A 115,343-nucleotide genomic window follows, 5' to 3' on the forward strand; every position below is an offset into this window, starting at 1 on the left:
TAGTAACAGTTCTACCACATCTAACTCCATGGCTGTAGATAAGGATTTGACTCCGGAGGCTCTATTGACCGCACTTCCGGAAGCCGCGAAGAGATTGGGTCTCATATTAGATAGTATTGCAAAGATTAATCCGCAGGCACAAATTTATTATTTGGGTCTATATAATCCGTTCGGGGATATCCCTGATTTGCTAGTACCGGGCAATCAGGCAGTAGCCGCTTGGAATAATGCGGCGATGGATATTATTAACAAACACAGCAATATGACATTGGTCCCAACCTTTGATCTCTTCAACCGCCATCTGGACAAATATCTCTCCTCGGATCATTTTCATCCCAATGGCGATGGCTATCAGCGGATGGGTGAACGGATCGTACAGGCTGTACGTTAGGGTGTTAGGTAATATTCTACAAATTGTATAGACAATTTGTTTTGATAACAGTAAACAACAGGAGCTGTATGGAATATGACAAATGGAAAGAGCGGTGGCTCCGGAGCAGTCGTCTTGTCTGTCGACGGGGTTCGTAAAAAAATAGGCCGCAAATGGATTATTGATGATGTAACGTTCGACGTGAAAGAGGGAGAGATTTTTGGCTTTCTCGGCCCGAATGGAGCAGGTAAGACGACGACTATCCGCATGCTTGTAGATTTGATCCGGCCCAGTGAAGGGAAGATTACGGTCTGTGGCTTCAACGTAAATCGCAATCCGGAAAAAGCACTGCAATATGTCGGCTCGATCGTGGAGAATCCTGAGGTATACACCTATTTGACTGGCTGGGAAAATCTGCAGCATTTTGCCCGAATGCAGCCTGGCGTAGATAAAGCTCGTATTGCCGAGGTAGTAGATATTGTCCGGCTGGACCAGCGCATACATGATAAGGTAAGCACGTACTCGCTGGGGATGCGCCAGCGTCTGGGAATTGCCCAGGCTTTGCTCGGACGCCCGCGTCTGCTAATTCTGGACGAGCCTACAAATGGACTTGATCCCAAAGGGATCAAGGAGCTGCGTGAATTCATCCGCAAGCTCGCAGATGAAGGATTGGCTGTATTCGTCTCAAGTCATCTGCTGAGCGAAATTCAACTGCTGTGTGACCGTGTGGCCATTATCAGCAAGGGGCGTGTGCTGGCTGTAGGCGGTGTAAATGAGCTGGTCTCCCGAAATTCTCCATATGTATTATGGGAGCTGGAGCCTTTTGACAGAGCTCGGGAATTAATGGTTAATCGTTCTGATATTCAGCTACTGGAGCTGGGTGAGGTTACGCTCGACGATTCTATCATTGCAGGCATGGGCCCGAACTCCTTGATCACGATTATGGATGAAGATATGATTCCTGAGATCGTAGCTGTACTGGTTTCTGCTGAGGTTGAGGTAAGGGCAGTGCATAAAATCAATCCGACACTGGAACAGTTATTCTTGAAGCTAACGGAGGGTGAGACCATTGATTAACCTGTTGCCACTTATCCGCAATGAGTGCCTGAAGATTATAAAAAAGAAACGTTTTTATGTTATACTGCTAATTCTGCTTGTGCTAGTGCCAATGTTTACTTATGCACAGATGCGTGTAGCTGAGCGGAGTCAGAATAAGTTCAACTCGGACTGGCGGCTCGAGGTTCAGCAGCAGATCACAGACAATCAGAATTCGCTCGGCAGCGACCGTATTCCCGAGGAATGGAAATCCTACCGAAAAATATTTGTCCAACAGCTGCAGTATTATCTCAACCACGATGTTAATCCGAATGAACCTAGTGGTGTAACCTTCACTCGTGAGTTTCTGGATAATTCAGTTTCGCTGTTCATACCGCTGTTGATCATGGCGGTGGCCTCCGACCTGGTTTCTGGAGAGCGGACAACCGGGACGATTAAAATGCTGTTAACTCGGCCAGTTAAACGCTGGAAAGTGCTTTTTAGCAAAATGGCAGCATTGTTGATGTTTGTCTCGCTGATTGTGCTCTCCACCTTTCTGGTCAGTTATCTCATTTCCGGATTAGCCTTTGGATATAAGGGATTTAATGTCCCCGTCTTTACAGGCTTTCAGATCAGTGGAGATTCGGTGGATATGTCAACCGTGCATGCTGTGCCACAATGGAAATATCTGCTCATGCAGTGCGGGCTGATCTGGTTCGTAAGTGTCGTTGTTGCTTTGCTTGCCTTTATGGTATCAGTTCTGGTACGCAGCACAGCGGCGAGTATTGTGGTAATGATGGCAGCACTGATCGCCGGCACCATTTTGACAAATATGGCCTCAGCCTGGACAACCGCCAAATATTTATTTATGGTTAATCTGGGCCTCACCGGTTATTTAGCAGGCACACCGGCGCCTATTGAGGGGATGACACTGGCTTTTTCCATGGCTGTATTGGCTGTTTGGGGACTTGCTTCCGTGATCATTTCATTCACCGTCTTTACGAAACGTGATATTTTGAATTAGAATGTACAAAGTGAGGAAACGTTTGTTTGCATTTTTTGAAATATAATAAAGTATAAGTGAGAAATGAAGGAGGAGCATGAATGCTCGAACAGATCGATATGTTTGCTGAAGTCTCTAAGGACGGCGGTGTTAGCCTGACTGGATACGATGCTGACGACATTCAAGTGCTCGAAGGTCTAGTTGCGGTCCGCAAACGGCCCGGCATGTATATTGGCAGTACCAGTTCTTCGGGACTGCACCATCTTGTATGGGAAATAGTGGATAACGCCGTAGACGAGCATTTAGCTAAGCACTGCTCGAAGATTGATATTACACTGCGCAAGGACGGCTCGGTTACCGTGATCGATAACGGCCGGGGGATTCCAACCGGAATGCATAAGACAGGAGTGCCAACGCCGCAGGTTGTATTCACCATTCTACATGCGGGCGGTAAATTTGGCGGATCTGGCTACAAGAAATCGGGCGGTTTGCATGGGGTTGGGGCTTCGGTCACCAATGCTTTGTCCGAATGGCTGGAAGTAGAAATTTATCGTGAGGGTAAGATCCATCGGCAGCGTTTCGAATATTGGGCTGATCCTAACGGAAAAGAGCATGTAGGTGAACCGGTTACCGGCCTCGAAGTGATGGGAAATACGAATAAAACCGGTACGAAGGTTACCTTCAAGCCGGATATTCGTGTCTTCCCGAATGGTATTGCCTTGAGCTATGACACGCTTGCCGAACGGGTTCAGGAGATTGCCTTCTTGAATTCCGGTCTGCGCATCTTGATTACAGATGACCGCACCAATCGCCAGGATGAATACTACTATGAAGGTGGAGCAAGACAATTCGTAGAATTCCTGAACGAGGGCAAGGATGTTCTGCATGATGTCATTCATTTTAATGCGGAGAAAGATGATATTGAGGTGGAGGTAGCTCTGCAGTACAATGCAGGGTATACAGAGACGCTGGCTTCCTTTGTTAACTCCATTCCTACCCGTAGCGGGGGGACGCATGAAACGGGCTTTAGAACAGCGTATACCCGTGTATTAAATGATTATGCCCGCCGTACCCAGATGCTTAAGGAGAAAGACAAGAATCTGGAGGGCAATGATCTGCGGGAAGGCATGATGGCTGTCATCAGCATCAAGATGTCTGATGTTGAGTTTGTGGGTCAGACCAAGGATCAGCTCGGCAGCGCTTCTGCTCGCAGTGCAGTGGACTATATCGTATCCGAAAAAATGGCTCGTTTCCTGGAAGAGAATCCACAGGTAGCGCAAAGTCTGCTTAGAAAGTCGATTCAGGCCTCGAAGGCCCGCGAAGCGGCACGCAAAGCCCGCGATGAAATCCGCACCGGCAAGAAACGCAGCGAGAGCTCGAATCTTGGCGGGAAGCTGACACCTGCGCAGTCCAAGGACGTTACGCGTACAGAACTATTCATTGTAGAAGGTGATTCAGCCGGAGGCTCGGCGAAGCAAGGTCGTGATTCCAAAATTCAGGCTATATTACCCCTTAAGGGTAAGCCAATGAATCCGGAGAAGGCAAAGTTGCTGGATGTTTTGAAGAACGACGAGTATAAGGCTATCATATCGGCCATTGGAGCGGGTGTGGGTCCCGAATTTGCTGTGGAAGAAAGCAATTATTCCAAAATTATTATTATGACCGATGCGGATACGGATGGTGCGCATATTCAGGTGCTGCTGCTGACTTTTTTCTATCGTTATATGAAGCCTTTGATTGATGCAGGCAAGATTTATATCGCCCAGCCGCCATTGTATAAGCTGACTCGCAAAACGGGTAAGCTGGAAACAGTACGCTATGCCTGGAGTGATGAGGAGCTGCAAAATTACTTGAAGGAGTTCGGTAAAAACTTCGAGCTGCAGCGTTACAAAGGATTAGGTGAGATGAACCCGGATCAATTGTGGGAAACAACAATGAATCCAGAGTCTCGCACACTCTTGCGGGTAGAGATTGAGGATATCGCTAAGGTCGAGCGCCGCATTTCTACGCTGATGGGTGATAAAGTAGATCCCCGCAAGCGCTGGATCGTAGAGAACGTCGATTTCACAGAAATAGTGGAATAACGACTGCCAATAGGAAGTAATAGTGTTGCAGGTTTTGCAATGCTGCAAGTGACGAAAATCCCCTGGTTTTTAACTTTTTGGTGATAAGCAAGCGTAAGCGGAGTGGGCGGAATCGTTCTGGAGGAGCGTTAGCGTTCGCCTTTGTTCCCGGATTTTAACCGCGATCAGCGGCTTGAATCAGAAAATCTGGGAACAACAGCGACCGGAAGAATGATCCGCCAACGGAGCGCCTGAGTAGTGCCAATGGTTAACAAACTTGGGACAGTTTGAGGAACAGAAGGTGAGCCAATGAGTAGTTTATCAGAACAATTTTTGCCGGCTTTTCTGGAGGAGGTCGTGGGTGACCGCTTTGGTCGGTACTCCAAATATATTATTCAGGATCGGGCCATTCCAGATGTCCGCGATGGACTGAAGCCTGTGCAGCGCCGGATTCTGTATGCGATGTACGATTCGGGCAATAGTCCGGACAAGCCGTACCGTAAGTCTGCCAAAACAGTCGGAGATGTTATGGGTAATTACCATCCTCATGGAGATTCCTCCATTTATGATGGAATGGTGCGTATGGCACAGCCTTGGAAACTGGGTCATGTACTGGTTGACGGGCACGGCAACTGGGGTTCGATGGATGATGATCCAGCGGCAGCGATGCGGTATACGGAAGCGCGTCTATCTCCGATTGCAATGGAGATGATGCGTGACATCGAGAAGCGGACTGTACTGTTCAAGGACAATTTCGACAATACGACGAAGGAACCCGTTGTTGTTCCATCGCGCTATCCGAATCTGCTGGTAAACGGGACGAGCGGAATCTCAGCCGGTTTTGCTACGGAAATACCTCCGCATAATCTGCGAGAGGTCATTGATGCTTGTATCGCCGTGATGCAGAAGCCGGATATTGAGCTGGAAGACATTATGACCTTCATCAAAGGACCCGATTTTCCAACTGGCGGCACAATTATGGGCGGAGAAGGCATCATGGATGCTTACCGCACGGGTAAAGGCCGCATTTACTTGCGCTCCAAGACAGAGATTGAGAATTTACGTGGTGGTAAGCAGCAGATTGTTATTACTGAGGTTCCTTTTCAGGTTGTGAAATCTCGGCTCGTTACAGCGATGGAAATGATTCGATTAGAGAAAAAGATTGAAGGCATTGCCGAAGTTCGCGACGAGAGCGGACGGGAAGGCCTACGGATTGTGGTGGAATTGAAAAAGGAAGCCGATGCCCAAGGAATTCTTGCCTATTTGCTCAAAAAAACCGATCTTCAGGTGACCTACAATTCCAATATGGTAGCGATTGTAAATAAAGCACCTCAGCAGTTGGGTCTTAAGTCCATTCTTGAAGCCTATATTGCCCATCAGCGCGAGGTGGTTACTCATCGTACCCAGTTCGATCTAGAACGCGCAGCAGACCGTGCTCACGTCTTGGAGGGCCTGGTAAAGGCATTGAATATTCTGGATGAGGTTATCGCGGCTATTAAAGCCTCGAAGAACCGTCTGGATGCGCAGAACAATCTCGTCTGGATGTTCGGCTTCAGCGAACGCCAAGCCGATTCCATTCTCACCTTGCAACTATATCGGCTGACTAATCTGGAGATTCATTCACTCCAGAAAGAACTGGACGAAATGCAGGCAAAGATCGCTTTACTGCAAGGGATATTAGATAGCGACAAAAAGTTGGTTGCTGTCATTCGTAAGGAATTGCTGGAGATCCGTGACAAATACGGGATTGATCGTCGCTCCCTTATCCAAGGTGAAGTGGAAGAGCTTAAAGTGAGTCTTGAAGTACTGGTCAATGCAGAGGAAGTGCTGGTTGCCTTTTCGGCGAACGGTTATATTAAACGGACCGGCATGCCTTCGTTCACCCGATCTGGCGGCGAGCGCCACGCCTCGGGTGTTAAGGAAGGTGACCATATCATCAAACTGCTGGATCTGAATACACGGGACAGCTTGCTGGTATTCACGCGTAAAGGCCAGTATTTCCTGCTCCCAGTGCATCAGATTCCAGAGTTTAAGTGGAAAGAACCTGGTACGGCGGTAGTTAACGTCATTGGCTTAGCCAAAGGGGATAGCATCATAAGTGTGCTTCCAATAAGCAATCTGGATGATCCACAAGCAAGTCTGGTATTCGTCACCCGTAAGGGTCAGGTGAAGCGTACAGAGCTTAAGGAATATTCCACCAGCCGTTCAGGGGCTGTCGCAGCCTGTAAAGTGGCTGAAGGGGATGAGATCCTTACGGTGGTTTCCAGCAGCGGAGACAAGGATATTGTACTCGTTACCCGTGAAGGCATGAGCATCAGGTTCCATGAGAGTGAAGTGAATGCGATGGGCCGAGTTGCTAGTGGAGTGAGGGGAATTCAATTGCGCGAAGGTGATGAGATTATTTCCTCCTTCTGGGTAAGCGAAGATGAAGGTGAGATTCTGTCCATCTCCGATCTTGGTTTTGCTAAACGTACGTTACTTCTGGATTATTTGCCTCAGAGCCGTGGCGGCAAAGGATTGCCCACCTTCGAGTTTAAGGAGGGCAAGCGGGTTCGGCCTAACGGAAGTAAGCTGGTAGGCGCATATTATTGCCGAGAACCGCTGGAGCTGACAGCTGTTACGCATGATGGGCTCAGCCATACCTTCTCATCCGAGTCTGCACCGCTTGGAGAACGCAAATCTATAGGCAAGCAGATTGTTCCTGTAGAGAAGAAGGATGAGATTATCACTATTTTACCAACTATTAAATAAAGATGAAGGATAGGCGTCTTGGTCACTTTCCTCGGAGAGCTGACTAAAGACGCCTTTTTATTTTATTTTTTCCTTTTGCAGGAAATGGAATTTTTTTCGCGAAAATGTAGATATACCTTAAAGAACCGTAAGGAAAGGAAGGAATAAGTGTGCACTCCTCTGAATTCAGTAAAATTTGGCATAAGATTTTGAAGGACTATAAGCTACATATGGATAGCAAGCTTGCCCCGACGCTGACAGATGCCCAACTCACCGTACTGGAATTACTTCAGGAACGTGACGCAATGAAACCTTCTGATCTGGCTCCACATCTGGCTACCAGTCCGGCGGCAGTTACGATGCTGCTTGATCGAATGGAGAAGCACGAGCTTATTATTCGCGAGCGGGATGCAGCAGACCGTAGAATCGTGTGGGTAAGCATTACGGAAACAGGGAAGCGGGAAACGGCACGTGGACTTAAGATTCGCAGTGATTTTTTTGCTGAAGCACTAGATCCTATTTCTTCACACAATCAGCAGTTGCTGCTTTATCTAATGGGGAAGATGGTTGTGACTCCGACACCAGAGGGTTCAACCCCCTAGAATGACTGAATTCCTATATCATTACTACGATGAATCTACAGGTCCCTTTCAAAATTTATCTGACCTCCCACCAGCAGAGGCGGAGAATGTTCTTAAGAGTATTCGACTCCAGAATAAAGGCTTTGCCAGCAAGCGCTCCATGGACTATCTTGAAATTCGCCGAGGTCTTGAATTGAAGGCTAGGGAATTATTTATTCTCAAAGGTGGCAAGCCGATTCGAAAGCATCCTCATTACATGACTCTCGGGGAGTGTCCCTGGCTTTTGGAATGGTATCCGAGTGGGAAAGTACTGCAGATTGCAATCACGGAGTTTGAACCTGATACAATTAGTTTTACATACGGAGATTTGTTTCCTACCATGAGATATTTTGACGGAAAGCCCTATCGCAACCAGCTCTATACGGCGAATGAAATATTACAAGTCATAGGACAGTTTGGTTTGCCGCAAAATTGGAATGCCAAAGGTGAAAAGGGACCAGAGCGGTATATAGAAGTACAAGTATGGGATGATCAGCCCTTAAGAAAATAGAAAAAAAGCAGGCGTCCTTAACGGACGGCCTGCTTTTGTATATCCTGCGGCCATAAATTCCACGGATAATTCTGTGGAGGCAACGAGATTAGTTCTATTTGTTCTTTGCTGACAGGGTGGGGGAAACCAACCAAGGCAGACCAGAGTGCAATTTGCTGTCCGGGGCGGTTCACCGAGGCGCCGTATTTCTGATCCCCATAAAGAGGGCAGCCGATGGAGCTAAGCTGCACACGAATCTGGTGGGAGCGGCCGGTAAGTAGGTCGATCTTCAGCAGACTGAAGCCTTCTGAGGTACCAAGAACCGTATAATCCAGAATGGCTTCTTTGCCGCCAGGAGTTCCCTTCCGGACGACCGTGACAGTATTATTAGCAGCATCTTTAAGCAACGTATCTATAAGGCGGCCTTGTGCAGAAGACGGCTTCCCGTGCACAACGGTTAGGTATACCTTGTGGAAGCTATGTGTTCGGACGCTCTCTGACAGTCGCGAAGCCGCTTTGGACGTCTTGGCGAAGACCATAGCGCCTCCTACAGGTCGATCCAGACGGTGGACCAGGCCCATGAATACATTTCCAGGCTTGTTAAACCGCAATTTTACATCTTCTTTAAGCAGGTTCAGGAGATCCATATCTCCTGAGGCATCCTCCTGCACAGGTATATTTACCGGCTTCACAATGCCCAGCAGATGGTTATCTTCATACAACACTTCAAAGGCGGATGAACCATCTCCTATATCATTTGCTCTGCCTGTTATGTGCTGTGTCACAAGCTTACGCCTCCCAGCGGCCCAGAATACCACATGGCAGATTCAAGCCGGAGGATGTGATCGGCAGACCGATCTCACCGGAGTTTAGTTTGCCCCCGTAACGTTTACCCATGGTCATCGAGAGCATATTTCGCAGTACGGTTGGTGAGATGCCGGTTGTGTAGGAATTAATGAGCATGAACAAAGGTTTGTCGCTCATAATCTCCATACAGCTTTCGAGGAAGGGATAGAGATTCGTCTCCAGCTTCCACATTTCACCATTCGGACCTCTTCCGTAGGAAGGCGGGTCCATGATAATCGCATCGTATTTGCTTCCACGGCGTTGCTCACGCTGTACGAATTTGAAAACATCGTCAGTGATGAAGCGGACTGGACGTTCTGTAAGACCTGACAGCTGCACATTTTCTTTAGCCCACTGAACCATACCTTTTGCAGCATCAACGTGAACTACAGAAGCGCCAACGCTTGCTGCAGCTACAGTAGCACCACCGGTATAGGCGAATAGATTCAGAACCTGGATCGGCCGATTTGCTGCTGAGATCTTGTCCATCATCCAACTCCAGTTGGTCGCTTGCTCAGGAAACAATCCTGTATGTTTGAAGTTCGTAGGACGAAGGTGGAATTTCAACTTGCCGTAGCTGATTTTCCAATCTTCAGGAATGGCCTTCTTCATATCCCATTCTCCGCCGCCTGCTGCGCTGCGGTGATAATGTCCATGCACGTCACGCCATTTAGCTGTTTCATGCGCGAGCGGCCAAATAATCTGCGGATCAGGACGGCGCAGGATAATATCGCCCCAGCGCTCCAGCTTTTCTCCGCCACCGGTATCAATAACTTCATAGTCTTTCCAATCGCTTGCTATATACATAATTTAATCCATCCTTCAAAAATTCATTTAGCCTTAATTGTACAACATTTCGACTAGCTGCTACAAACAAAATGGTTCAAAGCTGCGACTATTCTCATTTTATCTGTTGAACCCCATCTGTATAATAATCCCAAATGAAATTATGGTGATGGGAAAAAACATGGTAAAACAAAAGTTAATCGGAAGAGGACTGGTCACAGTGGTAATTCTGGTACTTATGGCAACGATTGTGTATGATCAAATAAAACTGCATCGCAAGCCGGTAGAGTATCATTTTGATATCCAACCTCAGTGGACAATGTAATTATCGATGGACGAATTTCTGGAATGCGGTTGTTCGACATAGTGATGGGGGAACCCTTCTACAGGAGCGATCTAAACTCAATCGATAATGGTGCGGTATTCAGTGGAATCCATCTCACCAATAAATCTGTCCTACATATGAAGATTACATACACTATTAACGCCAATAGTAAGGAGTACTCCGAAGATGTTTTGTTAAAAGATAAAGTTAAACACTAACCAAGCGCGTAGAAAGGGTGCCTATGTTCAATCTCGCACAGCTATACCACCCTATAACTGCGAATCCGTCAAAGACCAATGAATATTTGCCCTGTAAGGCTCTCCAACCTTATATCCGCTGCTTTTGGGGTTCTGGTTTAGAATCGCAGAATACTGAAGTATCCAATATGCATAAGAGCCGGGAAATTATTATACCCGATACATGTATGGATATTATTTGGGAGATGGATAAATCCACCGGCTGTGCAAGCACATTTTTCTCCGGCATCAATGATACTCCTTTTGAAATACCGTATGAGGCTGAGAATGAGTCATCCCATTTTGGCATTCGTTTTCATTTTTGGGCTGTGCATTATTTTGCGGATGACCATCTTAGAGATGTTCTGAATGCTCATGCAGATGTGGAGCAATATTTCAGTACATTTCACAGAGATTTAGGGCTACTTCTGGCCGAGACAAGCTCGATTACTGAACGGATTACTGCAGCAGAAGCTTATTTACTACGCCGTTTAGAGGGAACTCACCGTACAAGTGACAGTATGATGAATGCTGTCCATGCGATTATCAACAGCAAAGGTTTAGTGGGCTCTGATGAACTGCAGGTTAGCTCTGGTCTAAGCAGTCGTCAGCTGGAACGGCTATTTCGCGAATATATAGGTGTGACTCCCAAACAAACGGCTGATCTTGTGCGTTTTCAAAATGTATGGCAGGAGCTGTACCAGCCGTCGCCGCAGAGCAAGAGCATGCTGGACATTGTTTATGCTTATCGTTATAGTCACCAGTCACATTTTAATAATAATTTCAAAAAATATGCCGGAAGAACACCCTTGGAAGCATTGCGATATGCAAGAAAACGGTAGATGTCGTTTTTTTGCAATACAGAGGATGCAGTTGCAGTTAAACTGGGGATATGCAGAGTTCGCTACAGCTGAACAGTGAGTTGTTATTATGATCAGAAGGAGAGGGGACAAACGATGATTTCTTCATTTGAAGGCCTTAACATTTACACTAAAGATACTGCGGCGTTGGCAGCATTTTATTCAGAGGTGCTGGGAATCCCTATTCCATTTGAAGGCTTTGGCAATTATGATGGTGCGAAGATCGGCTTTGACCGCGGGCAGCCCGGTATTATTATTTGGGACGAGAACAAATGGGGCAAGCACACGACTGGGGTTGTGAATTTGGTATTCTCTTGCAGCGATCTGGATGAGACGTATGTGGAGCTTCGAGCAAGAGGACTCCAATGTGAGCCTCCAGCGACTATGGAATATGGCGGTAAGGAAATGAACTTCCGTGATCTGGACGGCAACGGCATCACTTTGCTGCAAGGAGCCTATTAAACCAGCGTGTTCAGACTCGCTTATAATTGAAATACGCAAGCAGAAGCGGCTGAGGTCGGGACTGGTTGCGTTTTTCATTTAAAATATTGACAATGATAATCATTATCAAATAGAATGGAATTAGCAAAAGCTGGTTTAAATTTTATTGTTTAGTTTAGGGAGGAACAGGTTTATGGCGAAAGTTTTAGTAGCGTACGCCAGCTTGACTGGCAACACTGAAGAAATTGCTGAGCTGATTGCAGAAGGTATACGTCAGGCAGGCGGAGAAGCTGTCTTGAAATCGGTCACCGACTGCAATGCAGATGAGATAAAATCGTATGAAAGTGTCCTTTTGGGCGCTTACACTTGGGGTGACGGCGAGTTGCCGGATGAGTTCCTTGATTTCTATGAGGAGATGGATGAACTCGACTTAAGTACCCATAAGGCAGCGGCTTTCGGGAGTGGCGACACTGGATATGAGATTTATTGTGGGGCCGTGAATTTGATTGAAGAGAAATTAAAGGAACGCGGAGCGACGATTCTCCAAGAGAGCTTGAAGATTGAATACGGACCGAGCGCTCCAGAAAAAGAAACCTGCCGCCAATTTGGCCGTCAATTCATTGAAGCCTGCGCGGCGGTTTCTTAGGGGTGGGCGGGCCGGTCGGTAATTGTGCAGCAAGAAGATTAGGAGCGAATACGGTTCAGTATAATCGGCTGCATGATTACCGGATGGAGCACATCATGCTCGGAGGAGTGGAAAAACCTATCACTGTAAGTGAAGCGACGGGACTAGCGCGCTGGCGGCAGCAGGTTCAGTACGCGATTGGTCACACGCTTAACGATTTCTATAGTTTGCTGCCTGAAGTGCGGAGAGAAACGCCGATACAATTTCTACTGGAGCGCCGCTGGCCGCCCAAAGGAGATGCTTTTCCCTCATTGCTGCAATACTGGGAGATCAAAACAGGAATAGCCGATGAGCTTATGCGTATAGTCTCCAGTAATCATTTGCAGGATCATCCAGTAATGCTGTATGAGCAGTGGCATGTTCCTGTTCCCAACTTAAGCATCGAGTTATCGATGATTTTTCAGCTTGCCTGGAAATCCGCTATAGATGGCCGAAGCTTGAATATACAGAAGTTTATGGTTAGTGGAAATGAAGAGGTTATTACTGGATATCTGCATATGGCTAACGTTTTTTGCCATCAAGCCTACGGCGAGCCACCCGAGTCTGTGGAGATTTATTCGCTGCTGGACGGAGGCAAATTCACTTTCGATGGCAACTCGTTCCCATTAGCGGAATCCATGGACTACGTACAATTGTTATCTGTGTTTCTGGAGCAGGGAGAGATGACGGATCGCGCTCTGAAATACGGTGACCGCAGACATGAGAAAGGTGAAGATTCCTACGGTGGATATGGATTAATGTAATTGAACTCTAGGTTTGGGGTATAACAAAGCACCCTTTTCGTTGGCAGTTACGCCAGCGGAAAGGGTGCTTTGTTTGGAATGTTATTAGCAGCTTAGCCGTTGTAACGGAAATAGTCCTGCTTGTTCAGAATGATAAAACCACAGCTCTCATAGAGCTTTAACGCATTAGGGTTATCAAGAGCAACCTCCAGATTAATTCCGTTATAATTCCGGCGTTCCCGCTCAATCGTCTGCAAAAGCGCGCTGCGGCCGATACCGAGTCCGCGCAGCTTCTTATCCACAGTGAATCCATAAATCCAGGTTTCATTATCCTCAGTCCACAGCCGCATTTTACCGGCAGGTAATCCGTCCATTTCGATGATAATATGCTCTTGCATCGTATCGATTTTCTGCTGTTCATAGACCTCAGAGGCTTCCTCTTGGGTCATATCGAAGCCTCCGCAATCCAGTTCAACGAGAATCGGAGCTTCGTCCTCACGAGCAGGGCGCAGTACTACTGGGGCTGAGCTGGCCTCCAACGACGCAAATTGCGCCGAGGTTCCATCCCATTTCATCTGGTATTCCGAATGATCGAAGGAGAGCGGGAGTTTCTTCAGGTACGCTGTAGCCGAAGCAGATGAGGCAGGTGCATTGAGTAGAAGCGTAGCAACATTATTTCGCTTGATGACAGTTTGTGCACCAATCCATAACGAGGTGAAGATGCCCCGACGGCGGTATCCTGGACGAACCATGCCACAGATCTCCATCTCGCTGCCGAAGCCATACAGACCCATGAAGCCGACTAGCTGCTCATCCTCGTAGGTCACTATCCATTCAGCACCGCCTGCAGTCGGCGGTAGGCGCAGCATATCCCAATTTAATTTTAGTGATATTCCATCGTATTGCTCACAGCGTTGCTGTAATTCCTCTATATCTTTTAAGGTGTCAATTGTACTCAAACCCATTTCCTCCTTTATAATCCTCAGGGAAACGGGTGCCGGCCATTATGAATGCCGGCTTTCGTCTCCGCTGAGTACGTCCTCATATTCCGGATGCTTCTTGAATTGATGCGCCGCATAGGAGCATACAGGTACGATTAATAATTTCTCTTCGCGGGCTTTATCGACAACGGCCCGCACAAGCTCTTCACCAGCACCTTGACCGCGCAGATCCTCAGAGACATAAGTATGGTCAATGACCAGATCCCCGGAGGCCTCATCTAATCTGTATACAATCTCGGCAAGGTCCTTACCGTCACCAGCAACATAAAACCGTCCTGCTCCCTGTTCAATCTGTACCATGTTCTTCACTCCCGATTGTATGATTGCCTTTATTTTACTACCCTGTCCTGCAAAAAGCGAGAATAAGCTATGGTATTTTGAGTTATTGATCAATAGATATTTGGCCATTAAATGTATAATTATTGAAAATAAGCCTATTTTGACTTGTTAAATTGGCAGTGCTATACTGTTTTCATTGCATGCAAATATGGGTAATAAGAGACTGATTAGACATACATATCTAATCGGTTTGTTTTTTAATTTCGAAGGAGGAATTGTCATGAACACAACAGTACGTTTGACAGAAAGATCCGGCTCGACTACTTCACAACGGAGCAAAGGTTTTGTACCGGTCGTCATCTACGGTGCAGGTTCAGATACACAGTCCTTTACAGCGGATGCGAAGACTATTAATGAAATACTTGGGAAGAACCCGCGGGCTATTCTAAAGGTTGAACTGCCAAACTCCGGTTCCAAGAATGTAGTGATTCAGGAAGTACAACGCCAGCCGATGTCACGCAATCTGCTGCATGTGGACTTCCAGCAGATTGATATGAAGGTGGTACTGGATACCAAGGTAGCCTTTCACTTTAGCGGAGATCCGGTGGGTGTGAAGAGTGGTGGGGTACAGCAGGTTGAGCTCTATGAGCTGGACATTCGTACCTTGCCGGATGACCTGAAGGCAAGCTTTGACGTAGATATTAGCGGACTCGATATTGGTGATCAATTGCTGGTTTCTGATCTTCCTGTGCATGAAGGCTGGGAAGTATTGACTCCAGAGGATGCACTAATTGTTCGGATTGCCCCTCCACAGGCGCTTGAAGAGCCTACTGAGGATGATGTCGTCGCCGAACCAGCGGCAGTTGAAGCTGGCGATAAAGAAGCTGAGTAAGGTTGTACAACCTACCCTGCATATAAGTAAATAAACAGGAGCAGACGAATCCGTATATCAGGAGTGTCTGCTCTTTTTTATTGAGAGAAGGAGAGTGAGCGTATGGATCTTACTACAGTCAATCTGATCAGCGGCTCCAATACCAAGCTGGATGAGATATCCCCCACCGTGAGGATTATGATCTCTTGCGACAGTTCCCCGGCAGTGCTGGATCTCAGTTGTTTTATGGTGGGAACAGATGGGAAGGTGGCTTCGGACGATTTTTTTATTTTTTACAATCAGCCTGCTGACCCTAAACGAATCGTGGAATTTGTATCCGGGGACAAGTATAGCGGCGAGTTTGTTATAAATCTGGAAGCCTTGCAATCATCTTCGATTGATAAATGTGTGTTCGCTATTACTTTGGATGGACCTGGCACCTTCGCCGAGGTCAGCGGTTGTCGAATTCGCGCGATCACAGCAAACTCTGAGATTGTATATGAGATTACAGACGGCAATGCGGAAACCTCGCTTGTACTGGCCGAGCTTTACCGTCATGGCACAGGCTTTAAGCTGAGAGCAGTTGGCAGAGGTTTTCATGGCGGTCTAAAACCGCTCGCGGAAGCTCATGGGGTCGAAGTCGAGGGAGAAGAAGAGGCGGAGGTTGCCGCAACGAAGGAGGCAGTGCAGGAATCACCTAGTGTGCCAGTTCCAGAGATTGCTCCTGTAAAGCTAAATTTAACTAAAATTGATCTGCTCAAACAAAAGGTAGGCATTTCACTGCGCAAGAAAAATATTGAGCAGGAGAAGGCACGGGTGGCAGTAGTATTTGATGCTTCAGGCTCTATGACATCACTCTACCAGAATGGTGTGGTGCAGCGTGCATTCGAACGTGTGCTGGCAGTAGCCGCGAGTATGGATGATGACGGATTGCTGGATGTCTGGTTCTTCGCTACTAAAGCCAAGCGGATGGCAAGTGTGGACGAGCATGGGTATGAGGACTACGTGAAACGAACCTATCCGGCGCCGCGTATGTTCGGTGGGCTGGGAATCGGAAACAATGAACCTGTAGTGATGGAGGACGTGATCAAAAAATATACGAAGGAAGCTCCAAGCAGCCTGCCTACGTATATTGTCTTCTTCAGTGATGGTGGCATCTATGAAACGCCTAAGATCTCCAAGCTGCTGATCAAAAGCTCTAAAGCAAATATATTCTGGCAATTTGTTGGACTCGGCAACGCGGATTACGGTGTCTTGCGAGAACTGGATGATCTCCAGGGACGTTATCTGGATAACGCGGATTTCTTTGCGCTGGATGATCTCGATCAAGTCAGCGATGAGGACTTGTATGACCGGTTATTCGACGAATATCCGAAATGGCTGCGGGAAGCCAAAGCAAAAGGAATTGTAGGTTCATAGAATTTAATAAAAGGAGACCTGAGAAGGTCTTTTTTTATTGAATTCTTATTGTATAGGCTATTTAAGATGAATTTCTCCCCAATCATAGAATGGTGTAGGAGGGCTACATAATGGGTACCGGATTGCCAAGGGTCTTCTAGCTTCATCGATAACCTTGCGTGATGCTGAATTAATAACAATACATAAGGTCTTTCGTTGAGTTTCTGTAATTGAAAAATGGGTATTTCGACTTATTTAGTTTAATTTTGTTAAAAATGGATTGACGACGGAATCTGAAAGGCTGAAAATGAGGGTACTTACCATGGTAAAAGGTAGAAAAAGCCTAACTGATGCGGTTTGAAAACGCTTTAGTTAAGAGATCTAAGCTGGAAGCTCATCTCAAACGTCCATCATTTTATGAGGAGGAAAGGGTATGAAAAGGAAGCTATTTCAGATCTTAATGTCTATTCTGCTAGTGTTGGGGGTGGCTTTGCCCGTCTCAGGAATTGCGAATGCAGACGCGGCAAGCGATGCCTCTAATCGTGCATTGACCTGGCTGGAAGCCCAGCAGGATGCGACCGCCGGTTATGCTTTTGATGGATTGGTAGACAGTTTTGAGGATTTCTGGAGTGTGAACAATCCCAAGCAGATTGTCTACACCTATGACCAAGCAGTCGCAGCCATGGCTTTTATTGTTAAAGGAGAACGGACCCGTGCTGAGAAAGTCTTGAACAAAATGCGGGACATTCAGGACCCATCAGGGTACTGGTTGAATTCATATTGGTATAACAACGGCTATGGTGAAGAAATTCGTGAGCATGTCGGGCCGGTGGCCTGGATGGCGATGGCCGCCATGGCTTATGAGAAGCAATATAATGATACAAGATACCGTCCGATGGCATTGAAGGCGCTGGATTGGAGTCTGCAGTACAAGAAGGCAAACGGTGGCATCGCCGGAGGCTGGAGCGCATGGAGTAACTCGGATGAGCCATGGAGCTCCACAGAGCAAAATATCGACATTTACCGCGTACTGCAATATTATGCTTCCGTAGATTCCACTAAGGCTGCTGCTTACAATAGTGCTGCTACAGGAGTCAAAAGCTTCCTTGATAATTATGTATGGGATGATACAGCCAAACGCTTCAAGGGGGGGTGGAAGAATGATACCAATATTATTGATCCCAAAATTCCACTTGATGTGAATCCTTGGGGAGTATTGGCCCTGGGCTTGACCGGAACTCATAATTACGGAGCAAGTCTGGCTTATGTCGAAAATGCAGCCGGAAGCCCTGGTACACTGGCGAACCCGCGTTACAAGCAGACCCTGACGTATAATGATGCCGGAAATACACTGAGCGGATATGACTTCGATTGGACGGATGAAGTCCTTCCAGCTTATGACGACAACGGCAACCAGATTGGCAGTACGGGTGCAGATGTGTGGCTGGAGGGAACGGCTTTTATGTCGCTCGCCTACTATATGCAGGGTAATGTTACCAAAGCGGATGCAATCAATACTGAGATTATTAAAAAGCAGGGCACGAGCGGAGCATCACTTGGCGGTATTCCGTACTCGCTGAAAGGGACCAGCAACAGCTATTGGGTAATGGCTCAGCAAAATTGCGTGTCCAGCACCGGCTGGCTGATTCTATCACTACACCGGTTTAATCCATTCACCGGACAATATTTGACCGGCGGCAGTACTCCAGGGGATACGATAGCCCCAAGCGCACCTGCAGGTCTTGCGGTAACAAGCAAGACGGATACAGCTGTCAGCTTGAGCTGGTCGCCCTCCACGGACAATACCGGTGTTACCGGCTACACTGTGTATAAAGGTGCTTCTTCAGCAGCTTCCGTTACAGGAACAACAGCTACGGTGAGCGGACTGACGGCAGCAACATTACCGTGAAGGCTGCAGATGCAGCAGGCAATCTGTCGGCAGCAAGCACTGCCATAACGGTTACAACCAATGCTTCCAGCGGAGGAAGTGGAGATCATGTTACTTCCGACTTTACGGCTGGAGTAACGAAACTGTCTTCGGCTGAGGCCAGCATTTATATCACACCGGTCACAGCTGCCCTATATGTGGATGTTCATTACAAGGTAAACGGCGGTGCGCAGCTGAATTATCGTATGACCAATACTTCGGGAACCTGGCGGCAAACGGTCAGTGCCCTTAGCACTGGCAGCAGCATAGAATACTGGTTCACCTACGAGAAATCGGGACCGCAGTATGATTCACCGCATTATACGTACGTACAGTAAGCAGAACAGCAAACAGAATAGTTAGCGCAAAAGAGTGGAAAATCGTCCTGTGGACGGAGGTCCGCTCTTTTTTAATAGGTTAGAATCGGAAGTGGAGTGGTGCAACAGGGTCAAAGAATACTATCCTCCTCCACATTTACAACGTAACAGTGTTATGTTACGATGATTACAAGGAGTGATCAGTATGGAAGATGATTTGATCTCGAAGAAGGAGCTGCTCGATATAACAGGAATTTCGTATGGACAATTGTACCGCTGGAAGCGGAAACAGCTGATCCCGGAGGAATGGTTCATCCGCAAAGCTACGTTTACCGGTCAAGAAACCTTTTTTCCTAAAGAAATGATTCTGGCCCGCATTCACAACATTGTGAATATGAAAGATGATCTCTCATTAGATGAGCTGGCAAATCGGTTGTCGGACAGTTCAGCCTATGACAGAGTGACAATAGCTGCAACAGAACTGATTAAACGCAACATTGTTTCGTTAACAACTATGAATAAGTTTGGCGGGGGGCAGACCTCAGAGCAAGAATATACTTACGATCAGATCATTCATTTAGTTGCCGTTGATCGTCTGCTAAGTACAGGGGACCTAAATTTAGCCGAAGCGGAGCTGCTCTTTCGCACCCTGAGTGAGAAGACGGCAAGATTTGAGGGGAAGGGCTGGGAGCTCTTTTTTGTCCGGAAAATGGGAGTTACCTCCTTTATTCTGGCCCTTGCACCGGCTGAATTGATCTTTGATGAGGGTGTTCGGTTAATCAGTAGACTCGCGCTGGGTGACTTGAGGGAACAGTTAAAAGGCATGCTTACTTACAAGCTTATTTAAAATATAATGGGGAGGGAAGGATTATGGAACAAGTTCAGCTTCCTGATTTAATTATAAACGGAGTCAGTGATGGAGCCGGGGGCAGCTACGATAGTGTTAGAATCGATGGTGTAGGTAAGGTGATCGGGCCGCTTGTGGCCCGAATTTTTAGAGGGAACGGACATATTCGTCTGAGAAGTGATCTAACAGCAGGGCAAATGGAATGCAACGGTACGATGAATATTAAGGGCTATCTGCAGGTTGGTGAAATGAAGGTTGACGGTATGCTGAGTATCAGGGAAGGCATGCGTGGTGAAAGCTGCACTTTAAATGGATTGATGAGTGTAAAGGGCAACTGTGAGATTGAGGATTTTGCCGGAGAAGGGGGCTTTACGGTTGGCGGTTTACTGAGTGCAGGTCATATGAATTTCGAGCTGCACGGACAGGGTAAGGCGAATGAGATTGGAGTAGAGAGCCTTATCATCCGGCAAGCGAATAAAGGCGCCTGGAGCAAGCTGTGGAGTGGAATCATCCCCAAGTTCAGATCAGAGCTGAGTGCCCGGATGATTGAAGGAGATTATATTGATCTGGAAAGCACAACTGCAGATATCGTCAGAGGTAATGTTGTAATTATTGGCCAAGGCTGCTCCATCGGGCGCGTAGAATATCGTTCACAGCTGACCATACATCACGGAGCAAGAGTAGGGAAGGAGGAGAAGATAGGTGATTGAAGCAGCAGCTAGGAATCCTCTGAAAATATTGGGCACAACAACTTCAGCGGGCGGTTATTTCGGTGATGTGAAAGTGACGGGTGAATGTCGATTTACCGGTGACGTGGATTGTCTGAGTCTGAGTCTAACTGGAGAGACAGTGGTGGCTGGTAGTCTAAGAATGGATAAGATGAAGATTACCGGTGAATTGGCAGTAGAGGGTAACCTTGAAGGGCACTCCTTGCGTGGACAAGGCGAGATTAAAGCGTCGTCTACAAGGATCGACCAGCTCAATTTTAATGGAAATCTGGAAGTACAGGGTGACTGTGAAGCTGAGGAGCTGCGAATTTCAGGCGCTATCAACGTGGCAGGGCTGCTGAATGCGGAGCAGTTGGAGGTCAATCTGTTTGGACCCTGTGCGGCCAAGGAAGTCGGGGGCAGTACCATTACGATTAAACGAAGCAAAGCAGGCTTGCTGTTGAATCTAGTGAAGTCGAATCCTAAGGCCTTCTTCACAGCCGGACTGATTGAAGGAGATAGGGTGGATCTGAACTATACGTTGGCTGATGTTGTAAGAGGTGACCATCTGATCATCGGCGCGGATTGTGAGATTAATACCGTGGAATATCGCAGTACGCTGGAGCTTCATAAGCTTGCAACGGTGAGGCATCAAGTGAAGCTGTAATTATAGATGAATAGAGGATTTCAAAAAAAAGGAGTGGAGTACTTGAGTTCAGCTAAATCGCCCAACTTGGGCATCGTTATTGCAGGTCTGCTGCTGGGCATACTAATGGCCTCCATGGATAGTACGATTGTGGCCACCGCAATGGGGAACATTGTTGGGGAGCTTGGCGGCATGGATAAGTTCGTCTGGGTTACTTCCGCTTATCTCGTGGCCGAGATGGCGGGTATGCCGATATTCGGGAAGCTTTCGGATATGTATGGCCGCAAAAGATTTTTCGTATTCGGAATCGTTGTGTTTATGGCGGGTTCGGCACTCTGTGGAACGGCAGATACGATTACTCAGCTGGCTGCCTATCGGGCGCTTCAGGGAATCGGTGGCGGAGCGTTGGTACCTATTGCTTTTGCCATTATGTATGATGCTGTACCTCTGGAGGCACGCGGCAAGCTGGGCGGAGCCTTCGGTGCGGTATTCGGTTTGTCGAGTATTTTTGGTCCGCTGCTCGGAGCTTATATCACAGATCATATTGCTTGGCAGTGGGTGTTCTATATTAACCTGCCGCTGGGAGTAGTGGCCTTTGCGATGGTAGTGTTCTTCTATAAGGAATCTGTGGAGCATTCCAAGCAGCCAATAGATTGGCTCGGTGCCGGTTCGCTGCTGGGAGCCGTAATCTCGCTAATGTTCGCGCTGGAGCTTGGCGGGAAGCAGTATGCTTGGGATTCCTCAATGATACTCGGCCTATTTGCAGCCTTTGTTGTCCTCGCGCTTCTGTTCCTTTATGTGGAGACAAAAGTCAAAGAGCCTATTATTTCGTTTGCCTTGTTCAAAGAAAGACTATATGCCTTCAGCATTCTTTGCGCGTTATTTAGTGGGGCGGCCTTTATCGCGGCTTCTGTATACATCCCGATCTTTATTCAGGGCGTATTGGGAGGCACGGCTACCAACTCGGGGCTGGTACTGCTGCCAATGATGGTTGGGTCGGTAATTACGGCTTCCACTGGTGGTTTCCTGATGGCGAAGATTAGTTACCGCAGCTTGATGATTCCTACGCTTGCCTTGCTGGTATTAGGAACTGCACTAGTAGCTACGCTCACCCCGGATGCTTCGCGTCTGCTGGTAACCTCATACATGATCTTAATCGGACTAGGAGTCGGAGCTTCATTCTCGGTGCTTAGCACTGCCGCCATTCATGGCTTAACTGCACAGCAGCGCGGCTCGGCAAGTGCAACGCTGAATTTCCTCCGATCGATGGGGATGACGATCGGAATTACTTCGTTTGGAATTATTCAAAGCCATTATTTCGCGGCATCGCTTGCCAAACAGTTCTCGGGAAGCGGAAGTGGCGCAGCAGCAGGGGGAGCACTGGATTTCAAAGATCCTCATTCCCTGCTGTCACCGGAGACAAGAGCTTTAATTCCACCGGATATCCTGGCTAAGATAACAGAGGGGCTTTCCTCCTCCATCGTCAATACCTTTGCATGGGCGGTCATTCCGGCAGCGCTGGCGCTGTTGGCATCCTTTTTCATGGGCCGTCAAAAAATGGATGCCTCGGCAGAAGGCAAGACCCTACCATCAGAACATTAGTCCTTGGGATCAGAATACTAGACATCTCGGTACTGAATATGCATGGATGTCAGCATTAATCTGACACGGACACCGGGAAACGCAAGACGGTTCTAAGCTTATCCGGTTGACTTCGGCGGGCGTCCGAAAGGTAAATTTCTCGGTGCGTGTGAGATATTCGTACCAGGCCATTCTCTTGGCAATATTGCTCCATTACAGCAAAGCTTTGCGGTTCAGCCTCAAAAGGCCCGTTATGGAGCATTTGAACACTAAGGCCATCTTCGGCACTATCGAAGATGGCTTTATCCATCTGGGGCAGCGGTTTAAGAGACTTTTGTCTTTCCAATATTTCGGCGGCCAGAGTCGCAGTGACAAAGTCCGGCTGTCTGATCATAACGGTGTATACCAGCTCATCTTTATCGAGAGTGGATTTCTTCCGGCCTTCTTCGCTCAGATCCCAAACCCCTTCCAGCGGAAATATAGTGTAATCAAAATATCCGTCCGGAGCTGGACCTTTTTTGGGCAGCATTTTAATAGCATAAGATAGAGAGTAGAGGACACTTACGGCTTCAGAGAATGCGGCGTTGTTCGGATTGCCCTTGCCTTTCAGCAGGAAGTAGTTGAAACTGGGGATAGTGATGGTTTCCGGTTTGTTTTTGGGCTGATATATAACTTTGTCTTGTTTCTTCCATTCATATTTCATGGGAAATCCCTCCTTCACAGTCAGAATATCATAAGGAACTGGACAAGGGTATGTCAGGTTGGCTGAAAAGGAAAGAGTAGCAATGTATCTGATGATGAGTTATTGGGAGGGTTTCTGTTGATTTTACAAGCTGAATTGGTTCTTGATGTGCAGGCTGCTCTTGGCGAAGGTCCTCATTGGGATCAAGAAGAAGGTAAGCTCTATTGGGTTGATGTTGAGGGGAAACAACTCCGCAGTTACGACAGCAGTGCACACAGCGAAATCATATATTCCTTCGAAACAATGGTCAGTGCAGTAATTCCTTCCATGGATGGAGGTTGGGTGCTTGCCATGCAAGACGGCATTTACAGCTTTAGAAGTGGACATCCGCTTGAGCTTCTGTCCCTAGTGGAGTCTGAGATTCCGGGGAACAGATTGAATGATGCTAAATGCGACAGAACAGGGCGGCTTTGGTTCGGCACGATGAGCATGGATTTTTCCCCGGGAGCAGGCAGCTTATATGTTTTACAGACTGACGGGAAGGTTCAACGGGTTCTGTCTGGCATTGGCTGCTCCAACGGTATAGCCTGGGATGATGAACGTGGTCTGATGTATTATATTGATACGTTGTCCAGATGTGTGAGTGCATTTGATTGGCATGAGAATAACATCAAGCTGAGCGGGCGTAGGACGGTCGTTCAGATCCCCGCTTCCAGCGGATATCCCGACGGTATGACCATTGACAGTGATGGAATGCTTTGGATTGCTCATTGGGGTGGTGGATGTGTATCACGCTGGAACCCGGACACTGGGCAGCAAATGGCCACGGTTGAGGTTCCTGCACGACATGTTACTTCCTGTACCTTCGGGGGTAAGGAATTGGACGAGTTGTACATTACAACAGCGCGCCCCCCAATGAATGAGTCAGAAACCCTACGTTTTCCTTTGGCAGGCGGGTTGTTTAAGGTCAAACCTGGGGCAACGGGAGTACCTGCCAATCGGTTCCGGCCTGTCTTACGTAATAATACATAAACGAATATAAAGGAGTGATATACGCATGAAGTTAATAACTTTTGAGGAAGCAGGCTCAATTCATTTAGGAGTACAGACTGAACAAGGCGTTCTGGATGTGGAAGCGGCGATTGCGGACAAGCCTGAATTATCATTAGCTCCGGTACCCTCCACGCTGAGAGAAGTACTGAACGGAGGCGAAGCGGCACTAAAAGCGCTGCAGGAATTTGTTAATGACGTACTTGTAGATGGCGGAGGCAGCTATTTCAAGGCAGAGGACAGTCTGTCGTTCGGACCTTGTGTCCCTGATCCCGGTAAAATCATCTGTATCGGCCTGAATTACCGCAGACATGCGGAAGAGACGGGGATGCCTATTCCGGAGTACCCGATTCTTTTTAATAAATTTAGCAATGCTTTGAATGGGCATGGAGTGGATGTGCCGCTTCCACGGAGTTCCCAGAAGGTTGATTACGAGGCGGAGCTTGGCATCGTGATTGGCCGGACCGCCAAGTATGTCAGTGAGGAAGAGGCGCTTGACTATGTATTTGGCTATTGTACGGCAAATGATCTTTCGGCCCGTGACTTGCAGCAACGAACTAGTCAATGGCTTGCGGGAAAGTCTTGCGATAAATTTTCGCCGATTGGGCCATATTTGGTCTCAAAGGATGAGATTGTGGATCCGAACCTGCTGAATATTAAATGTACGGTCAACGGAGAGTTGCGGCAAAACTCCAATACCTCGGATATGATCTTCAACTGCCAACAAATCGTCAGCTATGTCTCGCAATGTATGACACTTTCGCCAGGGGATATTATTCTGACCGGAACTCCTGAGGGCGTCGTTCTTGGTTATCCGCCTGAGCAGCAGTTCTACTTGAAGCACGGAGACCTAGTTACGATAGAGATTGAGCAACTGGGTGCTTTAACTAATAGAATGGTCAGTGAATAACGAAACCTACTGAATCGAATAGTTTACTATACTAATCAGCTCTGCGAGATTCCTTCTTGCGGGGCTTTTTGCTGTCTACTGAGAAATTCGTCTGATTGTCTGTGAAAAGGGTCCGATACCGTCAAACAGCTCTCACAAAAAGCCCTTCGGCCGTCTATCTCGCTGCTTCAGCGCTCTCTGATAGGATGAAGGCGTAAACAAAATTGAAGCAAAGGAGATTCTGACATGGCGGCATCATCAGGCGAGCTTATTCGCGGCATCGATCCGGTTCGTCGATCCCGCAGGAAGATGCAGAACAAATACAAGTTGTTCTTTATGGCACTTCCTTTTCTAATAGTAACTTTTATTTTCTATTATCTGCCGATCAGCGGCTGGATTTATGCCTTCTATGATTTCATTCCAGGCATCCCGCTGTCGGACACGCCGTATGTCGGGCTGAAATGGTTCCGCACGATGGTATCCAATCCAACACAAACTGAAGAAGTGCTGCGCGTCTTAAAGAACACGATTGCGATGAGTTCACTCGGACTGATTACCTCTGTCTTTCCAGTCATCTTTGCCATTCTGCTCTCAGAGATTAAGTCAGGCTGGTACCGCAAGCTGGTACAGACGCTTACCACAATACCAAACTTTATTAGCTGGATTCTCGTCTATGCACTGGCCTTCTCGTTATTCTCCGTAGATAACGGAGTCATTAATAACATTCTTGTACAGCTGGGAGTGGTAGGGGAGGGGCATAATTTTCTCGCTTCCAGTTCGAATGTCTGGGTCACGATGATTGCCTGGTATTGGTGGAAGTCACTGGGGTGGGGGGCCATTCTCTATCTGGCGGCGATTGCCGGCATCGATCAGGAGTTATTCGAGGCAGCAGAGGTGGATGGAGCCAGCCGCTTCCGTAAAATTTGGCATATTACGATCCCCGGTCTGATTCCGACTTTCTTCGTACTGCTGCTGCTCTCCATCGGTAATTTCGTCAACAACGGGATGGAGCAATACTTTGCTTTTCAGAATGCGATGAATAAGGATGCGATTGAAGTATTGGATCTGTATGTATACAATATCGCGTTCGCCAACAACTTTCCGTTCGCCACAGCAGTCAGCATGTTGAAGTCGGTCGTCAGCGTCATTCTGCTGTTCGCCGCCAACGCGTTGTCCAAGGTGGTTCGTGACGAATCTATCATTTAAGCGGGGTGAACCCATTGAGGAAAAAGCGTAAGCCTGGAGATGTAGTATTTCAAGGGTTAATCTATCTGCTCTTCGGATTGTTCACCCTAAGCTGCATCTATCCGTTCTATTATTTGTTCATTAACACGATCAGCTCTAACGATTTAAGTGCAGCGGGCTATATCAAATATTATCCGCGGAATATTCATTTTGATAACTATTCCAAAGTACTACGAATCAGCGGGTTGAGTCATGCGGCTCTGGTTTCCATTTACCGGACTGTAGTGGGCACACTTCTGACTGTAGGAGCATCTGCATTTCTCGGCTATCTGTTCACCAAAAAAGAAATGTGGGGTCGCAAAATCTGGTATCGCAGTGTTGTGGTCACGATGTATTTCAGCGCCGGCCTGATTCCCTGGTATATAACGATGCACAATCTGCATCTGACCAACAATTATTTGGCTTATATTCTGCCAACCATTATTACACCATTCAACATCATTCTCATCAAAACCTTTGTTGAAGCGATTCCGCCTTCCCTTGAGGAATCGGCAGCCATGGATGGGGCTGGTTATATGCGGGTGTTCTGGAGCATTATCGTACCGCTGACTACACCTATTCTGGCGACGATCACGATTTTCTCGGCGGTGAACCAATGGAACGCGTTCATTGATACAGCGTTTTTGATGACGGATACAAAATATTTCACGCTGCAATTCCTGTTATGGCGTTATTTGAATGAATCCAGCTCGCTTGCGGCATTAATCCGCAATTCACCAGACATGGCTGCCAGCATCCAGAACATGCAGACACCTACCTCTGTGCGAATGACGGTCACGATGATTGTTGTATTGCCGATTCTGATCGTGTATCCGTTCTTCCAGCGTTTCTTCGTCAAAGGCATTATGATCGGTGCGGTCAAAGGCTGATTAGCACGAAGTAACTCAATGTAGCAAATGCTATCAAAACTTAAGATTATGCTTTCGAAGTAGTTTTGTACGAAGTAACTCAATGAAGCAAATGCTATCAAAACTTTTAGGAGGTTATGAAGCAATGAAATTTATAAAAAGTTCACTTCTGATGCTGAGCGTAATCCTAGTCTTCGTCTTGTCATCCTGCAGCGGGGGCAACGGGAACTCAGCTAATTCGAACAAGAATGCAGCGGCAGAAACGACGGCGCCGGCTACGAATGCAGTTGCAGAAACTGCGGCACCAGCAGACGGAGCGCTAGATCATTCCAAGCCACTAAAGCTGACGGTATTCTCGACAACGGCCAACTATGCGGGTCCGCAAACCGGATGGTTCGCTAAGATCATCAAGGATAAATTCAACATCGAAATGGATATTGTCGCCTCCAACCTGACCGGTGGAGATACGAAGATTTCGGCCATGATGGCTTCTGGAGATCTCGGAGATATTATCATCTTCGGGGATGACAAGAACCACTATCCGAACGCGATCAAAGGCAAGCTGTTGCTAGACTGGACCCAGGATGGTCTGCTGGATAAGTACGGTCAGGATATTAGCAAGACCTTCCCTAAAGCCGTGGAGAAAGCGAAGATTGCCTTTGGCGGTGGCTCAGCGGTGTACGGAATTGGGAATAGCGTAGCTACCAATCCAACAGGTCCTTCTGAAGGAAAGGATATGACTTGGGGCCCCGATCTGCGCTGGGATCTGTACCAGCAGCTTGGAGCGCCGGAGATCAATTCCATTGAGGATTATCTGCCACTACTGAAGAAGATGCAGGAGCTGGAACCGAAGAATGAGCTGGGCAAAAAAACCTATGCCTTCTCACTATGGTCGGATTGGGATGGCAACTATAAAATGACGCTGGCGAAGCAGTTCGCCAATATGATGGGCTATGACGAAATTCCCGACACGGCTCTTTATGTAAAAGCGGATGAAGAGAAATATTATGACTTCCTGTCTGATGACAGTTGGTATATGAAGTCGCTGAAGCTGTATTACGAAGCTAACCAGATGGGCTTGCTTGATCCTGATTCACTGACCCAGAAATTCGATGATGTTGTTGCCAAGTATAAGGACGGTCGTCTGCTCTTCTCTTGGTTTCCATGGCTTGGAGCAGCAAATTACAATACACCGGAAAGAACAGCGGAAGGTAAGGGCTTCGCACTTGTACCCTTCAAGGATGAGCTGATGTATTCGACTGGCTTTAATGTATACGGCGGGAATGGTATCATCTCGATCGGTGCCAAGGCGCAGGACCCTGCCCGGATTATGGAGTTTATTAACTGGATGTACACTCCTGAAGGTGCAATGATCTCAGCAGGCAGTGGAACAGCGGTGCCGAACGGACCGCAGGGGCTGACCTGGGATCTGGACAGCAGTGGCAAGCCGGTAGTCACCGACTTTGGTTGGAAAGCGTATACCGATCAACAGAATACACAGGTGCCAGCAGAATATGGTGGTGGTGACTATTATTATGGTTCGAATCAAATGAACTTCTCGTTTGTAGTGCCAGCGATGGTGAATCCGGAGAATAGTGAGCCGTATGACCATAACCTCTGGACGGCGACACTGCAGCGCAATCCATCTAAGCTTGATAGTGACTGGAGAGCGAAAATGGGCGTGCTGACTGCAAAGGAATATTTTGAGAAAAACAATCTCTTGGCCGTAGCTCCACAGGGCTTCACAGGCAAGGAGCCACTGACGATGGACAAAACACTGGAACAAAAGAACAAGCAAATCGGGACGATCATTCAGCAAATTTCCTGGAAAATGGTCTTCGCCAAAAATCAGGCTGAATATGACAAGCTGAATAAACAGCTGCATGACAAAGTTAATGGTCTCGGCTACGCTGATATCATGGATTTCTCCGTCAAAAAGGCTGAAGAGCTGTTCGAAGCCCGTAAAAGCGTTCAATAAGCAAAAAGAGTCTTCCCCTGTTCAGTTGAACGGAGGAAGGCTCTTTTTTTGCTGTATTCTAGCAAGAATTTCGATTACAGATCTGTGAGATCAAAATTCACTTCAAATGTCCGTTTCCAGGGGAGCATCACGTTGTTCACGTGGGTGGGGACAGTAACAATACTCGCCAGATAGGTATCAAAAAATGCCTTCAGTCGTTCGGAAATTTGGAAGGTAATCTCGTTGATTTGACTGGAAGACCTTTCATTTACGATGTGGGCACTCTCCTGAAGTTCGAGGTTAATCCCTGTGCGAACATTGGATTGATAACCCCAGTCTTCCAGAAAGCGATAGAGTAGAAACTTTTCGCTTTTGCGTATCTGAACTTTTGAGTATTCCAAGGGGTGACTGGTGTAGTAAGAGGCGATGACCGCGTGGGCGATAACCGTTCCTAGTGTATTGCCAGAAGTGTTCCAGCCGGCGTAAGCGGATAGACAGGAGAGACCGCCGTTTCCGAAGAGCAGCTGCATCAACGATTCGTCCGCACCGTTGGAGGTCGCAACATCTGCTAGCGCGACAAACTTTCCTTTACGGGCATAGGTATGAATAGCCTGCGAGAATTCCGGGAGATGTACTTCTGAGAAGTAGGACCGGTGCCTTTGTGCATAAGTTTGATTGGCTTCAGCCGCGTCGCTCTGATTTACGGGCGGGGAGTTAACCATGAGCACAACATCTGCTTCGGCAGAGGAATCGCATATAAATGCGCCGGCTGCGGCTCTGCACATTCTTTTTCTGTAAGATAGTGCAGCCGCGAAGGAACAATTCCTCCATACACGAGCATATCAACAGAAATAATTAGCGCATTCGCATCTCTTGTTTCTGTAAGCAGCCAGTCAGCTATAACATGAACATCAGCATGGATATTTCCCATTACAAGGACGTTCGTCGAGTGGCAAATATACGATTTTACCCATAGGGAATCCCTCCCTCAATGATCTTTAGGACGAATTGTATCATAAATAAATAAAAATGGAGGATATATTCTTTTATTATTAAAATAATAAAATATAGCTCTTTAAAGCCGTTATATATGATGATATGATGATCGTGAGAAAATTATAAGAAATGAGGAATATCATGAGTAAATTTGGAAAACCGATAAATTCCTCAAGCACGCTGCTGATGATTTCGAGCATATACAACTCCCTGAGCAAGGCTGAGAAGAAGGTAGCTGACGCAGTTCAAAGCGATCCCGAATATGCGGTACTTGCTACGGTAACTGATCTTGCCGAGAAGGCTAAAGTCGGAGAAACGTCGGTCATCCGTTTTTGCCGTAAAATCGGATTTCGTGGATATCACGAGTTCAAGCTATCGGTCGCCCAAGACCTAGTCAACGTCTCTACCTATATCGACGAAGAAATCGAAGAGGAAGATGATTGGGAGCTCATTGCCCGTAAACTGACTATGAATCATACAAAGCTACTTGATAAAACACTGGATTTAATTGATATGGATACGGTCTCGCAGGCAGTGGAGGCGCTGGCCGCGGCGAATCGTGTGTTCGTGTATGGGGTAGGATCATCCGGCATTACTGCACTAGATACGCACTACCGGTTCATGCGGATTGGATTGAATGTCGACGTACAGCGTGATATTCATATCCTCGCCATGTCGGCAGCACTGGTTAAAGCGGGAGATGTCGTATTTGGAATTTCGACGTCTGGCAGTACAAAGGATGTAGTCGCTGCGACGAGGATGGCCAAGGAGAGCGGCGCATTGATTATTTGTCTAACCAGTCATGCCAGATCCCCGATTACCACGTACGCAGACATTGTCCTGCTTGTGCCCTCTAAAGAGATGCCCTTTCAGGGAGGTGCGTTGTCGACGAAGATTGCCCAGATCCACTTGATTGATATTTTGTCAACGCTGCTCACGCTTCATATGAAAGACTCCGCCTACGCTGCGATCAAGAAGACTGCTGACGCGGTGGCAGACAAATTATATTAGACCAGGGAGGAATGCAAGATGAAAAAAGTAAAAGTGGGTGTTGTGGGTATTGGATCGATAGCCCATATGTTTCATTTAGACAATTATCGTGATCACCCAGCGGTTGAGCTAGTCGCCGTAGCGGATATCGATAAGGAAAGAGCTATCAGCACAGCAGCTGAATATGATGGAATTGTCGCTTACGGATCGGCGAAGGAAATGTTCGAAGCCGAAGACCTGGATGCGGTCAGCATTTGTACATTCAATAACTCTCATGTGGAGTTGGCCCTGTTGGCGCTTCAGCATGGCCTTGATGTATTGCTGGAAAAACCAATGGCGATGAATATGGAAGAAGCTGAATCTCTGAAGGCGGCTGAGTCCGCCTCGGACAATCTTGTCATGATCGGTATGAGCCACCGCTACCGTAACGATTCCCAGATCATCCAGCGAACTGTAGAAAGTGGCGAGCTGGGCCATATTTATTTTGCTAAGACCAAGATTTTGCGTCGTCGTGGTGTACCCGTCGGCTGGTTTACAGATAATCAGTATTCTGGCGGTGGACCCATGAAGGATATCGGTGTACATGTGCTAGATCTAGCCTGGTGGATGATGGGCAAGCCGGAACCTGACAAGGTAGTGGGCAAGTTGTTCCGAGAAATAGCTCCTTATGGAGATGATGCTTCTTTTCCTTATGCTGCCTACTCGAAAGAGAACAAGGAAGAAGGCTTATATAATGTTGAGGACCTCGGCGTAGCTTTCATCACCTTTAAGAACGGGGCAGTATTGACCGTTGAAGCAAGTTGGGCTATTAACGGCAGTCAGGATGATGCTGTCAAGGTAGAACTGTTCGGAACGAAAGGTGGAGCCACGCTTGAACCGCTCACCTTATTCCGGGATACCGGGGGTATTCCCGTTGAACATACGCTTGGAGTTCCTGAAACTGACTTCTACAAGAAGGAAATTGGGCATTTTATCGAATGCGTGCAGCAGCGAAAGAAACCTTTATCTGACGTGGAGCAAGGGGCGACGGTAACGTCACTACTGGAAGCTATCCGTATTTCTTCAGAGAGCAATGATATTTTCAAATTTTAATAGTTGATTTCAGTATGGGCCATGCGAGTACGAAGGCGTGGGTTAATTTCTAATTTTGGAAATAGGAGGGATTAATAGATGGAAAAACTGACCAACAAAATAGGTGTGATTGTGGACAGCTTCGGCGTCGGCATACGGGAAGGGCTGAAGAAGGCGAAAGAGGTCGGAGCAGAAGGTGTACAAATTTATGCAGTATCGGGTGAAATGGACCCCGGGCAGTTGCTGTCGGTCGACCGAAAGGCCTTGAAAAAGGAGATTGCAGGACTGGGACTGGAGATATCCGCACTCGTCGGTGATCTTGGCGGTCATGGTTTTCAGGACTGGCAGGAAAATCCGTTCAAAATCGCTAAATCGAAAGCCATATTGGATCTAGCGCTTGATCTGGGCTGCAATATTGTGACGACACATATCGGGATCGTACCGGAGCAAAATACGGAGATTTATCGTGTAATGCAAGAGGCCTGTGACGAGTTGAATCGGTATGCCAAGCAGGCAGGAGCCTATTTTGCAATCGAGACAGGGCCAGAAACGGCTCAGCTGCTTAAAGTTTTTTTGGATTCCCTATCGGATGACGGAGTTTCAGTCAATTTTGATCCAGCGAATATGGTGATGGTAACGGGTGATGACCCTGTTCAGGGGGTTCACACATTGAAGAATTATATTGTTCACACCCATGTCAAAGACGGGATTCGTTACCAGAATGTTGACCCGCGTGAAGTATACGGCGCGCTTGGGTTTGAGCCGATGGATCACGGTAAAATATCCAAAATGGTGGCAGCTGGTGAAGTATTTCGGGAAACCCCGCTGGGTGAGGGAAATGTGGATTTTAACGCTTATTTCAATGCGCTGGTGGAGATCGGGTACAAAGGCTACTTAACGATCGAACGGGAAGTTGGCGGACAGCCTGAAGAGGATATTCGCCAGGCAGTGTCTTTTATTAATCGATATAGATAGAGATGGGAGGCTCATGACAACATTTATTAAGAGGGATTATTGTCTCCTCCCAGGCCCTTATTGGCGAACCGTTACACGGGGGAGATACTATGGTGAAGATGAACAAGGCTGCGCAATTAGGAGGGGCAGTTGGCATTCGTACCAACGGTTCGGAGGTGTTTAATACTCCGACGCTGGAATAAGCTGAGTGCAGTTCTTCGGGTACCTGTATTTATGGAAGGGAAAGTATGGCGGCCGGAGGAAGCACTGGCGGCGCTGCAGGCGGGGGCACAGAATGTTGTGGTCGGCAGTGCGATTACAAGACCACAGCTGATCACTGAATCCTATACTTCCGCCGTCGAGCAATGGCTGGCTGATCATGTGATTAACAATTAAGAGGGGTGAACATGATGAAATCAAGTTTGAGCGTATGGAGTATGCATAAATATATGTACTCCGGAGAAATGGACAATGAGCAATTCATAGAATTCACAGCCACCACTGGCGCGAAGGGCGTGGAACTGTTAAGCGTGTTCTGGAAGGAGGATGGACGAGAGGAAGAACGTATTCATGCTGCTTTGCAGCGGACGGGGCTGCAGATGGCCTGCTTCGGTGCAAGCAATAACTTGGCTCTTGCCGATCCGGACGCCCGTCGGGCACAACTTCTCAATATTACGAGTTCCGTGGATCGTGCGGTATTGTTCGGAGCTCAAGTAGTGAGGGTATTCTCCGGTGACAAGGAGCAGGATGTAACCTACGAAGATGCAAAGACTTGGATAATCGCGGGACTCAAAGAAGCGGCCTCCTACGCGAAGGACAAAGGGATTAAGCTATGTCTGGAAAATCACGGGTTGTTCGCCGGGAAAGCGGATCAGGTACTGGAAGTGATTCGCGAGGTCAATTCGGATCATCTCTGCAGCACGTTCGATACCGGAAATTTTTTGCTTGTGGATGAGAATCCGAGCGAGGCGATCACGAAACTAAAGGATTACATTGCTCATGTTCACTTCAAGGATTTTGCCCTTGTGGAAGATGGATATAGCGGCACGATTTACACCTCTCTCGAAGGAAAAAAGTTTACAGGTCATGTTCCTGGGGAAGGTTCTGTTGACTTTCCTTATATTTTGGGGGAGTTAAAAAACAACAATTATACGGGTTGGTTGACCGTGGAATATGAAGGTGACGAGGAACAGAAGGAAGGCTCCACCCGTTCTATTCATAATCTGGAAGCTTACCTTGCTGCATTGTAAAGGCGGACAACGTAGAAGGGGGAAGGTCTGATGATATCTTATCCAGACGATTCCGTAGCGATCGGAGTTGACATCGGTGGAACGAAGATCAGGTTCGGTGCAGGTATGGATTGTCGGAATATGGTGTGCCTGGCACTTGGAACCGGTGTTGGCGGGGCAGTCATCACAGAGGGCCGGCTTCTACATGGCGCAAATGGTAGAACTGGTGAAATCGGTCATATGACAGTGAATATGAACGGTCCTGCCTGCATTTGTGGCAGTTACGGCTCTCATCCTTTTAATTCCCGATCCTCATAGAAAATGTGTTTTTATCAAATACGATTTCATTATTTGGAATGCCCATTTGAGTTGCGAAGTACCGCAGGGGTACATAAGTATTCTGTTTGAAAATAAGCGTTTTGGGAACCTCATTCGTACCGCTAGGCATCATACCATCCGTACTAGAAGTATCCTCCACACCATTAAAAATCAAAGATAACGAGGGATAATAGTAGATATCTTCGACTGAAGTTATGATTGCGTGCTCTTCATCTATCATTGGTTGAATATTATTTCCAGTATAGATATTGACGTATCTACTTAATTTAATGGGTTGCCTATTTACTGTCGAGGCATCGGGTTGAGACTCAAGACTGGCTTGGGAGACTGCGTTATTGTTCTGAGCCATCGATGAACTGCCTACCGTTATTTGTAATTTATCGGAATTCCAGTTTACTTCCGTCACGCCAAGCATATTAGCAAAATACCTTAGTGGCACATAGGTCGTAGCTTCATAAATCATCGCTTTAGGCACATATGAAACACCATTATAGAACTCCCCGTCTTTCCCGCTGTTATCCGCCAGACCATTGAAATAAAGTTTTAGTTTAGCATAAACTGTAATGTCCGTATTCATGGAACCAGCGGCTGAAACGGGTGAGTTGAACAAACTAACGGACAGAACGACTGTTGAAAGAAATCCAAGCATTTTTTTCATGAACATTCTCCCTTCAATGTAAAAAATATATGTATTCAATTAACACTTTAACAAATTATGGGGTTTGTTGTATAATGTTTCTTGTTTGATTTTTACAATTAATCTGGGAGAAATTTTTTTAACAAACTCAAACAATTCCGTGGGATCGCAACACGCTATGACAAGCTTTCCCGAAACTTTTTGAGCTTACCTTATTGGCTTCTGTGATGATTTTGTTGAAGCAGCTCCATTAAGATGAGTATCAGACAAGCCCTAGATAACTCATCCTTATATTCTCGAAGAAACGGCTTCACCGTCCATAAAAGGACGGTGAAGCCGTTTCTTCTTGCGCTCATTTCTAACGTTACTAAGTTATATTCTTAGAAGGATAAATCTGGTATTCTGATAATAATAAACCGCTTTCACGAAAGAGAGAAGAGGACATTGCCGATGCTGCGAGCAACCCTAAAGAGTCATACGCCAGCGGTTAAATCTTTGCGCAAAACGTTGGTTATCTATGTGGTCATTGGGACTTTGCTTCCGCTGCTGCTGGTCGGTGTTGTAACTTATTCTTCGATCTACTCTATTCTATCGGGCAAAATCGGCAACGGGATCAGCGCAAGCCTACGGCAAGAAGCCGTAAGTCTGGAGAATGCGGTCGATAACCTGGATTTCGCCTCCAAGCAATTTGCACTGGATGGTCAAATTGTGGAAGAGATGTCCTCTTTTCTGCAGGAAAAACAGATTTACCGCAAATCGCAAATTATGAACTCGATCAACCAGAAGATTAATCTCGTCAATTTCACTAATCCTTATATTGGCTTGACCGCCTATATTATGCCGGGCAGTGATGATCCGGTACTGTTTACTAATATGAGTACACGGCGGAATTTTGACATCAGCAGCCTGCCCACTTTTATGCGTTATAACGGAGCTGATTACTATGGGCCACACAACACGATGTATGCGGTTGGTGATAATCTTGTCTTCTCCGAACAGCGCATCGTGCGGGTGACCGGACAGCAGCAGCTGTATATTTATCTGGAAACGAACTATAGCTTGCTGCGCAAAATTTTTAATCAGGAAGCCTACGGAATGAAGGTTAACCATCTGCTTGTGAATCAGCAGGGAAATATTACGAATGTGCTCGATGGGAAGCTGCCTGCTCAAATTGTAAAAGCTGCGGGCGGGAGCTCGACTCTTACACATGAAGAGCTGGGTGGTTACCATCTGTTCCGCTACGAAAGCCCCCAAGGCTGGAAGCTAGTCTCTGTGGTTAAGAAGTCTGTCTTCAATAGCGAGATTTACTCCTGGTTCTATAAAATGATCCTGTTGGCCCTATCGACACTTGCCTTCGCCGGGTTTCTGGCCTGGCTGATTTGGAAGCGTATTTATGGCCCTTTAAGGAAAGTTAACCTGGAAATTATCCGCATGGCGGAAAATGTCACCGCACCGGTTTCATTCACTAATGTAGAGGAGTTCGACTTTGTGCTCAGCAACTTTCAGCAAATGAAGGATCAGGTTAACGAGCTCATTCTGGCGGTTGCCCGCAATGAGAAGCAGAAGAGCCAGTTCGAAATTGAGAAGCTGCTCAGCCAGATTAACCCGCATTTTCTGCACAATACCCTCAATACTGTGCAGTGGCTGGCCCGGCTGAACGGGCAGAAAGAGATTGATAAACTGGTGACACTGCTCGTGAAGGTGCTGCATTATAATCTGGGCAAGCAGAGCATAATTGTTACCATAGCGGAGGAAATAGAAGCGATCCGTAATTATATGGAGCTGCAGCGTATCCGTTATGATTATGAGTTTGAGTTCAATGTGCAGGTCGATGAGGCTGTGTTGCGTGCGGCTGTTCCGCGGTTTCTGCTGCAACCACTCGTTGAGAATTCCATTTATCATGGCTTAAGCGATAACGGGAAGGTGGATGTCATCATCACAGCGCATGGTGCAAATGAGGTACTGCTTTGTGTTAAAGATAACGGTGCGGGAACTGATCCTGAAATGATAGAACAGCTGCTCTCGGATAACGGAGCTAAGGAACGGGGCCTGGGGATTGGTTTCTCCTATGTAACACGAATGCTGCGAACCTACTACGGAGAACAAATGACGCTATTAATGGATAGTAAGCCGGGAGAGGGCACGACGGTATCTATTATTATTCCTAGAAAAAATAAGGAGGACTTCGATGATTAAAGCTGCAGTGGTCGATGATGAGCGACTTGTGCGCAAAGGCTTCATCTCCCTGATCGACTGGTCATCTTTCGGAGTGGTTATCGTGGGTGAAGCTGGCGATGGCAAAACCGCACTTACGCTGCTCCAGCAGCAGAAGGTGGATCTGCTCTTCGTGGATATTACGATGCCGGGTATGTCGGGATTTGACCTTATCCGGCAGGTGAGGTTACGGTTCCCCGGCATCCGCTGTGTTGTACTGACCTGCCACCATGAATTCGACTATGTTCAGGAAGCCATGCGTCTGGGTGCTGTTGATTATATCGTCAAGACACTGCTAGAGATGGAAAATGTAGATGAGACGATTGGCCGTATCGTGGAACGGATGAAGTGGGAGGACAGTACTCGTGAGGTGCTGCTCCGTGGAGAGGGCAAGGTAATGGCTGCCGACAAAGCGCTGCTCTACGTTCCTTTGGAACAACAAGCGAGTGAAGAAGAGCTGTTTCAGCTGTCAACGGTAAAGAATAATCCGCTGCTCGCTTTTCAGGAGATGTGGGTATCGCCACTGCTCCAGCGGATTTCAGAGGAGGAGTGCAGGCGTGAGCTTAAGGCTCGGCTGGGTACACGCTGGCAGACTGCACTAGTCAGCGGGCTGCGGGGCCAGCCGCTTCAGGAGATTGAGGAGCTGTTCAATGCGAAGCTGCAGCATACTCTTTTTTACAGCGCGTGCTCGGGTAGCGAGGAACTGACTGTATTAACTTATGGGGAATTGAAGGGTGAGGGAATCACGGCACCAGCAATTCAGCTGCTCCACACAGAGGAAGAGTTGTTCGAACAAGCACAGAATCTGAAATGGACCACAGATGGGGTGGAATGGGATCAGTTTGTAGCTGACGTGGCCCGACTTAAGCCCCGATATGATCACTTCTCCGCATTTGGACATTCTCTGTTGAGCAGTTGGGGGACTTTGCTGCTGAAGCCTGAGGAAGCAGAGCAGTTGGAGCAGGCTATCGGGTGTAACTTGAACTGGTGCCATTGGAAAAATTGGCTGCGGCGGTTCTCGGATAACGTGGGACGACGAATGCTGGAGCTTAGTCTGAGCAAAGAGGTAATGTCTTGCCTGATCCGGGCTGTTCGCTACATGAGAAGCCATGCTGGTGACAAAATCAATCAGGGTGAGGTGGCGGCCGCTATTAATATGAGCCGTGGATATTTCAGCCAATGTTTTGCCAGGTTTGCGGGGGAATCCTTTGGTGAAACACTGCGGGGAATGAGATTGGAGCTGGCTAAATCGCTGCTGCTGGAGACAGCAGTTCCTGTCTGTGAGATTGCCTCCAGATCCGGATTTGAAGATGATCGTTATTTCAGCAGGCTGTTCCGGGAACGCATCGGCAAGCTGCCGAGCGAATATCGTGCGGAGGGGAGGGTACAGTTATGAACTGGAGAGGATATATTCTGCCTGTCCTCTTACTGCTCTCGCTCACGGCTTGCCGTGGCAATAATGAACCTAGCCATTCGGGTAATCTCTCACAGGAAGGAAGCAATGCCGAGCCTGCTGCGTATGGAAAATATGTCGATCCAGTAGTTATGCGCATAAGGTTCAAGGTTCCCGATTCCCGGCTTAACACGGGCGACAGTAATGATAACAATCCGATCACCCGTTATTTGGAGAGCATTACAAATATCAAGGTGGTCCATTCCTGGGAAGCAAAGGGTGAAGAGACGTTTACGCAAAAGGTACAGCTGGCGATCGACAGCAACGATCTCCCGGATGCGATGGTTGTGGATCGCGATCAATTGAAGAAGCTGATTGATAATGACATGATCGAGGAGTTAACAGAAACCTATAAGAATTATGGTTCCGAATTAATTAAGGAAATGTATGATTCAACGAAAGGTGAAGCGCTGAACGATGCAACTCGGGACGGGAAATTATACGGGTTGCCTAATGTAGCTATTAACGCCGATTCTCCATCTTTGCTCTGGGTTCGCCAGGATTGGCTGGAGAAGCTGGAGCTGCAAGCACCAAAGACGTTCGACGATATTGAAGCAATCGCTCAAGCCTTCGTTAACAAGGACCCTGACGGCAATGGAAAGCGGGATACGATAGGTCTGAGTGGCTACAGAAATATTGTGTACGGAACGAAGCCGCATGTGAATGGTCTGGATACGATCTTTAGTGCTTATCATGCTTTCCCAACGAACTGGATCAAAGACAGCTCAGGCAAAGTAGTATATGGCTCAATCACGCCGGAGACGAAACAGGCACTTGCCAAGCTGGCAGACTGGTACAAGCGAGGACTGATTGATCCTGAATTTGCGCTCTATAAAGAAACGCAGGAGCCTATAATAGCGGGGAAGACAGGCATGTTCTTCGGTCCGTGGTGGATGCCCTATTATCCATTGTCGGAAGCGGTGGCCCTGGACACCAAAGCGGAATGGAGAGCCTATGCGGCTCCGCTCGATGCCTCGGGTAATTTTGTTGCCCATATGGCTCCGGTGACCGATCGATATTTGGTTGTACGCAAAGGTTATAAGCATCCTGAGGCTGTAGTGAAGCTGCTTAACGCTTTTACCAGATTAGAAAGACGGCAGGACCCTAACCAGGAGGAGGTTAAGAAGCTGGATGATTTCTCCGCACAGACAGGTATTCAGCCACGGGCCTACTATCCGTTCGACCTTCTGCTTGATTACTCTGATGCTATTGAGAAACATTATTCTGATATCCAGCAGACGTTGCATAATAAGATTGATCCAGATACGCTGGACCCGGATACGCGACTCATCTATGATCAGTGGATGGCAGATTCCGAACAGCCGAAGAAGAATTTGGAGGGCTGGAAGGCGGCTAATGCTTATAAATACGGGGTTGCCGTGTTGACCTCAACAGCTATAGAGGGGGTTCGCAGCGTTTTTTATGGCAATACACAGCTCATGCAGAGCAAATGGCCGGCATTGCAGAAGCTGGAGAGTGAGACCTTCCTCAATATTATTGTGGGTGATGCTCCTCTTAGTGAATTTGATGCTTTTGTGGCCAAATGGAGAAGCCTTGGCGGGGATAAGATTACACAAGAGGTTACGGTTTTAGTTGACCGGAAGTGAATGAGCTGTAATAAGTCATTGTTCGTGTTTGGCGTCACTTTCATGTTAACTATGGCTTTTTTCTTGCCGGATATCTAAAGTTTATGTATAATAACATTAATTATCGATATGAATGTACGATATTTCGTTTTTTGAAGGTGGTTCCATGGCAGAGCTGGACAGTACGGAGAACAGGAAGAAGATGTGCCAGATCTACAATGAGCTATCCAAGGAATTATTTGGTTTTGGTACGACCCTGCTTCGCGTAACGGTTGATCAGCGGGTCATCACCTTTCATGCCAAACATCGCAGGTCACCCCGTTCTACAGCACTTGAGGGCGAGGCACCTGAACTTAAGCAGGAAGTGGATTTTCGCATGTCACTGCTGTTTAAGAAGAAATTCAAGGAAAGACTACAGGATGAGATGGGTTTGAACATCGAGGTTCTGCTTCGGGATTATGATGCACCGACACAATGGGCTTTTACGAATATGGTATTGGCTGGTGAGTAATGATATTATCACGGATTTTCGTTTTTGATCTATCTTAAACGAAGACCGTCCTTTTATAACGGGTACCTCTTTACTTTGTTTACACAGAGAAAAGTGTTCTTGTTTCCTACAAGAATACTTTTCTCTTTTTTATGGAAAAAATAGGTAATGCGAGCTTGACTACGATCGGGAGGTGTGGGGAGATTACAGTTTGAGTTCACCGAATCAACCAAATCAGGGAGGTTAATAATCATGAAAAAAATAATGGGTACAGTCTTGGCATTTACGCTTACAGCGGCACTAACAGCCTGTGGTACATCCGGCAATAACACCAATGGAGCAAATAGTGCCACCAATAACGCAACAACTAACAATACAGCAGCCCAAGAGACAGAAAAACCGGCTGCTAAGGATCTGGTTATCTCTACCTGGGGCTTCTCGGAGGATTTCTTTAAGGAAGCGGTATATGAACCCTTTGAAAAGGAACATAATGTCAAAATCGTCGTCGAAATTGGCAACAATGCTGAACGTTTGAACAAAATCCGCCAAGGCAGCTCCGATGTTGATGTCATCTACCTATCGGACTATTATGCGCAGCAGGCGATTGACGAGGATCTGTTCGAAAAGGTAGACCGTGCCAATATTCCGAATATCGACAGTATTTATGATCTTGCTAAAGCGCCGCTGGGCGAAGACTATGGTCCGGCTTACACGATCGGCCGCCTCGGAATCGCCTATAACCCGGCACTCGTGAAGGGTGAAGTGAAATCATGGAAGGACCTCTGGACGGCTTTTCCTAAAAATTTATCCCTTCCCGCTATCACAGCAACTGCAGGTCCGATGATCGTAGATGCGGCTTCTGTTGTCTCGGGCAGCAGCGAATTTAACGAAGATCAAGCCTATGCGAAGCTGAAAGAACTGGATAGCAATGTAGTCAAATATTACAGCCAGACTTCAGAATATGTAAACATGTTCGCCCAGGAGGAGATTGCTGGAGGTCCAATTATGGAAATGTACTTCAAAGACTTGAAGGCCGCTATTCCCGCTGCTGTATTCGTAGCTCCTTCTGAAGGTGCTTATGCGGTAATGAATACACTTAACGTGGTAAAGGGAACGGATAATAAAGAATTGGCCGAAGCTTTTATTAACTGGCAGCTAAGCAAGGAAGTACAGGAGAAATCAGCCAAAGGCAAAATAGATTCGCCCGTAAATACCGAAGTGGTGCTGACCGAAGAGGAAGCGCAGGGTGTTACTTATGGTGCAGACGTGATCGGCAAGCTGCGCAAGCTGGATATGAAATTTGTGAACCAGAACATTACCGAATGGACGGATCGCTTTAATCGTGAGATTGGCGGTTAAGGATGACAGCGCGTAAAAAAGTAATTCTTGATGTAGATACCGGTGTGGACGATGCTCTGGCCATCATGCTGGCGGTGACAAGCGGACAGTTCGATATTCTGGGTATTACCACCGTAAGCGGCAATGTTTCACTGAATCAGGCTACCGCGAATACTTGCAAAATTCTGCAGCTGCTCGGCGTGTCTGCTGAGATTCCGGTCTATCGTGGTGCTAGCAAACCGCTGGTACGTGAACCCTTCTTCGAGCATAACGTGCATGGGCGTGACGGGATTGGCGGGGCGCTGGCGGATATGCCTGTTCTTAAGGAGGCTGAAGCAGAGGCGGCTGCTGATTTCATCATCCGCCAGGTGTTGGCCCAGCCCGGAGAGGTCACGCTGATCATGACCGCTCCGCTCACCAATCTGGCGCAGGTGCTGCAGAAATGCCCGGAACTAGTACAGCATACTGCTGAGGTAATTATCATGGGCGGTGTAGTAAAGGGCTACGGCAACGTAACCCCAACGGCCGAATACAACATGTATGTCGATCCTGAGGCCGGGAAGCAAGTGCTCCAAGCCGGTTTTGAACGGCTTACGCTGGTAGGGCTCGATGTCACGCGTCAGGCGCTGCTTACAACAGCGGATATTGCCAGACTGCGCAATCCCGAAATAGCTGCGTATGTAGCACAGAGCACCGCCGATTACCGGCAGCGGTATTTCGAACGCAATGGCGTTCAGGCTTGTGCCCTACATGACCCGCTGGCTGTGGCCGTAGCGATGAATCGCAAATGGGTTACGGTGCAGGACTATTATGTGGATGTAGAAACCCGCAGTGATCTATGTGATGGGCAGACCGTTTGCGATTTCCAGAATCGTCTAAACAGACCACCTAATGTTAGCGTCTGCCTGGAGGTGGATGACCGCGCTTTTATGGAGGGATTTATCCATAGCTTAAACCAAGAGCTGACGGAAAGACGGGAGTAAGAGGATGAACAAAAGATTCTTGTACCTGCTGCTGTTGCCGGGAATCCTGTTTCTGGCAGCCTTTATGTTAATTCCCATTATGTTGACTATTGCTTCAACCTTTGTGCAGGACGGGCAGTTGACGCTGGAGGGTTATCTCCATTTTTTCCGGGACGGTTATTTTAATCGCATCCTATTTACTACGCTGAGGGTAAGTGTTGTAACAACGCTTGTATGTATACTGCTCGGTTATCCGACCGCCTATTATATCTCCCGTACCAGTGCTCGGAAGAAAAGTATTCTGCTTGCGCTGGCTATCTTCCCGCTGTTGACGAGCCCCGTGGTCCGTTCCTTCAGCTGGATGATTATTCTCGGTAAAAAAGGGCTGCTGAATACCTTCCTGCTAAGCACCGGGCTGATTCATGATCCGCTGGAAATAATGTATACCCCTGTAGCGATGATGGTCGGCCTCGTGCATCTATTCCTGCCGCTGATCATTATTACGCTGCTTGGTGTGATGGAGAATCTGGACTATGAGCTGGTTCTGGCTGCACGGAGTCTCGGCGCATCATCCTTCACAGCGTTCCGCAAAATCATCTTCCCGCTGACCGTGCCGGGACTTATCATCGGCAGCATCCTTGTCTTTGTCGGCAGCTTGACGGCGTATACGACACCGGCGCTGCTCGGCGGCAAGGAGCGGGTCATCTCTACGTTTCTGTATCAGAATGCCATGACCCTTAATGATTGGCAGGCGGCCTCAGTAATTGCCGTAATTATGATTGTCATTACGTTTGTGGTCGTGGGTCTGATGAATAAATGGGCCAACCGATTAAATCCGAAGGGGTGAGAACATGAAGGAAGGAAACCGCGCGTTATCCCTGTACACGCTGCTGGTCTTTATATTTTTACTAGGCCCGCTCGCGATTATTTCGGTCACTTCTTTTGAGCCGGGCACCATCCTGAAATTCCCCCCTGAGGGCTTTTCATTGCGCTGGTATAAGAATATTTTTGAAGTGAGTATGTTTATGGAGACGTTCAAGACCTCGGTCATCGTCTCTATGCTTGGCAATCTGCTTGCTTTATTGCTAGGTGTACCTGCGGCCTATGCGCTCAGCCGGTTTCGTTTCCGTGGACGAGATACGCTCAATGCGCTGTTCCTGTCACCGGTACTGATTCCTGGAATTGTGCTTGGCTTTACGCTGCTCCGCTATTTGATTGTGGTCTACGGACTGCCGATCTATGCCGGACTGCTCATCGGACACACCGTAATCATGCTTCCTTTTATTATTCGAGTGATTGCTTCCAGCTTGGCGAATTTCGATTTTGCTGTGGAGGAGGCGGCGCAAAGTCTTGGGGCAGGGCGGTTATATACCTTTTACAAGATTGTATTGCCCAATATTCGCTCCGGCATCATGGCAGCTATTCTGATTGCCTTCTTGGAGTCCTTCAATAACGTGGATATTTCCGTATTTATGACAGGGCCTGGCGTGAGCACATTGCCGATACAGATGCTGACCTATGTGCAGAATTATTTTGACCCGACGATTGCGGCCATTTCGGTCATCCTGATGGTACTGACAGCAGCCCTGATGTTCATCATCGAACGGCTGATGGGATTCGCCTATTTTACCAAACGATAACGGAGGCACACGTGAATGGCACTCTTAAGCCTTGAACAGGTATCGGTTGCTTACGACAACCATTTTATATTGGAAGATTTCAATCTGCAGCTGGAAAAAGGTCAACTTCTGTCCCTGCTCGGACCCAGCGGCTGCGGCAAAACAACGACCCTGCGCCTGATTGCCGGATTCTTGAATGCTGAGCAGGGCAAATTCATGTTCTCTGGACAGGACTATACCAACGTTCCTGTGAACAAGCGGAATTTCGGTTTTGTATTTCAGAGCTATGCGCTGTTTCCCCATATGTCGGTATATGACAATGTGGCGTTTGGTTTGCGACTGCGCAAGCTGAAGGAAGCGGAAGTCAAGAAGCGGGTTCTGCGCATGCTCGACATTGTTAGTCTGAACGATTTTGAGAAACGGCTCCCGCAGAGCTTGTCCGGGGGTCAGCGGCAACGGGTCGCGATTGCCAGAGCGCTTGTCATTGAGCCTGATTTGCTTCTCTTCGACGAGCCGCTTAGTAATCTGGATGCCAACCTGCGGGTCAATATGCGCGTCGAGATCCGCCGGATTCAACAAGAGCTGGGAATTACAACGGTTTACGTCTCCCATGACCAGGAGGAATGTTTCTCGATCTCCGATCAGGTAGCGGTTATGAATCAAGGGAAGATAGAACAGCTCGATCATCCGGCCGCGATTTTTAAATATCCAGCCAGTGAATATGTGGCCCGTTTTATCGGTTTTGGCAATTTCATCTCGTTTGAGAACCGGAATGATGAAGGAGAGGATATTGAGCTATCCTCCAAAGGGTTTAATTTCCAAGCAGTCAAACGACTGAATGGGGCCGGGAATAAGGGGCTGTTGGGTGCGATTCGGCCTGATGATTTGCAGTTGCTCGCTAACGTTGTGGATTCCAGATTGACCAGTAATACGCTGCCGGGAACGGTGCAGGTCAGTACGTATCTTGGCCGAAGCTATCAATACGAAGTGGAGACGGAGCTAGGTACATTTACCGTAAATCAGGAGATGGATGAACCCTTTAGACAAGGGGAACGTGTGACGGTTTATTTTCCAAAAGAGAAGCTGGTGCTCGTGCAGTAAAGCTTTAATAAGGAGTTTATGAGATGCGTACAGATCAATTAATTCTGAATGTGAATGTGTATAACAGTTATTATAAGAAGTTCAACCTAGGCAATGTGGCTGTAAAGGATGGACGTTTCCTATATATCGGGACCTTGGGGACTGAGACGTTCGAAGCGGATGAGATCATTGAAGGAGAAGGCAGAACGATGGTTCCTGGCCTGATCGACATTCATTTGCATATCGAAAGCACGATGATTACACCGGAAACCTTCTCGTATGGTATTTTGCGCCATGGGGTAACGACCATCGTCCCAGAGCCGCATGAGATGGCCAATGTCTTTGGCGTTGAAGGTGTCCATGAGATGATCCGGGCCAGCGAGGACTGTGAAGTGGATATGTTCTATGCTATTCCGAGCTCAGTACCAGCTACGACACTGGAGACTACCGGAGGTTCGATCGAGATTGCAGATATTGACCAGCTGATGCAGAGTGAGCGGATGATCTGTCTCGGGGAAGTGATGAATTATGTCGATGTGATTCGTGATCCAGACGGCAAAAGCAATCAGATTCTCCAGCACATTCGGACCCACTATCCCGATTTGGTGATTGAGGGGCATACCCCGAAGCTGCTGGAGCTTGATTTGCACCGGCTGATCTATGCGGGCATAGATTCAGACCATACCCATCAGAGCCTAGAGGGACTGGCTGCGCGTATCGCGGCGGGAATGTTTATTGAGATTCAGGAGAAATCGATGACCCCTGATGTCGTGGACTATTTAATTCAACATCCGGTCGGTGAGCATTTTTGCTTTGTGACCGATGATGTGATGACGGATTCACTGGTCGCGACCGGTCATCTGGATCATTTGGTGCGCAAAGCGATCGCGATGGGCATGTCGCCTGCGGATGCTGTTTATGCGGCTACCTTCACTCCATCCCGGCGGATGAAAATGAATGATCGAGGCATGATCGCCCCGAACAAAATCGCTGATTTCCTGCTGCTCTCGGATCTAGCTACCTTTGAAATAGATGCGGTCTATAAGCGAGGAATACAGGTGTATGACCAGCATAACCCACTTCCACAGCGGGAGCCGCTTCCGCGTTTCCCGGCCCATTTCTATAACAGCGTAAAGCTGGGTCTTATGACGGCAGCCGACTTCGAGGTAAGACCGGAACAGCCGGACGGTCGTTATGGCTGCCGGGTGATGATGGTGAATAATGTGTCTACATTTACGGATGAGTTGCATGGAGAAGCCGAGGTTCGAGGCGGGCAATTGCAATGGCAGGAGAGTGGATATGGCCTAATCGCCACCTTTGAGCGCTACGGGATGAACGGCAACCGCGCCTACGGCTTGATTGGTGGAGCTACAATCAAGCGTGGAGCTATTGCCACAACGTATTCGCACGACAACCATAATCTGCTCGTCGTGGGCCATAATCCTGAAGACATGGCTGTGGCGGCTAACGCGGTTATCTCCAGCCAAGGCGGGTTCTGCGTAGTCTGTGAGGGGAAGATTATCGCTTCACTAGACCTTACGGTCGGCGGTATTCTGACTGAGGAGCCACTGGAGAAAACGGCGGCGCAGGTATCTGCGCTGCGCAGTGCCATGGAATCGCTAGGCTATGACCATTACAACCCGATTATGTCCATCAGTACCCATTCGCTGCCGGTCAGTCCGGCGCTGAAGATTACGGATCTGGGCCTGATTGATGTTGGCGCCGGTAAAGTGGTGCCGCTCTTGTTCCCATTGTCTGAGGCTTAGACTAGACCGAAGACCGAAGGTTGGATACAGCTTTTCCCCCTCACATTTTAAAAGCAACCTGACCGTGACTAACGGTTCAGGTTGCTTTTTTGTAGATATGAGTAAGAAAAATCTTCACTATACATTTCCAGAAATTCCGTGCTGCAAAAATGTTGTAACAAATACAACATTGCCTGATGATATGGCGCTGATTCAGCTAAATGTTGTATCAAATACAGCATTTGTTGCCACATCATGCTTAACAACGAGTAAATGTTGTATTTCATACAGAATTATTGTTATCTCACGTTCTACAACGAGCAAATCTTGGATTTCATACAGGATTTCTTGTCCGCCCTTGCTTAGTTACGGCTAAATTAGAGGCTATTGTTAGTTATAAGCTCTTATTCCCAGTCCTTACATACATCAACCCAATCCTTGCTGCCAGAGTATTGTGCGAGTTCATCGCAGGTCAGCTCTATCGCTGAGTTGGTACTTCCGCAGGCCGGAAATAGCGTGCTAAACCGCTTCATAGAGACATCCAGGAACACATCTAGTTCATGTGTCAGTCCAAAAGGGCATACCCCGCCGATCGCATGGCCGGTTTGTTCAAGTACTTCGTCCGGAGTCAGCATTCTAGCTTTAAATCCAAAGGTTTCCCGGAATTTCTTGTTGTCTACTTTAGCGTCTCCGGTGGCTACGACCAGAATGGCAGCTTCACCTTCTCCTCGAAAAGAAAGCGTCTTAGCAATGCGAGCGGGAATAACGCCGATGGTCTCTGCGGCTTGTTCGACGGTAGCACTGGAGGTGGCGAACTCTTGGACATCCTGTCCCCTGTTATGGAGCCGGAAATGGGCTTTCACATTTTCTATGGACATAGTAATCATTCATTCCTTTCAACATCATTTGTTCGCATATTCAGCGCAGTCTGCATCGGACCATCGCGAATCAGTCGGGTAAGCATTAAGGCCATCTCGCGGGGGGAAAGGCTTGATCGGTCTCAAACCAATGCTGGATGAGGCCGAAATGGGCAGCGCTGAAATAGGCAATCAGATAATCTGGCGGCACCTCTGAAGACTTGGCTTCGACTAGTTCTGGGGGGGTTTTCTCAAACATTCGGGTCCGAATTAAGGACTTGAGTTTAGTTCCAAAGGCTGCAGACCCGGTAGACGAAAAGATAATCCTGAACCAGCGTGCGTGTTCGTTCAAATAATTAAAAAAACTCATAATCGTAGCAAACGGTTCATTCTCAGAGACTTGATATACGGAGTCTACTATACTCCACTCCCACTGAGCAGATTGAGTTTCCATTCCGGCAATCAATTCAGCTTCGATATGATCCAGTAGGTCATAAATATCCTGATAATGCAGATAAAAGGTTCCCCGGTTTATTCCGGCTTTCTCCGTTAAACTTCGGACGTTAACTCCCTCAAAGCCCTTATCTTCAATTAAGGCCAGCAAAGCTTCCTCCATCAGTCCTTTGGTACGAATGACACGAAGATCCGTAAGCTTCTCAGCCACTATATTCAGTCCTCCTACAAGGTTATTTCTGAGTAACGAACAGGTGCATGAATAGTGGTCCCTTAATGAAATAGTTGAAAATGTTGATTATTTTATGCTCGTCATACTTTCATTATAATGAACAACGCAGTTATAAATCAACAGTGTGTTCATTAAAGTCAACTTTTTAAGTAGAGAGTGTGTGATATGTATGGCTGAACATTCAAGTCAGTTGGCGGCGATAGTTGGGGGCTGCGGCATTTTACCAGGGTGATATTGATTTTTTATTTTTACCCGGGTATAATTAGCGTGGCATTCAGAGGAGGAGGTACAGCATGATAAATGATCTTTACTGCACGGCATTTTTGGGTGTGGGAATCATCGCCAGTGGTTCCTTGCAGCACGTTATTTCTACAGTAAAGGAGACTCTGGATGACAGAGACCTCACACAGCTGCTTATATTTGACGATTCCACGGGGAAGCAAATAGATGTTGATTTTCGTGGGAAGACAGATGATGTGCTCAAACGATTAGGAGAACAGTTTGGTGACTTGTCCAGTACGGAAGGGAATCACCAACCTACACGGCCGGTCGGTCGCCCTAAGCTGGGGGTTGTATCCGGTGAGGTTACGTTATTGCCACGGCATTGGGAATGGCTCAAGAGTCAACCTGGAGGGGCATCGGTAACATTACGAAAACTCGTTGACGAGGCTCGCCATGCTGGAGGAAAACAGAGCAAGATCCGAGAGTCACAAGAAGCAACACATCACTTTATGACAGCTATGGCCGGGAACTTCCCTCAATACGAAGAAGCTCTGCGAGAATTATATGCAGGTGATTTGGAGCGTTTTTACCACTTCATTGATGACTGGGCACCTGATATCAGAAACCATATTAAAAAAATAGCCGCTAATTCCTTCCCTGAAGGGAAGGAATTAGCGGTCGAAAATTTACGTCTTCTGCCCATAGCAGAATATCCGAGACCGAATTAATAGGAGGAGAACATATTATGAACATCCTGAAAGTTAACGGCGTCGATTTGGCCTATGACAGTTTCGGTAACGAAAACGACGAGGCTATTATCCTAATCGCCGGGCTTGGAACCCAGATGATTCGCTGGACGGTTCCTTTTTGTCGGATATTAGCAGCGCGAGGCTTTCGCGTGATCCGCTTTGACAATCGTGACGCAGGTTGCTCGACACACTTTAGCCATTATCGGACGCTGGATTTTGACGCACTGGCTACTGCTCTCATGTCGGGACAGCGACCGGACATCCCTTACACTCTCGATGACATGTGCAACGATACTATCGGACTACTCGATGCCCTTTCAATTGACCAGGCACATTTCGTTGGCAGGTCGATGGGCGGAATGATCGCTCAGATTGCAGCCATTGAGTACCCTGAACGGGTGTTATCACTCACCTCCATTATGTCCAGTTCTGGTAATCCCGCCCTTCCGCAAACCTCGCCGGATGTCATAGCTATGATGACTAAACCGGCGCCAAACCCATTTGAGGATGAAGCAGGATTTTTGGCGCACAGCCTCTCTTTTGCCAAACGCATTGCCGGCACTGGCTATCCGTTTGAAGAGGATGCATATCGGGCGCTCATTCTGGAGGAAGTCCAGCGAGCCTACGATCCAGGCAGCGTCGGGCGACAAATTGCGGCTATTGCTGTCTCCGGTGACCGTCGTCCGCGGCTGGCGACCATAAAAGTACCAGTGCTTGTCATTCATGGGGTGGAAGATCCCCTGTTTGTCCCAGCGTGTGGGGAGGATACGGCTTCTGCCATCCCGGGCGCCGAGCTAATGTTGGTTGACGGCATGGGACACGACCTGCCGCACCAACTATACAAAGTAACCGCTGATAGCATAGAGCGAACGGCTCGTCCTGTCCGTTCTTAGATTAGGATAAACGTGTGATGAGTTTGCGGTTCAACCAAGGTTTACAGATCGACTCTCAAGGTACCCAGCATCTTGGCGAATTTCGGATCGTGGTAGGATAAGAAAAGGCTATCCCGCGTATCGAGAGCGGAGATTTGTTCGATATCGTCCGCGCTCAACTCAAAATCGAAAATGTCGAAGTTTTCGACGATCCGCTCTTTTCTCACCGATTTTGGAATTACAACGACTTCACGCTGAACAAGCCAGCGCAAAACGACCTGAGCGATGGACTTGTTGTATTTTTCTGCGATCGAGGCCAGCACTTCGTTGCCGAACATGTTATTAAGTCCTTCAGCGAAAGGAGCCCACGACTGGTGTTGAACTCCCTGTTCTTTCATAAAAGCAGCACTCTCAGTCTGCTGGTAGAACGGGTGTGTTTCGATCTGGTTGACGGCGGGTACGATTTCGTTATGCACGATGAGGTCCATCAGACGGTCGGGCAGGAAGTTGCTGACACCGATCGCCTTGATCTTGCCTTCGCGGTACAGGTCTTCCATCGCACGCCAAGCGCCGTAGTAGTCGCCGAACGGCTGGTGAATAAGATATAGATCGAGATAGTCGAGCTGCAGCTTCTTCAAGGATTTAGCAAATGCAAGCTTGGCATTCTCGTAGCCGGCATCCTGAATCCAAAGCTTGGTCGTGATGAACAGCTCCTCACGCGGCACGCCGCTACGTGTGATCGCGCGTCCTACCGCTTCCTCATTGAGGTAACCGGCCGCGGTATCGATCAGACGGTAACCAGCCATCAGCGCTTCATATACGGAATTCTCGCATTCTTCAGCATCCGGAACTTGGTAGACACCAAAGCCGATGATCGGCATTTTTACACCATTGTTCAATGTTACGGTTAGCATTGTAAATTCCTCCTAGTGTTTAATGTACAACAGCAAACGGCGTATTTATCAGGAATCGGGCAATGAAGCGGGGATTCCACTTACGTCCGTGTTGCATTACAATAAGCCTATCTCCTTCGTGTAACACGAAGTCAAACAATCTTATTATTTTTTTTAGGAGGATCACACATGCATACAGTCAAAGAAGCCGCCCTGATAACGGGACTCACCGAGCATGCTGTTCGCTTTTACACCGATAAAGGGTTGGTGCCAAGCGTACAGCGAAATGAGAATAATATCCGGCTGTTCGACGAAGAATCGATCAACTGGCTGCATGGCGTCAGATGTCTCAAGCAGTCTGGGATGCCGATTGAAATCATCAAAAAATATGTCGATCTCTGTCTCGAAGGGGATTCGACCATTCCGCAACGCAGCGCACTCATGATGGAGCATAAAGAGGTGGCGCTCGTTAAGCTCGAAGAAGCCAAACGGCACGTAGCCCATTTGGAACAAAAAACAGCCCTATATCAGGACATTCTGGGGCACCGCTCACCAGACACGACCAATCCCGGCAACTGGGACAAAATTCAGCATATGCATGCTGACGTGTTTTATTCGCCCTCTGTTCGGAAGGCGTGAGAGAAATCATCGGTAATCTATCTCTATTTTTCAAAGAGCCGAAAGGTGATAGCAAGTAAATCTGATGGTAGGAGCTGTTAGCTATGAAACATTTCAAGAATGGTTTAAAAACCGCACTTATTTGTGTAGTTCTTCTCTCGGTAGCGACGGCAGTACATGCGGCCATCCCGATTCGTATTATACTGAACGGTAATCCTGTATCCACAGACGTTCCGCCTAAAATGGAGAACGGGCGTGTGCTCGTACCCATCGGTACGATTGCATCGGCACTTGGTGCATCCGTTCTTTGGAATAACGAATCCAAGACAGTTAACATTAATACGAAGGAAAATGTTTGGGACGATAATTTAGCGAAGGGAATCTATTGGCTGTCCCTCCATGACCTAATCATGCAGTATATCATCGGATTTGATTCACGGAACCCTGACCTAGTGAAGCCGCTTCGTTCAGGATATTTTGACAGCAATGTGATTGGTCCCGAAAATATCGTTCCTATAGGCGGAATCTATCCAGCCGTTATTGACACCCAATTTATAGACGTGAAGCAGGATAAAAATTTTATCATTACGGTACGAGTCGCCATAGTGAAGCAAGAGGCTGGTCTAGTAAAACAAACTCTGGACTTTGTACTAGAACCAGCAAAAACAGATTCGATGTACGGTTACTTTATTAAGGGCATTTGGCAAGTGAAAGAGGAAAAGCTGAAAGAGTATTCTCCGGTACCCGGTATTACATATCATGGCGACGTTACAAAATAACGATATTCATTTGAAATAAACTGAGTCTCTGAAAAATTAGCCATATCAGGCATGCTAGCGGAGAACGTTAGTAAAATGAGCATCCGAAACGAAGCTGCCGGTACGAACGGCAGCTCTATTACGTTAACGGGCAGTATAGTTAAAAGGGCGTTATATTAAAATTAACCTTGAGGAGAACGAAGATGAATAAATACTGGAATTATAGAGTGTTAAAAAAGGATTGGAAAAATGGTTTAGTTTCATATGATGTATGTGAAGTTTATTATGATAATGACATACCTACTTCATGGATTTGGGGTAAAAATATACTTAGTGGTGAGAGTAAAGCAGACTTAGAATGGAGACTAAATAATTCAATATTGAAAGCATTTGAAAAGCCAGTGCTTGAAATCATTGGTGATGATGAAGGATTAGTTGAAGTAAAGGAATAGTGAAAGGTTTATGATTCTACTTTAACTTACGGTGAACTATAGTTTTCTTGCTTTGATTACAAAAGTTACAGGAAGCATCTTTGCTTTTTTGGCAAAATCACTGTTATCGTCCCGCGATTGCATAATTTCATCATCAGATTGCTCAATCATTTGTTCAATAACAAATCCCGCTTTTGAGAGCGCATTTACATAGGTTGATAGTTTACGATCCGATAATGTTAGCGTACCTTCATCAAGTGATACCGAATACCAAGATTCATCAAAATAAGATTTTTTAAAAGCAAGCATATTATTTTCGGCAACAACACATTTGTGTATAGGGTGAGACCAGCTGAAAATAAATATGCCATCTTTATTTAGGTAAGAAGCGATCCGGCTAAAAGTACCCTCAAGGTCGGTGGTCCAGCCTATGGCATAAACCGAATAAACGAAGTCAAAATAATCCTCCGGGATCCCACATTCATCTTCCATGGGAGAACAGATCAAATTTGCTGAAAGACCACACGATGTCAAATGCTGTTTTGTCTTTTCGATTTGTTGCTCTGATATATCTGTACCCCATAGTTCAATGGCTTTGCGTTGCCCCACATATTGCAGGGATTGACCGCTTCCACAGCCTATTTCCAGCACTTTTTTTCCGGAGATATCACCAAAAAGTTGGCACTTTTCTTCTGAGACAAATGCTCCATAGAGAGGAAGCGCGGTTGCTCCTAAGACTTCATTTCCTTTTGTATCCCAAAAGATGCTGTTTGTTTTATGTATAGAATCCTTGTCCAAATCGACCGTGATAGCGCTACCAACCTCACCTGCGCCTATAATGTTTGTTCGATAAACTGAATTCTTGTCCATGCCGATACCATCCCCCAATATAATTAATATGAGCCTAAACCAATATCACGACTTGCGCATTATCCCAATAACACATAACGAACACGAACATCCGTGCTATTGAACCCAAATTAATGTACCATTGTTTCATGAACAAATCCACCTAAAATATTCCATGCAGCGTCCATTTGATTTCGCAGACATGACCGACCCATCCTGGGGCAATGCTTCCATTGAAACGCTAGTGAACGATATATATTCAGCAGTGGAGCAATCGGAACTATCTCGATTTTATGTGGGCACATGATGCTGACATTAGTAAATCCGCCAGGCGGTTGTTTGCGGGGAAAGGTGCTGTGCTTCTGGCGTGCGCCTCATCAATTCTGCTGATTTAACGCTTCGGAATTCTTTGTGATCTTTTGGAGCAAAGTAACTAGCAGATCGACTTCTTCTTCCGTTAAATCGGCGGCAAGCTTGCGGTTGAATTCTTCCAGGATCGATTTAAACACCGGAGCGAATTCGAGCGCCTTGGGAGTCGGATAGAGCAGAGAAGAGCGGCGGTCATTGGGATCAATTCTGCGGTCAATATATCCCGATTCCTCAAGATATTTGACGGAACGGGCAGTTGTTGCTTTATCAAATTTCATTTCATTGGTCATTTGATCCTGCGTTATGCCAGGCTGGTTAAGGATCAGTTTAAGAAAGGTGTGCTGCCCGCCGCTGCCGAGTCCGTATGGCGTCAGCTCTTTGGCCAGGATTTTTTGATTCTGGCGATGGAGCTGGGAAATCAGTTTTCCGATGGGTTCTTTTTTCAAAGTCAAAATCGACACCTCTTTTACGTAAAATACTTGCCTACCAATGCTGTTCTGATTAAAATACTACAGCAAAGAGGTTGCGCACGCAACTAAATTGCGGTACACTACAAATAGCCAGTTAGTTGCGTGTGCAACTATTTTCGGAAATATGGATTTAAGAGGGTGTTAATGATGAGTTCGATAAGCGCGACTTATCAGGAGGATGCAGAAATTCAAAAAAAACGCTGGATTATCCTGATAGTCTTAAATCTGTTTACCTTTATGTCCACGCTTGACGGAAGCATCGTTAATATTGCTTTGCCGGTGCTCGTGAAGGAGCTGCAGTTGCCGATGGGCCAGGTCGTATGGGTGACTACCGGTTATTTGATGGCGATATGTTCAGTGATCCTCTTCTTCGGGAAGCTTGGGGACATCGTCGGAAAGATCAGAATATTCAAAATAGGCACTATTATCTTTATCATCGGCTCCCTCTTATGCGGACTAAGCGCAAGCCTGCCGTTCCTGATTGCCTCGCGGATTATTCAGGCCATGGGGGCTTCAATGACCATGGCGAACAGCCAGGGGATTGTTACAGATATCTTTCCGTCAACGGAACGCGGCAAGGCGCTTGGTCTGATCGGTACCTTTGTATCTCTCGGCAGTATCGCCGGACCCAGCTTGGGCGGCATTATTGTGTCCACTTTGGGTTGGGAATATATATTCTGGGTGAATGTTCCGATTGGGCTGATTGCGATTGTACTCGGTTGGAAGGTTCTGCCGAAAGACTTGGTCCGCGTTAAATCCAAAATAGATATTCCCGGCAGCATGCTGTTTGCCGTCTTTATTATCACCCTATTTGCCGGTCTACTGCTCGGGCAGCAGCTTGGATACGGGGACAACCGGATTATCTTGGCGCTGACCACGGCAGCCGCAGCCTTTATTGTCTTCATCATCCTCGAATTGCGCGGGTCCCACCCGCTGCTTCAGCTGTCTCTGTTCAAGAATCCGCTATTTTCGTTAAGTATTCTCTGTGCTTTTTTAGTGTTCGTAGCGAATTTTTGCTTCAACATCATTGCCCCGTTCTATGCACAGAACATGCTGAATCTGTCACCATTTTATGCGGGTTTTCTGCTCATGCTATTCCCAATCTCTATGGTCATCGTTGCTCCGCTGAGCGGTGCGTTATCGGATAAAATTGGTTCCGAATTCCTGACGTTCGCCGGGCTTATAGTGATGGTCATCGCTCAATTTGGCTTGGCCCGACTGCATGACGGAAGCTCTGTTGTTCTGGTCGGACTATGGATCGCCATGCTCGGCATCGGCAGCGGCTTGTTCGGATCGCCCAACAATTCGCTGATCATGTCCACAGTGCCACGAACACAACTCGGCTCAGCGGGCAGCGTTAACTCACTGGTCCGCAATGTGGGCATGGTGGTCGGCATTACCGTCGCGACGACGATCCTGTTCAATGTGATGAGCAGTAAGGCGGGGCACCGGGTAACCGATTTGGTCCCTGGTCATCCGGATATTTTCCTCTCCGGCATGCATGTGGTATTTATGACCTCAGCGGGTATCTGCCTGGTTTCAGCGCTCCTGACAGGCTGGCGGATGATTACGATCCGCAAAGCCAAGCGAGCCGCGGCTTAAAGATTCTATTACTGCATTTTTCAGAATTTATAATGAATTTATAGGGCCATGTGTCACAAAACGGAGTGCTTGATTGTCTTCTATATGTACACACTTTTAGGAGGCGATCAAGATGGAATTAAGATTTAATCATCAAAAGGCAAACCCGACGGCACTTAAGGCAATGATGTCATTAGAACAGTATACAAGCAGTCGTTGCACGGATAAAGTTCTCTATGAATTGATCAAAATAAGGGTATCCCAGATCAATGGCTGTTCTTTTTGCCTAGACATGCATGCCAAGGATCTGCTCAAGCTGGGTGATCATGGCGACCGGATTCTGCTGCTTAGTGTATGGAGAGAGGTTCCTCTATTTACAGAGAAAGAGCGGGCTGTACTGGAGCTTGCCGAGGCGGTGGCGAATATCGGACAGGCAGGCGTACCTCAGCTGGTATATGATAAAGTAAGAGAATTTGTCAGTGAGGAAGAGTTCATCGATCTCATTATGGCGATTAACACGATAAACAGCTGGAATCGGATAGCGATCTCCACAGGAATGTATCCAGGCTGTTTTGACTGATTGGAAGAATAGTAGAGGTGACCAAGGAGGAGCGGGGGTAATGGAACAGCATAACATGGAGGAGCTCTATTTAAGCTATCAAAAGTATGCTTTCTCCATTGCCTATCGGATGGTCGGAGTTGTGGCTGACGCAGAGGATGTGGTTCAGGATTATTTTGCAGAGCTGCAGCGGCGGGACCGGACCGAGATCCTAAATATCAAGGCCTATGTAGCCAAAGGCATCACTAACCGCTGCCTGAATATGCTGCATTCGGCGCATAACCAGCGGGAGACCTACATTGGAGAATGGCTGCCGGAACCTGTAACGGATACCTATGAGGGTCCTGAAGCGATAGTGGAACGCAAGGAGACATTGTCGTATGCTTTTCTGGTGCTGCTGGAGCAATTTACACCAACTGAACGGGCCGTTTTTGTGCTGCGGGAAGTGTTTCAGTATGAATATGAGGCGATTGCGGATATGGTGGACAAGTCTGAAGCGAATTGCCGTAAAATATTCAGCCGCGCCAAGCGCAATCTGCAGCCAGTGTCTACATCGGAGCGACGAAGCTCCGTCAATGAACCGGCAAGACAAACGCTGCTGAAGCGCTTCACTGCAGCTTTTGCAGCCTATGACGTCAATCGTGTGCTGGAGCTATTGGCAGATCACCCAGTACTGATAGCTGACGGGGGTGGTGGAGAGGTGCATACGGTGCTTAGACCAATGGTGGGACGCAAGGGCGTGGTTGCGTTGTTGACCTCACGCCGGGTGCTGAACCAGTTGCGGAGCTGGGAGTCTTCCTTTGCGTTAATTAATGGTGAGTCCAATATTGTCTTTACACAGCAAGGCAAAGTTACGGGGGTACTCTGCTTGAATCTTGACGGAGAACATATTCAGGATCTGTACCTGATCCTCGACCCTGATAAATTGAGCCATATTATAATATAGGATTCTTACAACTCCGAAAAGCTAAACAAGCAAGTCTCCGTTTATTGGAGACTTGCTTGTTTATGTTCCTGGTGCGTCCGCGCAGAAACACCAGTTGTTCAGTATTAGTTCTTAAAGCTGTGGATCGGAGCCGGAATTCGTCCGCCTCTATTAATGAAGTTGGCGCAACTGAAGGAGTTGACCGCCATAACTGGCGCGTAACCCAGCAATCCGCCGAATTCAACCATTTCGCCTACATCTTTGCCGATGACCGGAATTAGACGAACGGCGGTTGTTTTATTGTTGACCATGCCAATAGCAGCTTCGTCAGCGATGATACCAGAGATGGTTTCCTTGGATGTGCTTCCCGGAATCGCCACCATGTCCAAGCCTACAGAACATACGCAGGTCATGGCTTCGAGCTTCTCAAGCGTTAGTGCACCGCGCTGAACAGCCTGAATCATACCGTGGTCCTCACTAACCGGAATGAAGGCTCCACTGAGTCCCCCAACGTAGGAGGAGGCCATAACGCCGCCCTTTTTCACGTTGTCATTCAGGATGGCCAGTGCGGCTGTTGTTCCGGGAGCGCCAGCTTCTTCGAGTCCCATAACCTGAAAGATTTCAGCAATGGAATCGCCGATTTCGGGGGTTGGAGCCAGAGACAGGTCAATAATTCCAAAAGGAACACCCATGCGTTTGGAGGCTTCCTGTGCTACAAGTTGACCCACACGGGTAACCTTGAATGCGGTACGTTTGATCGTTTCGCATAAGGTCTCAAAGTCCTGACCCTTTACTTCTTCCAGCGCCCGCTTGATTACACCAGGACCACTGACACCTACGTTGATTACACATTCCCGCTCACCGACACCATGAAAGGCACCAGCCATGAACGGATTATCCTCAACCGCGTTGCAAAAAACGACCAGCTTTGCACAGCCGATCGAATCTCTATCCTTGGTACGCATCGCCGTTTGGACAATGATATCACCCATTAATTTTACGGCATCCATATTAATTCCGCTTCTGGAGGAGCCTACATTCACGGAAGCGCACACTCTTTCTGTGACGGCCAACGCTTCAGGAATACAATCGATAAGAATCCGGTCGCCTGTGGTACAGCCCTTTTGCACTAAGGCAGAGAAACCGCCGATAAAGTTAACACCTACTTCTTTGGCAGCCCTGTCCAACATTTCTGCTACAGGCACATAAGTATCGGTCTTGATCGCACCAGCAGCAATGGAGATTGGGGTAACGGAAATCCGTTTATTAACAATCGGAACACCAAATTGTCTTTCCAGATCTTCGCCGGTCTTGACCAGCTTCTCAGCAGATCTGGTGATTTTGTCATACACATTCTGGTTAAAAATCTTCATATCCGGGTGGGCACAATCCATAAGGCTGATCCCCATGGTAATCGTGCGCACATCCAGATTCATTTCACGGATCATTTTATTGGTTTCCTGCACTTCCACGAGTGAAATCATGTTACTCCTCCTAAAAATTCTTAAATACGGTGCATAATGTTGAAGATATCTTCGTGCTGCAGTTTGATTTCTACGCCGATGGTCTCGCCCACCTGGTGCAGCTCCTCAACAATTTCCTCGAAGGATTTAGTGGCGCTGGAAATATCCACGATCATCATCATGTTAAAATAGTCCTGAACAATGGTCTGTGAAATATCCAGAATGTTTAAATTGTGCTCTGCAAGATAGGTGCAGACCTTGGCAATAATCCCTACTTTGTCTTTTCCCAGTACAGTAATAATCCCTTTCAATGAAACGGCCTCCCTTGATTATCTGTGATCATCCGCCGCGTTAACGGAATGAACCATTTCAACTATTATGTCAAATGAGAGCAGAAGCTTCAACCAAAGGTTTTATATCACTCTGATCAGTATTCTGATCCAGTGAGTTTATATTTTAAATTTAAAATAGATCTGATTGACAATCTGTTGAATATGTGTTGAAGTGAGAGATTGAGATGATGAACATAAGGAGCAACTATGACTATACAAAAGTACAAAGATCTTGTGGAGAAACGAATTAAGCAAACCTTGCAGGAGTGGTCGGAGCAGCCGGAAATTACGGAAAAAGAGATTTATCGGTTTCTGCATAATCTAAAAGGCACCGCTGGAACGGTTGGGATGAGAGAGGTTGAAGCCTTAGCCGAGAGCACGCTGTTGTTCTTCTCGGATGATAGTCATAAAAGCTGGTCCATGGAGGAGTGGGGCGATTATTTATTCCCCTTTAATACGCTTATCGACAAGAACTCGTCTTCCGTAATGATCAATTCCCTCAATTCAGCCAAACAGCTAAATAATGAAGAGATTCGGCAGAATGAGATCCTTATCATTGATGACGACGTTGAGTTGGTTGCTATTCTGAAAGAAACATTGGAGAAACAGTCCTATTATGTAAGCATTGCATTATCCGCTGAACGTGGGTTGAAGAAGTTCTATGGAAGTAAACCGGATATGATCCTACTCGATATCCTACTGCCCGATATAAGTGGGATTGAAGTCTTAAATCAAATTATTGGCAAGGCCAAAAAAGAGCATATTCCGATCATTATTATCAGTGGAGAACATTCCAAAGAAATTCAGTTGCATGCGTATTCGTTAGGTGTGATGGATTTTGTATGCAAACCGGTAGATCTGGATCTGTTCCTGATGCTAATCAAAAATCGCTTTGAACTGAAGAGAGAATGGCAAGAAGCGATAATCGTGGACGAACTGACCGGTGCTTTTAACCGCAAACATTTTAATCAGACAATGAAGCAGTTGGTTTCAGATTTTAAACGCACTAGTCGTATATTCTCATTGGCACTGATTGACCTCGATCATTTCAAGAAAGTGAATGACAGTTATGGGCATCTTGTCGGGGACGAGGTTTTGCAGGCGTTCTCTCATCTTGTACTGAATTCTATACGAGTGGAAGATACCTTTTGCCGTTTCGGTGGAGAGGAATTTGCTTTGTTTCTGCCCAATACGGATGCCGCTTCAGCACTGCTAGTCATAGAGCGTATTCAGAAGAATTTCTCTTCATTAGAATTCTCGGCTAAGAATGAAATCTTCCAAGTAAGCTTTTCTAGCGGTATTACAGAAGTCACGGAAGCTGATCAAGAATCCGACAGACTGATTGAGGAAGCCGATCAGGCGCTTTATGCCAGCAAGAATGCCGGAAGAAATCAGACAATTCTGTATTCTGAACATTTGTTGGTTATTAAAAAAGACAAGGTTCTTAATGTGATTATTGTGGATGATGATGCCCTGATTCGGCGGATCATGAACAGTCACTTCTCTACCTGGAGACCGGCGAATATTGGAACCGTCAACATAAAAAGTTATGCCAATGGATTAGATTTTCTGGAAGCGGATTGGTACTCCAGTGAGGAGAAATATATCATCCTGCTCGATGGAGTGATGCCGGATCTTGATGGTGTTGAAGTATTGGAGCGAATCCGACGGACTTACCCGGAGGTTAATATATTAGTCATTATGCTGACTGGTAGAAATAATCAGGCGGATATTGTCCATGCCCTGCAAATGGGCGCAGATGATTATGTAATCAAGCCGTTTCATATGCCTGAACTGCTGTCGAGAATTGAACGACTGGCTTATAGATTTTTATTTTAAAGGCGTGCTAGCTGTGTTACAGAATGAAAAAAAAGGCGGAATTAATCATGCAGAAGGTGCTTGTTGTAGATGATGAAGAAGTGTTAAGAATGTTAATCACAGATACGCTGGAGGATTTGGAAAATGTAGAGATCCATACTGCCGAGAACGGTTTAGAGGCGCTAGCGAGACTGTCAGCGGATCACTACGACCTGATGATATTGGATTATATGATGCCAGAAATGACGGGGATAGAGGTGCTGGGGCGGCTGAGCATGGACATGAAGAGTGCTTTGCCTATTTTAATGCTGACGGCTAAAGCACAAGAAGTTGACCGCAATAGAGCTATAGTGGCGGGCGCACGTTATTTTATGCCGAAACCGTTCAGTCCGATAGAACTCCTGCAGATTGTGGAGGGGATTCTAAGTGATCATGGCTAACCAAGCTAAGCATAGTATCAAAAAAAGATATTTTCGGATTATTTTCAGTGTATTTGCGCTAATTATATGTTCAGGAACGGTATTCTTCATCTACATACAGAATGAGCAGAGTAGTTTAAGCCATAAACGAGAAGTCATGGAGAACAAGGCGGATACGATTAATGAATTAGCCAGCACGCTGAAAGAGGTGTTTTTTCGGGCGAGAGGGTATTCGTCACTTAAGAGTGACAATGAACTGAAGCTCTTAAAGACAGCACTCCTGAATCTGGATGGGGTTCTGAGTACGTATGCGAAGCTCCAGCTAACAGCAGAAGAAATACAATTCAATGATGACTTATCCGTATTTTATGTTCAATATAAAACGGAAATCCTCCCAGCGGCGATTGCACTGGTTGAAGCCGATGACTATGCAGGTTTGAGAGCGCTATCCCAGAAAGGCAGCACTCAATCGGTAAATGATTTCCTCGCGTATACCAAAGAATTCAAGCGAAATTCGGATAATGCCTTAAATGTGATGGACAAGGATTCGATTAAACAGGCGGATAACTTTACTCTAATCGCTTTCATGTTCAGCATTGTTATCCTGCTATTCTTCACTGTAATGGTTTGGCGGATTCTCAAAAGTCTGATTGATCCGATTCTGAAGCTTGAGGGTGCAACCCATTCTCTCGCGGCTGGAGAGGGAGTTCTGTTAGACAAGCTTAAGAAACAGGATGAGATCGGGCGGCTGTATGAAGCTTTTCATAATATGGCGAGAAGTATTCAGGATAAAGAAGAAGAGCTTATGATGCAGAACGAAGAGCTTCACGCCCAGCAGGATGAACTTCAGGACCAACAGTCCAGGCTGCAGCGTTCCTTAACTGAAATTGAGAGCATGATGAAAGCACTGGATCATTCAGCAGCTGTAGGGATTCTTACGCATAAAGGGGTGTTCACCTATGCCAATGAGAATCTGAGCGGATATACAAAATATAAGAAATCCGAAATCATCGGTTATACCTATCGGTTATTTGAACTGCACAATTTCTCTTCAGTACTTATGCAGCAAATATTCCACAAACTGAGTACAGGAGGGGTATGGAGCAACGAAGTGCAGCTTCTGGCCAAGGATGGTACTATCCTTTGGGTGAATTTGAGCATTGTACCGTATCTGAACGCTGAAGGGGAAATATATCAGTATATCCTCATAGCCAATGATATTACCTCGATGAAGAGTGTGCAGCAGGAGCTGGCAGAGATGCTTAAGCATACGGAACAAACCAAAATGATGCTGGAGCTCAATAATCAGCTGAATCATGATATTAGCTACACGCTGGATAAACAAGAATTTGCAGATAAGTTTCTGCAATTTATGAATCGGTTCTATGCATTTGATTCCAGCTTTTTTCTACTGGTTAAAGATAAGATTACTGCTGTTAAAGGGATTTCCCAAGCAAAGGTTGACCGTTACCTTGAGAATGACAGTGAGGATATGTTATATCGCCTGCAATCAGAGAAGACTTATATCATTAAGCGTCAGGCGACACAATCAGAGCTGGGTATTTCTGCTGATGAAGTCTATTGTTATGATTTTTACACAACCGTAGTGAATGCCGAAGATGAGATTTTGGCTGTATTTTGTGGAAGCCGGATTGGACATTCCTTTACGGTTGAAGAGATTAATGAGATTGACGGCATGATGAACCGGGTGGCTCTGGCCATTGAGCGGATATTTATGTATGAGGAAATTGAACATGGCCGAAAGCTGAATCGGGATATTGTAAATAACATCAATGAAGGCATTCAGTTTGTTCACACGGATGGGACCATGCTGCATGTCAATAAAGCGCTCTGCGAAATTTTTAATTACTATGATTGGACTGAGGGAACCTTGATCCCTAAGGAAAAGTGGAAGGAACACTTCATAGAAACGTCCAATGAGTCCGCTGAACTGCGGTTATTCTATCAAAAAGCGATGTCCGAGCACACCGTGGATTCCAGCAGCATGCAATACTCCATTGGCACAGAACACCTGAAGCATATTGATGTATATGCCATACCTGTATATCGCCGCGAGCTCCGCATCGGTACGTTATTCGTACACCGGGATATTACCAGAGAATACGAACTGGATTTGATGAAATCGGAGCTGGTTAGTACGGTTAGTCATGAGCTGCGAACTCCTTTATCGAGTGTGCTCGGGTTCACAGAGCTACTGCTGTCCAGAACCATGAAACCGGAGAAGCAATTGAAGTATCTGGAGACGATTCATAAAGAGGCGAAGAGATTAACGGATCTTATTAATGATTTTCTGGATCTGCAGCGTATGGAGTCAGGCAAACAGCAATATAATACGGAACATGCGAACCTTAGTGAAATTGTTTTGGGAGTTATGGATCAGTATAAGCTGAGCAGTACACATCAAATGCAACTGGTAGATGAAGCGCATCATTCAGAAGTGGCGGTAGATAAAGATAAGATTATCCAGGTGCTGACCAATCTGTTAAGTAACGCGATCAAGTTCTCACCGCAAAGTCATGAGGTAAGAGTACACTTGCATAATGAAGCAGAGCAGGTAATTGTACGGATACAGGACAGTGGACTAGGGATACCTAAGGATCAAATCGGTCAGTTGTTCCAAAAGTTCCGCAGAGTTGATAATAGCGCATCCAAAAGAATCGGCGGAACAGGCCTTGGACTGGCCATTTCCAAGGAAATCATTGAGAAACAGCAGGGGACTATAGGCATTGATTCGATTGAAGGCGAGGGCACTACCGTCTGGTTCAGTCTCCCTACCCTGCATGCTGAGGAGAATCCCCGGGATGATGATTTGAACAAGTGGGGTACAGATAAAGATAATAAATTAAATGTCATGATTGTTGAAGATGATTACAGTCTTTCTTTGCTGCTGTCAGAGGAGCTGAAAGGCAAGGGATTTAGGGTCACACACCATTACCATCCGGAACAAGCCTTTGAGCAGGCTCTGAAAAATCCATATGTGGCGATTGTGGTAGATTTGATGCTGGGTGAAGAGCTGGATGGTTGGGATTTAATCCGTATGCTAAAGGATGATTCAAGAACGGAGAATATTCCGATTGTAATCTCCTCTGCCCTCGACCCCACAGACAAAGACTTAATGACTGTAGTCCAAAAGTATTTAACAAAGCCCTATCCGCCAGGCGAACTATCCAGCACTCTAGCCGAAATTGTGAAGATTAAGCAGGGAACAGGAGAGGTATTATTTCCGGGTAGCCCTTAGAGATTAGTAACGTTCTCTTTGTTGAAAATAAAACTTGCGTTAAAGTAGACTCTAAGGGTTATATTATTCTTTAGTAAGCGGAAACATTGTAGTCTCTAAACAAGGTTCAAAGGGAGGAAATAGGATGAAGTACAGCTATTTAGGGAAATCCGGTTTGAAAGTCAGCCAATTATGTTTGGGTACCATGAATTTTGGCCCCGAAACAGAGGAAAAGGAAGCTTTTAAGATTATGGATGCTGCACTGGATGCTGGCATCAACTTCTTTGATACCGCCAATGTATATGGAGGCCAGGAGCGACGCGGCTGGACGGAAGAAATTATTGGCCGCTGGTTTCAGCAAGGGGGCGGACGGCGCGAGAAGGTAGTGCTGGCTACCAAAGTGTACAATGATATGTTTGATGAGAATGATGGACCCAATTCGGGAGCTGGCTTATCTGGTTATAAAATCAGACGGCATTTTGAAGCCTCATTAAAGCGTCTGCAGACCGATCATATCGAGCTTTACCAGATGCATCATATTGACCGCAATGTATCATGGGACGAGCTGTGGGGTGCTTTTGAAATTCTGGTTCAGCAAGGTAAAGCGGATTATATAGGTTCTAGCAACTTTGCAGGTTGGCATATTGCCACAGCACAAGCTGAAGCAAAAGCTAGACATTTCCTGGGTTTAGTATCCGAGCAGCATTTATACAATCTGCTGCAGCGGACACCGGAGCTTGAGGTTCTGCCAGCTGCTAAGGAGCTGGGGATGGGCGTCATTCCGTGGAGTCCGCTTGCGGGTGGATTACTGGGTCGCAACGCATTAGCGGGTACAGGCGTACGCAGCTCGCGTTCTGCTAATCTTGAGAAGAACCGCGGCCAGCTGGAGCAATTCTCCGCCCTCTGTAAGGAATTGGGCGACCATGAGGATCAGGTTGCTCTGGCTTGGGTACTGGCAAATCCGGCAGTGACCGCTCCAATTATTGGGCCGAGAACGATGCAGCAATTTGAGGACTCCTTGCGGGTGACTGAAATTATATTGGATGAAGCTACCTTGAAGAAGCTTGATGAGATTTTCCCAGGACCAGGACGTCCAGCTCCTGAAGCATACGCCTGGTAATCAATTTCACGGCTAACTGCTATGTGTTCTACAATATTTATGTACAACCTCTAGGCTGCAGACGGTTAACACCTTGTCTGCAGCTTTTTTAGTTCTTGCAACAGTTGTTGAACGAGAACGTGACACTATGGGTGGAATTTGCTAGAATACAAGGCATCAACAGTGTAGAGGACCCAGTTCACCGCTATGCAGGCGGTTGTGCAACTGGAGAGGAGGAATGCGATGACGCCCGATATGCTGAACCGGCCCTTAAAGGATCTCCGGATATCTGTTACCGATCGCTGTAACCTGCGCTGCGTCTATTGTATGCCTAAGGAAATTTTCGGTCCCGATTATAAGTTTCTGGGCAGAGAACATCTGCTGAGCTTTGATGAGATCGTAAGAATCTCCAGTTCCTTTGCTGCTTTGGGAGGAACCAAGCTGCGGCTCACGGGTGGTGAGCCTCTGTTGCGGGCAGGCCTGCCAGCGCTTATTGAGCGGTTGAACAAGCTTGAGGGCATCGAGGATATTGCCCTGACGACCAATGGTCTACTGCTGCCTCGTTTTGCCAAAGATTTGTATGCGGCGGGTCTAAAGCGGGTGAATGTGAGTCTGGATTCGCTGGATGACGCACGCTTCGGTGCCATTAATGGCCTGGGAGTTGGCGTTAAAGGTGTGCTGGAGGGGATGAAGGCAGCTGCTGCGGCAGGACTACAGGTCAAGATCAATATGGTAGTCAAGAAATCCTCCAACGAGCAGGATATTGTGCCTATGGCCCGATATTTCAAGGATACGGATTATATATTGCGCTATATTGAATTTATGGATGTGGGAAGCACGAATGGTTGGGACTTCAGCCAGGTGATTTCTCGGGAGCAGATTGTGCAGATGATCCACAGCGAAATGCCGCTGGAGCCCATCGAGGCACATTACGAAGGAGAGGTTGCTGCTAGATACCGCTATAAGGGGACTAATCGAGAAATTGGCATTGTTTCCTCCATTACACAGTCCTTTTGTTCCAGCTGTTCCCGTGCACGCCTATCTGCCGATGGTTCGTTCTATACCTGTCTGTTCGCTAGTGCAGGCTTTGATCTGCGGGCGCTGCTGCGCTCCGGTATATCGGATAAAGACCTGACCGAGAAGCTCAGCCAGATCTGGAGCAAGCGGGAAGATCGATATTCCGATCTTCGTCGTGAGGTTAGCGATTCGAAATCAGGCAATACCAAACCGAAGATTGAGATGTCCTATATTGGTGGCTAATAAGTCCGTGGGGCTTCACGCTAACGCGGCCTTGTCTAGCGTGACAAGGCCGTGTTATTTCTATGCTCATCCTACATACGGGTGACTACATTAAGCTCGCCTTCTTCATTAACCTCGGCATAAGCCACTGCTTTGATGTCTGGAAAACCTTTCTCTTGAAGCTGTTGGTGCAGCCACACTTCATCTTTGCCAAGATCGCGAAGCCCCTTCAGTTGGACAATTCCGTCTTCAACAATACTCTGTGGCATGTGAATCTGTTGTGCATTTAGATTTATATCCGCCCGGGTAACGATTTCATACTGCGGTTTTTTGAGAATACTCAAAGAACCATTAGTTTCATAGATAGCGTAAGCTACCTCGCTAACAGAAAAAGTATCTTTCGCTCTGAGCATCATTCGCAACTGATCAAAGTCAAGATTGTTTCTACGCAGTCTCATCAGGTCGATTTGCCCATTACGAATTAAGATTTCCGATTCACCCTCCAGCGGCTTCCGCAGCTTATGGTAACGTTGGGTAATTTTCTCGAAGGTGACGGATAAGACAGTCCAAACAGCTAAGGTAAATATCAGCATCCATACGGAAGTATTCTTTTCATAGATGGTGTTTCCTACAAGATCGCCCAGCATAACGGCTGAGATGAAGTCGAAGGGGGTCAAAGCGGCAATTTCTTTTTTGCCGAGCAGCCTCGTCATCGCCCATAATCCGACAAAGCCAGCAATCAACTTAATTAATATCGATACTAATTCCATACGAAACCTCCTTGCCGCGTTATAAGTTTATAACCCATGTGATTCTTAAAGTAACATGCGCGTCAGTGGAATGTCACTGCTAAAGTAAAATTGCTGTATTTATGATAAGCTTGAAATGAATTCGAGTTCCAGAATGAGAAGGGGGTATTATTTTGCTGATTTTTGTGATATCCGCAATGGTCATTCTAATGGATCAAGGATCGAAATGGATCGTAAGATCGAATATGCAGGTTGGGGAAACGGTTCCGGTCTGGAATCATATTTTGCAATTTACTCATTTCGAGAACAGTGGGGCTGCCTTTAGCTCCTTTCAGGGATATGGAAAGTATTTTGTGATTATTGCACTGGTGTTCGTAGCAGGTTTAATCTATTATCGGCGAAAAGGAGAAATCAAGGGGGTCTTGATGGAGACTGCTGCAGGCTTTCTGGCCGGCGGAGCTATCGGCAATGCGATTGACCGTCTGGTATTCCATAAGGTAACCGATTTTCTGGTCTTCGGGAAGAGCAACGGTATTCTTAATCTGGCCAATGTTGCTATAAATGTAGGCGTTATATTGTTTGTAATCCATTTACTCAAAGGACAGCTGAAGCTGAAGTTGAAGCCGAAAAGCTAAATTAGCGAATGCAATTGTTTGCGGAAATCTGTTGGGGGCATCCCGGAGATTTTCTTGAATTGCTTGGAGAAATAGAACAGATCCTTAAACCCGACAAGATGGGCAATATCCGTCACTGAATACGGAGTGCTCAGGAGTAACTCCTTGGCCTTCTCAATTTTTTTACGTGTAATGTATTGAATAGGGGGTACACCCATCTGACGCTTGAATAGGCGAATGAAATAGTTCGGGTGCATGAAGGCTACTTGGGCAAGCTGCTGGATCGTAATCTCCTGCTCGATGTTGTCATGGATGTAGCTTAAGACATTTAGCAGCTTATCTGTGGACTCCAAATTCTTAAAGACAATATCCGCCAGGTCAATGTTCATCAAAAAATGTGACAGAAGCTCCATCAGCTTGCTCTTCGCCAGCAGTTTGGCATATACAGCATCAGAATTCGCTTGGGTTGTAAGCTCCTCAAATAAGGTGTGGATAGTATTCGTATCTGCGACTTTCCACACATGAGGCAATTCCAAAATATCGGATAACGGAATATCGCCTACTCTGACGCTGAAATGACACCAATATTTCGTAAAAGGGTTGTTGTTGATTGAAGTGTAGGATTGTTTCACACCCTCAGGCATTAAGATTAACTGGCCAGGGACAGGGTAATACTCTTGATCCCCAATCTTGAGCCAGCCCTCACCCTCGCAGATGAAATAAAACTTGCTGTAATCAGGAGTATAATCGAGGTCCTGCCACTCTAAAGTTACTAAATTGTAGTTAGCCATATATAAATCTATGTTCAGATTGGATAGATAATGAGTTAACAAGGCCTGATTAACCATAGCTGTCTCCTTTGAGTGTTTCTAGGTGTATAAAAGCGCGCTCACTCATTATAGTACATTTGAGATAGGTTCTGAAAGAAGAGACAAGTCAATAGAGCTTGTCTCTTTTTGTATTGATTATTGACATGTTTCATTATTGTAACTATAATAGTTACAGGTAGGCGGAATGATTACTGACACATCGATTTTACTGGATTTAATATACTGAGGAGGAATGGGAAATGGGTATTACGAATGAAGCAGTATTGGTAACAGGAGCAAGCGGGCATTTGGGACGAGAAGCGGTAGAGTGGTTGCTTGAGAATCATAAAGGCCAGATTATTGCAGTAACCCGTAATCCGTTGACACTGTCAGACTTCTCAGCTCGTGGCGTTGTCGTACGGCAAGCAGATTTTGACCAACCGCATACGCTTGATGAAGCCTTCGTCGGAGCTAAACGGCTGTTGCTTATCAGTACGGACGCTGTGAGTGTGCCAGGGCAGCGGTTACAGCAGCATTCGAATGCAGTAGAAGCCGCGATTAAAGCGGGAGTAGAGCATATTGTTTATACCTCTGTGCCTAATCCAGAACCGGGTACAGAGTGCTTAATTGCCCCTGACCACTATGGTACAGAAGAGAAAATCAAGAGCAGTGGCTTGTCCTTCACAATTCTCCGCAACAATCTGTATGCCGACAATCTGCTTCCTTCCTTGCAGCAAGCCGCAGCTAGTGGACAATATGCAGCTGCTACAGGTGATGGCCTAACAGCTTACGTGACTCGCAAGGACTGTGCCAGGGCAGCAGCAGCGGCACTAGCTTCCTCCTTTACAGGAACCAGAACGATAGACGTAACTGGAACTGAGGCGCTTTCAGGGGCTGATGTGGCTCAAATTGCAAGTGAAGTCATTGGGAAGAGCATTCAATTTGTAGCTTTAACCACAGAGCAGCTAGTAGGTATTTTTGAATCGATTGGAATGCCTAATGGTGTGGCGCAGATTTTTGCTTCCTTTGATACAGCTTCTGCTAAGGGAGAATATGCTGTAGCAACTACGACAGTTCAGGAATTAACAGGCCAGGCACCAGCCAGCTTGAAGGAATTTCTAACAGAGAACTTAGCCGCTTTCACCAGCGCTAGCTAATTATTGAAAATTACTTTATCATTTTATCTAATGAAAGTTATCATTAATTGTAATAGGGCTGCTTAAATCAGGGTAAATCACTTTGATTTAGGCAGTTTTTTCGTATTTTACATATAATATCTCAACTTTCGCAGCATGAAATCGGCAGATAAGCCTTGATGTAGCTGGGCAAAGCAGAGATCCAGTGCTGGAGTTGACTTTTAATCATAGCGGATAGTTTCTTACCGACTTGATTGGCGATTTCGTTCATCAATTCCACCAATTGTTGTAATGCTACGGCCCAGTCCAAGGTACCGACTTCATCGCAAAGCAAATAAAAGAGTCCACCGAGCGTCCGCTGATCCGTGCTTTGTCGATGCTGCCAAGCCAGCAGAATATAGCGGGAAAAGACAATCGTTGTATGGCTAATGAGCAAATCATAGGAGCGGCCTTGAAACTCTTTTTGCAGGCGCAGCAAGGATTTAGCGCATTTGAAAAAGACTTCGATGTCCCAGCGAAGAGCGTAGATTTGAATGACTTCCGGTGCCGTCAGCGTTAGATCCGTCGATAGAATCGCGAGCCACTCGTTTTTCTTGGAGCGATGGCGAACAAAGACCACGACTACTGGAATGCCAGGAACAAGTTCGGTGTGAATCTGACGCAAGAGGTTCCGGTGCTTTCCTTCGACGCGCAAAGCAGCTCGGTAAAGACCTTTAAGATCCACCCGTTGACCGTGAACGAGATATCGCTTGTTGTCGTTTTTCACCATGCCAATCACATGCAGTTTGCGATCTATAATCCGCTGAATCAGGGGGGCATGCGTGAACCAGCTATCCATAAGTACGTAAGCCGCAGAAACCCCGGAAGTAATGGCTCGATCCAGCAGTTCAGAAACCAGATGCGGAGCAGAAAGCAGAGCTTCTTTCCGGCGTTTGTATCCAGAGGATCGCTTGTCGATTCCCGGATGTATGCCGGTGAGTCCAGCCTTCACGGAACTCAGCAAGGCGAAGTCCAAAGGGAGAAACGTATGACCGTCTGACCAGCCCAAGGTGAGCATGCGAAAGCCTTTATAGTAAGCCCCCGTCGCGTGATCCTTAAAGCGAGCCAACAATTCCACAGCTTTGCTCCGATTCCGCTCAAACATGGAATCATCCACAATGAATACGGAGGTCCGCGTGACGGAGGTCAAGGTTTCGACTCGCTGCACAGTGTCACTACTTAGAGAAGACAAGAAACGCCGCCAAGCGAATCCGCTGTGATTGAGAAAGCGATAGACGGCATCTTTGCCAGGAAAGGCTTCACCCTTGGCACTTTCGAGCAGACGAAACCAATTCTTCTGATGAAAGAGCAAGACAAAAACGAGCATGAACAGATGGGAACAGGTATAGCCAAACGTCTTTTTGAACCCGGCATTCCTCAGATGCTTCAGCACACCGAGCTCTTGAAAAGCAGGTCTCATTTCAGGTGGGAGTTGATCTAGGGACGACTTTTGATTTATCATAGAAGGGACACCTCTTCTGTGGTTTAGTGGATCTCGACAATCTCACTTTACCAAACGAAGTGGTGTTTTTCTATGTTGGCAAGATCCTTACTTAAACCGACTCCACCTTAACCCCAGCTTGGGGTCAACTCAATTTTGACTCTGCGAAAGTTGAGATAATATTACCAATAAATACATTTTATAGGTATTTTCGCATTCGTTGATCGTTTTCAATAATTATGATAGCCTGAACATACGACGAAGTGATAAGAAAAAAATGATTTTATGTTTAGGAGAGGTGGATATTGTTGCAACTACAAGTAACGAACAGTCCCTTTAACGAGAGTCAAGTTGAGCTTCTCAATCGCCTTCTGCCGTCCTTAACGGAATCACAGAAGATTTGGCTTAGCGGATATATAGCTGCACTCGGCCAGTCTGCTGCAGTAGCCTCGGTTGGTCCAGATCTACAAGCACAAGCGAGTCTGACAGTAGCTGAAGGAGTGGAAGTTCTTTCAGCAGTGGGACAGCCCGTGGTTTCCAAAGAGGTAACCGTACTTTTTGGTTCCCAAACCGGCAATTGTCAACGTCTGGCTACTAGCTTGTCCCGCAAGTTGGAAGAGCAGGGATTTCAAGTAACCTTAGCTTCTATGAACGGCTTCAAACCTAATGGGCTGAAGAAGCTTGAAAATCTGTTGTTACTGGTAAGTACCCATGGAGAAGGGGAGCCACCGGATAATGCCCGCTCCTTCCACGAGTTTCTTTATAGTAAGAGAGCACCACAATTGGAGAACCTGCGGTTTTCTGTATTGTCATTGGGAGATACGTCATACGAGTTCTTCTGTCAGACTGGCAAGGATTTCGATCAACGTCTGGACGAGCTTGGGGCAGAGCGGTTAAGCCCGCGTGTGGATTGCGATCTGGATTATGATGAGCCGGTTGCAGAATGGTTTGAGAGTGTTATAAATGCTTTGAACGGACGCCTAAATGCTCCGGCAATAGCAGCAGAGGTGGTTCAGGCTGCTGAAGCCTCAGAGTCACAGGAAACGGAATACTCACGCAATAATCCTTTTAGAGCTGAGGTATTGGAGAATCTAAACCTGAATGGCCGCGGCTCTGATCGGGAGACTCGCCATCTGGAACTATCATTAGAAGGTTCTAATCTGCAATTCGAGCCTGGCGACTCGCTGGGCGTTTATCCGGAGAATCACCCTGAATTGGTCAAAGCTATTATTGAAGCTATGGGCTGGAACCCGGATGAATCCGTTCCGTTCAATAAGAAGGGCGAAGAAGGCCCCTTGCTTGACGCGCTTTCCTATCATTATGAGATTACGGTATTGACTAAACCACTATTAGAGCAAGCTGCGCAGCTGTCCTCCAGTAACGCACTCACCGAACTGTTGGCACCTGGCAAGCAGTCGGAGCTCAAAGAGTATATCCAGGGTCGCGATCTCCTAGATCTGATCCAGGACTTCGCCCCTTGGCAAACCCCAGCCCGTAGCTTTGTAACTATTCTGCGGAAGCTGCCAGCGCGTCTGTATTCAATCGCCAGCAGCTATAAGGCTAACCCGGACGAGGTTCACTTTACCGTGCGTGCCGTACGTTATGAGGCTCATGGTCGTGAACGTTATGGAGTCTGCTCGGTACATTGTGCAGAACGTGTACCATCTGGAAGTACTCTACCGATCTATATCCAGCAGAATCCGAATTTCAAGCTGCCGACTAATCCGGATGTTCCAGTCATAATGATCGGACCTGGTACAGGTGTTGCTCCGTTTCGCTCCTTTCTGGAGGAACGCGAAGAGCTGGGCGCGGAAGGGAAGACGTGGTTGTTCTATGGAGATCGTCATTTCGTGACGGACTTCCTGTATCAGACAGATTGGCAGAGAATGCTTAAAGACGGCGTGCTCAGTAAGCTGGATGTGGCCTTCTCCCGTGACACGGATGAGAAAGTATATGTTCAGCACCGTATCCTGGCGAAGAGTCAGGAATTGTATGAGTGGCTGCAGCAAGGAGCCCATGTCTACATTTGTGGCGATGAGAAGCATATGGCACATGACGTTCATACGGCGCTGCTTGCAGTGATCCAGCAAGAAGGGGGTCTGTCCCCAGACGAGGCAACCGCATATCTGGAGACGATGCAGCAGGAGTTGCGCTATCAGCGTGACGTGTATTAATCATAGATCAAGTGCAAGACAATGACCCCGGGAGGAGATAAGCAACAATGGCGAATAATGAAGTGGTGAAGCCCATCGGCGGGCCTCCTAGCGACGTCGAGCATATTAAGCTGGACAGTAATTACCTGCGGGGAGCGCTTGTCGAGACCTTGAGTAATCCGATTACCGGAGGTTTGCCGGAAGATGATAACCGGTTGTTAAAATTTCACGGGAGCTATATGCAGGATGACCGGGATTTACGGAACGAACGCGAACGGCAGAAGCTTGAGCCTGCCTTCCAGTTCATGCTGCGCGTAGTGGCACCTGGCGGTGTGGCTACACCTTCACAATGGCTGGTCATGGATGATCTGGCCCAGAAATATGGCAACGGTACGTTGCGCCTTACGACCAGACAGGCTTTTCAAATGCATGGAGTTCTAAAGTGGAACTTAAAGAAGACTATCCAGAGCATTAACAATACACTGATGACTACTCTGGCGGCCTGTGGGGATGTTAACCGGAACGTCATGAGCAACCCAAACCCGTATCAGTCAGAGGTACATGCAGAGGTCTACGAATGGGCGCGCAGACTAAGCGATCACTTGTCACCGCGTACCCCTGCTTACCATGAAATCTGGCTGGATGGTGAAAAGGTTGTGGACAGTCTGGCAGATGGAGCAGAGGTAGAACCAATCTACGGCCCTGTATACCTGCCGCGTAAATTTAAGATTGGCTTGGCTGTGCCCCCATCTAACGATGTCGATGTATTCTCTCAGGATCTGGGCCTCATTGCCATTCTTGAAGAGGGAAAGCTGGTTGGCTTCAACGTTTCTGTTGGCGGCGGTATGGGCATGACTCATGGGGATACCAGTACTTATCCCCAACTGGGACGTATCATTGGCTTCTGCCGTCCGGATCAGATCATTGATTTGGCTGAGAAGACAGTTACGATCCAGCGCGATTACGGCAACCGTTCGGTCCGCAAGAATGCCCGGTTCAAGTATACGATTGACCGTCATGGGCTGGAGTGGTTCGTAAGCGAACTTCATGAGCGATTGGGCTGGCAGCTGGAAACCGCACGCGACTATCATTTCGATCATAATGGAGACCGTTATGGCTGGGTGAAGGGAAGCAATGGCCGCTGGAATCTGACGCTTTATGTGCAGAGCGGACGAATTCATGACCTGGGCGACTATAAATTAATGACTGGGTTACGGGAAATTGCCAAGATTCATACCGGTGATTTCCGCCTGACGCCAAACCAGAATCTGATCATCGCCAATGTGACCAGCACCAAGAAACGCAAGGTCGTTGAACTGGCCCAGCAATATGGGCTTACGGATGGTGCGCAGTTCTCTGCCTTGCGGCGCAGTTCAATGTCCTGCGTGGCGTTGCCAACCTGTGGACTCGCGATGGCTGAAGCTGAACGTTATCTTCCAGCTCTGCTTGATAAGCTGGAGCTGATCATAGACGAGGCTGGCCTGCGTGATAAAGAGATTGTAATTCGCATGACAGGCTGTCCTAATGGATGTGCAAGACCAGCATTAGGTGAGATTTCATTCATTGGAAAGGCTCCTGGTAAATATAATATGTACTTGGGAGCTGGATTTACGGGCGACCGATTAAATAAGATCTACAAGGAAAGTATTGATGAGCAGGAGATCCTCGATACGCTCGGACCGATTATCCATCGTTATGCGAAGGAACGTCAGCAGGATGAGCATTTTGGAGATTTTGTGATTCGTGCGGGGTATGTGCAAGCAGTCACTTCAGGAACTAACTTTCATGCTTGATTGAATGTATCTGAATATAATCAAGTGCACACAACGAAGACCCGGATGTTCTGACCGGGTCTTCGTTGCGTGCCAATACTGCACAAGAATAAAGAATTTTCGTGATTCATTTGGATTTCTGACGTTTTTCTTACATAATATAGAGGAGTTCCAAAAAAACATAAAAAGAGCCATTATACTGAGTAATGTGTTCTGCACAGAAGAGGCGAAGTTATGATTATCATGAAAACGATGGAAGAGATCGAAAAAATGCGGGCTGCAGGGAAGATTTTGGCTGAATGCCATCGGCAAATCGAGCAAATGCTGAAACCTGGGATTACGACTTGGGAAATCGACCAATTTGCCGAGAAATTCATCCTGTCTCAAGGGGCGACTCCGGAGCAAAAGGGCTACCACGGCTATCCGTACGCTACCTGCGCATCTGTGAACGATGTAATATGTCACGGGTTCCCAAAGCATGAACCCCTTAAAGACGGAGATATCGTTACTATAGACATGGTAGTGAATCTAAACGGTTGGCTGGCAGACTCGGCCTGGTCTTATGGGATTGGAACAATCAGTGACGAGGCGGCCAAATTGCTGCTTACAACCAAGGAATCCTTGTTCAAGGGAATTGAACAGGCGGTTGCCGGCAATCGTATCGGCGATGTTGCTCATGCTATACAGGTGTATGCTGAATCTAACGGCTTCTCTGTTGTGCGGGACTTTATCGGACACGGTATCGGCTCAGAAATGCATGAAGCACCAGAGGTTCCACATTACGGACCGGCAGGCAAAGGACCACGCCTTAAAGAAGGCATGGTATTTACCATTGAACCCATGCTGAACACCGGAAGCTATCGGACCAAGGTTGACGGTGACGGCTGGACGGCCCGTACCATTGATGGAGGCTTGTCGGCACAATATGAGCATACTCTAGCTATTACTCCACAGGGAACGATTATTTTGACAGAGCTGTAATTTCTGCTCTCCCTCTGCTCCAGACAGAAATGGCGTGACATCCGTCGCTCCGCAACTTAGGAGTCACTTTTATACTGTCTGGCTTCGGCCCGATTGTCGTATCCATGCCTAGGCATGATGCGGGAAATCGGGCCGATTTCTGTTTAGCGAGAGATTCAATCCGTTATATTCCTCGTGTAATATTCAATAATATCTTTCCTGCGGATAATTCCGAGGAACATACCAGAATCATCGATGACCGGAACGAAATTTTGATCCGCTGCCAGGGTGAGCATATCCTCCATTTGTGCATTAATCAATACACTTTCATTATGAACATGCTTCTGGATTTCACTCACCATAACTTCCTGCATATTGTCAAAGGTTAGACCTGGTGTTTTTCTCAGCTGCCATAACAGATCGCCTTCCGAGAGTGTACCAATATACTTTGCTTCAGCGTCAATAATGGGAATCGCCGTATAGTGGTGTTGTTCGAGCTGCTCCAATGCCTGCAGCATAGACATAGAGGATGTAATGAAGGCCACTTGATCCTTAGGTAATAAAAATGACGATATTTCCATAGGTTTTAGCTCCTTTAAACTTAATCATATTTTGATTCCGGTATTTAAATAGAGTATACATGAAAGCGCATTCGAAGACTGCTGGGTCAGCCTAATCTTACCATCAAACCTTATGGTGACCTATTATACAATATTGTAACCGCTTTAATGTAAATTTTAAATTAAATTGTTGTCTTCTCAGTGGAGATATGTTAGATTGTTGATGCTGGCTGACCAAATTTGAAATTTAGTCAATTTTCCAGCAGTTTAGGAAGAAGGAGTTAGAATTATGTCCATCGATCGCAAAACGTTAATCTTATCAGCAGCGACGCAATCCTTTGTGCAATTTGGTTATAAAGCAACCACTATGGACCAAGTGTCCAGAATCGCTAATGTGGGTAAAGGCACTATCTATACGTTCTTCAAAACCAAGGAAGATTTGTTTGAAGAAATTTTGGACAAGGCCTATCAGGAGTTAACTTCGGTTATGAACCGAGTAGCCAGAGAAAACCATACGTTTATCCTTAAACTGATTAATCTGCTAGATTCCATTTTAGAATTTCGCTCTGATCATGAACTTTTCGTTAAGTTAGGTCAAGAGGTGCGTGATATCGGAACAGTTCAGGCGCTGGAAGGCGTAAAGCGAATGGAAGAATACGCGCTAGATTTCCTTAAGCACCAGATTGATCAGGCAGTTAGTCAGGGTGAAGTGAAACCTTGCGATTCCAGCATTACTGCCTTTATGATCCTGCGATTATATTTGGCATTGACTACTGAATGGAATAAAGCGCACGAGCCGCTGAATAAAGACCAAATTAAAGATCATATGAGTTTATTTATTTCGAATGGTATTCTAAGTAGTTCTGAATAACAACCTGTTTTTTTTGTAAAATAATGACCGTAGTACGTATACAGTCATCTATTCATTTTCAACATAAAGGGTGTGTAAGCATGAAAGTATTTCGCGTTTTTTGGAAGGATATGAAAATACTTGTGAGCAAGCCAGTTCTTCTGCTCACAATGCTGGGTGTGGCTGCGTTGCCCATGCTATACAGTGGATTTCTTGTGGAAGGCTCCTGGGACCCTTATGGTAATACAGGCAAGCTTCCAGTTGCTGTAGTCAATCAGGATGAAGGAGCGCTCTATGAGGGCAAGTCGATGGATGTAGGCAAGGACTTCGTAGATGAACTGAAGAGCAATAGTGACTTTAAATGGATGTTTGTTGATGAGAATGAAGCCGAGGATGGCATGTCTCACAACCGCTATTATATGACTATTACGATTCCGGACAATTTCTCAAAAAATGCAACGACGCTTACACAAGATCACCCTGTTCAAGCTGAAATCATCTTCGAACCAAACAGCAATTATAATTTCGTCGGTGCCCAAATCGGGATGAGTGCGACGAAGGAGCTAAAGTCGAAGCTGTCCGCACAAATTACGGAAGCCTATACCCGCAGTATGTTCGAACAGGTAGACACGATATCTGCAGGGCTTGGGGAAGCGGGCAATGGTGCGACAGAGTTGACGGAAGGGGCGAGCAAGCTGAAGGATGGCTTATCTACCCTTAAGGAGAATTTAAACAAGCTTACAACGGGCTCAACAGGGCTTGCAAGCGGACTGAAGTTACTATATAACGGAGCTGACAGCTTGACTCAGGGTACGGGAACGCTGACTCAAGGAAGCTCCGATCTGGCGAGCGGACTAAGCCAGCTTGCCGGGGCAGAGAAGCAACTGCAAGCTGGTGTTGTGAAATCGCAGACCGGAGCCTCGCAGTTGGAGCAGGGCCTAAAGGCCTCGAAGGATGGCGTCAATCAGTTAACAGCAGGACTGACTTCTTCCGAAGCGACCAGCAGCCAGATTGCGGCAGGTGCCGATCAGTTAGCCAAAGGTCTGGAGCAAGCACTTGCGGCGAATCCAGAACTACAAAACAATGAACAGCTAAAACAGCTGCTCGCTGCAAGCCAGCAAATGGCGCAAGGGAGTGCGCAGCTTCATAACGGACAAGTACAGCTGCTTGCAGGCAGTACCCAGCTGGATCAGGGACAGCAGCAGTTATATAACGGCGCTGTACAGTTAAAGGCAGGAGGCTCGCAATTAGTTGCAGGACTGACCACATTTGGTCAAAAGCTGAATGAAGCAGCGACAGGCGGGAGCAAGCTTGCTAGTGGTGCAAACGCCTTAAATATGGGAGCCGCGCAGTTAATGAAAGGTCTGACTAAGCTTGATGTGGGCGTAGGCGGATTAACGGACGGCTCCATGAAGCTAGTCACTGGAGCTGGTGAGTTGACAGAAGGGTCTGATAAGCTGATGAATGGCAGCAGTGAATTAGCTGATAAGCTAAATGCTGCCGTCAACGATACCTCTGCTGTGAAATCCGGTGACGACACTATAAATATGTTCGCGGAGCCGGTAAAGCTGACAGAGAAAACCGATCATAAACTGAGTCACTATGGTCTTGGGATAGCACCTTATTTCTTGTCGCTGGCACTATATATGGGGGCACTAGTATTTTCGACGGTATTCTCATTACGCCATTCAACTACTCCTGATGCTACACCAATGGAAAGATTTGTGAGTCGGACTTTTACGTTAGTGACAGTTAGTATCATTCAGGCTATACTTTCAGATATTGTTCTAATATATGTGCTGAAGCTTGAGGTGCAAAATGTGGCCCTGTTCTTCCTCTTCACCTTAATCGTCAGCTTTACCTTCAGTATGATTGTCCAGACTCTTGTCACTTGGTTGGACAATCCAGGAAGGTTCCTAGCGATCGTATTGATGATCTTCCAGTTGACTTCGAGTGCAGGTACATTCCCGCTGGAACTGTTGCCATCGTGGATGCAGAAGATCAATCCTTTACTTCCCATGACGCACAGTATCGTGGGCTTCAAAGCGATTATCGGGAGTGGAGATTACGCATTAATGAGAGAACAGATCCTATATTTGCTTATTGTTGCGGTTATATTCCTTGCACTTACATTCTTATATTTTGTCCTTCAGGTTCCCAAACGTACCCCTATAACGGCTGAAGAGCTAACAGCATAATGAAGCTTAAGTCATTGAAGACGACCCACTTGGAGTCGTCTTTTTTGTTCGTCATTGAAATTAATTAAACGGTCATTTATCATAGATTTATGAGACATAAGGATGAATCTAAGAACGAAGCGATTTTTCAAGCCACTATGGAGTTAATAAACGAAGTTGGATTCTCGGACATTTCAATGTCCAAGATCGCTAAGCGAGCGAGTCTTTCTTCAGCGACGATTTACGTCTATTTCGCGAATAAGGAGGATATGCTCGTTAAGCTTTATATCAATGTTAAGGAGAAGATGAGCAGGCAAATGATTCACGAGCTCGATGACAGCTTATCCACGCAAGAGTTATGTGAGTGGTTCATGAGAAACTCAATGAAGTTCATACTGGACAACAAAGATTATTTTATGTTTCTTGAGCAGTTTTCAACCTCGCCGCTCATGGATAAATTATGTCTTGAAGATACAGCGACGATGTTCATCCCTTTGCATGAGTTCATCGAGAAGGGCAAACAGAAAGGTGACTTAAAGCCACTAGATACAGTGTTTTTGCTGACCTATTGTTATTTTCCCGTCACACAGTTGGCCAAGGCCCATTTCAAAGGACAGTTAGATGCTAATGAAGATCGCTTGCAACAAATTATTCGGATGAGCTGGGATGCTATCAGATTGTGATACGATCCGGATCTAGACACTGACTAAGAGTTGGTGTCTTTTGTTTATTCCGTTTAAGGATTACAGAACTTAGTACAGGAGGGATACAGTGACTAATAAGATTATTGCGGATCGCCGCCTAAACAATCTGCTTATTGTCGGTTCCAAGTTCCTGCGGCCTGAACAAGTTGTGCAGAAATTGGGTGCTCTGCAGGCGCAGGATTATATGCAGGTGATGTGGGCGATAGGATTGCGTACACCCTCCGCATCATTAACGGATATTGAGCGTGCAATAGTTGATCGTAAGATCATTCTAACGTGGTCGCTGCGCGGTACAATTCATTGTGTGCCGTCCGAAGATGTGAAATGGATGCTGCAGCTTACGGGTTCGCGTGTTGTGGGACAGGCCAAGAGCAGGCTGGCTCAGTTGGGACTGGACAACGGAACGTTGGAGCGCTGTAGGGAAGTCATTACTGAAGCATTAAAAGGTGGGCGGCAGGCAGACCGTTCGGAGCTGCTGCGGCTGTTGGAGGAGGCGGGCATCAGCACTGGCAACCAGCGTGGCTATCACATTTTATGGCATTGTGCTTATCAGGGTCTGATCTGTTTTGGCCCCGTGAATGGCAAACAGCAAACTTTCGTGTTGCTGGACGAGTGGGTACCCCATTCCCGTGAATTTTCTATTGACGAATCATTAGCAGAACTCGCTTTGCGGTATTTTACAGCTCACGGGCCGGCGACCGTCAATGACTTTGCTTGGTGGGCAGGCATGACACTTACAGATGCAAGACGAGGTCTCGAAACAGTGAAAGGGGTCCTCTTCTCAGAACAAATAGAGGGCCGCGAATATTGGATGTCCACAGCCTCGGTAGCTCAGCCTTCTGAAGAAAATTCCGGTGTCTATCTGCTTCCGGGCTTTGATGAATATATTCTTGGCTTTAAAGACCGCAGTGCTGTACTTAAGCCGGAGACTGCTCCCCGGATTGTCCCTGGTATTAACGGTGTGTTCCTGCCTACTCTTGTTGTAGATGGTCAGGTCATCGGGATATGGAAACGAATCTTTAAGAAAAAAGGGATTGAACTTGTGATTACCCCTTTCGAACAGCTGGGTGACAGTGAAGAAAGAGTGTTACGTGCTGCTGAACGTTATGCTGTATTTGTTGGGCTTCCTTTACTGAAGATTGACTTTGCTGACAGGGCATAGACTGGAAATAAGATTAGAGATTAGATTTAACGGAGGTTATATGGATATTTATGGGTGTGACTTCAGCGGGGCCAAGAACCCGGAAGGAAAGATTTTTGTTACAAGAGGCAAGCTTACAGGAAATGAATTATCAATAGAAGAAGTCATCAGTTGCGAGGACCGTTTGGATTTATTGCACTTGATAAAGAAAACCTCAGCACCTTGGGGGTTGGATTTTCCTTTTGCTATTCCTAAACATCACTTGCAGAATCATTATTCTTCATCATGGTCAACATTTATTCAAGAAGCTTATAGCGATACAAGAGAGCAATTCAAGAGTAGATTCGGATTAGTACATAGTGGTAAAAGCGATATAGATCTTAGAGAAACTGATATTGCCGTGAATGGTAAAAGTCCAATATCTGCGACACCCATAGCTATGAATGGCATGTTATATGGTGGACGCAAGCTTCTGTTTAATTTGCAAAATGACGTTTCTATTTATCCATTTACTCCATATAAAAGGGAGGGGTCGCACCTTTATGAGGTTTATCCAAGCCATCTATGGAAAACCTTGCACCTCAAAAGTAGTGATGTTGCCACATTTGATAACTTGAACTCAAGTTTCAAAACACAAATAGATAAAAGCTTTAACCTTTCTATTACCCCGCAAGCTATACAAGGAACTCTTAATGCTAATGGAGAGCCGAATCTTCATGGAATGGATTCTATCATAGCGTGTATTGTGATGGCTTATTGCATTTTTAAATATGATATCGACAATAACTGGGAGGTTCGCCCCTCATTTGCCACGACACAGGAATGGAATCATCTTTCGCAGGAAGGATTAATTCTTAGAGTGAATTGAATCTGTCTGTTATAATGAAAAAAGTTCTGATACTAGATAAAGGAAGTGTTTATACTTGGAGGATTATACCAAATTAGCAGAGCAAATACTTCAACAAGAAAGCGATTTACAGTTCGTCGAGTTTAGCAATCAATCAGCAATTCAAATAGGAAATGCTATTCTGGAAATGGCAACGAATGAGCAGAAATTAATCGCTGTTGACATTAGAAGAAATGCACAAGTGCTGTTTCATGCGAAAATGGAAGGCACCGGACCTAACAATGATCGCTGGATTGAACGCAAAATCAATGTCGTTAATCATTTTGGGCATAGCTCCTATTACATGCATGTTCTATATAAATCATGGAACACTACGATTGAGGAGAATGCATTCGTAGATCCAATGGAATATGCGGCCGAGGGCGGAAGCTTTCCGATAATTATCAAAAATGCTGGACATATCGGGACAATCTCCGTATCGGGTCTAGAGGGTCATGAAGATCATGGATTGATCATCGCTGTTTTAGAGGATTTTTTGAAATGCTGATATCTGCGGCTATGATCGTTAAGAATGAATCGCGGTGTATTATAAGGTGTCTATCTAGCATTATAGATGCTGTCGACGAAATTGTGATTGTAGATACAGGATCGACTGATAATACTATTGAACTTATTGAAGAGTTCCGAAAAAACCGGAAAAATATAAAATTGTACCATTTTGACTGGATAGATGACTTTGCAACTGCACGTAACTTTTCATTATCGAAAACTAGGGGGGAATGGAAGTTTGTTATAGATGCCGATGAATTTCTACACCCGAATGACGTATTAAAAGTGCGGGCATGTTGTAAAAATGCTTCATTAACGGGAATTCTAAATGTAGTAGCTGATGTGGAGTTAATCAATATTAATGATTTTGAGATTGAGGATATATATACTACCGGTATAATTCGGATTTTTAAAGGCGGATTCAAATATAAAGGTCTTGTCCATGAAGCATTATCTGAATCTATCAGTAACCAAAAGATGGAACGGATTAATATGCCAATTCGACTCCTGCACGATGGTTATGATTCAACTGTGGTGAACAGACGAGGGAAAAGTTTAAGGAATATAAGAATTTTAGAAGAATGTTTAAAGAAAGAACCGGAAAACTATATATATTATTTATATTTTGCTCGTGAAATTCGGGGTTTGAATCCGCAGATGGCTTTTAATTATATTGAAGAAGCTGCACGTTTATATGAAAAAAATGGAATTGAAGACAAGATCATGGGAAATCACATCAAAGATACCCGTGAAAAAATAATAGAGCAACTTTAGTACCGAGGAATCGCCTAAGTATTTTGGAGTGATAGTATCCCGGTTATCACCGGGATACGCTGCAGTAAGATAGGATTGTCTTTCTCACTAATGATAGGTCCGGATAACTTTCAACTTGGCGAATGCCAAGATGGAAAAAAGCAGAAGTAAAACACCAAGGGAGCCCATAATTGAACGGGGACCGAATATATCGGAATAATACGAAACGATGGCCAGACCAACCGAGGGAGCAACGCTCATAATGGACCCTAACACCCCGAATACCCTGCCCTGAAGTTCTTCGGAAACTTCGAGCCTAAGAATAATATTGATCAGCAGTGTACAGAACGAGAACATAAAGCCGATGAGGAGAATCACGGGAATAGCTACAATAGCAGTGTCGATCAACGATAACAGGATATACATAGGACCGATCGTCAGCAAACTAGCAATGACCACCCCACCTCGATTTTTAATGCGATAACCCCATAGCAGGATAATACCCGAACCGATCATATAACCGAGCGGAATACAGGATTCCATGAGACCAAACTGAAACGGATTAGCTTTCCAGACTTTAACGGCCATTACTTGAGTTAGCATTAAGGACGGCATAAAGAAGAGGGTAAGCGTAGGCAACATGATCATAATGGCTTTGGCAAACGGGAATCTCCAGATATAGAGAATGCCAGCGATCAAATCGTCGATGAATTTCCTTTTTTCTTTCGGCGAATGTTTAATACTCGGTGGCGACGGAAAAGATCCCGCGCTAAGAACGAGAAGGAAGGAGATCAGAAAGGTAACCCCATCCAGAATAATAGCGTCAGCGGCGCCGAAAGTGGCCACGAAAATCCCTCCAGCCGAGAATCCGACCGTTCGGCAAATGTTCTCCGACAGATTAATCAGACCCACTGCTTTCTGAATCTGTTCTTTGCCAACAACATTGATAATGGATGACTGATAGGCAGGAGATTGAAATAATGCCGATGTGGTGATCAGCCCGGTTAACAAGGCCACGACAATAAATGGAGCCAATGGTAAGGAAATAAAAAATGCCAATACCAGCACGAATCCAAAACTGATCAGATCTGTAATCAACATGATAGTTCTGCGATTGTTCCTGTCTGCAAATGTGCCTGCTATTGATCCAAGTAAGGAACTGAGCAAAAGATTAGTCACTGTAACTACAGCCATCAATTTGGCACTACCGGTCATCTGAAGTATCCATAAGCTTAAGGCGATACTGTGAAAGGTGTTGCCAAATAGAGAAATGGAGTAAGAGCAGAGCAGCAGCAGGAATTGTCTGTTTCTCCATACCGTAGGGTAGGACTGAACGGCAGCTGGGTTTTGGCTTGTTAAAAGTGGTCCTTGCATTGTAATTCCCCCTTAACTTAAACGTTTAAGTTATAGTGAAAAAAATTATTTAATATAATATCTATTTATAGTTTGAACCGAATAATCGACATTCTGTAATAGATCTTCCATTAAAGCAAATGCAGCGGCAGCCTTGTCTTCCTTGAATACAATTTTATGAGTGATTTCTCCCAAAATTTCTGGACAAGAACAGGTGCAAATGACGCTGATGTGCTCGAATACCCCCGCTTTCTCAATGTGATTTCCCATAAATTCATTGATAACTATAGCTTTTTTGTAAGTATTCTGGTGTAAGACCGCGTTCAGCTCATCCAGATCATGAATGATGAAGATAGCCTCTTTGGGTAAGGGGATATCAGCCATAATTGCCAGAGATAAGGCGGAATTATTGTAAGACTCCATGATTAAGCATGTCTGCGCAGGGCTTTCCGGCAAGGCTGCTTGCAGCACTGAGTGGTAATCGAAGAGGACTTGTTTAAACAACTTATCCTCAATGAGGCTGTCGATTAAGATCAAGGGAACACCTTCAATGAAATGGGCAGAGATGGAGTAGAAGGCATCATCCTTCACATCTATCAGAAATACAGCCTCCAGCTTCCTTTCTACGATGATATCCAGAGAAGGATGATCTGCGTCCAAAGTATATAGAAGTGTATGGTAGCCAGCTTTTGTTAAACGTCTCTCCAAAGACTCAATAAATGAAAAATAATTATGGCGCTTCCAAAAGGGCATGTTCGCAGAGGTGTTTATAAGAACACCGACGAGTCCCGTTTTCTTCTTGCTGAGTGAGCGAGCCGCCAGATTTGGGATGTAATTGAGTTCTTTTACCAATTGCATAATTTGACATCGCGTTTTCTCTGGAATCGTCTGGTTCTCAACATTGTTAAGAACATAGCTTACAGTCGCAACAGAAACATTAGCCTCACGTGCGATATCCTTCATCGTTATTTTTTTCAATGTAAGAGTCTCCCTAGTATAATTAAGATTAGAAAATTTTAACATTTCATTCGAGAAAGAGTCAAGAGATTAAGGCAAACTCAGAATCTAGGATTTCTATATAGGAGTATTTCTAACACTTGACACGAAACCAAAAGGTGTCGTAATATAAAGCGAAACCATTTGGTTTCCCTAATTCAAAAGTGGAGGTAAGAGAATGGACAGTACTCAACATATATTGCCAGATATCCGGAAAACCCAAGTGTTCAATGCAGCGATTCAAAAAGTGTGGAACGCGGTAGCTACCGCAGAGGGATTGGCAGCGTGGTTCATGCCTAACGATTTTCAACCGATAATCGGTCATGAGTTCCATCTCAATGCGGGTCAGTTTGGGATGTCACCTTGCAAGGTGACTAAGATTGATGCTCCTTACTGCGTGGCATTTAACTGGGGGAAAGACTGGACCGTGACTATTGAATTAAAACAGTTGGATGACCAAACAGAATGTACATTAATCCACTCAGGCTGGGATGCGGACAAGCTTACAGAATTCGGAGCACCGCATACTGCAATACGCGAGAATATGAGTCAGGGCTGGACAAATCTGTGTCAAGCGCTCGGCAAATATGTCGAGGGTGAATAGGGTCGCGAAGGAACCGAAGGCCGATGTCTTTCGAGCGATTGCTGATCCGACCCGGCGCAGCATGTTGCAATTGTTGGCCGATCAGGAACTGCCGGTGACAGTGATCAGCGGTCATTATCCAATGACACGAACGGCGGTCTCAAAGCATCTGCATATTTTGGAAGAAGCTGGGCTTCTACAGGGACGAAAGGTCGGCCGCGAAACGCGCTATAGCTTGCTGCTTGAACCGCTTCAGGATGTGCAATCCTGGCTGGTTTATTTCGAAAGATTCTGGGATAATAAACTGAATGTGCTGAAGCATCTCGTTGAGAGCACCACAGACGATCCCGTCCAAGATTAAGCATGCAAAGGGGCTGTCCCATAAACCATGAAATGACTGCTTGGGACGCCCCTTGTCTTTGGAGTCAGTTAAACGGTTGTGCTTGTGAGGACGCTCCGCGAACCAATCGTTCCGTCCTCTCCGCTGTTTAAGGGGGAATCGTATCTACAATCCTTCTAAAAATCATAAAAAAAGAAACCTCTCTTTTGGTAAAATGGAAGTGTGACCAAACATTTCAAAGGAGAGGTTTCTTTGGTTTTAAAGACATGATATTTTTGAGAATGTATTTACATCCAATTAGTAGTAAAATATTCTTAAAAATGTAATGAGAAGGAGCACGGCATGAACGGTATAAATTGGATAACGAACATTGGAATAAGCAACTATGGGATGTGTGTGTGCCGAAAGTTAGGTGCATAATCAATGATTTCAAACAGGAAATATATTGGGTGGATAAAAGTTACTGCACTTGTTCTATCTGCACTTATTTTATTTTTTACATGGGTTGATGCAGTGAAAGCCGCTGACAAGTCTGATATTGATGATAAGGCTAGAATCATTCCCTCGGGAATTCTGTTGTCAGCATTAGACACCGTTATTGATGTTTATGCAGCAGATCATAAGGATAATATGGCTGCTGTTTCTGTCGTTGCTTTGAAGGACGGCGAAATGATTTTTAACAAGGCTTATGGTTACGCAGATCTGGAAAATCAAGTAATAGCCGATACAGAAACAGTTTTTGAATGGGGGTCCTGTTCAAAACTGCTGATCTGGACAAGTGTGATGCAACTAGTCGAGCAGGGTAAACTTGACTTGGGAACGGATATCCGTGAATATCTTCCTAAAGGATTTCTAAAACACCTGCAATACGACACTCCCTTAACTTTAATGAATCTAATGAATCATAATGCAGGCTGGCAAGATAAATTGACGGATTTATTCTATTTTAACGAGAGTGAAATTCCGGATTTAAGAGAGGCACTACAAGCTTATGAACCCAAACAAGTGTATAAACCGGGATCAGTAGTAGCCTATTCAAATTTTGGGGCTGCTTTAGCGGCCTATATTGTTGAAGTACAAAGCGGCCAACCCTTTTATAAATATGTAGATGAACATATTTTTTCTGTATTGGGTATGGATAACACTTCGATTCATCCTTCCCAACAAGATCGTCCCCAAGTAGCGCAAAAAAGAAATGAAATCCAAGGGTATACGACCAGCTTGCAGCTATTAAAGAACAACAGAGCTTACATTGGTCTATACCCTGCTGGAAGTGCTACAGGGACAGCAACAGATGCAGCGAAATTTCTGAATGCTCTTATGCCGATCACTGGCCAAAATAGTGCATTGTTTGCAAGTAACGATACGTTGGATGAAATGCTGTCACCGAGTCTATATTTCACAGGTTCTGCAACCCCACGCATTGCACATGGATTTTTTGAGACAGAACATTTGGTACGTACTCTGGAGCATGGAGGAAATACGCTTGCATTTTCAAGTAGATTTGTCTTCAATCCTGAAGCTAACTTTGCGTTAATCGTGATGACGAACCAGCAAAATGAATGGAACTTTAATTCTGGCCTAGTGGATACCATATTTGGAAAATACGAACCGCAAGCATATACAGGTGTTTTACCAAATCCAGCCGAAACGGAAGGTTATTATCTAAATTCAAGACGAGTGGTATCCGGGTTTGCCAAAATATTTGGGTATCTAGGTATTGAGAAGGTTAATGCTATCGATGACCATTCTATTATGATCTCGGGAAATCGATTTGAACAGGTTGCACCTTACGAATATCTCCATGATCACAGCTCTGAACTCAAACATTTTGTGGTGAATAAGGGCATAGTCAAAAAGCTATCCTCAACGTACGGAGATTTTGTTCCAATTGCAACTTTGACCGTAAATATAATAAAACTATCCATTTTAATTCTAAGCATCTGTATATTATTCAACTTGATTACACTGCTTGGTGAGTGTATCCGATTAATAATTCACAAAGCGAAGAGAGTAGCTATGCCTGCTTGTTATTTTCATAGATATCATATGGGCATCAACCTTGCCGGTCTTGTATGTGTTGTGAATATATCAATATTGCTGTTTAGATCAATAGTTTACACTACATATTCGTCTATTATGCTTCATCTTATCCTTAACGGGATTTATGTAATGCTTGCTGCAGTATACATTGCACTTCTTGTGTGGAAACTGAGAAATCTAGAGTGCAGCAACAAACGGAAAATCTTATATGTGTTGTCTGGTGTCACGGCATTCGTCTTTGCTGCAACGATTATAGGCTGGAATTTGTATTTCTAAACCCATCAAATAACATTCATAGAGAAGTACAATGATGGACAATAAGCTGCTAAAGAAGCTACGCTACAAGCAGGGCAGAGCCATTGTAAGGGGGATTTGACTTTGCTCAGGTATTTATTATGAACGCAGAGGAAGTAACCCACTGGGGGAATGCATATCCGCCTCTTTTGGATTTGCTACCCCAGCAGTCTTCCAAAATCAAGACAGACAGTAACCGTGATATCATTTAGGAAATGGTGGAGAGCACCTCGGAGTATCATCTGGTAAGCAATGTAGCTATAGATGAGACATGGTCTGCATTACATTTGCGAGATAAGGATAAAAAGGTGTAGAACGCGGTAGTCCCAAGGCTAAACACAAAAGGGGCTGTCTCAAAAGTAGATTTTCTACGAGCAGAGACAGGCCACCTTCAATTTCAAAAGCATAAAAGTCAACAGAGCAGCACACCTCCTGTTATTGGAGGTGTGCTGCTCTATGTTTTTGGTCTATGGCTGCTCGCTTCAGTAAATTGTGGGCAAGCGAAAGCCACCCGACCTCAAGCGTCACTTTTTCCATGCCGCGAAGCAGAAAGCGCCGGAAGCCCCGGTTATTTTTCAGTTGTCCAAATACACTTTCCGGTTCCGTCATTCGGCGTACGGCCAGGGCGTAACCTTCCTCACTTCGCAAGATCTCCCGAGCCTGCTTTTGGTAACGCAGTCGTTCCATACTAACAACCACTTCCCGATCTCCAGCTGCCTTCGTGCAGCGTTCCTTCAACGGACAGCCCTCGCAGCTCTGACTTCGGTAATGACGTTTGTGAATTTCATATCCACTCTGTGAGATTTCCTTACTTTCTCTGCGGAAATGCAGCATTTCCCCGGCGGGGCACGTCCAGTTATCCTCGGCTGCATCGTATGTCCAGTTCTCGATTTTACCAACATTCGCTTTCCAGGCTTTGCTCTTTTCCTTGTGGTAGCTGCCGTACTTCACCACCGCCTGAATCTCTTTCTTTTCCAGATAGGCGTAGTTTTCTTCGCTGCCGTAGCCTGCATCCGCAATGACTGTCTTGGGCAGTTTTCCGAGGATCTGCTGCGCTTTTTCCATATGCGGCTCTAAACAGCGGGTGTCGGTCGGTCTTTGGTGTAAACTGTAGGCTAAAATAAATTGGTTTTCGGTCCCGATTTGCACATTGTATCCCGGTTTCAGCTGGCCATTTCGCATGTGGTCTTCTTTCATCCGCATAAACGTTGCATCTGGATCTGTCTTACTGAAACTGTTCCGGTCACCAAGGAGCTTTTGGTATTGTTCGTACTTCAGCAGTCGGGGAAGCCAATCCTTGCGCAGCGTCCGAACAGCTTTTTTTAAGGGCTTGTCTTTCGGTTTTTGGGCCAGCTGAGCTTCGAGCTTTTGCACCACCTGTTCAAGTTTCACGCTGCTCACTTCGGAATCTGTGCCGAGTTCAGCCAGGTCTTTGCCTGAATTCTCTTGTTCTTCCTGTTCTTCTTCCGTTTCAATGTCAGCGAACAGGGCCTGCACCTTATCTTGCAGTTTGACTTTGTGTTTACTGACGGCTTTCCCCCAAACAAACGTGTAGCGATTGGCGTTCGCCTCGATTTTGGTTCCGTCCACAAAGTAATGCTCTAGGGAAACGTATTTTTCGTCAGCCAGAAACTGAAGCACGGCGGTAAATACGGTTTCGAGAACGTTCTTCATCCGCTGGGAACGAAATCGATTCAACGTCCGAAAGTCTGGCCGCTGCCGACCGGCGAGCCACATGAAGGGGATGTTCTCCCGAATGGATTTGGCGATTTGGCGAGAGGAATAGATGCGCTGCGTGTAGGCGTAAATAATGACTTTGGTCAGCATTTTAGGATGGTAGCTGTCACGGCCACCACCTGGGTAGGCCGCGTCAAAAATGCCGTCGTCCAGCCGGTTAACGGCGGCATTGACGATACGAACGAGGTGATGTTCTGGAATGTCGTCCTCTAAATCCATTGGCAAGCAAAGTTGGTCCATGGTATATTGAATGTACAAAAGAAACCTCTCCTTGATTTAAAATGGTTGGTCGCACTTCCATTTTAACAAAGAAAGGTTTCTTTTTTTATGATTTTTAGAAGGATTGTAGATACGAGTCCCGCTTAAACAGCGGAGAGGACGGAACGATTGTGGAAAAGCGATAGCGTTCGCCTTGGTCTCCGGATTTTCACCGCTAAGGGGAATGAAAAAAATCTGGAGACCACAGCGATTGAAACAACGGTCCGTTCGCGGAGCGTCCTCACAAGCGCAATGTCTATCTGACTCCAAAAAAGAGCTGTCCCAAGCAGCCATTTCATGGCTTATGGGACAGCCCCTTTAATTTAAAATATAATAATTTATATTTCTCGATACATATAGTTACATTCCGAACTCTCCATTGTCATAACTAAGCTGCCATTCATGCCGAATTTATCGGTTAGGCTGCCGTAGCATTTGCTCCAAAAAGTTTTTTGTAGCTCCATTCCCACTTTGCCGCCTTCTTTGAGCTTAGGAAACCAAGCTTTGATCTTTGCCTCATCCGCAGTGACTAATGACAAGCTGATGTTGTTGCCTTGAATAAACGGCATGCCAGGAAACACATCGGAGAACATAACATTGCTTCCGTCAATGTTTAGCCGAGTATGCATGACCAACGATTTCGCTTCTTCAGGCAGCGGGTATTCCGGGTTGGGCGGACTGTCCCCAAAGGTCATGATTTGCGGTTGCCCTGTTTCAAAGACCTGTGCGTAGAATTCCACGGCTTCACGACAGTTACCGTTAAAATTGATATAAACATCTACTGACATTTAATCACTCCTACAAAGTTATTTTTGGACAAAGGGTCATTTCAAATTTATAGCATTTCCTGTGGATTGGCAAATATTCTTAAGTGATGTGAACCTCATCGCAATAAAGAAAGGACTAAATACTATGATAGATGGGATAATTAAGTTGCCGACGCCAGAGCTGCTAAGACATCGGATGCAGGTGCTTGCTGTGCTTGATCTGATATTGTGTGAAGAGGAGTGGTTGCGTGTGCACCGTTATGTGCCACAAGGGTCCGACGAGCATTCCTTAGGCTCGCTGGATAATGGGGCCGGGGATAATCTATTTATTATTTTTGCTCCTGAGGGAGTCATCATCAAAGGCTTTGACCATGAATCTCCGTTCAGCCCTCATGCTCAGGAGGAATACGGAATATGGCCGGAGATGTACGATGGGGTACCTAGTTCTCTATTGAGTATTCTCGATAATGAGGCATTTGACAAGGAGGAGGTTACCTTCTGTTTGTGGCGTGAAGCCAGTGACTCTGTATGGCGTAGTGCCGAGATAGAGCGTCCGCAGGGGTGGGAGGACGGAACTGACTTCCTACTAGGCTATCTGCAGGAAACACCTGAACAATACATCGACTGGGCTAAGAATTATTATGAAATGCCAATGGATCTGGAAACGGTACAAAGAATTTATGCAGGAGCAGTCATCACCGAGCAAATGATTCATAAGCTGAACCCGGACCGGGATGTTCCGTCTGCTCGCGATGAGTTGGCAGGGCTAGGGATTGGAATGGGATAAATAAACAAGCCGGAGCGCATAAATAATCAGCGTTCTGGCTTGTTTTAGTTTGTGGAGATGTGTCCTGCCTTGAATAAAAATGTTTTATTTTACCTATTTATTATTTTTTTGGGTAATGAGAAGGCTTTACATATGCACATAATATGAAAATGAAACAATTTTGTAAACTTTATTTATAGGTATTTGGGCTCATTAATAATTATTTTTTAAAAAGATATAGATCCTAAGAATCATTCTTTAAGAATACGATTTCAAAGTTATTTCTTTCTAAGCGATTGCTAGTCATAGTCTGAATTAAGGCATAGATAGGTAATTTTTTCCTACCTGTTTAGTGTAGGATTTAAATTCAATAATATGTAAAATAATTAATTTTAGTGGGGATACCTCTTTTTTTAACCCATCCTGAGGAGGGACATTGGTCTATATCAATCGTTTGACATAAGTTTTAGAATAGTCATACCAACGAATATTATGGTTGGTAGGATCACTGTTAAACAGATAAAGCATAGAAAGAAGTTTGGGGGGCAGCGGTGAGCGTTCATGTATATTTGCTTTAGGATTTTTAGATCTTTGTCTGTTTAATGAGGTAACAAAATAGAAAGAGATTTAGAAATGGAGATGGAGTATGAATATCAAAAAGTTTGTCAAACAAGTAACAGCAGCAACCTTTACAATGGTTTTACTAGCAGGTGGTGGAACTCAAGCTTTAGCGAAAGAACAAGGCAGTAAAGATTACAAGGGAAGTAATAATACAGATTACAAGGAAAATTATAATTTTTCCCACATTACGCGCTTTGATATGTTGAAAATTCCGGAACAACAAAAGAGTGCACAATTTAAAGTGCCTCAATTCGCTACATCCACAATTAAGAACCTTCCTTCTGCTAAGGGTTATGATGCATCGGGCAACCTCATTGATTTGGATGTTTGGGATAGTTGGCCGCTTCAAAATGCGGACGGAACAGTAGCGAATTATAAGGGCTACAATATTGTATTTGCTTTAGCCGGAGACCCTCATAAAGGTGGGGACACGTTTATATACTTGTTCTATCAAAAAATAGGCGAAACATCTATTGATAGCTGGAAGAATGCAGGTAGAGTATTTAAGGATAGTGATAAATTTGTTCCTAACGATCCTATTCTAAAAACTCAAGCAGAAGAGTGGTCAGGTTCTGCAACCTTAACATCTGAGGGTAAAGTTCGTTTATTCTATACCAATCGGCAGGCTTGGACACCAGATTCGGGATTGTATGGTAAACAAACGTTAACAACGGCTCAAATCAATGTATCTCAACTAACTGAAGATACGCTGAACATTGATGGCGTAGAAGATTTGAAATCTATCTTTGATGGAGACGGTAAGTTCTACCAAACGGTTCAACAAGGTATTGAAGCGGAGAACTATTCTGATAATCATACTTTAAGAGATCCTCACTATGTGGAAGACAAAGGCCGCAAATACCTTGTTTTTGAAGGGAATACGGGGACAGAAGACGGTTACCAGGGAGAAGAGTCCCTCAATAACAAAACTTACTATGGTGGGAATATAAAATTCTACCAAACAGAGCAAAAAAAACTATTGGAAGGCCCTCAAAAAAAATTAGCGACATTAGCGAATGGTGCACTGGGCATCATTGAATTAAATGATGATTATTCGTTGAAAAAAGTAATGAAACCGTTGATTGCCTCAAATACAATAACGGATGAAATTGAACGGGCGAATATATTTAAAATGAATCATAAATGGTACTTGTTCACAGACTCCAGAGGAGGAAAAATGACCATTGATGGAATAGGCAATAAAGATATCTACATGTTAGGTTATGTAGCAGACTCTTTATCCGGGCCTTATAAACCATTAAACGGTTCAGGACTAGTCTTGCAAATGGATCTTGATCAGGATGATCTTACCTGGAATTACTCTCACTTTGCGGTTCCGCAAGCTAAGGGGAATAATGTGGTCATCACAAGCTATGTTACCAATAGAGGCACCTTTTCGGACCATCAATCTACCTTTGCACCAAGCTTTTTACTGAATATTAATGGAACGAAAACTTCCGTTGTCAAAGATAGCATTCTTGCACAAGGGCAATTAACGATTAACACGCCAAAAAAATAAGCTTCTTCGCTAAAGTGAATGTTACATGTCTGTTTAATAGAGAAAGTGTCCATACTGTCTAGTAAGAAAATTACGAGGGCGGGATGGAAGATGTGGACCCCATTAAGCAAGCAAGATAATCTAATGAATGATGTGTTCAAGATCATGTTAGACTTGGAAGAACCATGGAAATTAGTGGATATTGAGCATGATCCGCAAGAAGAAGCGTGGCACTTATTTATTGACTTTGAACGTGGAGCCCTCTTTCCCTGTCCGCATTGTGGGACACTTTGCAAGGCCTACGATGCAGAAAAAAAGCAGTGGCGCCATCTTGATGTTTGGAAATGGAAAACCTATATTCATGCTCGGGTTCCTCGAACCGACTGCAAAAAATGCAATAAGATCACGATGATTTCGGTGAAGTGGTCACGTCCGTTGTCGCATTTCACTTTGGATTTTGACGCTTGGGCAATGCGATTAATGGCTGAAATGCCGGTGAATGCAGCAGCGCGTGAATTACGAGAGCACGATACACGGATGTGGCGAATCTTTCATCACTACGTTGAACAAGCCATGAACGAGCTGGACTTGACCTCTGTTCGGCGGATCGCCATCGACGAAACGTCCTCACGCCGAGGTCATCGTTATATTACCTTGTTTGTGGACGTGGATACCAAAACGATACTTTTCGCAACGGAAGGAAAAGGGAAAGATACCCTGGCACGTTTCAAGCAGCATCTCCTTCGAAAAGGCGTAGAACCCGTGCAAATACAGGAAATATGTTGTGATATGTCTCCCTCCTTTATTGGAGGAATTAAAGAGCATTTCCCTACAGTTGAAATTACTTTTGATAAGTTCCACGTCATGAAGATGGTTAATGATGCTGTAGATGAGGTGCGCAAAACCGAGCAGAAAGAAGAGCCTAGACTCAAACGGAGCAAATTTTTATGGTTAAAGAATGAAGCTCATTTGAAGGCGGAACAACGAGAAACCCTACAAAGCCTCAAGGACCAAAACTTAAAAACCGGACGAGCTTATCGCTTGAAATTAGCAATGCAGGAGCTATGGATAACTCCACATGTGTTTGCTGACGTTTACTTGCGAGAATGGTTAAGCTGGGCTAGACGTTCGCAGTTGGAACCGATGATGGATCTGGCCAAGACCGTAAAGCAACATGAAGAAGGCATTCTTCGTTGGTTCCATAGCCGGATGACCAATGGCTTGCTTGAAGGCATTAATGGATTGGTGCAAGCGTCCAAACGAAAAGCACGCGGGTATAGAAACGTCCACAATTTAATCGCAATGGTATACATGACCGCTAACAAAAATCGACTGTCAGCGCTTGCCGCACAGAGGTCCTAAACCGGTCTTTACCCCTTTCCATTTATACCATTTCCTTAAGAATCTATGGATACCAAAGTATCTATGAAGCTATTTCTATGCAGCGTTACCCATCCAGTAGAGCGAAGAGCCAAAAATAATATATAAATTTCTAGAGAGTACGAAGAGAAAATACCAATGGTAAATTGGTATTTTCTTTTTTTTAAAAAGCGAGGGTTCAGCTTGAACAAAATAACATGGAATAAGAAAGTGTTTAGACGATTCATTCTATTTATCATTGGTTTAAGTATTTTGTTAACGATAGGGCTAGTGGTTCATCCCGATCCATCGCCAACCTATCGAGCAATCTATCATTTCACTACTCCCGACAAATGGAAAAATGACCCTCAGAAGCCTATTTATTTGGCTGGGGAGTATCATTATTATTATCTCTATAATGGTGATTATCCTAAAGGAAATGGTACGGAATGGCGGCACACTACATCAACGGATTTGGTTCATTGGAAAGATCATGGTGTGGCTATTCCTAAATATACAAACAAAAATGGTGATCCTTGGACAGGATCAATCGTTGTGGACGATAACAATACAGCAGGTTTTGGAAACGGGGCGTTGGTGGCGATTATGACACAGCCCTCTGCAGATGGTGGGAAGCAGGAACAATATTTATGGTACAGTACGGATAAAGGAAACACGTTTACCTCTTATAGTGATGATCCTATTATGCCGAATCCAGGTATAGCAGATTTTAGAGATCCGAAAATTATTTGGGATGACCAAGTTCATAAATGGGTGATGACCGTGGCGGAAGGAACGAAAATAGGTTTTTATGAGTCCAATAATTTAAAAGATTGGCATTATACAAGTGGATTCATTACGAAAAATATCGGAATTGTGGAGTGTCCAGATCTTTATTTGATGCAGGCGAATGACGGGACCTATAAATGGATTCTTGGGGCCAGCGCAAATGGTAAATCAATAGGTAAACCAAACACCTACGCCTACTGGACTGGAGATTTTAATGGAAAGGAATTTATTCCGGATCATAATGAACCTCTATGGTTAGATTACGGATTTGATTGGTATGGTGCGGTAACGTTTAATGAGGGGAACGGCAGAGATCAATACAGTCATCGTTATGCTTTGGCTTGGATGAATAATTGGGATTATCCTGATAATACTCCAACACTAGACGAAGGATTTAACGGAATGGATTCGATTGTTCGCCAAATTGAACTTAAACAAGCAAGCGATTATACGTATCGTTTGATTTCACAACCTATTGCTGCATTGAATCAATTGACAAGCTCAATAGAACACTTTAAACAACTAGAGGTTAATGGCTCTGAAACGCTTGATGTAACAGGCGACGCGTATCAGCTGGACACCGATATATCTTGGTCTGAGATCAAGAATGTAGGATTGAGGCTTCGAGAGTCAACGGACAAAAACCGTCATGTAGATGTCGGGATTTCTGTAGGAGGTCAATACTCTTATGTCAATAGAGCTTCTATAGGACAGCCTGATAAGGATAGTGAGTATCTTGAAAGCAGGGCGCCATTTGATGTCAGTAAGAAGAATGCTCACTTAAAGATCCTCGTCGATAAAACAAGCATTGAAGTCTTTATGGATGAGGGGGAAATCGTTTATTCCAGTGAAATTTTCCCGGAGTTAAACGATAAAGGCATTTCCCTGTTTACTGAGGGCGGCACCGCCATCTTTAGAAATGTTGTGATCAAGCACTTCAACAAAAGTTAAACTGAGTTTAGGTACTTGATGAGTAATCGCAAGCGGGTGCTCGGTCTTCCTTTTGAGCTGTTCATTGAAATGTGGGATAATGGGTTATATTGATTTGAAGGGTGAGAAGTGAGATGAATTATCCGTTTGTAATTGGACCCATTGTATTACAAGATTTCACCAGTGAGGATGAGCTCATTGATAGATGCAAGGAATGGAATCTATTGTCCAATACAGCTACCAAGCCCAAAACATATCTGTATAAGGGATATGGCTTGACGTTACCTTGCGAGATTGTGGGTTATGTGGATAACATGACTGTTGTTGTACAATTTGAAAATAAGCAGCAGCATTGCATTCACCCGTCGTATCTAAAAGAAATGCAAACGGCAAGCTTTGGACAAAGAGGCGCCACAGCTTCCGACACTGCAAATCCGGTGGACGAGGTGGAAGAGGAAATAGCTGAATTAGCTGAAGTAGCTGAAGTAGCGAAGGAAATACCCAAAAAAGCTGTAAAAGCTAAGAAGCAAGTTGTAGAGTTACCCGAAGATAAATTGCAGATGACGGCGATCGTAAAGGAGTTTACGACTGTACCCAATCATTTCTCCGATAATGATGATGAAGTGATCATTTATGAGGGAGTATCCGTGGAAGGTCATGATCTTGCGCTGGATGAAGTCTGGTCAAGCCATAGTGCAACGCTAAAGAAGCTGGAACTTCAAGTGGGAGACCGAGTCTCTTTTGAAGCAAAAGTGGTTGCCAAGAAGCTCACTCAACATCCCGTGAAATATAAAATTAATAATCCGGCAAAAATGAAAAAAACAACAACGTAATGAAAAACAGAATTAACAAGGATTTGATCATTTGCAATCAGCTCCGTCCACAGGCATTGACATCCCGTCAGTGTCTTTTTTTCTGAAATTATGTTTTCCCTCAAGGTCAATCTACAAGCAGGAAAAAACAGCGTACATATCGAATGTTACATACTTAATATATACAAAATTCGACTTTGAAAAACAAATTACTACATATTGTTAACAAGATAATAATATGGAATCTAGAGGGGTCAAAAGAATGATGAAAACCTGGCAAAAAAAGTTTATTCTTATTCTAACCTTTGGTTTAATCTTTATCCTGCCGTTAATCGGGAGTCTGTTTAAATGGGGTGGCTTGCCGGTAGGCTATGGTGATTTTCCAGCGCAAAAGGTTGAGGATGACCCGGGTTTTAGCATTCTTTATTTCTCTTTAGCGCTCATAGTGGCTTTGATCATTACGCTATTTTTGGTCTTTCCGAAGCTTTTTGGATTCAAAAAGATCACTGAGTCCAGTACGGAGCCGAAACGTAAGACGGAATTTCCCGTCTGGTTCTGGTGGAGCTTACCCGTGCTTGGAATTAGCTGGTTTTTAATGTGGGCACGAATCAAGGTACATATTTCTCTTGAATATTATACATTTGTACCGTTATGGTGGGCTTTTATCTTGATTCTAGATGGAATTGTCTATAAACGGACTAACGGATTCTCTCTTGTCTCCAAGAAGCCACACGTCATGCAACTGCTGGCTGTTGTTTCCTGCTTCAGTTGGTTTGCCTTCGAGTTTCTAAATTTCTTTGTCATTGAGAACTGGTATTATCCCAACAATCAGGTGTTCTCTAACTTTGGAAATGTGTTTTGGTTCTCCTTGTCCTATACCACCGTTCTACCGGCGATTGTGGAATGGTATTTGTTATTGAAGACGTTTAAGGTATTTAGAAATCGTTATCGAAACGGTCCCCAATTGTCTGTTTCCAGAACATTTCTTCTGATATATTATGTAATTGGGTTACTTCTGGCTTTTGGAATGGGGTATTATCCCTATTTGCTCTTCTGGGTACTATGGGTTGCTCTGGTTCCCATGCTCTCCGCCGCCATGGCTCTGACTGGATACTGGACTCCATTTACTCCGATTAAAGATGGCGATTGGTCCAAAACCGTTTTATTCGCTCTAGCCACCCTGTGTAACGGCTTCTTCTGGGAGTTATGGAACTTTGGAAGTGAATGGTTCCACGATTCCCTGCCCACCAACCCGAATTATTGGAAGTATTCTGTTCCTTATCTTGATAAGATACATATTTTCTCGGAGATGCCCCTTTTAGGTTACTTCGGGTATTTATTTTTTGGAATTAACTGCTGGATTATCTGGTTAATTGCCGCGTATGTTTTTGATTTTGATGCTGATTTTGAAGTAAAGGGATAGAACAGTTAAAGGTGGAATGGGTATGATTGTCATTGATAATTATCAGATACTGGAAACTATTTCTGATCATTACGGAAAATCGGTCTATAGATGCAGGGATGCCATTTCTCAGGAAACTTACATCTTAAAAGTATTAAAATCTGAATTTGCCGGACACGAGGAGGTTATGCGCTTTAAGCAGGAATACAAAATGCTTAAAGAGCTGAGTGAAAGTGACCAGGGCGTGATTAAACCTTTTAAGCTGGAAGAACAAAATGGCTTTTATTTCATGGTACTGGAGGATATCCACGGTCGCTCACTGAAAAGAATAATGGCTGATGAACGGCTGGATTTGGATACTCTTTTGAAGTTCACCATCAAGCTTGTTGAAATCTTAGGGAACATCCATGAACAGAATGTCATTCATAAGGACATTAAGCCTTCCAATATTATCTGGAATAGAGAACAAGATGTAGTTCAGGTAATTGACTTTGAACTTGCAGTAAAACTAACAAAGGAAAAACACGAATTTCAAAATAGTGGTGTAATGGAAGGTAGCTTACTATATATTTCTCCTGAACAAACAGGCAGAATGAATCGGAATGTAGATTACCGAACGGATTATTATTCTCTGGGTGTATGTTTGTATGAGATGGTGACGGGGATCAAACCGTTTGAATCGGAGGAGATGCTGGAGCAGATTTATTCCATTATTGCCAAAGAAGCGATAGCACCAGTTACAGTAACTGGAGGTAAGATTTCCAAAGCTCTATCCGCTATTATTATGAAACTTATGGAGAAATCATCCGAGGACAGATATAGAAGTGCTTACGGGATTAAAGCCGATTTGCAGAAGTGTCTTGCAGGACAGGAGGATTTTGAGATCGGCAAAGAAGACAGATTAAATATATTCCAGATTCCTGAGACCATTTACGGCAGGGAAGAGAATATGAAGGATCTGGTCGCTGCCTTCCGAAGAAGTCTCAGGAGCAATCCACAAATTATGCTTGTCTCCGGTGATGCTGGTGTCGGCAAAACTGCATTGGTACACGAGCTGCATAAATACATTAGCCAGGAAAAAGGGTTGTTTGCGGAGGGGAAGTTTGATCAATTCAATAAGAACATTCCTTATAGCGCAATCATTCAGGCCTTTCGAAGACTGATCAGCCAGCTAATGAGTGGTCCAGATGAAGAATATAAGAGAAGTGTAGAAACATCTTTAAAAAGGGCTCTGAACGGAAATGGTGCGCTAATCACGGGCCTCATTCCAGAATTGGAGAAATGGATTGGCGTTCAGCCGGAGATCGAGCATTTGAATCCCGCGGAAGAAACCAATCGTTTTTTCATGACCTTTGCTCATTTTATTGAGGGTGTTTCCAATCATGAAAGGCCCTTGGTCTTATTTCTCGATGATGTTCAGTGGGCCGATGTGTCTACCATGCAGCTGGTGCAAAAATTGGTTCTGGATAATCATTTGCAAAAATGTTTTATCATATGTTCTTATCGGCAGGATGAGATTACTCAAGGCCATCCTTTATTTGTCTCTAGAGAAAAAATTGAAGTGAGCAGAGAAGTGGGGCAGATTAAGTTGAATTCTCTGTCCGCCCGGAACGTGGAAAGCTTGGTCGCGGATACACTATTTACTGATTCTGGTAGGGTAAAGGAACTCTCAGAGATTATTTACATAAGAACCAAAGGGAATTCTTTCTTCGTAAATGAATTTTTGAAGGACCTCTATAGAAACGGATATCTTTTCTTTGATGATTTGCATGGTGTCTGGAACTGGGATCTGGAGCAAATCATGAATTTGCATGTTAATGACAACATTGTCGATTTCCTGATGCGGAAATTGAAGAATATGCCGGAGGATATCCGGAGGATTATGATGTTGGGTGCAGCCATTGGCGATAAGTTTGATTTCAACCTGCTCTCTTTGATTGGACAAGAAGATCGAGGGTTTATTGCCGGGTCCTTAATAAAAGCCGTGGAAGAAGATATCCTCATTCCGACGGATTCTAATTATTCAATGTTATCTGCTTTGATAGAGGAAAAAGAAGAGGCAGTGGAACGACTGCATATTCGTTTCAGATTTCAACATGACCGGATTCAGCAGGCTTTCTATCAGATGCTCGATACTGAAACAAGCAAACGGCTGCACCTGACGATTGGCAGACTGATGCAGAAACATCTGTCTCCTGAAGAAACGGAAGGAAAAATAGTGGAGATTGCTACACATATGAATAAAGGGGTTGAATTCATCAGCGAAAAAGATGAATTCACTCAAGTTATTCAGCTTAACTTGAAATCCGCCAGAAAGGCAAAGGCCGCCTTTGGGTATGATTCAGCGTTTGTTCTTTTGGAGGCGGCGCTGAGCCTGTTGGCAACGGAGAACTCTTGGCAAGAAGATAAGCGGCAAACTGCAGAAATCTATCAGTTATACGCCGAGTGTGGTTATCTCACCCACCATATTGAAGCCGCTGATCGGACGTGTGCAGTACTGCTTAGGCATACACATAACAGCTTCGCCATTGCGCAGATCTACGAAATGCAGGCTAATCATTATACGTATCTGGGGATGATGAAGGAATCCATAAACTCCGGGAGGTTGGGGCTGCAGGCATTAGGGATTAAAATCCCAAAGAAAGTCGGAATGGCACTTGTTCTGAAGGAATTCATTAAAGTAAAGGCTAGTCTGAGAGGAAGAACCTTAGAGGAAATTCTGGCGAAACCGGAAATTACGGACCCTGAAGTAAGGCTCATTATGAGACTGTTGATCAATTTTATTCCGCCGACCTTTATCTCGGGAGAGACCGCACTCTTTGGCTTTGTGGTGCTGAAAAAGGTTGGTCTGACGCTGAAACACGGGAATTCTCCTGAATCAGCCCTTGCTTTTATCGGTTATTCTATATTGCTTTCTGGATTTGGCGACCTTAAGGGAGCCTTTGATTTCGGTAGGCTGGGCATAAGAATTAACGATAAATTTAATGATCTGCAGTGGAAGGGGGCGGCACATGTATTATACACGCTGTTCTGCCACACTTGGACCGAACCTTGGGACACGCTGCAGGATTGGTACAAAACTTCCATCGAGTCCAGCATGAGAGCTGGGGATTGGTTATATCTTGCTCACTCTTGTTTTTATGTGAATCTCTGGAATCCGACAATGGACATCGCTACCAATCTTCAGGAAAGTGGTAGAACCATTGCTATGATCGAAAATACAAAATACAAAGAAGCTTTAGCCACAGCCAAGTTATCCAGGCAGCAGCTTCTCGGTCTGGCTGGTGAACTACCGGACAACCTTTCTTTTAATGATGATGATTTCAATGAAGAAGCCTATGTGAAGCAGCTTGAAGAGGCGAAGTATTATTCAGGGATCGCTATTTTTTATATTTACAAAATGAAGCTCCTATTCACCTATGAAAGCTATAAGAGTGCGTTAGCATATATCGATAAAGCCTATAAAATTATAGGCACCCTTGCCGGTTCGGCCTTTATGGAGGAGTTCGCGCTGTATACCTTCCTGAACCTAGCATATTGCTACAAGGACTTAAGCGCGGTGGATCAAGTCAAAGCAAAGACTAGAATGCGGAAAGAATATAGCAGGGTGAAGAAATGGGCGAAGCATAGCCCGGGGAATTTCAAGCAGCATGAGTATTTGATGCAAGCAGAATGGGCAAGAATCTCTGGGAAGCAAGAGCTGGCTGGCAGATTCTATGATCTGGCGATCGAGACCAGCGAACAAGGAGATTTTGTCAGGTATAAGGCGCTGACGAATGAGCTGGCCGCCAAATTTTACTACAATAAGAATTTCAAGGAGTTTGCCACCTATCTACTCAGACAGGCCCTATATTACTATTCCGTTTGGGGTGCCAAAGGAAAGATCAGGCATTTGAACGAGCATTATCCAGATACCGTGAACCAAATAGTTAACAAGCAATTTTTACACGGGAGAACAATCACGGATTTTACTGAAAATATTGATTTGAATTCGATGATTATGGCTTCGCAAGCGATATCGAAGGAAATTGAGCTAAACAACCTGCTGGAAGCATTAATGGAGATCGTGATAAAAAATGCCGGAGCGCAAAGAGGCTGCATTCTGATGAGATCCAGCTCCAGCCTGCTTGTAGAGGGTGAGTACAAATCGGAGGATGACAAAGTAACTGTATTGATGCATGCTAATGTACAGTTTAACAATTTACCGGAGTCCATTCTAAAAGCAGTGGAGGAAAGTAAGGAATCCTTAATTTACAATGATGCCTTTTCCGAAACCCAGTTTGTTAACGATCCCTATATTGTGAAATATCGTCCTAAATCGCTGGTCTGTATGCCACTGCTTAATCAAAATAAGGTCATAGCCATCATCTATCTGGAGAATAATCTGGTGACAGGTGCATTTACGAAAGAGCGGATGAGAATTATTAATCTTTTGTCAAGGGAAATGGTTTTTTCACTCGAGAACGCCAGCCTGTACTCTGACCTAGAACGTTCTGAAGAGAAATACCGTGAGCTAGTAAACAATATGGTGGATGGTATCTTTATTACTCAAGATGAGAAGTGCATGTATGTGAATACGGCCTTGGCTCAAATGCTGGGTTATGAAATGGAAGAGATGCTCGAACAGCCTTTCCGGGATTTCGTTAGTCCCGCGGATCGTGATCAAGTCATGCACTATTATGGGAGAAGAGTTGAGGGCAAGAGTGCTCCCTACGAGTATGAAACACGGTTAATCCATAAGGATAAGATTCAGGAAATTGTTGTGATTCATAAGGTAACCTTAATCAGTTATAGGAATAAACCGGCTATTCAGGGAACTGTGAAGGATATAACCGAGCGTAAAAAAGCCGAAGAAGAGCTTAAGCGGCATAAGGAACATCTGGAAGAGCTGGTGGGAGAGCGCACCCGGGAGCTGGAACTGAACAATGAGGAACTAAATAAATATATTCAAATGATCGAGAAAATTTCGATTACCGATGAGCTGACAGGACTCTACAATCGAAGACATTTCAATAAAATATTCCAAGAAGAAGTAGAAAAAGCCGCCAGCGAGAGGGAATATCTGACTTGTATCATGCTCGATATCGACCATTATAAAAAATATAATGATACGTATGGACATTATGAGGGCGATGAGGTATTACGCAAGCTTGGTAAAAAAATCAAAGAGCTTGCCGGGCGAGCCAATGATTTCGTGTTTAGATTAGGTGGAGAAGAGTTTGGGATGATTATCTCTGGAATTACTCAGGAGGAGTCCTATGAATATGCCGAAGGACTTAGAAGTAGTATTGAAAGTATGGGCATAGAGCATGCAACAAGCTCCTCTTCCAGCGTTATCACGGTTTCCGTGGGTGTTGCGGCGGTCAAGGTTGATGGCCTCCGAGAAGAGGATATCTACAAGCTGGCAGATGAAGCTCTATATCAATCCAAAACAAGCGGCAGGAACCGTGTCACTTTATTTGAAAATTGATCATTTCCTGTTAATCTAAAAAAGCTGTCCCATCTGTAGAGCTTCTGCACTGGGGGACAGCCTTTTTGTCGTGCGGCTCGCTAAATTCTTGCGCGGCTATGGGTAATTCCTCCGATATTTGCAGATACTTGGTTCAAACAAATCGGGGAGGCCGCTTTATGAAGCCGGAAAAAAGAGGGTTATCGGTATGGCAGCTTACTATGCTTGCACTCGGTACTGTGGTGGGAGGCTCATTTTTCCTGGGCTCTTCAATAGCCATTCGTGCAGCTGGACCGTCAGTGCTGCTGGCTTATGTGATCGGTGGCGTTTTGGTTTATTTTATTTTATCTGCCTTATCGGAAATGACGGTGGCCAATCCGGTATCTGGCTCATTTCGAACGTATACCGAGCAAGCTTTTGGCCGAGGGGCAGGCTTTACGGTAGGGTGGGTGTATTGGACTGGGCTAGTACTGGCTATGTCCAGTGAAGCGACGGCAGTTTCCATCCTGGTGTGCGGTTGGTTTCCCCAACTGCCGCTAGCACTTCTCGGGGCAGGTATTATTGTGAGTGTAACTCTGCTGAACTTGCTGGGAGCCGAGCGTTTAAGCAAGCTGGAGAGTGGACTTGCAGCGTTTAAGCTGCTTGCTATTGCTGCATTTATAGTGATAGCTGTATGTATTATAGCGGGCATTGGAACAAGGGGTTCTACTGGAGCCGTGGGTCTGAATGTCCTACGTGATCAAAATTGGATACCAGGAGGGATACGTGGGATTGCCGGGAGTATGCTGATGGTAATGTTCACCTATGCTGGATTTGAGGTGCTTGGACTTGCGGCATCAGATACAGCTAATCCGGCTGTTACTATACCTAAAGCGATCGGGTATACGATTTTTTTGCTAGTTGGTCTTTATTTAGCAGCCATAACAGTGTTGTTTCTGCTGATTCCTCCTTCTCTTGTGTCTGAGCAGATCAGTCCTTTTGTCTCGGCGCTTAGTTTGTATGGCCTGGGCTGGACGGGAACAGTTATGAATATTGTGCTCGTTTCCGCCATTTTGTCCACCATGCTGGCTTCAGTATTCGGATTGGGGCGGATGCTCCGTTCTTTGGCGCAGGAAGGACATACACCGGCTTGGATGCGCGACCATACTGATATTCCCTACCGCGGCATTCTTGTATCAGGTGGGGCCATGCTCCTGGCTTTAGGCCTTGGTTTATTACTGCCCCAGGGGGTCTATCTATTTCTTGTCAGTTCCGGCGGGTTCTCATTACTCTTCGCCTATTGTCTGATTATGGCCAGCCATTATCGGCTGCGCAAACAGCACGGAGGCCCGCTGACGCAACAGGCTGGAATGCGTGGTTTTCCCTATACGTCCTGGTTCTCCATCGGGTGTCTGATGGCTGTCCTTGCAAGTATGCCCTTAATTCCTGGTCAAGGTGGCGGTTTGGTCGCCGGAATCATGTTTGTTGTGTTGTTTATAGGTGTATACGCGCTAGGTAGCCGTTTTCGTAAGCCGGCAGAGGAATCCTCCAAGCGGCGGCTTCTTCGTAATCCCTCTGCTGGATCGATAGGGTCTGGTTACGCACAGGCAGAGATGTCTGAGGATTGGAGCGAGAGTGAAAATAAAAAATAAACTTTGCGTATCCACCCAAAGGACTAATTGTTTACTTGAGTCTAATTACCTAATTAATTAAAACTGAATTGTCGATATAAAGTATTATGCGATTAATAAAGGGGATTACATCATGGTTATTTTGACCACTTTAAATTTATTGTGTGGCATTACGTATTTGATTATTGGCCTGTTTACCTTATGGAATGATTCAAAAAATAGATTAAATAAATTATTTTTTGTAATATGTATAAGTTTAGCGTATTGGGCTATTCTGTTTTCTTTGATGAATCGATCACAGGACGCTGATACTGCAAATACATTCTATGTATACTCCGCCCTCTCCTGGTCCGTATTTCATTGTTTACTTTTACATTTTATTATCGTCCTGACAGGTAAAGAAGAGCTTTTGAAAAAGAGATTTGCCTATGGTTTATTTTATTTGCCAGCCATAATTTCAATATATTTGTATTTCTTTCAGCCTCTATCCGCACAGAATTTTCTGAAGACAAATTTAGGCTGGGTTGCTCATGAGGCGACTGATAGAGGATTTATTTGGACTAATTTCTATAATATATATTATTTATCGTATATGGCTGCAATCGTCTATTTTCTGTTCAGATGGTGGAGAAATTCCAAAATTATTAGAGAGAAGAAACAGGCCAAGCTTATATTAATCACAATTCTTATATCTGGAGTAGGAGCTGGAATTACTGACATCATTCTTCCGTTATTAAATGTATTGGTTATGCCCTCTATCGGGGTGATCTTAGTCATCATACCTATAATTGGAACATGGTATTCGATAAAAAAATATAAATTGATGGATATTAATCCGGACGACTTTGCGTTAGAAGTTCTGAAGATCATGAGTGAAGGCTTAATTATTGTTAATCATGAAGGCATCATAAAGGATATTAATATTGGGGCACTGCAATTATTAGGGTATGAAAAAAGTCAATTAAAGGATAAATCCGTATGTCTACTGTTATCAGAAAAGACAGAATTGTTGAAGCTGATGAGCTGTAGTAGTTTGGAGATCGAGATTGTGAAGAGTAATCAAGATAAACTGCCGATTCTTTTATCATCCTCTATTTTATTAGATGAGTGGGGAGATTCATTAGGCATTGTGGGGATATTTCAGGATATTTCGGAAATTAAACAAGTCCAGAATAAATTAATGAAATCATCGGATGAGCTTGAATTGAAAGTAAACGAAAGAACCAGCGAACTAAGTAAAGCTAATAAAGAATTAGAACATGAAATTGTTAAACGTATAGAGATGCAGGAAGATATAAAAATACTTGCCTATCACGATCATTTAACAGGGTTACCCAATAAGAGATTATTTAATGATAGTTTAAATCAATCTATTCTTACTGCAGCTAAACAGGCTAAATCTTTGGGGATATTATTTATTGATCTTGATTCTTTTAAAAGAATAAATGATACAATGGGACATGCTAAAGGTGATGAACTGCTGAGAATGGTATCCATAAGATTAACCAATACAATAAGAGAAATAGATACGGTGTGCAGAGTCGCTGGCGATGAGTTTCTTATCTTGATTCATAATTTAGAAAGTGAACATTATATAAGAGAAGTTTCGGAGAGGATTCTGAATATTTTAAAAATGCCTTTTACTATTGATAATAGTGATTTGTATATAACTACTAGTATTGGTGGTGCCATTTATCCGATCGATGGTCATGATGTTGAAACACTAATTAAAAATGCAGATATTGCCATGTACAGCGCAAAGGAAAAGGGTAAAAACAAGTTTGAACTTTGTACATCGCTCCTTAAGGATAGCCTGGTTAAAGAAATGATGATCACAAATAGTTTATATCAAGCAGTAGAACGTGATGAACTGGAGCTGTATTATCAACCACAATTAAATATTATGTCTGGTGAAATTATTGGTCTGGAAGCCTTAGTAAGATGGAATAATCCCGAGTTGGGTATCGTGAGTCCAGGAGATTTTATATTCATAGCTGAAAAGACAGGTTTGATTCTTCCCATTGGTGAATGGGTATTGAGAACTGCGTGTATTCAGAATAAAAAATGGCAAGATGAAGGAATATTGAATGTTCCCATAGCTGTGAATCTTTCCGTTAATCAATTTCAGAACACACAAATAGTAGAAATGATTACTAAGATTCTAAAGGAAACCAAGCTGAATCCAAATGATTTGGAATTGGAAATAACAGAAAATATAATTATGAAGGAAACTGAATATATTATTGAATCCCTAAAAAAATTAAAAGAACTTGGAGTGAAGGTAGCGATAGATGATTTTGGCACGGAATATTCCTCATTAAATTATATTAAACAGTTGCCCGTAGATAAGATTAAAATAGCGATGTCCTTTATCTGGGGAATAAATATAAATGATAAGGATGAAGCCATTATTAACGTTATAATTGTATTAGCTAAAAATCTAGGATTAAAAGTGATCGCCGAGGGGGTGGAAACCAAGGAGCAATTGGATTTTTTGCGCGATCAGATGTGCGATGAAGTACAAGGCTATTATTACTATAAACCGATGCCAGCTAAACAAATAGAAGCACTAATGAGCAGAGAATAACTGGCCCAACGTTTGGAGAGGACAGGATGATGATTAAGCTAAAGAGTGAAGATTATTTTAAAGTGGTAAAGCCGTTAAGTCAGGTGAATATTAATACAATGTTTGCTGAGGCCGTTCTGCAACAGGTTGTCCCTGGCAGTGTCTATGCTGATAGTGAACAGCATCCTCGTACCTTTTATGTGATACATCCATACGGAATGTCATTATTGTTCGGGGATGATGAGAATGAAGAATTTAATGACAGTCTATTTGATTACATAACGAATAAACAGCAGATCAGGCATACACAAGAGTGGCTGCAGGCAGATCCAGCGGGTAAATGGTCAGCAATAATTGATTCGTTATTATCAACTCACCCAGACGCTCCAAGAACCATTCATCGGAATACAAGGGTCAATTTTAGCTTTAATCGTGAAACCTTCCAGCAAGCGAAGAAACAAGCTCCCCTTCTAGATCAGAGGATTGTACAGATAGACCAAGAGTTGTTTCTGGCCCAGGGCGCTGGTGTGTCTCCCCGGTATTTCTGGAGGGATGAGGACCAGTTCCTTACTGAAGGCGGGGGTTACTGCTTGCTGAGCAATGGAGAAATTGCGTCCACGGCGTTTGCAGCTTTTCGCAATGAATCCCAGTTGGAGATCGGAATTGAGACAGCGGAAGCGCACCGCGGGAAGGGCTACGCCATGTTGGTATGTGCTGCTCTGATCGATTATTGTCTTGAGCATCAGCTGGAGCCAGTGTGGTCATGCCGGTTGGAGAATGAAGGCTCCTACAAATTGGCCCAAAGATTGGGCTTTGAACCGTCATTAACGCTACCTTATTATCAGTTGGTTGTTTGAATGGACTTATAAAGCTGTGAGAGGAGGGGAGAGTTGATGAGAAAAATAGGAATTAACATTCTGATCATCTGTTTATACTGTTTTCCTTTTGTGTATTTCTCCATGTATAAAGACTTTAATAACAGTTCAATGGTTGGCTATTTAATGATGGTAATCATAACTTCAATAGCAGCAATGCTTGGTAACTTCTATAACAAAACAGTTGCTGTGCTCATTGGGAATTTAGCCTCTCCACTTATATCAGGTTATTTTATTAACATGATGATAGGGAATGAACGCTGGGCATTTTTTTTCAAACCATTCACTCCCCTTCAATTACTGATATTGGTTAGCTTTATAAATTTGATCCCGCAGTTAATTGTATTTAAATTAACGGAAAAGCTTAAACATACTTAAGGAGCTAATATATGAGGAAGCCAATCATATATTTATCCGTTACTGTGTTCCAATCACCGCGGGGAAACTGAGCGATACTACAGCTCCTTCGCGTTCACCATTTCCTGCTGAAATCAAGCCTCCGCAGCGTTCTACGATTGCCCGGGAAATGGCTAAGCCCAAGCCGGTATCCCCGTCAGTTCCTTTGACAAAACGATGGAATAGATAAGGGAGCACATCTGCTGGTATTCCAGCTCCATCATCAGAAATTGTAATTTCGATTTGCTCTTTATTTATGCCTACATAAATTCGGATCTGTTTAGATGCGTATCGAGTTGCATTGGAAACGATATTCAGCAAAGCCTGCAGCAATTTGTCCCGATCGGCATTTAGGACTATATTGAGTTTTTTGAAGGCAGTATTGAATTATCAAAGGCTGAACAATCAAGTGATGCAGTAGCGATCAAAGACTCCTTGTCCAAACTCCTTGAATTGTATAAACAACAAATATCGAAACTGGAAGCATCCAAATAAATAGTAGGAAAATACGAAAAAGACTTCCTATCTCAGCTTGAAGCTGGGTGGGGAGTCTTTTTGTGAAAGATAAGAATTTATAGGTTTTAAATGATTTATGGCTGGCAGCGCGTGGGCCTTCTTGTTTACTTAATAACATGGTTAAAAATCGTCAGCGTCCTAAATTTTGGATTTAATTAGGCTTGCGTCGTTGTAAAGCATATGAGCACGTGCAAGGTCTATGGGCGCATATAGAGGTATCTCTAGGAAATATTTCAGCTGCCAATTCTGAGTTTTTTGGGCCTGACGGCTAGTAGGATTATCCCAAGGGGGGTAGACACGGATTGCTCTTTTACCACCGCTCCCCTTATTGGATACTATATCCCGATCACACAGAATAACTTTTGGAAATATAAACTGACCAAACTGACTACCATTGCGTGTACTGATAACGAAGAAATCGGCTGGATCTGATACGTCATAGGGTTGGATTGGATTATCCCCGATTCTCTCCCATAAAGTCACGAATTGCCCGACCTTTGTAGGTGTGATTTTTGCGACACGAAATCTAATAGAAAGAGTATTCAAGTGATAGATATACGCCCCATATTCTGCATTTTGTGCTTCCGGCAGGGGATGGGAGCATTCAAATTTACAAGGGACATATACAAGATTATTAGTAGCAATCAGGTCACTATGAATTAATCCAGAGGAAGTCCAAGCACGTTGATCACTATGATATTTTTCTGAAAAGCCTTGATTAATTTCATCCATTTGTTCATATCCTCCATGTGAGTCCTAGTGAAAAGTATTTCGCGCTAAATACTTCCTATTGTACTGGTATCCACGTTAGTAAACAAATTTAGATATGAGTATATTCAAGAAACAAAGGAGAATTTTCTATTCCAAGCGGATAAATCGAGTGATAATATCATGAATGAATTAACAGTATTAGCCAAATACAGGGAGGGTTTTCTAAATGAAAAGGACTTTGAAAGCGATTCCATTTTTACTCGTTGTAATGATGCTTATGGCATTAGTGTCGGCATGTGGCAACAGTGGGGGCAGCGGGGGCAAGGTTGATGTAGGGATTGTATTGCCTACCAAAGATGAGCCAAGATGGGTACAAGATGAGCAAAGATTTAAAGATGCTTTGAAGGGTACAGATTATTCGGTTGATATCTTATTTAGCCAAGGGTCTTCCGCCAAAGAAAAAGAAAATGTGGATTCCTTAATCGCCAAAAATATCAAAGTACTGATCATTTGTCCTCAAGACGGTGATGCTGCTGCAGCTGCTATCGAAGCCGCTCAAAAAGCAGGCATCAAAGTTATCTCGTATGACCGGCTAATCACAAATACAGATGCTGTAAACTATTATGTAACATTTGATAGCGTTGCAGTAGGTAAAGCACAAGCCCAGTACTTGGTTGACAATGCCAAAGGTAATGGCCAACCATTGTATTTATACGCTGGTGCTGCTTCGGATAACAACGCATTCTTGTTCTTCCAAGGCGCTTGGTCAGTACTTCAGCCTAAGATTGCTGATGGTACATTCAAGATTGCTA

Annotated in this window: 105 protein-coding genes and 2 pseudogenes (2 of these 107 only partly in view); 82 read left to right on the forward strand and 25 right to left on the reverse strand. The window is 45.4% G+C overall.

Annotated elements, in window-relative coordinates:
* The 7 genes from H1230_RS11895 to H1230_RS11925 all read left to right on the forward strand — a co-directional run.
* Positions 1 to 391 carry the 3' portion of a GDSL-type esterase/lipase family protein gene (locus H1230_RS11895; RefSeq protein ID WP_239715665.1) on the forward strand. The gene continues 449 nt to the left of window position 1, outside the view, so the window shows 391 of its 840 coding nt (coding positions 450-840); its start codon lies beyond the left edge, outside the window; it ends in the stop codon at positions 389 to 391.
* A gap of 75 nt (positions 392 to 466) precedes the next feature.
* Positions 467 to 1,447 (forward strand): ABC transporter ATP-binding protein, encoded by a 981-nt coding sequence (locus tag H1230_RS11900; protein ID WP_239715666.1) that lies wholly within the window; start codon positions 467 to 469, stop codon positions 1,445 to 1,447.
* The gene (locus H1230_RS11905; protein WP_239715667.1) at positions 1,440 to 2,429 is read left to right on the forward strand and encodes an ABC transporter permease; all 990 of its coding nucleotides are present in this window, start codon (positions 1,440 to 1,442) and stop codon (positions 2,427 to 2,429) included. The genes H1230_RS11900 and H1230_RS11905 overlap by 8 nt, the downstream gene beginning before the upstream one ends.
* 80 nt (positions 2,430 to 2,509) lie before the next feature.
* Entirely contained in the window at positions 2,510 to 4,492 is a 1,983-nt protein-coding gene (parE, locus tag H1230_RS11910; RefSeq protein WP_239715668.1) for a DNA topoisomerase IV subunit B, read from the forward strand.
* A 288-nt stretch (positions 4,493 to 4,780) separates the two neighbouring features.
* A complete protein-coding gene (gene gyrA / locus H1230_RS11915; RefSeq protein ID WP_239715669.1) occupies positions 4,781 to 7,222 on the forward strand; it encodes a DNA gyrase subunit A in 2,442 nt (813 codons plus the stop codon).
* Positions 7,223 to 7,371: 149 nt separating this feature from the next.
* Complete coding sequence (locus H1230_RS11920) at positions 7,372 to 7,803, forward strand: MarR family winged helix-turn-helix transcriptional regulator (protein WP_239715670.1); 432 nt, start codon at positions 7,372 to 7,374, stop codon at positions 7,801 to 7,803.
* Position 7,804: 1 nt separating this feature from the next.
* Positions 7,805 to 8,332, forward strand: coding sequence for a hypothetical protein (locus tag H1230_RS11925; RefSeq protein WP_239715671.1), 528 nt, complete (start codon positions 7,805 to 7,807; stop codon positions 8,330 to 8,332).
* A 17-nt stretch (positions 8,333 to 8,349) separates the two neighbouring features.
* On the opposite strand, the gene H1230_RS11930 is transcribed toward H1230_RS11925, so the two are convergent.
* Both H1230_RS11930 and H1230_RS11935 read right to left on the reverse strand, forming a co-directional pair.
* Positions 8,350 to 9,096: an RluA family pseudouridine synthase gene (locus tag H1230_RS11930; RefSeq protein ID WP_239715672.1), complete on the reverse strand. Its 747-nt coding sequence runs from the start codon at positions 9,094 to 9,096 to the stop codon at positions 8,350 to 8,352.
* A 4-nt stretch (positions 9,097 to 9,100) separates the two neighbouring features.
* Positions 9,101 to 9,964, reverse strand: coding sequence for a class I SAM-dependent methyltransferase (locus tag H1230_RS11935; protein WP_239715673.1), 864 nt, complete (start codon positions 9,962 to 9,964; stop codon positions 9,101 to 9,103).
* 160 nt (positions 9,965 to 10,124) lie between these two features.
* On the opposite strand from H1230_RS11935, the gene H1230_RS11940 reads away from it, so the two are divergent.
* From H1230_RS11940 to H1230_RS11960, 5 genes are all read left to right on the forward strand, one after another.
* Positions 10,125 to 10,268, forward strand: coding sequence for a hypothetical protein (locus H1230_RS11940; RefSeq protein WP_239715674.1), 144 nt, complete (start codon positions 10,125 to 10,127; stop codon positions 10,266 to 10,268).
* Between the two features lie 241 nt (positions 10,269 to 10,509).
* On the forward strand, positions 10,510 to 11,346 hold the full coding sequence (locus H1230_RS11945; protein WP_345773416.1) for a helix-turn-helix domain-containing protein: 837 nt from the start codon (positions 10,510 to 10,512) through the stop codon (positions 11,344 to 11,346).
* Between the two features lie 114 nt (positions 11,347 to 11,460).
* On the forward strand, positions 11,461 to 11,826 hold the full coding sequence (locus tag H1230_RS11950) for a VOC family protein (RefSeq protein ID WP_239715676.1): 366 nt from the start codon (positions 11,461 to 11,463) through the stop codon (positions 11,824 to 11,826).
* A 172-nt stretch (positions 11,827 to 11,998) separates the two neighbouring features.
* On the forward strand, positions 11,999 to 12,451 hold the full coding sequence (locus tag H1230_RS11955; RefSeq protein ID WP_239715677.1) for a flavodoxin: 453 nt from the start codon (positions 11,999 to 12,001) through the stop codon (positions 12,449 to 12,451).
* Between the two features lie 2 nt (positions 12,452 to 12,453).
* Positions 12,454 to 13,233, forward strand: coding sequence for a hypothetical protein (locus H1230_RS11960; protein WP_239715678.1), 780 nt, complete (start codon positions 12,454 to 12,456; stop codon positions 13,231 to 13,233).
* A gap of 92 nt (positions 13,234 to 13,325) precedes the next feature.
* Here the strand turns inward: H1230_RS11960 and H1230_RS11965 are convergent, their stop codons facing one another.
* Together H1230_RS11965 and H1230_RS11970 are read right to left on the reverse strand one after the other, a co-directional pair.
* Positions 13,326 to 14,171 carry a GNAT family N-acetyltransferase gene (locus tag H1230_RS11965; protein ID WP_239715679.1) on the reverse strand — a complete coding sequence of 282 codons (846 nt, stop codon included), beginning with the start codon at positions 14,169 to 14,171 and terminating at the stop codon, positions 13,326 to 13,328.
* A gap of 45 nt (positions 14,172 to 14,216) precedes the next feature.
* Positions 14,217 to 14,513, reverse strand: coding sequence for a GNAT family N-acetyltransferase (locus tag H1230_RS11970; RefSeq protein ID WP_239715680.1), 297 nt, complete (start codon positions 14,511 to 14,513; stop codon positions 14,217 to 14,219).
* Between the two features lie 259 nt (positions 14,514 to 14,772).
* Here H1230_RS11970 and H1230_RS11975 point away from each other — a divergent pair, with 259 nt between their 5' ends.
* The 8 genes from H1230_RS11975 (at position 14,773) to H1230_RS12005 (ending at position 22,807) form a co-directional block, all read left to right on the forward strand.
* Complete coding sequence (locus H1230_RS11975) at positions 14,773 to 15,384, forward strand: 50S ribosomal protein L25 (RefSeq protein ID WP_239715681.1); 612 nt, start codon at positions 14,773 to 14,775, stop codon at positions 15,382 to 15,384.
* Between the two features lie 102 nt (positions 15,385 to 15,486).
* On the forward strand, positions 15,487 to 16,782 hold the full coding sequence (locus H1230_RS11980) for a vWA domain-containing protein (RefSeq protein WP_239715682.1): 1,296 nt from the start codon (positions 15,487 to 15,489) through the stop codon (positions 16,780 to 16,782).
* Positions 16,783 to 17,194: 412 nt separating this feature from the next.
* A complete protein-coding gene (locus tag H1230_RS11985; RefSeq protein WP_481857134.1) occupies positions 17,195 to 18,670 on the forward strand; it encodes a fibronectin type III domain-containing protein in 1,476 nt (491 codons plus the stop codon).
* The gene (locus tag H1230_RS31605; protein WP_481857135.1) at positions 18,667 to 19,026 is read left to right on the forward strand and encodes a hypothetical protein; all 360 of its coding nucleotides are present in this window, start codon (positions 18,667 to 18,669) and stop codon (positions 19,024 to 19,026) included. Before H1230_RS11985 ends, H1230_RS31605 begins: the two co-directional genes overlap by 4 nt.
* Before the next feature lie 184 nt (positions 19,027 to 19,210).
* Positions 19,211 to 19,852, forward strand: coding sequence for a YhbD family protein (locus H1230_RS11990; protein WP_239715683.1), 642 nt, complete (start codon positions 19,211 to 19,213; stop codon positions 19,850 to 19,852).
* Between the two features lie 23 nt (positions 19,853 to 19,875).
* Complete coding sequence (locus tag H1230_RS11995; RefSeq protein ID WP_239715684.1) at positions 19,876 to 20,562, forward strand: hypothetical protein; 687 nt, start codon at positions 19,876 to 19,878, stop codon at positions 20,560 to 20,562.
* Entirely contained in the window at positions 20,555 to 21,226 is a 672-nt protein-coding gene (locus tag H1230_RS12000; RefSeq protein ID WP_239715685.1) for a hypothetical protein, read from the forward strand. Before H1230_RS11995 ends, H1230_RS12000 begins: the two co-directional genes overlap by 8 nt.
* Before the next feature lie 105 nt (positions 21,227 to 21,331).
* Entirely contained in the window at positions 21,332 to 22,807 is a 1,476-nt protein-coding gene (locus H1230_RS12005) for an MDR family MFS transporter (protein WP_239717270.1), read from the forward strand.
* A 55-nt stretch (positions 22,808 to 22,862) separates the two neighbouring features.
* On the opposite strand, the gene H1230_RS12010 is transcribed toward H1230_RS12005, so the two are convergent.
* On the reverse strand, positions 22,863 to 23,489 hold the full coding sequence (locus H1230_RS12010; RefSeq protein WP_239715686.1) for a GyrI-like domain-containing protein: 627 nt from the start codon (positions 23,487 to 23,489) through the stop codon (positions 22,863 to 22,865).
* Positions 23,490 to 23,606: 117 nt separating this feature from the next.
* On the opposite strand from H1230_RS12010, the gene H1230_RS12015 reads away from it, so the two are divergent.
* The 5 genes from H1230_RS12015 (at position 23,607) to H1230_RS12035 (ending at position 29,478) form a co-directional block, all read left to right on the forward strand.
* Positions 23,607 to 24,500, forward strand: coding sequence for an SMP-30/gluconolactonase/LRE family protein (locus H1230_RS12015; protein ID WP_239715687.1), 894 nt, complete (start codon positions 23,607 to 23,609; stop codon positions 24,498 to 24,500).
* Positions 24,501 to 24,525: 25 nt separating this feature from the next.
* On the forward strand, positions 24,526 to 25,428 hold the full coding sequence (locus H1230_RS12020) for a fumarylacetoacetate hydrolase family protein (RefSeq protein WP_239715688.1): 903 nt from the start codon (positions 24,526 to 24,528) through the stop codon (positions 25,426 to 25,428).
* A 225-nt stretch (positions 25,429 to 25,653) separates the two neighbouring features.
* The gene (locus tag H1230_RS12025; RefSeq protein WP_239715689.1) at positions 25,654 to 26,613 is read left to right on the forward strand and encodes an ABC transporter permease; all 960 of its coding nucleotides are present in this window, start codon (positions 25,654 to 25,656) and stop codon (positions 26,611 to 26,613) included.
* A gap of 5 nt (positions 26,614 to 26,618) precedes the next feature.
* On the forward strand, positions 26,619 to 27,521 hold the full coding sequence (locus H1230_RS12030; protein ID WP_239715690.1) for a carbohydrate ABC transporter permease: 903 nt from the start codon (positions 26,619 to 26,621) through the stop codon (positions 27,519 to 27,521).
* Positions 27,522 to 27,645: 124 nt separating this feature from the next.
* Entirely contained in the window at positions 27,646 to 29,478 is a 1,833-nt protein-coding gene (locus H1230_RS12035) for a type 2 periplasmic-binding domain-containing protein (RefSeq protein WP_239715691.1), read from the forward strand.
* 74 nt (positions 29,479 to 29,552) lie between these two features.
* On the opposite strand, the gene H1230_RS12040 is transcribed toward H1230_RS12035, so the two are convergent.
* Together H1230_RS12040 and H1230_RS12045 are read right to left on the reverse strand one after the other, a co-directional pair.
* A complete protein-coding gene (locus H1230_RS12040) occupies positions 29,553 to 30,179 on the reverse strand; it encodes a DUF4127 family protein (protein WP_239715692.1) in 627 nt (208 codons plus the stop codon).
* On the reverse strand, positions 30,158 to 30,388 hold the full coding sequence (locus tag H1230_RS12045) for a DUF4127 family protein (RefSeq protein WP_239715693.1): 231 nt from the start codon (positions 30,386 to 30,388) through the stop codon (positions 30,158 to 30,160). Before H1230_RS12045 ends, H1230_RS12040 begins: the two co-directional genes overlap by 22 nt.
* Before the next feature lie 206 nt (positions 30,389 to 30,594).
* On the opposite strand from H1230_RS12045, the gene H1230_RS12050 reads away from it, so the two are divergent.
* The 6 genes from H1230_RS12050 to H1230_RS12075 all read left to right on the forward strand — a co-directional run bounded on the left by H1230_RS12050 (position 30,595) and on the right by H1230_RS12075 (position 35,015).
* Positions 30,595 to 31,464: a MurR/RpiR family transcriptional regulator gene (locus H1230_RS12050; RefSeq protein ID WP_239715694.1), complete on the forward strand. Its 870-nt coding sequence runs from the start codon at positions 30,595 to 30,597 to the stop codon at positions 31,462 to 31,464.
* 18 nt (positions 31,465 to 31,482) lie between these two features.
* Positions 31,483 to 32,535: a Gfo/Idh/MocA family protein gene (locus tag H1230_RS12055; RefSeq protein ID WP_239715695.1), complete on the forward strand. Its 1,053-nt coding sequence runs from the start codon at positions 31,483 to 31,485 to the stop codon at positions 32,533 to 32,535.
* A 78-nt stretch (positions 32,536 to 32,613) separates the two neighbouring features.
* Positions 32,614 to 33,489 (forward strand): sugar phosphate isomerase/epimerase family protein, encoded by an 876-nt coding sequence (locus tag H1230_RS12060; protein WP_239715696.1) that lies wholly within the window; start codon positions 32,614 to 32,616, stop codon positions 33,487 to 33,489.
* Between the two features lie 129 nt (positions 33,490 to 33,618).
* Complete coding sequence (locus H1230_RS12065; protein WP_481857136.1) at positions 33,619 to 33,864, forward strand: hypothetical protein; 246 nt, start codon at positions 33,619 to 33,621, stop codon at positions 33,862 to 33,864.
* Between the two features lie 11 nt (positions 33,865 to 33,875).
* Positions 33,876 to 34,718, forward strand: a complete 843-nt coding sequence (locus H1230_RS12070; protein ID WP_239715697.1) for a sugar phosphate isomerase/epimerase family protein — start codon at positions 33,876 to 33,878, stop codon at positions 34,716 to 34,718.
* 30 nt (positions 34,719 to 34,748) lie between these two features.
* Positions 34,749 to 35,015 carry an ROK family protein gene (locus H1230_RS12075; protein ID WP_239715698.1) on the forward strand — a complete coding sequence of 89 codons (267 nt, stop codon included), beginning with the start codon at positions 34,749 to 34,751 and terminating at the stop codon, positions 35,013 to 35,015.
* On the opposite strand, the gene H1230_RS12080 is transcribed toward H1230_RS12075, so the two are convergent.
* Entirely contained in the window at positions 34,996 to 35,694 is a 699-nt protein-coding gene (locus tag H1230_RS12080) for a stalk domain-containing protein (protein WP_239715699.1), read from the reverse strand. The genes H1230_RS12075 and H1230_RS12080 overlap by 20 nt on opposite strands.
* A 114-nt stretch (positions 35,695 to 35,808) precedes the next feature.
* Here H1230_RS12080 and H1230_RS12085 point away from each other — a divergent pair.
* The 11 genes and pseudogenes from H1230_RS12085 to H1230_RS12135 all read left to right on the forward strand — a co-directional run.
* A pseudogene (locus tag H1230_RS12085) lies at positions 35,809 to 35,901 on the forward strand (IS5/IS1182 family transposase); the annotation flags it as partial.
* A 222-nt stretch (positions 35,902 to 36,123) separates the two neighbouring features.
* Complete coding sequence (locus H1230_RS12090; RefSeq protein ID WP_239715700.1) at positions 36,124 to 37,869, forward strand: sensor histidine kinase; 1,746 nt, start codon at positions 36,124 to 36,126, stop codon at positions 37,867 to 37,869.
* Complete coding sequence (locus H1230_RS12095; RefSeq protein ID WP_239715701.1) at positions 37,862 to 39,283, forward strand: response regulator transcription factor; 1,422 nt, start codon at positions 37,862 to 37,864, stop codon at positions 39,281 to 39,283. The genes H1230_RS12090 and H1230_RS12095 overlap by 8 nt, the downstream gene beginning before the upstream one ends.
* Positions 39,280 to 40,947: an extracellular solute-binding protein gene (locus H1230_RS12100; protein WP_239715702.1), complete on the forward strand. Its 1,668-nt coding sequence runs from the start codon at positions 39,280 to 39,282 to the stop codon at positions 40,945 to 40,947. Before H1230_RS12095 ends, H1230_RS12100 begins: the two co-directional genes overlap by 4 nt.
* A 145-nt stretch (positions 40,948 to 41,092) precedes the next feature.
* The gene (locus H1230_RS12105) at positions 41,093 to 41,437 is read left to right on the forward strand and encodes a DUF2294 domain-containing protein (protein WP_239715703.1); all 345 of its coding nucleotides are present in this window, start codon (positions 41,093 to 41,095) and stop codon (positions 41,435 to 41,437) included.
* A gap of 231 nt (positions 41,438 to 41,668) precedes the next feature.
* Complete coding sequence (locus tag H1230_RS12110; RefSeq protein ID WP_239715704.1) at positions 41,669 to 42,775, forward strand: ABC transporter substrate-binding protein; 1,107 nt, start codon at positions 41,669 to 41,671, stop codon at positions 42,773 to 42,775.
* Positions 42,776 to 42,777: 2 nt separating this feature from the next.
* Positions 42,778 to 43,737: a nucleoside hydrolase gene (locus H1230_RS12115; RefSeq protein WP_239715705.1), complete on the forward strand. Its 960-nt coding sequence runs from the start codon at positions 42,778 to 42,780 to the stop codon at positions 43,735 to 43,737.
* Positions 43,738 to 43,741: 4 nt separating this feature from the next.
* Entirely contained in the window at positions 43,742 to 44,563 is an 822-nt protein-coding gene (locus H1230_RS12120) for an ABC transporter permease (RefSeq protein ID WP_239715706.1), read from the forward strand.
* Between the two features lie 4 nt (positions 44,564 to 44,567).
* Positions 44,568 to 45,356 (forward strand): ABC transporter permease, encoded by a 789-nt coding sequence (locus tag H1230_RS12125; RefSeq protein ID WP_239715707.1) that lies wholly within the window; start codon positions 44,568 to 44,570, stop codon positions 45,354 to 45,356.
* A 15-nt stretch (positions 45,357 to 45,371) separates the two neighbouring features.
* Complete coding sequence (locus H1230_RS12130) at positions 45,372 to 46,436, forward strand: ABC transporter ATP-binding protein (protein ID WP_239715708.1); 1,065 nt, start codon at positions 45,372 to 45,374, stop codon at positions 46,434 to 46,436.
* Positions 46,437 to 46,459: 23 nt separating this feature from the next.
* On the forward strand, positions 46,460 to 48,181 hold the full coding sequence (locus H1230_RS12135; protein ID WP_239715709.1) for an adenine deaminase C-terminal domain-containing protein: 1,722 nt from the start codon (positions 46,460 to 46,462) through the stop codon (positions 48,179 to 48,181).
* Positions 48,182 to 48,564: 383 nt separating this feature from the next.
* Here H1230_RS12135 and H1230_RS12140 read toward each other — a convergent pair whose 3' ends face one another.
* Complete coding sequence (locus H1230_RS12140; protein WP_239715710.1) at positions 48,565 to 49,038, reverse strand: YbaK/EbsC family protein; 474 nt, start codon at positions 49,036 to 49,038, stop codon at positions 48,565 to 48,567.
* An 85-nt stretch (positions 49,039 to 49,123) separates the two neighbouring features.
* Complete coding sequence (locus tag H1230_RS12145; protein ID WP_239715711.1) at positions 49,124 to 49,681, reverse strand: TetR/AcrR family transcriptional regulator; 558 nt, start codon at positions 49,679 to 49,681, stop codon at positions 49,124 to 49,126.
* 314 nt (positions 49,682 to 49,995) lie between these two features.
* Between H1230_RS12145 and H1230_RS12150 the strand changes: the two genes are divergently transcribed.
* Positions 49,996 to 50,652 carry a DUF2239 family protein gene (locus H1230_RS12150; protein ID WP_239715712.1) on the forward strand — a complete coding sequence of 219 codons (657 nt, stop codon included), beginning with the start codon at positions 49,996 to 49,998 and terminating at the stop codon, positions 50,650 to 50,652.
* 17 nt (positions 50,653 to 50,669) lie between these two features.
* Positions 50,670 to 51,566: an alpha/beta fold hydrolase gene (locus tag H1230_RS12155; RefSeq protein ID WP_239715713.1), complete on the forward strand. Its 897-nt coding sequence runs from the start codon at positions 50,670 to 50,672 to the stop codon at positions 51,564 to 51,566.
* Between the two features lie 41 nt (positions 51,567 to 51,607).
* On the opposite strand, the gene H1230_RS12160 is transcribed toward H1230_RS12155, so the two are convergent.
* Entirely contained in the window at positions 51,608 to 52,459 is an 852-nt protein-coding gene (locus H1230_RS12160; protein WP_239715714.1) for an aldo/keto reductase, read from the reverse strand.
* A gap of 168 nt (positions 52,460 to 52,627) precedes the next feature.
* Here H1230_RS12160 and H1230_RS12165 point away from each other — a divergent pair, with 168 nt between their 5' ends.
* From H1230_RS12165 to H1230_RS12175, 3 genes are all read left to right on the forward strand, one after another.
* On the forward strand, positions 52,628 to 53,077 hold the full coding sequence (locus H1230_RS12165) for a MerR family transcriptional regulator (RefSeq protein ID WP_239715715.1): 450 nt from the start codon (positions 52,628 to 52,630) through the stop codon (positions 53,075 to 53,077).
* An 83-nt stretch (positions 53,078 to 53,160) separates the two neighbouring features.
* A complete protein-coding gene (locus H1230_RS12170; RefSeq protein WP_239715716.1) occupies positions 53,161 to 53,835 on the forward strand; it encodes a stalk domain-containing protein in 675 nt (224 codons plus the stop codon).
* Positions 53,836 to 54,017: 182 nt separating this feature from the next.
* Complete coding sequence (locus H1230_RS12175; protein WP_239715717.1) at positions 54,018 to 54,266, forward strand: hypothetical protein; 249 nt, start codon at positions 54,018 to 54,020, stop codon at positions 54,264 to 54,266.
* Between the two features lie 36 nt (positions 54,267 to 54,302).
* On the opposite strand, the gene H1230_RS12180 is transcribed toward H1230_RS12175, so the two are convergent.
* Both H1230_RS12180 and H1230_RS12185 read right to left on the reverse strand, forming a co-directional pair.
* Positions 54,303 to 55,115, reverse strand: coding sequence for a class I SAM-dependent methyltransferase (locus H1230_RS12180; RefSeq protein WP_239715718.1), 813 nt, complete (start codon positions 55,113 to 55,115; stop codon positions 54,303 to 54,305).
* 356 nt (positions 55,116 to 55,471) lie between these two features.
* Positions 55,472 to 55,909 (reverse strand): MarR family winged helix-turn-helix transcriptional regulator, encoded by a 438-nt coding sequence (locus H1230_RS12185; protein WP_239717272.1) that lies wholly within the window; start codon positions 55,907 to 55,909, stop codon positions 55,472 to 55,474.
* A 171-nt stretch (positions 55,910 to 56,080) separates the two neighbouring features.
* Between H1230_RS12185 and H1230_RS12190 the strand changes: the two genes are divergently transcribed.
* The 3 genes from H1230_RS12190 (at position 56,081) to H1230_RS12200 (ending at position 59,019) form a co-directional block, all read left to right on the forward strand.
* The gene (locus H1230_RS12190; RefSeq protein ID WP_239717274.1) at positions 56,081 to 57,535 is read left to right on the forward strand and encodes an MFS transporter; all 1,455 of its coding nucleotides are present in this window, start codon (positions 56,081 to 56,083) and stop codon (positions 57,533 to 57,535) included.
* Between the two features lie 112 nt (positions 57,536 to 57,647).
* Complete coding sequence (locus H1230_RS12195; protein WP_239715719.1) at positions 57,648 to 58,094, forward strand: carboxymuconolactone decarboxylase family protein; 447 nt, start codon at positions 57,648 to 57,650, stop codon at positions 58,092 to 58,094.
* 40 nt (positions 58,095 to 58,134) lie between these two features.
* Entirely contained in the window at positions 58,135 to 59,019 is an 885-nt protein-coding gene (locus H1230_RS12200) for a sigma-70 family RNA polymerase sigma factor (protein ID WP_239715720.1), read from the forward strand.
* A gap of 104 nt (positions 59,020 to 59,123) precedes the next feature.
* On the opposite strand, the gene H1230_RS12205 is transcribed toward H1230_RS12200, so the two are convergent.
* Positions 59,124 to 60,479 carry a PFL family protein gene (locus H1230_RS12205; protein WP_275591248.1) on the reverse strand — a complete coding sequence of 452 codons (1,356 nt, stop codon included), beginning with the start codon at positions 60,477 to 60,479 and terminating at the stop codon, positions 59,124 to 59,126.
* A 23-nt stretch (positions 60,480 to 60,502) separates the two neighbouring features.
* Positions 60,503 to 60,772, reverse strand: a complete 270-nt coding sequence (locus H1230_RS12210) for an ACT domain-containing protein (RefSeq protein ID WP_154118268.1) — start codon at positions 60,770 to 60,772, stop codon at positions 60,503 to 60,505.
* 228 nt (positions 60,773 to 61,000) lie between these two features.
* Between H1230_RS12210 and H1230_RS12215 the strand changes: the two genes are divergently transcribed.
* The 5 genes from H1230_RS12215 to moaA all read left to right on the forward strand — a co-directional run bounded on the left by H1230_RS12215 (position 61,001) and on the right by moaA (position 68,627).
* Positions 61,001 to 62,632 carry a GGDEF domain-containing response regulator gene (locus H1230_RS12215; RefSeq protein WP_239715722.1) on the forward strand — a complete coding sequence of 544 codons (1,632 nt, stop codon included), beginning with the start codon at positions 61,001 to 61,003 and terminating at the stop codon, positions 62,630 to 62,632.
* Positions 62,633 to 62,679: 47 nt separating this feature from the next.
* A complete protein-coding gene (locus H1230_RS12220; protein ID WP_239715723.1) occupies positions 62,680 to 63,051 on the forward strand; it encodes a response regulator in 372 nt (123 codons plus the stop codon).
* Entirely contained in the window at positions 63,044 to 66,289 is a 3,246-nt protein-coding gene (locus tag H1230_RS12225) for an ATP-binding protein (RefSeq protein ID WP_239715724.1), read from the forward strand. Before H1230_RS12220 ends, H1230_RS12225 begins: the two co-directional genes overlap by 8 nt.
* Before the next feature lie 124 nt (positions 66,290 to 66,413).
* The gene (locus tag H1230_RS12230; protein WP_239715725.1) at positions 66,414 to 67,388 is read left to right on the forward strand and encodes an aldo/keto reductase; all 975 of its coding nucleotides are present in this window, start codon (positions 66,414 to 66,416) and stop codon (positions 67,386 to 67,388) included.
* A gap of 222 nt (positions 67,389 to 67,610) precedes the next feature.
* A complete protein-coding gene (gene moaA / locus H1230_RS12235; protein WP_275591207.1) occupies positions 67,611 to 68,627 on the forward strand; it encodes a GTP 3',8-cyclase MoaA in 1,017 nt (338 codons plus the stop codon).
* Between the two features lie 71 nt (positions 68,628 to 68,698).
* On the opposite strand, the gene H1230_RS12240 is transcribed toward moaA, so the two are convergent.
* A complete protein-coding gene (locus H1230_RS12240; RefSeq protein ID WP_239715727.1) occupies positions 68,699 to 69,376 on the reverse strand; it encodes a DUF421 domain-containing protein in 678 nt (225 codons plus the stop codon).
* Positions 69,377 to 69,528: 152 nt separating this feature from the next.
* On the opposite strand from H1230_RS12240, the gene lspA reads away from it, so the two are divergent.
* Entirely contained in the window at positions 69,529 to 69,990 is a 462-nt protein-coding gene (lspA, locus tag H1230_RS12245; RefSeq protein ID WP_239715728.1) for a signal peptidase II, read from the forward strand.
* Here the strand turns inward: lspA and H1230_RS12250 are convergent.
* On the reverse strand, positions 69,987 to 70,817 hold the full coding sequence (locus tag H1230_RS12250) for an AraC family transcriptional regulator (protein WP_239715729.1): 831 nt from the start codon (positions 70,815 to 70,817) through the stop codon (positions 69,987 to 69,989). The genes lspA and H1230_RS12250 overlap by 4 nt on opposite strands.
* A 221-nt stretch (positions 70,818 to 71,038) precedes the next feature.
* Between H1230_RS12250 and H1230_RS12255 the strand changes: the two genes are divergently transcribed.
* Entirely contained in the window at positions 71,039 to 71,935 is an 897-nt protein-coding gene (locus H1230_RS12255; RefSeq protein ID WP_239715730.1) for an SDR family oxidoreductase, read from the forward strand.
* Positions 71,936 to 72,056: 121 nt separating this feature from the next.
* On the opposite strand, the gene H1230_RS12260 is transcribed toward H1230_RS12255, so the two are convergent.
* Positions 72,057 to 73,415 (reverse strand): IS4 family transposase, encoded by a 1,359-nt coding sequence (locus H1230_RS12260; protein WP_239711655.1) that lies wholly within the window; start codon positions 73,413 to 73,415, stop codon positions 72,057 to 72,059.
* Positions 73,416 to 73,702: 287 nt separating this feature from the next.
* On the opposite strand from H1230_RS12260, the gene H1230_RS12265 reads away from it, so the two are divergent.
* From H1230_RS12265 to map, 3 genes are all read left to right on the forward strand, one after another.
* A complete protein-coding gene (locus H1230_RS12265; RefSeq protein WP_239717276.1) occupies positions 73,703 to 75,568 on the forward strand; it encodes an assimilatory sulfite reductase (NADPH) flavoprotein subunit in 1,866 nt (621 codons plus the stop codon).
* Positions 75,569 to 75,615: 47 nt separating this feature from the next.
* Complete coding sequence (cysI, locus tag H1230_RS12270) at positions 75,616 to 77,340, forward strand: assimilatory sulfite reductase (NADPH) hemoprotein subunit (protein WP_239715731.1); 1,725 nt, start codon at positions 75,616 to 75,618, stop codon at positions 77,338 to 77,340.
* A 213-nt stretch (positions 77,341 to 77,553) separates the two neighbouring features.
* A complete protein-coding gene (gene map / locus H1230_RS12275) occupies positions 77,554 to 78,300 on the forward strand; it encodes a type I methionyl aminopeptidase (protein WP_239715732.1) in 747 nt (248 codons plus the stop codon).
* 155 nt (positions 78,301 to 78,455) lie between these two features.
* Here the strand turns inward: map and H1230_RS12280 are convergent, their stop codons facing one another.
* Positions 78,456 to 78,860, reverse strand: coding sequence for a CBS domain-containing protein (locus H1230_RS12280; RefSeq protein ID WP_239715733.1), 405 nt, complete (start codon positions 78,858 to 78,860; stop codon positions 78,456 to 78,458).
* A gap of 268 nt (positions 78,861 to 79,128) precedes the next feature.
* Here H1230_RS12280 and H1230_RS12285 point away from each other — a divergent pair, with 268 nt between their 5' ends.
* The 7 genes from H1230_RS12285 to H1230_RS12315 all read left to right on the forward strand — a co-directional run bounded on the left by H1230_RS12285 (position 79,129) and on the right by H1230_RS12315 (position 85,881).
* Positions 79,129 to 79,710 carry a TetR/AcrR family transcriptional regulator gene (locus H1230_RS12285; protein ID WP_239715734.1) on the forward strand — a complete coding sequence of 194 codons (582 nt, stop codon included), beginning with the start codon at positions 79,129 to 79,131 and terminating at the stop codon, positions 79,708 to 79,710.
* An 80-nt stretch (positions 79,711 to 79,790) separates the two neighbouring features.
* Positions 79,791 to 81,887 carry a YhgE/Pip family protein gene (locus H1230_RS12290; protein WP_239715735.1) on the forward strand — a complete coding sequence of 699 codons (2,097 nt, stop codon included), beginning with the start codon at positions 79,791 to 79,793 and terminating at the stop codon, positions 81,885 to 81,887.
* An 89-nt stretch (positions 81,888 to 81,976) separates the two neighbouring features.
* Positions 81,977 to 82,549, forward strand: a complete 573-nt coding sequence (locus tag H1230_RS12295) for a TetR/AcrR family transcriptional regulator (protein WP_239715736.1) — start codon at positions 81,977 to 81,979, stop codon at positions 82,547 to 82,549.
* Positions 82,550 to 82,637: 88 nt separating this feature from the next.
* Positions 82,638 to 83,732 (forward strand): winged helix DNA-binding domain-containing protein, encoded by a 1,095-nt coding sequence (locus H1230_RS12300; RefSeq protein WP_239715737.1) that lies wholly within the window; start codon positions 82,638 to 82,640, stop codon positions 83,730 to 83,732.
* A gap of 40 nt (positions 83,733 to 83,772) precedes the next feature.
* Complete coding sequence (locus H1230_RS12305; protein WP_239715738.1) at positions 83,773 to 84,579, forward strand: hypothetical protein; 807 nt, start codon at positions 83,773 to 83,775, stop codon at positions 84,577 to 84,579.
* A gap of 55 nt (positions 84,580 to 84,634) precedes the next feature.
* Entirely contained in the window at positions 84,635 to 85,105 is a 471-nt protein-coding gene (locus tag H1230_RS12310) for a heme-degrading domain-containing protein (protein WP_239715739.1), read from the forward strand.
* Positions 85,099 to 85,881, forward strand: coding sequence for a glycosyltransferase family 2 protein (locus tag H1230_RS12315; RefSeq protein ID WP_239715740.1), 783 nt, complete (start codon positions 85,099 to 85,101; stop codon positions 85,879 to 85,881). The genes H1230_RS12310 and H1230_RS12315 overlap by 7 nt, the downstream gene beginning before the upstream one ends.
* A gap of 87 nt (positions 85,882 to 85,968) precedes the next feature.
* On the opposite strand, the gene H1230_RS12320 is transcribed toward H1230_RS12315, so the two are convergent.
* Together H1230_RS12320 and H1230_RS12325 are read right to left on the reverse strand one after the other, a co-directional pair.
* The gene (locus tag H1230_RS12320) at positions 85,969 to 87,234 is read right to left on the reverse strand and encodes an MFS transporter (RefSeq protein WP_239715741.1); all 1,266 of its coding nucleotides are present in this window, start codon (positions 87,232 to 87,234) and stop codon (positions 85,969 to 85,971) included.
* A 45-nt stretch (positions 87,235 to 87,279) separates the two neighbouring features.
* A complete protein-coding gene (locus H1230_RS12325; protein ID WP_239715742.1) occupies positions 87,280 to 88,176 on the reverse strand; it encodes a LacI family DNA-binding transcriptional regulator in 897 nt (298 codons plus the stop codon).
* A 211-nt stretch (positions 88,177 to 88,387) separates the two neighbouring features.
* On the opposite strand from H1230_RS12325, the gene H1230_RS12330 reads away from it, so the two are divergent.
* The 3 genes from H1230_RS12330 (at position 88,388) to H1230_RS12340 (ending at position 91,451) form a co-directional block, all read left to right on the forward strand.
* Positions 88,388 to 88,813 (forward strand): SRPBCC family protein, encoded by a 426-nt coding sequence (locus tag H1230_RS12330; protein WP_239715743.1) that lies wholly within the window; start codon positions 88,388 to 88,390, stop codon positions 88,811 to 88,813.
* Entirely contained in the window at positions 88,797 to 89,153 is a 357-nt protein-coding gene (locus H1230_RS12335; RefSeq protein WP_239715744.1) for an ArsR/SmtB family transcription factor, read from the forward strand. Before H1230_RS12330 ends, H1230_RS12335 begins: the two co-directional genes overlap by 17 nt.
* A 402-nt stretch (positions 89,154 to 89,555) precedes the next feature.
* Positions 89,556 to 91,451 (forward strand): serine hydrolase domain-containing protein, encoded by a 1,896-nt coding sequence (locus H1230_RS12340; protein ID WP_239715745.1) that lies wholly within the window; start codon positions 89,556 to 89,558, stop codon positions 91,449 to 91,451.
* 453 nt (positions 91,452 to 91,904) lie between these two features.
* Here H1230_RS12340 and H1230_RS12345 read toward each other — a convergent pair whose 3' ends face one another.
* Both H1230_RS12345 and H1230_RS12350 read right to left on the reverse strand, forming a co-directional pair.
* The gene (locus H1230_RS12345) at positions 91,905 to 93,464 is read right to left on the reverse strand and encodes an IS1182 family transposase (RefSeq protein ID WP_239711837.1); all 1,560 of its coding nucleotides are present in this window, start codon (positions 93,462 to 93,464) and stop codon (positions 91,905 to 91,907) included.
* A gap of 360 nt (positions 93,465 to 93,824) precedes the next feature.
* Positions 93,825 to 94,252: pseudogene (locus tag H1230_RS12350) on the reverse strand (VOC family protein).
* Positions 94,253 to 94,376: 124 nt separating this feature from the next.
* On the opposite strand from H1230_RS12350, the gene H1230_RS12355 reads away from it, so the two are divergent.
* The 11 genes from H1230_RS12355 (at position 94,377) to H1230_RS12405 (ending at position 113,286) form a co-directional block, all read left to right on the forward strand.
* Positions 94,377 to 95,018, forward strand: coding sequence for a hypothetical protein (locus H1230_RS12355; RefSeq protein WP_239715746.1), 642 nt, complete (start codon positions 94,377 to 94,379; stop codon positions 95,016 to 95,018).
* A gap of 625 nt (positions 95,019 to 95,643) precedes the next feature.
* Entirely contained in the window at positions 95,644 to 97,137 is a 1,494-nt protein-coding gene (locus H1230_RS12360) for a glycoside hydrolase family 68 protein (protein ID WP_239715747.1), read from the forward strand.
* A 90-nt stretch (positions 97,138 to 97,227) separates the two neighbouring features.
* Positions 97,228 to 98,478: an ISL3 family transposase gene (locus H1230_RS12365; RefSeq protein ID WP_239711380.1), complete on the forward strand. Its 1,251-nt coding sequence runs from the start codon at positions 97,228 to 97,230 to the stop codon at positions 98,476 to 98,478.
* A 201-nt stretch (positions 98,479 to 98,679) separates the two neighbouring features.
* Positions 98,680 to 100,215 carry a glycoside hydrolase family 32 protein gene (locus H1230_RS12370; protein WP_239715748.1) on the forward strand — a complete coding sequence of 512 codons (1,536 nt, stop codon included), beginning with the start codon at positions 98,680 to 98,682 and terminating at the stop codon, positions 100,213 to 100,215.
* 113 nt (positions 100,216 to 100,328) lie between these two features.
* A complete protein-coding gene (locus H1230_RS12375; protein ID WP_239715749.1) occupies positions 100,329 to 101,027 on the forward strand; it encodes a hypothetical protein in 699 nt (232 codons plus the stop codon).
* 241 nt (positions 101,028 to 101,268) lie between these two features.
* Positions 101,269 to 102,429: a small-conductance mechanosensitive channel gene (locus H1230_RS12380; RefSeq protein ID WP_239715750.1), complete on the forward strand. Its 1,161-nt coding sequence runs from the start codon at positions 101,269 to 101,271 to the stop codon at positions 102,427 to 102,429.
* Positions 102,430 to 102,451: 22 nt separating this feature from the next.
* Positions 102,452 to 107,878 (forward strand): diguanylate cyclase, encoded by a 5,427-nt coding sequence (locus H1230_RS12385; protein ID WP_239715751.1) that lies wholly within the window; start codon positions 102,452 to 102,454, stop codon positions 107,876 to 107,878.
* Between the two features lie 158 nt (positions 107,879 to 108,036).
* Complete coding sequence (locus tag H1230_RS12390; protein ID WP_239715752.1) at positions 108,037 to 109,488, forward strand: amino acid permease; 1,452 nt, start codon at positions 108,037 to 108,039, stop codon at positions 109,486 to 109,488.
* A gap of 112 nt (positions 109,489 to 109,600) precedes the next feature.
* On the forward strand, positions 109,601 to 112,054 hold the full coding sequence (locus tag H1230_RS12395; protein WP_239715753.1) for an EAL domain-containing protein: 2,454 nt from the start codon (positions 109,601 to 109,603) through the stop codon (positions 112,052 to 112,054).
* Between the two features lie 26 nt (positions 112,055 to 112,080).
* Positions 112,081 to 112,890, forward strand: coding sequence for a GNAT family N-acetyltransferase (locus H1230_RS12400; protein ID WP_239715754.1), 810 nt, complete (start codon positions 112,081 to 112,083; stop codon positions 112,888 to 112,890).
* A 36-nt stretch (positions 112,891 to 112,926) separates the two neighbouring features.
* Positions 112,927 to 113,286, forward strand: a complete 360-nt coding sequence (locus tag H1230_RS12405) for a hypothetical protein (protein WP_239715755.1) — start codon at positions 112,927 to 112,929, stop codon at positions 113,284 to 113,286.
* Between the two features lie 39 nt (positions 113,287 to 113,325).
* Here the strand turns inward: H1230_RS12405 and H1230_RS12410 are convergent, their stop codons facing one another.
* Together H1230_RS12410 and H1230_RS12415 are read right to left on the reverse strand one after the other, a co-directional pair.
* The gene (locus H1230_RS12410; RefSeq protein ID WP_275591210.1) at positions 113,326 to 113,637 is read right to left on the reverse strand and encodes a sensor histidine kinase; all 312 of its coding nucleotides are present in this window, start codon (positions 113,635 to 113,637) and stop codon (positions 113,326 to 113,328) included.
* Between the two features lie 321 nt (positions 113,638 to 113,958).
* On the reverse strand, positions 113,959 to 114,552 hold the full coding sequence (locus H1230_RS12415) for a MepB family protein (RefSeq protein WP_239715757.1): 594 nt from the start codon (positions 114,550 to 114,552) through the stop codon (positions 113,959 to 113,961).
* A gap of 205 nt (positions 114,553 to 114,757) precedes the next feature.
* Here H1230_RS12415 and H1230_RS12420 point away from each other — a divergent pair, with 205 nt between their 5' ends.
* A protein-coding gene (locus H1230_RS12420) for a sugar ABC transporter substrate-binding protein (protein ID WP_239715758.1) crosses the window boundary here: on the forward strand, positions 114,758 to 115,343 show its 5' portion. 524 nt of this gene lie beyond the right edge of the window; 586 of the gene's 1,110 nt are visible here — the first part of the coding sequence; the start codon lies at positions 114,758 to 114,760; its stop codon lies off the right edge, out of view.

The organism is Paenibacillus sp. 19GGS1-52, from assembly GCF_022369515.1.
GTDB lineage: Bacteria > Bacillota > Bacilli > Paenibacillales > Paenibacillaceae > Paenibacillus_AQ.

Bases quoted from the DNA above. Each gene is read 5' to 3' on its own strand.
- H1230_RS11900 (WP_239715666.1), top strand. From the start codon at position 467: ATGACAAATGGAAAGAGCGGTGGCTCCGGAGCAGTCGTCTTGTCTGTC.
- parE (WP_239715668.1), top strand. From the start codon at position 2,510: ATGCTCGAACAGATCGATATGTTTGCTGAAGTCTCTAAGGACGGCGGT.
- gyrA (WP_239715669.1), top strand. From the start codon at position 4,781: ATGAGTAGTTTATCAGAACAATTTTTGCCGGCTTTTCTGGAGGAGGTC.
- H1230_RS11925 (WP_239715671.1), top strand. From the start codon at position 7,805: ATGACTGAATTCCTATATCATTACTACGATGAATCTACAGGTCCCTTT.
- H1230_RS11935 (WP_239715673.1), bottom strand. From the start codon at position 9,964: ATGTATATAGCAAGCGATTGGAAAGACTATGAAGTTATTGATACCGGT.
- H1230_RS11940 (WP_239715674.1), top strand. From the start codon at position 10,125: ATGGTAAAACAAAAGTTAATCGGAAGAGGACTGGTCACAGTGGTAATT.
- H1230_RS11945 (WP_345773416.1), top strand. From the start codon at position 10,510: ATGTTCAATCTCGCACAGCTATACCACCCTATAACTGCGAATCCGTCA.
- H1230_RS11950 (WP_239715676.1), top strand. From the start codon at position 11,461: ATGATTTCTTCATTTGAAGGCCTTAACATTTACACTAAAGATACTGCG.
- H1230_RS11955 (WP_239715677.1), top strand. From the start codon at position 11,999: ATGGCGAAAGTTTTAGTAGCGTACGCCAGCTTGACTGGCAACACTGAA.
- H1230_RS11970 (WP_239715680.1), bottom strand. From the start codon at position 14,513: ATGGTACAGATTGAACAGGGAGCAGGACGGTTTTATGTTGCTGGTGAC.
- H1230_RS11975 (WP_239715681.1), top strand. From the start codon at position 14,773: ATGAACACAACAGTACGTTTGACAGAAAGATCCGGCTCGACTACTTCA.
- H1230_RS11980 (WP_239715682.1), top strand. From the start codon at position 15,487: ATGGATCTTACTACAGTCAATCTGATCAGCGGCTCCAATACCAAGCTG.
- H1230_RS11985 (WP_481857134.1), top strand. From the start codon at position 17,195: ATGAAAAGGAAGCTATTTCAGATCTTAATGTCTATTCTGCTAGTGTTG.
- H1230_RS11990 (WP_239715683.1), top strand. From the start codon at position 19,211: ATGGAAGATGATTTGATCTCGAAGAAGGAGCTGCTCGATATAACAGGA.
- H1230_RS11995 (WP_239715684.1), top strand. From the start codon at position 19,876: ATGGAACAAGTTCAGCTTCCTGATTTAATTATAAACGGAGTCAGTGAT.
- H1230_RS12005 (WP_239717270.1), top strand. From the start codon at position 21,332: ATGGCCTCCATGGATAGTACGATTGTGGCCACCGCAATGGGGAACATT.
- H1230_RS12010 (WP_239715686.1), bottom strand. From the start codon at position 23,489: ATGAAATATGAATGGAAGAAACAAGACAAAGTTATATATCAGCCCAAA.
- H1230_RS12020 (WP_239715688.1), top strand. From the start codon at position 24,526: ATGAAGTTAATAACTTTTGAGGAAGCAGGCTCAATTCATTTAGGAGTA.
- H1230_RS12025 (WP_239715689.1), top strand. From the start codon at position 25,654: ATGGCGGCATCATCAGGCGAGCTTATTCGCGGCATCGATCCGGTTCGT.
- H1230_RS12035 (WP_239715691.1), top strand. From the start codon at position 27,646: ATGAAATTTATAAAAAGTTCACTTCTGATGCTGAGCGTAATCCTAGTC.
- H1230_RS12040 (WP_239715692.1), bottom strand. From the start codon at position 30,179: ATGGTTAACTCCCCGCCCGTAAATCAGAGCGACGCGGCTGAAGCCAAT.
- H1230_RS12045 (WP_239715693.1), bottom strand. From the start codon at position 30,388: ATGGGAAATATCCATGCTGATGTTCATGTTATAGCTGACTGGCTGCTT.
- H1230_RS12050 (WP_239715694.1), top strand. From the start codon at position 30,595: ATGAGTAAATTTGGAAAACCGATAAATTCCTCAAGCACGCTGCTGATG.
- H1230_RS12055 (WP_239715695.1), top strand. From the start codon at position 31,483: ATGAAAAAAGTAAAAGTGGGTGTTGTGGGTATTGGATCGATAGCCCAT.
- H1230_RS12060 (WP_239715696.1), top strand. From the start codon at position 32,614: ATGGAAAAACTGACCAACAAAATAGGTGTGATTGTGGACAGCTTCGGC.
- H1230_RS12070 (WP_239715697.1), top strand. From the start codon at position 33,876: ATGATGAAATCAAGTTTGAGCGTATGGAGTATGCATAAATATATGTAC.
- H1230_RS12075 (WP_239715698.1), top strand. From the start codon at position 34,749: ATGATATCTTATCCAGACGATTCCGTAGCGATCGGAGTTGACATCGGT.
- H1230_RS12080 (WP_239715699.1), bottom strand. From the start codon at position 35,694: ATGAAAAAAATGCTTGGATTTCTTTCAACAGTCGTTCTGTCCGTTAGT.
- H1230_RS12090 (WP_239715700.1), top strand. From the start codon at position 36,124: ATGCTGCGAGCAACCCTAAAGAGTCATACGCCAGCGGTTAAATCTTTG.
- H1230_RS12095 (WP_239715701.1), top strand. From the start codon at position 37,862: ATGATTAAAGCTGCAGTGGTCGATGATGAGCGACTTGTGCGCAAAGGC.
- H1230_RS12100 (WP_239715702.1), top strand. From the start codon at position 39,280: ATGAACTGGAGAGGATATATTCTGCCTGTCCTCTTACTGCTCTCGCTC.
- H1230_RS12105 (WP_239715703.1), top strand. From the start codon at position 41,093: ATGGCAGAGCTGGACAGTACGGAGAACAGGAAGAAGATGTGCCAGATC.
- H1230_RS12110 (WP_239715704.1), top strand. From the start codon at position 41,669: ATGAAAAAAATAATGGGTACAGTCTTGGCATTTACGCTTACAGCGGCA.
- H1230_RS12115 (WP_239715705.1), top strand. From the start codon at position 42,778: ATGACAGCGCGTAAAAAAGTAATTCTTGATGTAGATACCGGTGTGGAC.
- H1230_RS12120 (WP_239715706.1), top strand. From the start codon at position 43,742: ATGAACAAAAGATTCTTGTACCTGCTGCTGTTGCCGGGAATCCTGTTT.
- H1230_RS12125 (WP_239715707.1), top strand. From the start codon at position 44,568: ATGAAGGAAGGAAACCGCGCGTTATCCCTGTACACGCTGCTGGTCTTT.
- H1230_RS12130 (WP_239715708.1), top strand. From the start codon at position 45,372: ATGGCACTCTTAAGCCTTGAACAGGTATCGGTTGCTTACGACAACCAT.
- H1230_RS12135 (WP_239715709.1), top strand. From the start codon at position 46,460: ATGCGTACAGATCAATTAATTCTGAATGTGAATGTGTATAACAGTTAT.
- H1230_RS12140 (WP_239715710.1), bottom strand. From the start codon at position 49,038: ATGTCCATAGAAAATGTGAAAGCCCATTTCCGGCTCCATAACAGGGGA.
- H1230_RS12150 (WP_239715712.1), top strand. From the start codon at position 49,996: ATGATAAATGATCTTTACTGCACGGCATTTTTGGGTGTGGGAATCATC.
- H1230_RS12155 (WP_239715713.1), top strand. From the start codon at position 50,670: ATGAACATCCTGAAAGTTAACGGCGTCGATTTGGCCTATGACAGTTTC.
- H1230_RS12160 (WP_239715714.1), bottom strand. From the start codon at position 52,459: ATGCTAACCGTAACATTGAACAATGGTGTAAAAATGCCGATCATCGGC.
- H1230_RS12165 (WP_239715715.1), top strand. From the start codon at position 52,628: ATGCATACAGTCAAAGAAGCCGCCCTGATAACGGGACTCACCGAGCAT.
- H1230_RS12170 (WP_239715716.1), top strand. From the start codon at position 53,161: ATGAAACATTTCAAGAATGGTTTAAAAACCGCACTTATTTGTGTAGTT.
- H1230_RS12175 (WP_239715717.1), top strand. From the start codon at position 54,018: ATGAATAAATACTGGAATTATAGAGTGTTAAAAAAGGATTGGAAAAAT.
- H1230_RS12180 (WP_239715718.1), bottom strand. From the start codon at position 55,115: ATGGACAAGAATTCAGTTTATCGAACAAACATTATAGGCGCAGGTGAG.
- H1230_RS12190 (WP_239717274.1), top strand. From the start codon at position 56,081: ATGAGTTCGATAAGCGCGACTTATCAGGAGGATGCAGAAATTCAAAAA.
- H1230_RS12195 (WP_239715719.1), top strand. From the start codon at position 57,648: ATGGAATTAAGATTTAATCATCAAAAGGCAAACCCGACGGCACTTAAG.
- H1230_RS12200 (WP_239715720.1), top strand. From the start codon at position 58,135: ATGGAACAGCATAACATGGAGGAGCTCTATTTAAGCTATCAAAAGTAT.
- H1230_RS12215 (WP_239715722.1), top strand. From the start codon at position 61,001: ATGACTATACAAAAGTACAAAGATCTTGTGGAGAAACGAATTAAGCAA.
- H1230_RS12220 (WP_239715723.1), top strand. From the start codon at position 62,680: ATGCAGAAGGTGCTTGTTGTAGATGATGAAGAAGTGTTAAGAATGTTA.
- H1230_RS12225 (WP_239715724.1), top strand. From the start codon at position 63,044: ATGGCTAACCAAGCTAAGCATAGTATCAAAAAAAGATATTTTCGGATT.
- H1230_RS12230 (WP_239715725.1), top strand. From the start codon at position 66,414: ATGAAGTACAGCTATTTAGGGAAATCCGGTTTGAAAGTCAGCCAATTA.
- moaA (WP_275591207.1), top strand. From the start codon at position 67,611: ATGACGCCCGATATGCTGAACCGGCCCTTAAAGGATCTCCGGATATCT.
- H1230_RS12240 (WP_239715727.1), bottom strand. From the start codon at position 69,376: ATGGAATTAGTATCGATATTAATTAAGTTGATTGCTGGCTTTGTCGGA.
- H1230_RS12250 (WP_239715729.1), bottom strand. From the start codon at position 70,817: ATGGTTAATCAGGCCTTGTTAACTCATTATCTATCCAATCTGAACATA.
- H1230_RS12255 (WP_239715730.1), top strand. From the start codon at position 71,039: ATGGGTATTACGAATGAAGCAGTATTGGTAACAGGAGCAAGCGGGCAT.
- H1230_RS12260 (WP_239711655.1), bottom strand. From the start codon at position 73,415: ATGATAAATCAAAAGTCGTCCCTAGATCAACTCCCACCTGAAATGAGA.
- cysI (WP_239715731.1), top strand. From the start codon at position 75,616: ATGGCGAATAATGAAGTGGTGAAGCCCATCGGCGGGCCTCCTAGCGAC.
- map (WP_239715732.1), top strand. From the start codon at position 77,554: ATGATTATCATGAAAACGATGGAAGAGATCGAAAAAATGCGGGCTGCA.
- H1230_RS12280 (WP_239715733.1), bottom strand. From the start codon at position 78,860: ATGGAAATATCGTCATTTTTATTACCTAAGGATCAAGTGGCCTTCATT.
- H1230_RS12285 (WP_239715734.1), top strand. From the start codon at position 79,129: ATGTCCATCGATCGCAAAACGTTAATCTTATCAGCAGCGACGCAATCC.
- H1230_RS12290 (WP_239715735.1), top strand. From the start codon at position 79,791: ATGAAAGTATTTCGCGTTTTTTGGAAGGATATGAAAATACTTGTGAGC.
- H1230_RS12295 (WP_239715736.1), top strand. From the start codon at position 81,977: ATGAGACATAAGGATGAATCTAAGAACGAAGCGATTTTTCAAGCCACT.
- H1230_RS12305 (WP_239715738.1), top strand. From the start codon at position 83,773: ATGGATATTTATGGGTGTGACTTCAGCGGGGCCAAGAACCCGGAAGGA.
- H1230_RS12315 (WP_239715740.1), top strand. From the start codon at position 85,099: ATGCTGATATCTGCGGCTATGATCGTTAAGAATGAATCGCGGTGTATT.
- H1230_RS12320 (WP_239715741.1), bottom strand. From the start codon at position 87,234: ATGCAAGGACCACTTTTAACAAGCCAAAACCCAGCTGCCGTTCAGTCC.
- H1230_RS12325 (WP_239715742.1), bottom strand. From the start codon at position 88,176: ATGAAGGATATCGCACGTGAGGCTAATGTTTCTGTTGCGACTGTAAGC.
- H1230_RS12330 (WP_239715743.1), top strand. From the start codon at position 88,388: ATGGACAGTACTCAACATATATTGCCAGATATCCGGAAAACCCAAGTG.
- H1230_RS12335 (WP_239715744.1), top strand. From the start codon at position 88,797: ATGTCGAGGGTGAATAGGGTCGCGAAGGAACCGAAGGCCGATGTCTTT.
- H1230_RS12340 (WP_239715745.1), top strand. From the start codon at position 89,556: ATGATTTCAAACAGGAAATATATTGGGTGGATAAAAGTTACTGCACTT.
- H1230_RS12355 (WP_239715746.1), top strand. From the start codon at position 94,377: ATGATAGATGGGATAATTAAGTTGCCGACGCCAGAGCTGCTAAGACAT.
- H1230_RS12360 (WP_239715747.1), top strand. From the start codon at position 95,644: ATGAATATCAAAAAGTTTGTCAAACAAGTAACAGCAGCAACCTTTACA.
- H1230_RS12365 (WP_239711380.1), top strand. From the start codon at position 97,228: ATGTGGACCCCATTAAGCAAGCAAGATAATCTAATGAATGATGTGTTC.
- H1230_RS12375 (WP_239715749.1), top strand. From the start codon at position 100,329: ATGAATTATCCGTTTGTAATTGGACCCATTGTATTACAAGATTTCACC.
- H1230_RS12380 (WP_239715750.1), top strand. From the start codon at position 101,269: ATGATGAAAACCTGGCAAAAAAAGTTTATTCTTATTCTAACCTTTGGT.
- H1230_RS12385 (WP_239715751.1), top strand. From the start codon at position 102,452: ATGATTGTCATTGATAATTATCAGATACTGGAAACTATTTCTGATCAT.
- H1230_RS12390 (WP_239715752.1), top strand. From the start codon at position 108,037: ATGAAGCCGGAAAAAAGAGGGTTATCGGTATGGCAGCTTACTATGCTT.
- H1230_RS12395 (WP_239715753.1), top strand. From the start codon at position 109,601: ATGGTTATTTTGACCACTTTAAATTTATTGTGTGGCATTACGTATTTG.
- H1230_RS12400 (WP_239715754.1), top strand. From the start codon at position 112,081: ATGATGATTAAGCTAAAGAGTGAAGATTATTTTAAAGTGGTAAAGCCG.
- H1230_RS12405 (WP_239715755.1), top strand. From the start codon at position 112,927: ATGAGAAAAATAGGAATTAACATTCTGATCATCTGTTTATACTGTTTT.
- H1230_RS12415 (WP_239715757.1), bottom strand. From the start codon at position 114,552: ATGGATGAAATTAATCAAGGCTTTTCAGAAAAATATCATAGTGATCAA.